119 protein-coding genes, 2 tRNA genes and 2 pseudogenes (2 of these 123 running past the window's edge) are annotated in these 113,298 nt (G+C 48.2%); 73 read left to right on the plus strand and 50 right to left on the minus strand.

Going from position 1 to position 113,298, the window contains the following annotated elements; translation table 11 throughout:
- The 8 genes and pseudogenes from rpsA to cysM form a co-directional block, all read left to right on the plus strand.
- Positions 1-1,287, plus strand: the 3' portion of a protein-coding gene (rpsA, locus tag CP950_RS02340; RefSeq protein WP_096672231.1) for a 30S ribosomal protein S1. Its footprint begins 387 nt before the window's first position; only the last 1,287 of its 1,674 coding nucleotides appear in the window; the start codon falls outside the window, past its left edge; its stop codon occupies positions 1,285-1,287.
- A gap of 52 nt (positions 1,288-1,339) precedes the next feature.
- A pseudogene (locus tag CP950_RS02345) lies at positions 1,340-1,678 on the plus strand (integration host factor subunit beta); the annotation flags it as partial.
- 66 nt (positions 1,679-1,744) lie between these two features.
- Positions 1,745-2,956, plus strand: a complete 1,212-nt coding sequence (gene lapB, locus CP950_RS02350) for a lipopolysaccharide assembly protein LapB (RefSeq protein WP_096672233.1) — start codon at positions 1,745-1,747, stop codon at positions 2,954-2,956.
- Between the two features lie 72 nt (positions 2,957-3,028).
- Positions 3,029-4,393, plus strand: a complete 1,365-nt coding sequence (locus CP950_RS02355) for a UDP-glucose dehydrogenase family protein (RefSeq protein WP_096672234.1) — start codon at positions 3,029-3,031, stop codon at positions 4,391-4,393.
- 35 nt (positions 4,394-4,428) lie between these two features.
- Positions 4,429-5,358, plus strand: coding sequence for a D-glycero-beta-D-manno-heptose-7-phosphate kinase (gene rfaE1, locus CP950_RS02360; protein ID WP_096672235.1), 930 nt, complete (start codon positions 4,429-4,431; stop codon positions 5,356-5,358).
- Entirely contained in the window at positions 5,355-6,374 is a 1,020-nt protein-coding gene (gene rfaD / locus CP950_RS02365; RefSeq protein WP_096672236.1) for an ADP-glyceromanno-heptose 6-epimerase, read from the plus strand. Before rfaE1 ends, rfaD begins: the two co-directional genes overlap by 4 nt.
- 98 nt (positions 6,375-6,472) lie before the next feature.
- Positions 6,473-6,907, plus strand: coding sequence for a ComEA family DNA-binding protein (locus CP950_RS02370; RefSeq protein ID WP_243391892.1), 435 nt, complete (start codon positions 6,473-6,475; stop codon positions 6,905-6,907).
- A gap of 41 nt (positions 6,908-6,948) precedes the next feature.
- Positions 6,949-7,860 carry a cysteine synthase CysM gene (gene cysM / locus CP950_RS02375; protein WP_096672237.1) on the plus strand — a complete coding sequence of 304 codons (912 nt, stop codon included), beginning with the start codon at positions 6,949-6,951 and terminating at the stop codon, positions 7,858-7,860.
- Here cysM and CP950_RS02380 read toward each other — a convergent pair.
- Positions 7,857-9,092 (minus strand): lytic murein transglycosylase, encoded by a 1,236-nt coding sequence (locus CP950_RS02380; RefSeq protein ID WP_096672238.1) that lies wholly within the window; start codon positions 9,090-9,092, stop codon positions 7,857-7,859. The genes cysM and CP950_RS02380 overlap by 4 nt on opposite strands.
- 83 nt (positions 9,093-9,175) lie before the next feature.
- On the opposite strand from CP950_RS02380, the gene CP950_RS02385 reads away from it, so the two are divergent.
- A complete protein-coding gene (locus CP950_RS02385) occupies positions 9,176-10,096 on the plus strand; it encodes a histone deacetylase family protein (RefSeq protein WP_096672239.1) in 921 nt (306 codons plus the stop codon).
- Between the two features lie 24 nt (positions 10,097-10,120).
- Here the strand turns inward: CP950_RS02385 and CP950_RS02390 are convergent, their stop codons facing one another.
- Entirely contained in the window at positions 10,121-10,567 is a 447-nt protein-coding gene (locus CP950_RS02390) for a hypothetical protein (protein WP_096672240.1), read from the minus strand.
- A complete protein-coding gene (locus tag CP950_RS02395; protein WP_096672419.1) occupies positions 10,567-11,094 on the minus strand; it encodes an META domain-containing protein in 528 nt (175 codons plus the stop codon). The genes CP950_RS02390 and CP950_RS02395 overlap by 1 nt, the downstream gene beginning before the upstream one ends.
- 250 nt (positions 11,095-11,344) lie before the next feature.
- Between CP950_RS02395 and rpsP the strand changes: the two genes are divergently transcribed.
- The 6 genes from rpsP to CP950_RS02425 all read left to right on the plus strand — a co-directional run bounded on the left by rpsP (position 11,345) and on the right by CP950_RS02425 (position 15,321).
- Positions 11,345-11,590, plus strand: a complete 246-nt coding sequence (rpsP, locus tag CP950_RS02400; RefSeq protein WP_096672241.1) for a 30S ribosomal protein S16 — start codon at positions 11,345-11,347, stop codon at positions 11,588-11,590.
- Between the two features lie 89 nt (positions 11,591-11,679).
- The gene (gene rimM / locus CP950_RS02405; RefSeq protein WP_096672242.1) at positions 11,680-12,249 is read left to right on the plus strand and encodes a ribosome maturation factor RimM; all 570 of its coding nucleotides are present in this window, start codon (positions 11,680-11,682) and stop codon (positions 12,247-12,249) included.
- A gap of 44 nt (positions 12,250-12,293) precedes the next feature.
- On the plus strand, positions 12,294-13,040 hold the full coding sequence (trmD, locus tag CP950_RS02410) for a tRNA (guanosine(37)-N1)-methyltransferase TrmD (protein WP_096672420.1): 747 nt from the start codon (positions 12,294-12,296) through the stop codon (positions 13,038-13,040).
- A gap of 126 nt (positions 13,041-13,166) precedes the next feature.
- Positions 13,167-13,565, plus strand: coding sequence for a 50S ribosomal protein L19 (rplS, locus tag CP950_RS02415; RefSeq protein WP_096672243.1), 399 nt, complete (start codon positions 13,167-13,169; stop codon positions 13,563-13,565).
- 62 nt (positions 13,566-13,627) lie between these two features.
- A complete protein-coding gene (locus CP950_RS02420; protein ID WP_096672244.1) occupies positions 13,628-14,365 on the plus strand; it encodes a CoA pyrophosphatase in 738 nt (245 codons plus the stop codon).
- On the plus strand, positions 14,362-15,321 hold the full coding sequence (locus tag CP950_RS02425; protein WP_096672245.1) for a CobD/CbiB family protein: 960 nt from the start codon (positions 14,362-14,364) through the stop codon (positions 15,319-15,321). The genes CP950_RS02420 and CP950_RS02425 overlap by 4 nt, the downstream gene beginning before the upstream one ends.
- Here the strand turns inward: CP950_RS02425 and rsgA are convergent.
- The gene (gene rsgA / locus CP950_RS02430; RefSeq protein WP_096672246.1) at positions 15,266-16,279 is read right to left on the minus strand and encodes a ribosome small subunit-dependent GTPase A; all 1,014 of its coding nucleotides are present in this window, start codon (positions 16,277-16,279) and stop codon (positions 15,266-15,268) included. The two genes, CP950_RS02425 and rsgA, sit on opposite strands and share 56 nt — an antisense overlap.
- Positions 16,280-16,285: 6 nt before the next feature.
- Positions 16,286-17,536 carry a M48 family metallopeptidase gene (locus CP950_RS02435; protein ID WP_096672247.1) on the minus strand — a complete coding sequence of 417 codons (1,251 nt, stop codon included), beginning with the start codon at positions 17,534-17,536 and terminating at the stop codon, positions 16,286-16,288.
- A gap of 15 nt (positions 17,537-17,551) precedes the next feature.
- Here CP950_RS02435 and orn point away from each other — a divergent pair, with 15 nt between their 5' ends.
- A complete protein-coding gene (gene orn, locus CP950_RS02440) occupies positions 17,552-18,151 on the plus strand; it encodes an oligoribonuclease (RefSeq protein ID WP_096672248.1) in 600 nt (199 codons plus the stop codon).
- Positions 18,152-18,156: 5 nt separating this feature from the next.
- Here the strand turns inward: orn and mog are convergent, their stop codons facing one another.
- Positions 18,157-18,780, minus strand: coding sequence for a molybdopterin adenylyltransferase (mog, locus tag CP950_RS02445; protein ID WP_096672249.1), 624 nt, complete (start codon positions 18,778-18,780; stop codon positions 18,157-18,159).
- Between the two features lie 27 nt (positions 18,781-18,807).
- Here mog and pmbA point away from each other — a divergent pair, with 27 nt between their 5' ends.
- Entirely contained in the window at positions 18,808-20,154 is a 1,347-nt protein-coding gene (gene pmbA, locus CP950_RS02450; protein WP_096672421.1) for a metalloprotease PmbA, read from the plus strand.
- Between the two features lie 24 nt (positions 20,155-20,178).
- Here the strand turns inward: pmbA and CP950_RS02455 are convergent, their stop codons facing one another.
- Genes CP950_RS02455 through fdxA form a run of 4 tightly spaced genes read right to left on the minus strand, consistent with a single transcriptional unit; the run spans position 20,179 to position 22,923 of the window.
- Entirely contained in the window at positions 20,179-20,667 is a 489-nt protein-coding gene (locus tag CP950_RS02455) for a dihydrofolate reductase (RefSeq protein ID WP_096672250.1), read from the minus strand.
- A 10-nt stretch (positions 20,668-20,677) separates the two neighbouring features.
- Positions 20,678-21,472 carry a thymidylate synthase gene (locus CP950_RS02460; RefSeq protein ID WP_096672251.1) on the minus strand — a complete coding sequence of 265 codons (795 nt, stop codon included), beginning with the start codon at positions 21,470-21,472 and terminating at the stop codon, positions 20,678-20,680.
- Between the two features lie 48 nt (positions 21,473-21,520).
- Positions 21,521-22,567: an NAD(P)/FAD-dependent oxidoreductase gene (locus CP950_RS02465; protein WP_096672252.1), complete on the minus strand. Its 1,047-nt coding sequence runs from the start codon at positions 22,565-22,567 to the stop codon at positions 21,521-21,523.
- A gap of 32 nt (positions 22,568-22,599) precedes the next feature.
- Positions 22,600-22,923 carry a ferredoxin FdxA gene (gene fdxA / locus CP950_RS02470; protein WP_096672253.1) on the minus strand — a complete coding sequence of 108 codons (324 nt, stop codon included), beginning with the start codon at positions 22,921-22,923 and terminating at the stop codon, positions 22,600-22,602.
- Positions 22,924-23,049: 126 nt separating this feature from the next.
- Here fdxA and CP950_RS02475 point away from each other — a divergent pair, with 126 nt between their 5' ends.
- A complete protein-coding gene (locus CP950_RS02475; protein WP_096672254.1) occupies positions 23,050-24,051 on the plus strand; it encodes a 2-hydroxyacid dehydrogenase in 1,002 nt (333 codons plus the stop codon).
- Between the two features lie 28 nt (positions 24,052-24,079).
- Here the strand turns inward: CP950_RS02475 and CP950_RS02480 are convergent, their stop codons facing one another.
- The 5 genes from CP950_RS02480 to CP950_RS02500 all read right to left on the minus strand — a co-directional run bounded on the left by CP950_RS02480 (position 24,080) and on the right by CP950_RS02500 (position 30,119).
- The gene (locus tag CP950_RS02480) at positions 24,080-24,373 is read right to left on the minus strand and encodes a hypothetical protein (RefSeq protein ID WP_096672255.1); all 294 of its coding nucleotides are present in this window, start codon (positions 24,371-24,373) and stop codon (positions 24,080-24,082) included.
- Between the two features lie 12 nt (positions 24,374-24,385).
- The gene (moeA, locus tag CP950_RS02485; RefSeq protein ID WP_096672256.1) at positions 24,386-25,723 is read right to left on the minus strand and encodes a molybdopterin molybdotransferase MoeA; all 1,338 of its coding nucleotides are present in this window, start codon (positions 25,721-25,723) and stop codon (positions 24,386-24,388) included.
- Positions 25,720-26,325, minus strand: coding sequence for a molybdenum cofactor guanylyltransferase MobA (gene mobA / locus CP950_RS02490; protein ID WP_096672257.1), 606 nt, complete (start codon positions 26,323-26,325; stop codon positions 25,720-25,722). Before mobA ends, moeA begins: the two co-directional genes overlap by 4 nt.
- Positions 26,325-27,437, minus strand: a complete 1,113-nt coding sequence (gene moaA / locus CP950_RS02495; protein WP_419185569.1) for a GTP 3',8-cyclase MoaA — start codon at positions 27,435-27,437, stop codon at positions 26,325-26,327. The genes mobA and moaA overlap by 1 nt, the downstream gene beginning before the upstream one ends.
- Before the next feature lie 81 nt (positions 27,438-27,518).
- On the minus strand, positions 27,519-30,119 hold the full coding sequence (locus CP950_RS02500) for an Rne/Rng family ribonuclease (protein ID WP_096672259.1): 2,601 nt from the start codon (positions 30,117-30,119) through the stop codon (positions 27,519-27,521).
- 453 nt (positions 30,120-30,572) lie between these two features.
- Between CP950_RS02500 and CP950_RS02510 the strand changes: the two genes are divergently transcribed.
- The 3 genes from CP950_RS02510 to sppA all read left to right on the plus strand — a co-directional run bounded on the left by CP950_RS02510 (position 30,573) and on the right by sppA (position 33,327).
- Positions 30,573-31,616 carry an RluA family pseudouridine synthase gene (locus CP950_RS02510; RefSeq protein ID WP_096672261.1) on the plus strand — a complete coding sequence of 348 codons (1,044 nt, stop codon included), beginning with the start codon at positions 30,573-30,575 and terminating at the stop codon, positions 31,614-31,616.
- An 11-nt stretch (positions 31,617-31,627) separates the two neighbouring features.
- Positions 31,628-32,320 carry an HAD-IA family hydrolase gene (locus CP950_RS02515; RefSeq protein WP_096672262.1) on the plus strand — a complete coding sequence of 231 codons (693 nt, stop codon included), beginning with the start codon at positions 31,628-31,630 and terminating at the stop codon, positions 32,318-32,320.
- 65 nt (positions 32,321-32,385) lie between these two features.
- Positions 32,386-33,327 carry a signal peptide peptidase SppA gene (sppA, locus tag CP950_RS02520; RefSeq protein WP_096672263.1) on the plus strand — a complete coding sequence of 314 codons (942 nt, stop codon included), beginning with the start codon at positions 32,386-32,388 and terminating at the stop codon, positions 33,325-33,327.
- 5 nt (positions 33,328-33,332) lie between these two features.
- On the opposite strand, the gene CP950_RS02525 is transcribed toward sppA, so the two are convergent.
- On the minus strand, positions 33,333-34,109 hold the full coding sequence (locus CP950_RS02525) for an SAM-dependent methyltransferase (protein WP_096672264.1): 777 nt from the start codon (positions 34,107-34,109) through the stop codon (positions 33,333-33,335).
- A 10-nt stretch (positions 34,110-34,119) separates the two neighbouring features.
- A complete protein-coding gene (locus CP950_RS02530; protein WP_419185557.1) occupies positions 34,120-34,752 on the minus strand; it encodes a Maf family nucleotide pyrophosphatase in 633 nt (210 codons plus the stop codon).
- Positions 34,753-34,765: 13 nt separating this feature from the next.
- Between CP950_RS02530 and CP950_RS02535 the strand changes: the two genes are divergently transcribed.
- The 17 genes from CP950_RS02535 to nagZ all read left to right on the plus strand — a co-directional run bounded on the left by CP950_RS02535 (position 34,766) and on the right by nagZ (position 50,048).
- Positions 34,766-35,347 (plus strand): YceD family protein, encoded by a 582-nt coding sequence (locus CP950_RS02535; RefSeq protein WP_096672265.1) that lies wholly within the window; start codon positions 34,766-34,768, stop codon positions 35,345-35,347.
- A 102-nt stretch (positions 35,348-35,449) separates the two neighbouring features.
- Positions 35,450-35,629 (plus strand): 50S ribosomal protein L32, encoded by a 180-nt coding sequence (rpmF, locus tag CP950_RS02540; protein ID WP_011902241.1) that lies wholly within the window; start codon positions 35,450-35,452, stop codon positions 35,627-35,629.
- Between the two features lie 82 nt (positions 35,630-35,711).
- Positions 35,712-36,725, plus strand: coding sequence for a phosphate acyltransferase PlsX (gene plsX, locus CP950_RS02545; protein ID WP_096672423.1), 1,014 nt, complete (start codon positions 35,712-35,714; stop codon positions 36,723-36,725).
- Positions 36,722-37,708 carry a beta-ketoacyl-ACP synthase III gene (locus tag CP950_RS02550; RefSeq protein ID WP_096672266.1) on the plus strand — a complete coding sequence of 329 codons (987 nt, stop codon included), beginning with the start codon at positions 36,722-36,724 and terminating at the stop codon, positions 37,706-37,708. The genes plsX and CP950_RS02550 overlap by 4 nt, the downstream gene beginning before the upstream one ends.
- A gap of 24 nt (positions 37,709-37,732) precedes the next feature.
- Positions 37,733-38,668, plus strand: a complete 936-nt coding sequence (fabD, locus tag CP950_RS02555) for an ACP S-malonyltransferase (RefSeq protein ID WP_096672267.1) — start codon at positions 37,733-37,735, stop codon at positions 38,666-38,668.
- A gap of 24 nt (positions 38,669-38,692) precedes the next feature.
- The gene (gene fabG, locus CP950_RS02560) at positions 38,693-39,436 is read left to right on the plus strand and encodes a 3-oxoacyl-ACP reductase FabG (protein WP_096672268.1); all 744 of its coding nucleotides are present in this window, start codon (positions 38,693-38,695) and stop codon (positions 39,434-39,436) included.
- A gap of 101 nt (positions 39,437-39,537) precedes the next feature.
- Positions 39,538-39,777, plus strand: a complete 240-nt coding sequence (gene acpP, locus CP950_RS02565) for an acyl carrier protein (protein ID WP_096672269.1) — start codon at positions 39,538-39,540, stop codon at positions 39,775-39,777.
- Between the two features lie 21 nt (positions 39,778-39,798).
- On the plus strand, positions 39,799-41,046 hold the full coding sequence (fabF, locus tag CP950_RS02570) for a beta-ketoacyl-ACP synthase II (protein WP_096672270.1): 1,248 nt from the start codon (positions 39,799-39,801) through the stop codon (positions 41,044-41,046).
- Positions 41,047-41,109: 63 nt separating this feature from the next.
- Positions 41,110-42,561, plus strand: a complete 1,452-nt coding sequence (locus CP950_RS02575) for a DegQ family serine endoprotease (RefSeq protein ID WP_096672271.1) — start codon at positions 41,110-41,112, stop codon at positions 42,559-42,561.
- A 144-nt stretch (positions 42,562-42,705) separates the two neighbouring features.
- Complete coding sequence (gene lepA / locus CP950_RS02580) at positions 42,706-44,511, plus strand: translation elongation factor 4 (RefSeq protein WP_096672272.1); 1,806 nt, start codon at positions 42,706-42,708, stop codon at positions 44,509-44,511.
- A complete protein-coding gene (gene lepB / locus CP950_RS02585; RefSeq protein ID WP_096672273.1) occupies positions 44,511-45,317 on the plus strand; it encodes a signal peptidase I in 807 nt (268 codons plus the stop codon). The genes lepA and lepB overlap by 1 nt, the downstream gene beginning before the upstream one ends.
- 22 nt (positions 45,318-45,339) lie before the next feature.
- Entirely contained in the window at positions 45,340-46,113 is a 774-nt protein-coding gene (rnc, locus tag CP950_RS02590) for a ribonuclease III (protein ID WP_207760194.1), read from the plus strand.
- Positions 46,114-46,115: 2 nt separating this feature from the next.
- Positions 46,116-47,054, plus strand: a complete 939-nt coding sequence (era, locus tag CP950_RS02595; RefSeq protein WP_096672275.1) for a GTPase Era — start codon at positions 46,116-46,118, stop codon at positions 47,052-47,054.
- A 6-nt stretch (positions 47,055-47,060) separates the two neighbouring features.
- Positions 47,061-47,795 carry a DNA repair protein RecO gene (recO, locus tag CP950_RS02600; protein WP_096672276.1) on the plus strand — a complete coding sequence of 245 codons (735 nt, stop codon included), beginning with the start codon at positions 47,061-47,063 and terminating at the stop codon, positions 47,793-47,795.
- A gap of 12 nt (positions 47,796-47,807) precedes the next feature.
- Entirely contained in the window at positions 47,808-48,566 is a 759-nt protein-coding gene (locus CP950_RS02605) for a pyridoxine 5'-phosphate synthase (protein WP_096672277.1), read from the plus strand.
- Positions 48,563-48,955 carry a holo-ACP synthase gene (gene acpS / locus CP950_RS02610; protein WP_096672278.1) on the plus strand — a complete coding sequence of 131 codons (393 nt, stop codon included), beginning with the start codon at positions 48,563-48,565 and terminating at the stop codon, positions 48,953-48,955. The genes CP950_RS02605 and acpS overlap by 4 nt, the downstream gene beginning before the upstream one ends.
- A 16-nt stretch (positions 48,956-48,971) precedes the next feature.
- A complete protein-coding gene (nagZ, locus tag CP950_RS02615) occupies positions 48,972-50,048 on the plus strand; it encodes a beta-N-acetylhexosaminidase (RefSeq protein WP_096672279.1) in 1,077 nt (358 codons plus the stop codon).
- A 69-nt stretch (positions 50,049-50,117) separates the two neighbouring features.
- Here the strand turns inward: nagZ and efp are convergent, their stop codons facing one another.
- Together efp and earP are read right to left on the minus strand one after the other, a co-directional pair.
- Positions 50,118-50,678: an elongation factor P gene (gene efp, locus CP950_RS02620; RefSeq protein WP_096672280.1), complete on the minus strand. Its 561-nt coding sequence runs from the start codon at positions 50,676-50,678 to the stop codon at positions 50,118-50,120.
- Positions 50,679-50,765: 87 nt separating this feature from the next.
- Positions 50,766-51,836 (minus strand): elongation factor P maturation arginine rhamnosyltransferase EarP, encoded by a 1,071-nt coding sequence (earP, locus tag CP950_RS02625; RefSeq protein WP_096672281.1) that lies wholly within the window; start codon positions 51,834-51,836, stop codon positions 50,766-50,768.
- On the opposite strand from earP, the gene uvrC reads away from it, so the two are divergent.
- The 5 genes from uvrC to CP950_RS02650 all read left to right on the plus strand — a co-directional run bounded on the left by uvrC (position 51,835) and on the right by CP950_RS02650 (position 55,227).
- A complete protein-coding gene (uvrC, locus tag CP950_RS02630) occupies positions 51,835-53,751 on the plus strand; it encodes an excinuclease ABC subunit UvrC (protein WP_096672282.1) in 1,917 nt (638 codons plus the stop codon). The genes earP and uvrC overlap by 2 nt on opposite strands.
- A gap of 40 nt (positions 53,752-53,791) precedes the next feature.
- A complete protein-coding gene (pgsA, locus tag CP950_RS02635) occupies positions 53,792-54,367 on the plus strand; it encodes a CDP-diacylglycerol--glycerol-3-phosphate 3-phosphatidyltransferase (protein ID WP_096672283.1) in 576 nt (191 codons plus the stop codon).
- 115 nt (positions 54,368-54,482) lie between these two features.
- Positions 54,483-54,558: transfer RNA gene (locus CP950_RS02640), tRNA-Gly, on the plus strand.
- A gap of 50 nt (positions 54,559-54,608) precedes the next feature.
- Positions 54,609-54,682: transfer RNA gene (locus CP950_RS02645), tRNA-Cys, on the plus strand.
- A gap of 83 nt (positions 54,683-54,765) precedes the next feature.
- Positions 54,766-55,227: a hypothetical protein gene (locus CP950_RS02650; protein ID WP_096672284.1), complete on the plus strand. Its 462-nt coding sequence runs from the start codon at positions 54,766-54,768 to the stop codon at positions 55,225-55,227.
- A 67-nt stretch (positions 55,228-55,294) separates the two neighbouring features.
- On the opposite strand, the gene lexA is transcribed toward CP950_RS02650, so the two are convergent.
- Positions 55,295-56,014: a transcriptional repressor LexA gene (gene lexA / locus CP950_RS02655; protein ID WP_096672424.1), complete on the minus strand. Its 720-nt coding sequence runs from the start codon at positions 56,012-56,014 to the stop codon at positions 55,295-55,297.
- A gap of 60 nt (positions 56,015-56,074) precedes the next feature.
- Between lexA and CP950_RS02660 the strand changes: the two genes are divergently transcribed.
- From CP950_RS02660 to dnaB, 6 genes are all read left to right on the plus strand, one after another.
- Positions 56,075-57,151, plus strand: a complete 1,077-nt coding sequence (locus CP950_RS02660; RefSeq protein ID WP_096672285.1) for an asparaginase — start codon at positions 56,075-56,077, stop codon at positions 57,149-57,151.
- 124 nt (positions 57,152-57,275) lie between these two features.
- A complete protein-coding gene (gene rpsF, locus CP950_RS02665) occupies positions 57,276-57,650 on the plus strand; it encodes a 30S ribosomal protein S6 (protein ID WP_096672286.1) in 375 nt (124 codons plus the stop codon).
- A gap of 59 nt (positions 57,651-57,709) precedes the next feature.
- Positions 57,710-58,003 (plus strand): primosomal replication protein N, encoded by a 294-nt coding sequence (gene priB, locus CP950_RS02670; protein ID WP_096672287.1) that lies wholly within the window; start codon positions 57,710-57,712, stop codon positions 58,001-58,003.
- 13 nt (positions 58,004-58,016) lie between these two features.
- A complete protein-coding gene (gene rpsR, locus CP950_RS02675; RefSeq protein ID WP_096672288.1) occupies positions 58,017-58,289 on the plus strand; it encodes a 30S ribosomal protein S18 in 273 nt (90 codons plus the stop codon).
- A gap of 13 nt (positions 58,290-58,302) precedes the next feature.
- Positions 58,303-58,755, plus strand: coding sequence for a 50S ribosomal protein L9 (gene rplI, locus CP950_RS02680; RefSeq protein ID WP_096672289.1), 453 nt, complete (start codon positions 58,303-58,305; stop codon positions 58,753-58,755).
- A gap of 23 nt (positions 58,756-58,778) precedes the next feature.
- On the plus strand, positions 58,779-60,218 hold the full coding sequence (gene dnaB / locus CP950_RS02685; RefSeq protein ID WP_419185558.1) for a replicative DNA helicase: 1,440 nt from the start codon (positions 58,779-58,781) through the stop codon (positions 60,216-60,218).
- Between the two features lie 84 nt (positions 60,219-60,302).
- Here dnaB and CP950_RS02690 read toward each other — a convergent pair whose 3' ends face one another.
- The 12 genes from CP950_RS02690 to CP950_RS02745 all read right to left on the minus strand — a co-directional run bounded on the left by CP950_RS02690 (position 60,303) and on the right by CP950_RS02745 (position 71,624).
- Complete coding sequence (locus CP950_RS02690) at positions 60,303-60,569, minus strand: hypothetical protein (protein WP_096672426.1); 267 nt, start codon at positions 60,567-60,569, stop codon at positions 60,303-60,305.
- Between the two features lie 109 nt (positions 60,570-60,678).
- A complete protein-coding gene (locus CP950_RS02695; protein ID WP_096672427.1) occupies positions 60,679-61,467 on the minus strand; it encodes a mechanosensitive ion channel family protein in 789 nt (262 codons plus the stop codon).
- A gap of 51 nt (positions 61,468-61,518) precedes the next feature.
- Positions 61,519-62,058 carry a C40 family peptidase gene (locus tag CP950_RS02700; RefSeq protein WP_096672290.1) on the minus strand — a complete coding sequence of 180 codons (540 nt, stop codon included), beginning with the start codon at positions 62,056-62,058 and terminating at the stop codon, positions 61,519-61,521.
- Positions 62,039-63,703, minus strand: coding sequence for a PhoH family protein (locus tag CP950_RS02705; protein ID WP_096672291.1), 1,665 nt, complete (start codon positions 63,701-63,703; stop codon positions 62,039-62,041). The genes CP950_RS02700 and CP950_RS02705 overlap by 20 nt, the downstream gene beginning before the upstream one ends.
- A gap of 235 nt (positions 63,704-63,938) precedes the next feature.
- The gene (locus CP950_RS02710) at positions 63,939-64,406 is read right to left on the minus strand and encodes a peroxiredoxin (protein ID WP_096672292.1); all 468 of its coding nucleotides are present in this window, start codon (positions 64,404-64,406) and stop codon (positions 63,939-63,941) included.
- A 45-nt stretch (positions 64,407-64,451) separates the two neighbouring features.
- Positions 64,452-65,369, minus strand: a complete 918-nt coding sequence (locus CP950_RS02715) for a polysaccharide deacetylase family protein (RefSeq protein ID WP_096672293.1) — start codon at positions 65,367-65,369, stop codon at positions 64,452-64,454.
- Between the two features lie 13 nt (positions 65,370-65,382).
- Entirely contained in the window at positions 65,383-66,429 is a 1,047-nt protein-coding gene (locus tag CP950_RS02720; protein ID WP_096672294.1) for a bifunctional UDP-4-keto-pentose/UDP-xylose synthase, read from the minus strand.
- A 36-nt stretch (positions 66,430-66,465) separates the two neighbouring features.
- Positions 66,466-67,335, minus strand: a complete 870-nt coding sequence (locus CP950_RS02725; protein WP_096672295.1) for a formyltransferase — start codon at positions 67,333-67,335, stop codon at positions 66,466-66,468.
- Positions 67,336-68,307: a glycosyltransferase gene (locus tag CP950_RS02730; protein ID WP_096672296.1), complete on the minus strand. Its 972-nt coding sequence runs from the start codon at positions 68,305-68,307 to the stop codon at positions 67,336-67,338.
- A 47-nt stretch (positions 68,308-68,354) separates the two neighbouring features.
- Positions 68,355-69,536: a DegT/DnrJ/EryC1/StrS family aminotransferase gene (locus tag CP950_RS02735; protein ID WP_096672297.1), complete on the minus strand. Its 1,182-nt coding sequence runs from the start codon at positions 69,534-69,536 to the stop codon at positions 68,355-68,357.
- A 7-nt stretch (positions 69,537-69,543) separates the two neighbouring features.
- Positions 69,544-71,247: a glycosyltransferase family 39 protein gene (locus CP950_RS02740; RefSeq protein WP_096672298.1), complete on the minus strand. Its 1,704-nt coding sequence runs from the start codon at positions 71,245-71,247 to the stop codon at positions 69,544-69,546.
- Positions 71,247-71,624, minus strand: a complete 378-nt coding sequence (locus CP950_RS02745; protein WP_096672299.1) for an Mth938-like domain-containing protein — start codon at positions 71,622-71,624, stop codon at positions 71,247-71,249. Before CP950_RS02745 ends, CP950_RS02740 begins: the two co-directional genes overlap by 1 nt.
- A gap of 79 nt (positions 71,625-71,703) precedes the next feature.
- Between CP950_RS02745 and CP950_RS02750 the strand changes: the two genes are divergently transcribed.
- Genes CP950_RS02750 through moaE form a run of 6 tightly spaced genes read left to right on the plus strand, consistent with a single transcriptional unit; the run spans position 71,704 to position 77,730 of the window.
- Positions 71,704-72,957 carry a pyridoxal phosphate-dependent aminotransferase gene (locus CP950_RS02750; RefSeq protein ID WP_096672300.1) on the plus strand — a complete coding sequence of 418 codons (1,254 nt, stop codon included), beginning with the start codon at positions 71,704-71,706 and terminating at the stop codon, positions 72,955-72,957.
- Positions 72,958-72,959: 2 nt separating this feature from the next.
- A complete protein-coding gene (locus tag CP950_RS02755) occupies positions 72,960-74,270 on the plus strand; it encodes a homoserine dehydrogenase (protein ID WP_096672301.1) in 1,311 nt (436 codons plus the stop codon).
- Positions 74,271-74,273: 3 nt separating this feature from the next.
- Positions 74,274-75,716, plus strand: coding sequence for a threonine synthase (thrC, locus tag CP950_RS02760; protein WP_096672302.1), 1,443 nt, complete (start codon positions 74,274-74,276; stop codon positions 75,714-75,716).
- Positions 75,717-75,743: 27 nt separating this feature from the next.
- Positions 75,744-76,985, plus strand: a complete 1,242-nt coding sequence (locus CP950_RS02765) for a molybdopterin molybdotransferase MoeA (RefSeq protein WP_419185559.1) — start codon at positions 75,744-75,746, stop codon at positions 76,983-76,985.
- An 18-nt stretch (positions 76,986-77,003) separates the two neighbouring features.
- Positions 77,004-77,261: a molybdopterin converting factor subunit 1 gene (gene moaD, locus CP950_RS02770; RefSeq protein ID WP_096672304.1), complete on the plus strand. Its 258-nt coding sequence runs from the start codon at positions 77,004-77,006 to the stop codon at positions 77,259-77,261.
- A gap of 1 nt (position 77,262) precedes the next feature.
- Positions 77,263-77,730 (plus strand): molybdopterin synthase catalytic subunit MoaE, encoded by a 468-nt coding sequence (moaE, locus tag CP950_RS02775; RefSeq protein ID WP_243391893.1) that lies wholly within the window; start codon positions 77,263-77,265, stop codon positions 77,728-77,730.
- A gap of 19 nt (positions 77,731-77,749) precedes the next feature.
- On the opposite strand, the gene CP950_RS02780 is transcribed toward moaE, so the two are convergent.
- The gene (locus CP950_RS02780; protein ID WP_096672306.1) at positions 77,750-78,007 is read right to left on the minus strand and encodes a GIY-YIG nuclease family protein; all 258 of its coding nucleotides are present in this window, start codon (positions 78,005-78,007) and stop codon (positions 77,750-77,752) included.
- A 154-nt stretch (positions 78,008-78,161) separates the two neighbouring features.
- On the opposite strand from CP950_RS02780, the gene clpB reads away from it, so the two are divergent.
- The 4 genes from clpB (at position 78,162) to CP950_RS02800 (ending at position 82,858) form a co-directional block, all read left to right on the plus strand.
- The gene (clpB, locus tag CP950_RS02785; RefSeq protein ID WP_096672307.1) at positions 78,162-80,762 is read left to right on the plus strand and encodes an ATP-dependent chaperone ClpB; all 2,601 of its coding nucleotides are present in this window, start codon (positions 78,162-78,164) and stop codon (positions 80,760-80,762) included.
- Between the two features lie 98 nt (positions 80,763-80,860).
- Complete coding sequence (locus CP950_RS02790; RefSeq protein WP_096672308.1) at positions 80,861-81,301, plus strand: HIT family protein; 441 nt, start codon at positions 80,861-80,863, stop codon at positions 81,299-81,301.
- A 54-nt stretch (positions 81,302-81,355) separates the two neighbouring features.
- Positions 81,356-81,733: a DUF2946 family protein gene (locus CP950_RS02795; RefSeq protein WP_096672309.1), complete on the plus strand. Its 378-nt coding sequence runs from the start codon at positions 81,356-81,358 to the stop codon at positions 81,731-81,733.
- A gap of 66 nt (positions 81,734-81,799) precedes the next feature.
- Complete coding sequence (locus CP950_RS02800; protein WP_096672310.1) at positions 81,800-82,858, plus strand: transporter family protein; 1,059 nt, start codon at positions 81,800-81,802, stop codon at positions 82,856-82,858.
- On the opposite strand, the gene CP950_RS02805 is transcribed toward CP950_RS02800, so the two are convergent.
- The 6 genes and pseudogenes from CP950_RS02805 to CP950_RS02830 form a co-directional block, all read right to left on the minus strand.
- Positions 82,859-83,374 (minus strand): peroxiredoxin family protein, encoded by a 516-nt coding sequence (locus CP950_RS02805; protein WP_096672311.1) that lies wholly within the window; start codon positions 83,372-83,374, stop codon positions 82,859-82,861.
- A gap of 40 nt (positions 83,375-83,414) precedes the next feature.
- Positions 83,415-83,840, minus strand: coding sequence for a DUF1841 family protein (locus CP950_RS02810; RefSeq protein WP_096672429.1), 426 nt, complete (start codon positions 83,838-83,840; stop codon positions 83,415-83,417).
- On the minus strand, positions 83,821-84,489 hold the full coding sequence (nth, locus tag CP950_RS02815) for an endonuclease III (RefSeq protein ID WP_096672428.1): 669 nt from the start codon (positions 84,487-84,489) through the stop codon (positions 83,821-83,823). The genes CP950_RS02810 and nth overlap by 20 nt, the downstream gene beginning before the upstream one ends.
- A 2-nt stretch (positions 84,490-84,491) precedes the next feature.
- Positions 84,492-85,187 (minus strand): annotated as a pseudogene (gene rsxB, locus CP950_RS02820) (electron transport complex subunit RsxB); the annotation flags it as partial.
- A gap of 3 nt (positions 85,188-85,190) precedes the next feature.
- Positions 85,191-86,480: a polyhydroxyalkanoate depolymerase gene (locus tag CP950_RS02825; RefSeq protein WP_096672312.1), complete on the minus strand. Its 1,290-nt coding sequence runs from the start codon at positions 86,478-86,480 to the stop codon at positions 85,191-85,193.
- Between the two features lie 23 nt (positions 86,481-86,503).
- Positions 86,504-87,703 (minus strand): amino acid aminotransferase, encoded by a 1,200-nt coding sequence (locus tag CP950_RS02830; protein WP_096672313.1) that lies wholly within the window; start codon positions 87,701-87,703, stop codon positions 86,504-86,506.
- A gap of 166 nt (positions 87,704-87,869) precedes the next feature.
- Here CP950_RS02830 and uvrB point away from each other — a divergent pair, with 166 nt between their 5' ends.
- The 8 genes from uvrB (at position 87,870) to fdx (ending at position 95,594) form a co-directional block, all read left to right on the plus strand.
- Complete coding sequence (uvrB, locus tag CP950_RS02835) at positions 87,870-90,023, plus strand: excinuclease ABC subunit UvrB (protein WP_243391910.1); 2,154 nt, start codon at positions 87,870-87,872, stop codon at positions 90,021-90,023.
- A 145-nt stretch (positions 90,024-90,168) separates the two neighbouring features.
- A complete protein-coding gene (locus CP950_RS02840; protein WP_096672314.1) occupies positions 90,169-90,738 on the plus strand; it encodes a Fe-S cluster assembly transcription factor in 570 nt (189 codons plus the stop codon).
- Positions 90,739-90,822: 84 nt separating this feature from the next.
- Complete coding sequence (locus CP950_RS02845; protein WP_207760195.1) at positions 90,823-92,043, plus strand: IscS subfamily cysteine desulfurase; 1,221 nt, start codon at positions 90,823-90,825, stop codon at positions 92,041-92,043.
- A gap of 64 nt (positions 92,044-92,107) precedes the next feature.
- Complete coding sequence (gene iscU, locus CP950_RS02850; protein WP_096672316.1) at positions 92,108-92,494, plus strand: Fe-S cluster assembly scaffold IscU; 387 nt, start codon at positions 92,108-92,110, stop codon at positions 92,492-92,494.
- Positions 92,495-92,525: 31 nt separating this feature from the next.
- Positions 92,526-92,849 (plus strand): iron-sulfur cluster assembly protein IscA, encoded by a 324-nt coding sequence (gene iscA, locus CP950_RS02855; protein WP_096672317.1) that lies wholly within the window; start codon positions 92,526-92,528, stop codon positions 92,847-92,849.
- Positions 92,830-93,354, plus strand: coding sequence for a Fe-S protein assembly co-chaperone HscB (hscB, locus tag CP950_RS02860; RefSeq protein WP_243391895.1), 525 nt, complete (start codon positions 92,830-92,832; stop codon positions 93,352-93,354). Before iscA ends, hscB begins: the two co-directional genes overlap by 20 nt.
- A 17-nt stretch (positions 93,355-93,371) precedes the next feature.
- Positions 93,372-95,237 (plus strand): Fe-S protein assembly chaperone HscA, encoded by a 1,866-nt coding sequence (hscA, locus tag CP950_RS02865; protein ID WP_096672319.1) that lies wholly within the window; start codon positions 93,372-93,374, stop codon positions 95,235-95,237.
- An 18-nt stretch (positions 95,238-95,255) separates the two neighbouring features.
- Positions 95,256-95,594, plus strand: coding sequence for an ISC system 2Fe-2S type ferredoxin (gene fdx, locus CP950_RS02870; RefSeq protein WP_096672320.1), 339 nt, complete (start codon positions 95,256-95,258; stop codon positions 95,592-95,594).
- A 183-nt stretch (positions 95,595-95,777) separates the two neighbouring features.
- Here fdx and CP950_RS02875 read toward each other — a convergent pair whose 3' ends face one another.
- The 6 genes from CP950_RS02875 to CP950_RS02895 all read right to left on the minus strand — a co-directional run bounded on the left by CP950_RS02875 (position 95,778) and on the right by CP950_RS02895 (position 100,685).
- Positions 95,778-97,133 carry a sulfate adenylyltransferase subunit 1 gene (locus CP950_RS02875; RefSeq protein ID WP_096672321.1) on the minus strand — a complete coding sequence of 452 codons (1,356 nt, stop codon included), beginning with the start codon at positions 97,131-97,133 and terminating at the stop codon, positions 95,778-95,780.
- Positions 97,133-98,056, minus strand: coding sequence for a sulfate adenylyltransferase subunit CysD (cysD, locus tag CP950_RS02880; RefSeq protein ID WP_096672322.1), 924 nt, complete (start codon positions 98,054-98,056; stop codon positions 97,133-97,135). Before cysD ends, CP950_RS02875 begins: the two co-directional genes overlap by 1 nt.
- A 21-nt stretch (positions 98,057-98,077) precedes the next feature.
- Positions 98,078-98,806 (minus strand): phosphoadenylyl-sulfate reductase, encoded by a 729-nt coding sequence (locus CP950_RS02885; RefSeq protein ID WP_096672323.1) that lies wholly within the window; start codon positions 98,804-98,806, stop codon positions 98,078-98,080.
- Positions 98,803-99,597 (minus strand): sulfite exporter TauE/SafE family protein, encoded by a 795-nt coding sequence (locus CP950_RS02890; RefSeq protein WP_096672324.1) that lies wholly within the window; start codon positions 99,595-99,597, stop codon positions 98,803-98,805. Before CP950_RS02890 ends, CP950_RS02885 begins: the two co-directional genes overlap by 4 nt.
- A 17-nt stretch (positions 99,598-99,614) precedes the next feature.
- Positions 99,615-99,779 carry a hypothetical protein gene (locus tag CP950_RS09915; RefSeq protein ID WP_165766397.1) on the minus strand — a complete coding sequence of 55 codons (165 nt, stop codon included), beginning with the start codon at positions 99,777-99,779 and terminating at the stop codon, positions 99,615-99,617.
- Positions 99,780-99,908: 129 nt separating this feature from the next.
- Positions 99,909-100,685 (minus strand): ferredoxin--NADP reductase, encoded by a 777-nt coding sequence (locus CP950_RS02895; protein WP_096672325.1) that lies wholly within the window; start codon positions 100,683-100,685, stop codon positions 99,909-99,911.
- A gap of 163 nt (positions 100,686-100,848) precedes the next feature.
- Between CP950_RS02895 and CP950_RS02900 the strand changes: the two genes are divergently transcribed.
- Positions 100,849-101,355, plus strand: coding sequence for a disulfide bond formation protein B (locus CP950_RS02900; protein ID WP_096672432.1), 507 nt, complete (start codon positions 100,849-100,851; stop codon positions 101,353-101,355).
- Positions 101,356-101,357: 2 nt separating this feature from the next.
- On the opposite strand, the gene lysS is transcribed toward CP950_RS02900, so the two are convergent.
- From lysS to CP950_RS02920, 4 genes are all read right to left on the minus strand, one after another.
- Positions 101,358-102,902, minus strand: coding sequence for a lysine--tRNA ligase (lysS, locus tag CP950_RS02905; RefSeq protein ID WP_096672326.1), 1,545 nt, complete (start codon positions 102,900-102,902; stop codon positions 101,358-101,360).
- A 24-nt stretch (positions 102,903-102,926) separates the two neighbouring features.
- Positions 102,927-104,031, minus strand: a protein-coding gene (gene prfB, locus CP950_RS02910; protein WP_207760181.1) for a peptide chain release factor 2 whose coding sequence is annotated in 2 segments (ribosomal slippage) — positions 102,927-103,958 and positions 103,960-104,031 — 1,104 coding nt in all. Because the reading frame shifts where the segments join, the coding sequence is not laid out codon by codon here.
- 18 nt (positions 104,032-104,049) lie between these two features.
- Positions 104,050-105,813 (minus strand): single-stranded-DNA-specific exonuclease RecJ, encoded by a 1,764-nt coding sequence (recJ, locus tag CP950_RS02915; protein ID WP_096672328.1) that lies wholly within the window; start codon positions 105,811-105,813, stop codon positions 104,050-104,052.
- Positions 105,810-106,760, minus strand: a complete 951-nt coding sequence (locus tag CP950_RS02920) for a hypothetical protein (protein WP_243391896.1) — start codon at positions 106,758-106,760, stop codon at positions 105,810-105,812. The genes recJ and CP950_RS02920 overlap by 4 nt, the downstream gene beginning before the upstream one ends.
- Positions 106,761-106,830: 70 nt before the next feature.
- On the opposite strand from CP950_RS02920, the gene CP950_RS02925 reads away from it, so the two are divergent.
- The 4 genes from CP950_RS02925 to CP950_RS02940 are packed head-to-tail and all read left to right on the plus strand — an operon-like array spanning position 106,831 to position 112,132.
- Complete coding sequence (locus CP950_RS02925) at positions 106,831-108,090, plus strand: lipoprotein-releasing ABC transporter permease subunit (RefSeq protein WP_243391911.1); 1,260 nt, start codon at positions 106,831-106,833, stop codon at positions 108,088-108,090.
- Positions 108,083-108,790, plus strand: a complete 708-nt coding sequence (locus CP950_RS02930) for an ABC transporter ATP-binding protein (protein ID WP_096672330.1) — start codon at positions 108,083-108,085, stop codon at positions 108,788-108,790. The genes CP950_RS02925 and CP950_RS02930 overlap by 8 nt, the downstream gene beginning before the upstream one ends.
- Positions 108,787-109,638, plus strand: coding sequence for a TatD family hydrolase (locus CP950_RS02935; protein WP_243391897.1), 852 nt, complete (start codon positions 108,787-108,789; stop codon positions 109,636-109,638). The genes CP950_RS02930 and CP950_RS02935 overlap by 4 nt, the downstream gene beginning before the upstream one ends.
- 4 nt (positions 109,639-109,642) lie before the next feature.
- The gene (locus tag CP950_RS02940; RefSeq protein WP_243391898.1) at positions 109,643-112,132 is read left to right on the plus strand and encodes a DNA internalization-related competence protein ComEC/Rec2; all 2,490 of its coding nucleotides are present in this window, start codon (positions 109,643-109,645) and stop codon (positions 112,130-112,132) included.
- A 442-nt stretch (positions 112,133-112,574) separates the two neighbouring features.
- Here CP950_RS02940 and CP950_RS02945 read toward each other — a convergent pair whose 3' ends face one another.
- Entirely contained in the window at positions 112,575-113,141 is a 567-nt protein-coding gene (locus tag CP950_RS02945; protein ID WP_096672331.1) for a hypothetical protein, read from the minus strand.
- A gap of 56 nt (positions 113,142-113,197) precedes the next feature.
- Between CP950_RS02945 and CP950_RS02950 the strand changes: the two genes are divergently transcribed.
- Positions 113,198-113,298, plus strand: partial view of a hypothetical protein gene (locus CP950_RS02950; protein WP_133092078.1) — the 5' portion only. It continues 265 nt past the right edge of the window; only the first 101 of its 366 coding nucleotides appear in the window; it begins with the start codon at positions 113,198-113,200; its stop codon lies off the right edge, out of view.

A 113,298-nucleotide genomic window follows, 5' to 3' on the forward strand; every position in this document is an offset into this window, starting at 1 on the left:
TTCTTGCCTGGATCATTGGTTGATACACGCCCAATTAAAGACACCAGCCCTTACGAAGGTAAGACGATGGAGTTCAAGGTTATCAAGCTGGATCGTAAGCGCAATAACGTCGTGTTATCACGCCGCGCAGTGGTTGAAGCTAGCCAAGGCGAAGAGCGCGCCAAGTTGATGTCTAACCTCAAAGAAGGTAGCGTTGTTCAAGGTATCGTGAAGAACATTACTGACTACGGCGCGTTCGTAGACCTCGGTGGCATTGATGGCCTCTTGCATATTACCGATTTGGCATGGCGTCGTGTGCGTCATCCAAGCGAGATGTTGACAGTTGGTCAAGAAGTCACCGCGAAGATTTTGAAGTTCGATCAAGAGAAGAACCGTGTTTCACTTGGCGTGAAGCAGCTGGGTGATGATCCATGGGTCGGTATTGCACGTCGTTACCCACCAAATACCCGTTTATTCGGCAAAGTAACCAACCTGACTGACTACGGCGCGTTCGTTGAAATCGAGAGCGGTATCGAAGGTTTGGTACACGTTTCCGAAATGGATTGGACCAACAAGAACGTTGCTCCAAGTAAGGCGATGGCATTGGGAACCGAAGTTGAAGTCATGGTTTTGGATATTGATGAAGACAAGCGTCGTATTAGCTTGGGCGTCAAACAGTGCAAAGCAAATCCATGGGAAGAATTCTCACGTGCTCAGCAAAAAGGCGACAAGTTGACTGGCGCCATCAAGTCGATTACCGACTTTGGCGTTTTCATTGGCTTGCCTGGCGGTATCGATGGTTTGGTACACCTCTCCGACATCTCATGGAATGAGCCTGGCGAAGAAGCAGTGAAGAAATACAAAAAAGGTGATGAAGTTGAGGCAACCGTGTTGGCAATTGATGTTGAGAAAGAGCGTATCTCGCTTGGTATCAAGCAGTTGTCTGGCGACCCATTCAACAACTACACATCTGTAAGTGATAAAGGTAGTCTCGTAACAGGAACTGTTAAAGCAGTCGATGCTAAAGGCGCCACCATTCACTTGGCTGATGAAGTAGAAGCGTACTTGCGTGCCTCTGAGATCTCCACAGATCGCGTTGAAGATGCTCGCAATGTATTGAAAGAAGGCGACAGCGTTACAGCGATGATTATTAATATCGATCGTAAGTCACGTGTGATCAATCTTTCAATCAAAGCAAAAGACAGCTCTGACCAACAAGATGCTATGAGCAAACTCCAAGGTGATGCGCAGTCCGGCACAACCAACTTGGGCGCTTTGTTAAAAGCAAAGATGGACAATCAAGGCTAAATCAATATCGCCGCCCTCCAATGGGAGGGCGGTGGTTTTGTATTGAAAGATCATGTCAGATCAAGAGCAACAAGCAATCACGCGCTCCGAATTAGTGGAGGGCTTAGCGGAGCAGTTCCCGCAGCTTCTTCCTAGGGATGTGGAGTTGGCCGTGAAGACTTTATTAGATACCATGATCCATGCGCTCGCCCAAGGCAAGCGTATTGAGTTGCGTGGAGTAGGTAGCTTTGTTTTGCATCATCGTTCTGCACGTACTGGCCGCAATCCAAAATCAGGTGAGAAGGTACTGATCCCTGAAAAACGTGTGCCTCATTTCAAGCCCGGTAAAGAGTTGCGTGAACGGGTTGATTACAAGCCGTTAAAACAAGCGGGCCCCAAAGAGGGTTCCGGTGCCTAGATATTTAGCGCTGAAGCAGTGGTCCACTTGGGCCATTTTTTTATTCAAGTCCACTAAAGCATGATTCATCTTGCTACTTCCTGGCTACTCGTCTTACCAGTGCTCTTTGGCTTAGGTTGGCTAGCTTCGCGTTGGGACTTGCGTCTTGAGAATCGTATGGATGAGTTGGAGAGACTGCGTCAACAGCGCTCCACATTTAAAGGTCTGAGCCTTTTACTGAATGAGCAACCCGATCAGGCAATTGAAACCTTGGTCAAGATCGCCCAATTGGATCCAGAAACCATTGAACTGCATTTTGCTTTAGGAAATTTATTTCGCCGTCGTGGTGAAACCGAGCGTGCTATTCGGGTGCATCAACATTTGGCCGAGCGCGATGATCTTAAGCCGCGCGATCGTAATCGCGCAGCTTATGAATTGGGACGTGATTTCTTACGGGCTGGCTTGCTGGACCGTGCGGAGGCTTCATTAAATCGAGTTGGTGAGGGGAAGTTTGCAGCGCCTGCGAAAGAAAGCCTGCTGGAAATGTATCAGGTTGAACGCGACTGGAAAAAAGCCATCGTTGCCGCGCATGAGTTAGAGGCTTTGCAGCAGAAGTCACATCAAACTGAGATAGCTCAGTTTTACTGCGAGTTGGGGCAAGAAGCATTACAAAGCAATAACCTAGCTGAGTTAGATGCTGCGATAAAGCAGGCGCTAGTGGCGATTCCGAATCATGCTCGTGCATTGATTTTGCAGGGGGATTACTTGGTTGCGCTAGGCCGTCCCGCTGAAGCTATTGAAGCTTGGGGAATCATTGCACAAACCCACCCTGCTTATATGCACTTATTGGCGGATCGCTGGATGGCGGCACATACCGCCCTGAACAAAGCAGATGAGGGCTTATCTCGCCTCTGCCCTTTATTGAAAACTCAGGCCTCTGGTGAGTTACTAGATATCGTGCAAAAGCACATGACCCAGATTCGGGGTCCGCAGGCTGCCGAGGTGATGCTGGTAGAGGTGATGCAATATTCACCGAGCTTGAGTGCTTTATCTAAGCTTGCTGAAACCCGCTTAGCATTAGCGAACGACCACGGTTCAGCCGAAAGAATTTCTGACTTAAAGGCAACGTTGAGCCTCTTAAAGCAGCGCACTACCAGTTTGGCTCGCTATACCTGCAATAACTGTGGCTTTCGGGCGCGACGTTTTTATTGGCAATGTCCTGGCTGCAGTCATTGGGAGGCATATTCTCCGAGGCGGAGTGAGGGTGCCGTTCCAAGCGGCCCATCGATGTAGTTATAGTATTCAATTTGTCATGTAACTTAGTTGTAATAAAACCATCAAAATGCATCAATCTTCGGAGTCATTATGAAAGTCACCATTATCGGTAGTGGATACGTCGGTTTAGTTACTGGCGCTTGTCTTGCGGAGCAAGGCAACAATGTGTTCTGTTTAGACTTGGACCCTAAAAAAATCGAGATTCTGAATTCAGGTGGTGTGCCAATCTATGAGCCAGGTCTCAAAGAGATGATTGAGCGTAATCGCGCTGCAGGACGTTTGCATTTCTCTACCGATATTGCCGCCTCAGTAGCCCATGGCGATATTCAGTTTATTGCTGTTGGCACTCCTCCTGATGAAGATGGCTCGGCCGATTTGCAGTATGTCGTAGCGGCAGCACGTAATATCGGGCGTAACATGACCACGGCTAAAGTGATTGTGGATAAGTCGACCGTGCCTGTTGGCACTGCGGATAAGGTCACTGCCGCGATTAAAGAAGAGTTGGTCAAGCGCAAGATTGATCCAGAACTTTGCTCTGTAGTTTCAAACCCTGAGTTCCTGAAAGAAGGCGCTGCAGTAGAAGACTTTATGCGCCCAGATCGCATTGTGATTGGCACGGAGAGCTCGCCAGCTGGCCTGCATGCCAAAGAAGAGATGCGCAAGCTCTACGCCCCTTTTAATCGTCATCATGAGCGTACCTATTACATGGATGTCAAAAGCGCCGAACTTACTAAGTACGCCGCTAATGCAATGCTAGCGACCCGTATCTCATTTATGAATGAGTTGGCCAATTTGGCCGACTTAGTAGGCGCCGATATTGAAGCAGTCCGCCAAGGGATCGGTTCAGATTCTCGCATTGGTTATGGCTTTTTATATTCTGGTACCGGTTACGGTGGCTCTTGCTTCCCTAAAGATGTTTCTGCTTTATCTAAAACCGCGATTGAGTATGGCCGTGATCTGAAGATTCTTGATGCCGTTGAAGCAGTCAATGAGGCGCAAAAGTACACCTTGGTGGAAAAGATTGAAAAGCGTTTTGGCAAAGACCTAGCAGGTAAGAAGTTTGCTCTTTGGGGTCTAGCTTTTAAGCCCAACACCGACGATATGCGCGAAGCGCCAAGCCGTGTCATCATTCAGGAGTTAGTCAAGCGCGGCGCCCAAGTGGTCGCCTACGATCCCGTTGCCATGAACGAAGCGCGCCATTGCCTCGATGTCGACTTTAAGGGTAATCCTGCAGGTTTAAAGCAAGTCACTTTAGTAGATGACTACATGGTAGCAATTGACGATTGTGACGCACTCGTGATTGTCACAGAGTGGAAAGCATTTAGAAGTCCGGACTTTGAGGTGGTTAAGCAAAAGCTGAAGCATCCTATTATTTTTGATGGCCGTAACCTCTACGAGCCACAAGCCATGACTGAATTGGGTATTGAGTACCAAGGTATTGGCCGTCATAATTAAGCCTAGAAACAAAGATTAGAAAGATCGTTCCCATTTTGGAAAAAGCGAACCGCGAACAATTCTCCCAAGCCCGCTTATTAGTAGTGGGCGATGTCATGCTTGACCGTTATTGGTTTGGCGATACCCACCGCATTTCTCCTGAAGCACCTGTGCCGGTTGTACAGGTTGCTAAGGTAGAAGAGCGTTTAGGTGGCGCTGCTAACGTAGCCCGTAATGTGGCCGCGCTAGGGGCTCAAACCACTATATTGGGTGTGGTGGGTGATGATGATTCAGGTCAACGCGTTGAACAATTACTGCAATCGAGTGGCGTTCAAAGTCATTTAGAAATTGATTCCAAAGTACCTACGACAGTAAAGTTGCGCGTGATTGCGCGTCAGCAGCAATTGATCCGTTTAGACTTTGAAGAGATTCCGAGTGAAGCTGCCTTGGCTCATAAGCTTGAGCGCTATGAAAAACTGGTTGGTGATAGCGATGTAGTGATTTTGTCGGATTACGGCAAAGGAGCCTTGGGTCAAGTGGCTTTAATGATTCAGCAGGCAAGTGCTCAGAATAAGATCATCTTAGTAGACCCCAAAGGCGACGACTATGCTAAATATCGCGGCGCCACCGTACTCACTCCTAACCGTAGCGAGTTGCGTCAAGTTGTAGGCAATTGGTCTACCGAAGAAGAGTTGACTCACAAAGCCCAAGAGCTTCGCCGCTCTCTTGACTTAAAGGCTTTATTACTCACACGCTCCGAAGAAGGCATGAGTTTATTTACTGACGCTGGCGTAAGTCACGTCAAAGCCCAAGCGCGTGAAGTCTTTGATGTATCTGGCGCTGGCGATACCGTGATCGCTACTTTGGCGGTTGCCCTAGCAGCCCAATGGCCGTTAGAAAAAGCGATGGCATTAGCCAATCGCGCTGGCGGCATTGTTGTCGGTAAATTAGGAACAGCGACTGTAAGCTCAGAGGAATTGCAATGACCATTATCGTAACTGGAGCGGCCGGCTTTATTGGTGCCAATATCGTGCAGGCTCTCAACGCCCGTGGCGAGAAAAATATCATTGCGGTCGATGATCTACGTCCTGCTGATAAATATCGCAATTTAGCGGATCTCGACATCATTGACTATCTTGATAAAGATGAGTTCTTGCAAGCATTTAAGAGTGGTCGTTTTGGTAAGGTGCAGGCTGTTTTTCATGAAGGAGCCTGTTCTGACACGATGGAGACTGATGGCATTTACATGATGGCCAACAACTATCGCTATTCCATGGATTTGCTTGATATCTGCACTGCTCAGAAGGTTCAATTGCTCTACGCCTCATCTGCCGCGACTTATGGCGGCTCTGATACTTTTGTAGAGAGCCGTGAGTGTGAGAAGCCTCTCAATATTTATGGCTACTCCAAGTTTTTGTTCGATCAGGTGATGCGCAAACGCTTTGTTGAAAACGCCAATACCGCTCAGGTGGTTGGCTTCCGTTACTTTAATGTTTACGGACCACGTGAGTCTCACAAGGGTCGTATGGCCTCGGTGGCCTTTCATCAATACCATCAGTACAAAAAAGACGGACTCGTCAAATTGTTTGGTGAGTATGGTGGTTACGAAGCGGGTCAGCAAAGCCGTGACTTTGTTTCTGTAGAAGATGTTGTCAAGGTAAACCTTTTCTTCTTAGATCACCCGCAAGTGAGCGGCATCTTTAATCTTGGTAGTGGTCAAGCTCAACCATTTAATGATGTTGCACACGCGGTTGTGAATGCCTTGCGCAAGCAAGATGGTGCTAATTCATTGGGCATAGATGAGTTAGTGAACATCAAGGCTGTGGAGTACATACCCTTTCCAGAAGCGCTTAAAGGAAAGTATCAATGCTTTACTCAGGCCGACTTAACTAAACTACGGGCAGCTGGTTATGCGGAGCCCTTCCTGAATGTGGAGCAGGGTGTCAGCCGTTATATTGACTGGCTATCAGCCAATGCGGATTATTTAGCCAACCCACTCTAAGCACTTTAAAGCAGTCAACCCCAACCGTTTTCCTTCGTTATGAATGATCCATGCGCATTAACTGCGTGTGGATTTTTTTATTTATCAAAGGAGAATAAATGGTTCAATTTTTTAAGAAAAGTAGTTTTAAGAGCTTGATGAAGGCTTGCGCTTTCACCAGTTTATTAGCATTAGGCAGTGTTAATTTTTCTATAGCAAGCGCATCGCCAGTGAATGTCAATACGGCTACTCAGTCCGAGCTGGAGAGTATTAAAGGGATTGGTCCAGCAAAAGCGAAAACAATCCTTGCAGAGCGTTCTGACGGCGGCCATTTTCAAGATGCCAATGACCTCCAAAAGCGGGTACGCGGCATTGGCATGAAATCCGTTGAAAAGATGGTCGACAATGGTTTGACCATTGAGGCGCCAAGCTCCTACCGTGAACCAAACGGACGCACCAATAAAGAGGGCTCAGGTGCTAGTAGACGTGGATCGCGTAATCAAGGCGGCTCGCGCCATCAGGCAGATCGTACGGGACCAGCTCGTCGAAATTAAGCGTTTGTATGTATGACCCTGCTTATGGCTAAAATGGTCTTATGAGCACACCCTCCTACTTAACCATTGCACAAACTGTGGGCAACACGCCCTTAGTTCGATTACAACGCATTCCGGGTTTAGAGAACAACAGTAAAAATAATGTGATCCTGGGAAAGATGGAGGGTAACAATCCTGCAGGGTCGGTGAAAGATCGACCCGCGCTGTCCATGATCATGCGTGCCCAAGAGCGCGGTGAAATTAAACCTGGCGACACTTTAATTGAAGCTACCAGCGGTAACACTGGCATTGCATTGGCAATGACTGCTGCAATGTTGGGCTACAAAATGTTACTCGTCATGCCAGAAAATCAAAGTATTGAGCGCCGTCAAAGCATGGCTGCCTATGGTGCCGAACTGATTTTGACTGCAGCTTCTGGCGGCATGGAATTTGCGCGTGACTATGCAATGCAATTGCAAAAGCAGGGTAAAGGTAGATTGCTTGATCAGTTTGCTAATCCTGATAATCCTCGCGCACACTTGGAAACAACTGGGCCGGAGATTTGGCGGGATACCGACGGTCAAGTGACGCATTTCGTATCGTCCATGGGGACCACTGGCACGATTACTGGTGTCTCTACCTATCTCAAGTCGATGAATCCCGCCATTCAGATTATTGGGGTGCAGCCCGAAGAGGGCTCGCAGATTCCGGGTATTCGTAAGTGGGCACCTGAATATTTGCCCAAAATCTATCAAGGAGATGCGATTGACCGGATTGAATACGTTTCTCAGGCAGATGCTGAAGAGATGGCTCGGCGCCTAGCTTCCGAGGAGGGCATTTTCTGCGGCATCTCCGCTGGTGGAGCCTTGGTAGTCGCCTTGCGTATTGCCCGCCAAGTAGAAAATGCAACGATCGTATTTATTGTGTGTGACCGAGGTGATCGCTATTTATCGACCGGGGTTTTTCCTGCCTAAGTAGGCCGCTTCTTTTTTGGTGGCGCCAGTTTCTTGGGCTTTTCCGAAGCGGGGGTCAATGTCGGTACCGCGCTTACATTTTTAAATCCTAAAGCTTCGGCAAATTCAGCAACACTTTGCGCGTAAAAGTAACTTCGGTTGTATTGCACAATCGTCAAGAAGTTATTTAAACCCACTAGGTAGCGCACTTGTTCTATTCCATCTTGATCTACATAAGGCAAGTCCACTATTAAAGCCTTGCTCTGAGGGGCTACTCCCCCCGCTTGTAAGTCACCTTGTGCTGGTTTAAGAATCCCCCGCTGAATCAGATCTTCAACAGTTTGTTTAAGTTGAGGCTCGCCATCTGCCAGAGATTTTGTCGCTGAAAGACTATCTTCTTGGACTGGGAAATAAATAGGCATCCCAGGTTGCCAGCCATGTTTTTTGAGGAAGCTACCAACGCTGGCAATCGCATCCTTGGGACTCTTTTTGAGATCAATGCGCCCATTGCCATCGCCATCGACAGCATATTGTCGAATACTACTGGGCATAAATTGGGGTAATCCAATGGCACCTGCATATGAGCTATTTTGGTTTAGGCAGGCATTGAGGTAACTCGTATTTAGGCCTTGAATCTGATTATTGGCAGGCAAACTACCGCCAGCTTCAGACCAACACAGCAAGACTAATTCTTGCAGTTCCTTTTTGAATAACTGTTCACGACTTGTCTTATTGGGGGTATCTGGATAGCTGAATGCTAGGGTCGATAGGACATCTTTAACTCTAAAGTTCCCCAGTTGTCGTCCGTAAATAGTCTCGATCCCGATGATGGCAACAATCACCTCAGCAGGCACACCAGACTCTTGCTCAACTTGTTGTAGGTAGGCCCTATTTTCATCCCAGAAGGCCTTACCAGCCTTAATACGGATGGGTTCAATAAAGCGTTTGCGATACGCAGTCCAATTCTTTTTAAACGTCACAGATGGGGGTAATACCAATTTGCGAATCGACGGAATCGTTTTAGTATCCAAGAAGCTAGCCTCAAGTATGGGTAGCGGAATTCCTTGATCTTGCGAGACCTGCTTCAGAAGCTGATTGAGGTTCTGATAAAAAAGCACTTCGGAGCTTGTATCCTCAGCTTGGCTTGAAATGGATTCGTTTGGAGTATTTTTAGGTGTTGGGGCACTACCGCAAGCGCTTAAGAATAGAGCCAGCAACAATAAGAGCAGGTAACGGAAGGCTTGAAAATTCATAAGTAGTAGTGTCGTTATTGGGCGTTAAACTGAGCGCGTTTGATTATTTAATAGCATCGTATATCTATTCAGAAAGCAGTGTCATGACTACAGGATACATAACGCACTCCGATTTCCTCAAACATGAGATGGGTAGCCACCATCCAGAGTGTCCAGAGCGAATCCAAGCAATCAATGATCAGCTGATTAGAAGCGGTGTGGACGGCTTTTTACAGCATTTAGAAGCGCCATTAGCCACAGAAGACCAGTTGGAATTAGTGCATAGCCCCGAGCATGTTGCGTTTGTTAAGGAGTGCTCTCCAAGTAACGGATATCACATGCTGGATGGCGACACGATTATGAATCCATATACATGGCAGGCATCTCTACGTGCAGCTGGCGCTGCTATTGCGGGAGTGGATGCGGTGATGAAGGGTGAGGTGGAAAATGTATTTTGTGCAGTACGCCCACCGGGTCACCACGCGGAGCCAACCCGCTCAATGGGTTTTTGCGTTTTCGATAACGTCGCCATCGCTGCTCGCTATGCAATGGAACAATATGGGATTGAGCGGGTTGCGATTATTGATTTTGATGTTCATCACGGCAATGGCACTGAGGCAGCTTTTTTTAACGACCCCAATGTCTTAATGTGCAGCTTCTTTCAGCATCCGTTTTACCCCTACAGCGGTCTTGATGGCGCTACCAATATGGTGAATGTGCCCTTGCCTGCCACGACACGTGGTGATGTGGTGCGCTCTATTGTCGAAGAACAATGGCTGCCGCGCCTCAGGGATTTTGAGCCGCAGCTGATCATTATTTCTGCTGGGTTTGACGCCCACCGCGAGGATGACCTCGGTCAAATGGGGCTGGTAGAGGATGACTACGTCTGGATGACTAAGCGCTTAAAAGAAGTTGCCAATGACTATGCGCAAGGTAGGATCGTAAGCTGCCTTGAGGGGGGTTACAACCTGTCTGCCTTAGGGCGCAGCGTCGTTGCTCACGTCAAAGCGCTGGCAGATATTTAGCTAGGCAATCAGTCAACCGCCACTTTATTGAGACAACTTTTTTGCTTCTTGTAATTGAGAGATAAAAAATTGCTCAAACGAAATTGCAAGAAAGGTCATCATTACCCCAGCACCCAGCATTAGGGAAAAAATGACGGTGAGGATGACGGGCCAACCTGATTGCGTTGCATTTAGAGGATCTAGTCCGGGATTAAATTGCTGATCCCATTTTTCGTCTGGCCGCAAACCAAGGGCGATAGTAGTAAGCCAGCTCGCTTCAATAGCGATAAAGCCAAAGGTGATGAGAACCCAACCTGGCGCAGAATGAAAGTGCGCTTCTTTGAGTAGTAACCAGCCAGCGATTCCGCCGATCAAGGCAAATAACTGGGCCCATCCCCAAAAGAAACGAATCCCTTTTAAGTAGAAGCAGTTGAGGCCGGTTCCTGGCAAAAATAAGCCCAAGGCGCAAAAGAGTAGTTTGTATTTTTTCATTATTTAGCTGAATTAGGGCGCTGCATAAAGCTGAGTACTTCGCGATCGGTGCCAATCATGAGTAGTTGATCTCCATTGCGTACGATGCTGCGATAGTCATTGAGTTCGTAGAGGAAGTCATTTTCTAATTGCATCCGTTGTGGACTGCAGGCCATTTTGCTACTGGCAATGCGAGTTAAAGTAAAGCCGCGGGCATCCTCACTGAGTTCCGCAGTGAACCGATTGCAGCCTGTTGAGCCGCTGAGTCGGGTGCCGTTGCTATCAAACTGAAGGTAAATCGGGTTGCTTGCCTCACCCTGAGGAATTTGGCGAGCGCTGACTTCGCCTAATCCATTGGGCGGCAGATTCCAGCGCACTAGTTCCCATTTGGTATTTCTGAATTCGCTACTTGGGGGGCTTGTTTTTGCTCCGCAAGGTGGAATCACGTTCGCGCAGGCGGTTAAAAACGCCAATCCTAGGCAGGAAATACCAAGAAATAGCCTATTTAAAGACCTTTTTTTGGGTCCAGCAGGCGTATTTTTGGGCATAAAAATTTTGCAAGTCATTGTTTTTATTGGTTATATTGAATATTGCTTGTTTCTATTCTACTCACTCCCTAAGCAACATCAGCATTAATTAAGGTGGATGAATTAGCAGTTTTCGTCTAGAATATGAGGTTTTCCGCAATACTAATCATTCAAAAGATCGATTTGCCTAGTGTTGCAGGCTCAAAAATTGGGTAATCATTTCAGTGGGTTGTTTACAGCCTGTTTTCATTTTAGATTTTAAGGAATAAGTATGGTCGTCATTCGACTGGCACGCGGCGGTTCAAAGAAGCGCCCTTTTTACAGCATTGTGGCTACTGACAAGCGCAATCGTCGCGACTCGAACTTTATCGAGCGTATTGGTTATTTCAATCCACAAGCAGCTGAGTCCGAGCAAGCAATGCGCATTGCTCAAGACCGTTTGACTTACTGGACTGGCGTTGGTGCGCAAATTTCACCAACAGTATCTCGTTTGATCAAAAACAATCCTGCTGTTTAAGGACTTCATTACCAAAGACTTTTTCGATGACAAAGTCTTTGGTGATTGAAATAACAAGCAGTGCTATTTCAGGGTAAGAGCTTGGTCTCATGACAAATCCACCTACCTTGGATCAATTGATAGAGCTTGGCGTTGTGCAAGATGCCCAAGGCTTGCAGGGGCAAATTAAGGTTCGACCACATGCGTCTGATCCAGTTGCCCTCTTGAGCTGCAAAGAAATTTGGCTTTCCCTTATTCCACGCCGCAGTGCTGGTGTTGATCCCTCTCTCGAGCCAGCCTCTTTGCGCCTATACCGCGTAAAGCAATCTAAGTTCCACAGCGGTACGGTTCTGATCGCTTTAGATGGCATTGCGGATCGAGATCAGGCTGAGGCCTTAAAGGGAGCGCGTCTGTTGGTGGGGCGCGAACTGTTTCCTAAGGTGGAGAGTGATAGTTATTACTGGGTCGATCTCATCGGCTGCCAGGTCAATAATCTCCAAGGTGAGAGTCTAGGCGATGTCATTGAGATGACGGATAACGGCGCCCATGGGGTGATTGCTATTGGAGATGCAGAATCTCAAGCAGTGAAATACCTAGTGCCATTTGTGAAAGAAATCGTGCATCAGGTAGATTTGCCGAACAAGTTAATCACACTAGATTGGCAGGCAGATTGGCTGTAGGTCAAACTGCTTTCAATCAACAACTAATTAATAAAATATTGACCATGCGTTTTGACGTTGTGAGCCTCTTTCCAGAAATGTTCTCAGCTCTAACGCAATGGGGCATTACTGGCCGAGCCTGCGAACAGGGTTTAGCCAGCGTCAACTTATGGAATCCGCGGGATTTTTGTACGGACCCACGCAAAACAGTCGATGATCGGGCTTATGGCGGCGGACCAGGGATGGTCATGATGGCCAAGCCCTTAGAGGGCACTCTTGCAGCCATCAAAGCAGCGCATCAGTCTCAAAGTGTTGTTTCTGGGCCTATTTGCCTATTGGCGCCACAAGGGGAGGTATTTTCGCAAAAGTTAGCCGCCGATATTCTGACGCGGGGTAATTTCACTTTTATTTGTGGTCGCTATGAAGCGGTAGATCAACGCTTTGTTGAGCGCAATGTGGATTTACAGCTTTCAATAGGCGATTTTGTGGTTTCTGGCGGGGAATTGCCTGCCATGAGCATGATGGATGCAGTCATTCGCCTTATTCCTGGAGCTTTGGGTGACGGCGAATCTGCTGTGCAAGATAGCTTTGTAAATGGTCTTTTGGATCATCCCCACTACACGCGCCCGGAAATATACGAAAATTTATCCGTGCCAGACGTGCTTTTAGGCGGACATCACGCTAAAATAGCGGACTGGCGTCGGCAAAAGTCTTTAGAGCTGACGTTGAAGCTTAGGCCCGATTTGATTCAAGTGGCCCGAGCAAATGGGTTGCTAACCCGGGAAGATGAGCAATTTCTTCGTACGCTGTGAGTAATTTCAGTTTCGAATAAAGCGTTTTATTTTTGGTTTAGTGAAATGGTATTAACTACATCCTCTGTCTGGTCCGCTGATGAAAGTCTCGGGATTAAACGCTGACAAGATGTTTAAGGATTGATTATGAATTTGATAGAAAAAATTGAGCAAGAAGAAATTGCTCGTCTTACAGCCAACAAAACGCTGCCAAGCTTTTCTCCTGGCGACACTGTTGTTGTCGGTGTAAACGTCGTTGAAGGTACACGTAAGCGTACTCAAGCGTTTGAAGGCGTTGTGATTGCCAAGCGCAATCGCGGTCTCAATTCCAGCTTCATCGTGCGCAAGATTTCCTCTGGCGAAGGCGTTGAACGGACATTCCAAACTTATTCACCCTTGATCGCTGGTATCGAAGTGAAGCGTCGTGGTGATGTGCGTCGTGCCAAGTTGTATTACTTGCGCGATCGTTCAGGTAAATCTGCTCGTATTAAAGAGAAGTTGCCTGCACGTAAGGTAAAGACTGTAGATGCTCCAGCTGCTGAGTAATTACGGCACCATAAAAAAGAAGGCGGCTTAGGTCGCCTTTTTTATTGTCCTAAAATAGCTTCATGACTAAAACCGCGCAGCCAGAGCAACATCCAATCAATATTGGCGTGCCATTGCATTTTGATGCTGCGGGTGTTCCCATTGATCGCGTTTGTGCCGATCAACCTCAGGTAGCCGCAGCTTTATTAAGTGAGGCCGGCATCCAACATCGCTTTCAAAATCCACCCGTTTGGCAGCCAGAAATTACGGATGAGAATCGCCATGTGATTGCGGCCGATATTATTTCTCAGCGCAAGGCGGCAGGCAAAGTTACTACGGCTGCAGTGCTAATTCCTTTGTTACTAAAGCCAGAGGGCTTAAGCGTGCTATTGACGCAAAGAACGGATCACTTGCACGATCATGCCGGTCAAATTAGTTTTCCAGGTGGCCGCATAGACCCAGAGGACAGCGGGCCAGATGATGCCGCTTTGCGAGAATCCGAGGAAGAGATCGGCTTGCAGCGGGAGAATGTCCGCATCGTTGGCCATCTCCCCCAATATTTAACAGTCTCGGGCTACAGCGTCACGCCAGTAGTGGGTTTTGTGCAACCTCAGTCAGAATATCCTCTAGATGCGTTCGAGGTAGCAGATATCTTTGAGGTTCCCTTGGGATTTTTGATGGATCCAGCCAACCATCAGGTGCGGGTGTGGCAGAGCGCCCAAGGCAGTCGCCGATTTTATTCCATGCCTTATGAGAATCGTTTTATCTGGGGAGCAACTGCAGGAATGTTACGAAACCTATATCATTTATTAAAAGTATGACTTTCTTTTCTATCCTCTTCGCCCTCATAGCCGAGCAGTATCGTCCGGTAACGGCTAGTCATTGGATTCGGCGTATCAGCATCCGTTGGCTAGATTGGGTTGCTGGTGAATTTGGTGGTAAGACTGAGGCAGGTGCCAGCCCAATTGGCGCTAGGCTGGCCTGTTTGGTAGCGCTCATTCTGCCGACCTTTTTTGTCTTTGGTGTTTATGTCACTTGCATGTTGACTTATCCCATCTTGGCATTTCTGTGGAATGTACTCATCGCCTATTTGTTCTTCGGCTTTCGGCAATTTAGCCACTCCTTTACTTTGGTACACGAAGCAATTAAGTGCCATGATTTGCCTGGCGCCCGTGTGGCGCTGATGGAGTGGTATGGCCCCGAATTGGATGCGACCAACTTGAGTGAAACCGATGTGATTTCTTTGGCGCTTGAACGCGCCATCTTAGATTCTCATCACCATGTGTTCGGTGTTTTGTTTTGGTTTTTAATGCCGATGGGCCCAGCAGGAATGGTGTTGTATCGCTTGGCATTTACTGCGGCACAGCGTTGGTCTGAAAAAGGGGACTTTAATTTAAGTGAAGCCGCCCGTCATTTTTTCTATGTCTTAGATTGGATCCCTGCGCGCATCACCGCAATTGGCTTTGCCGTTGTAGGCAATTTTGAAGGTGCCGTTTATTCTTGGCGCCACCTGACCTCCAAGTGGTCGGATACTCTTTCTGCAGTAATCTTAGCCTCCGGTAGCGGCGCCTTGGGTGTCCGTCTTGGTGAGCCCCTGAGTGCGCCTGATAGCAATCAAGCATTGCTGATGGCGGAAGCAGGTGAGCCAGTGATTTATGAAGTGGGCTCAGAACCCAATGAGCGTGCGATGCGCTCCGCAGTGGGCTTAGTTTGGCGTTTGGTTATCGTTTGGATGGCTTTATTGTTAATGACGACCACCGCTCTTTGGCTTGGCTAATCCCCTGAATTTGCGTATCTGCAGTTTTTGAGTCTGAGCGTAACTGCCTAAAGAGTGCCAGCCTTTCCGGAGCAATTTCACCGCGGTCAACAGCTGCTCGAACGGCGCAATCCGGCTCAGTCTGATGTGCGCAATTATGAAAATGGCATTGGCCAAGCAGATCTTTGAATTCTCTAAAGGCATGCTCGAGCTCACTGACAGACATATGCGCTAAGCCAAATTCTTGAAACCCTGGAGAATCAATGAGGGCGCCCAGTTTGCCATTGGCGCCCCGACCCCAAGCCTCAGGTAATTCAAAATAGCGACAAGCGGTAGTGGTGTGTTTGCCCGTATCGAGGCGCACCGAGTATTCTTGTGTAAGGGCAGCGGCATTAGGTACCCAGGCATTGAGTAGGCTCGATTTACCCATGCCCGATTGACCAACAAACACCGAGACCTTGCCTTGAATGGCTGCTTGTAAAGCTTGAATCGATTCAGCGTCAAATTTGGCAGAGACCTCACTCACTGGGTAGCCCATGCGAGCATAGGGCGCGATGATTTTCCGAGCATGCTCGAGATTGTCTTTGAGGTCGCATTTGTTCAATAAGATATGCAAGCCAATTTGATTGGCTTCGGCTGCCACCACAGCTCTGCCCAAAAGATCGGGGGAGAACGCTGGTTGTGTAGCAAGCACTACTAATATTTGATCTACGTTTGAAGCGATCAACTTACTTTTAAATGCATCTGAGCGATAGAGCAGATTCTCTCGAGGCTCAATCCGAATAATGCGTGCCTGATTAAGAGACGTCATCTCAATGAGGAGTCGATCCCCAACTGCGCCAATATGTTGCTTTGCTGGGGTACTAACCTGAATTAACTCACCCGCTGGGGATTCATGACCGCGCTCATCCTTTACCAAGCGCTGCGCTAAATAGTGCCTTCCATAAGAAGCAGTCAATAGCGCATGTAGTTGTTCCATCGCCAATTAAGTTAAGCGTTTCAGGTTCGCAATACGTAGTGGGGCAGGGGGGTGCGAACTATAAAAAGCCGTATAGATTGGATCGGGAGTTAAGGTCGACGCATTATCTTGATACAACTTTACTAGCGCGGAAATCAAATCATTCGCAGAAGATTTTTCAGCTGCAAAACCATCCGCTTCATATTCATGTTTACGTGAGCTTAGACTGGAAAGAGGCGTTAGGAAGAAGCTAAATACCGGTGCAACTAGCATAAATAGGGCTAATGCAAGACCGCCGTTGTACCCACTGGGATTGGGCATGACACCAAGGCCAGAGTAAAACCAGGGTTGCGCACTGACCCACCCCAGAATGGCAAACATGGCAAAGCTCATGGCAAATGAAACCAGTAGCCGTTTACGAATGTGATTGCATTTGTAGTGACCTAGCTCATGCGCCAAGACCGCTTCAACCTCACCTGGATTTAGTTTTTCAATTAAGGTATCAAAGAAGACGATCCGCTTGGCTTTACCCATACCAGCAAAAAAGGCGTTGCCATGAGCACTTCGCTTGCTGCCATCCATGACAAAGAGACCTTGGCTGGCGAAGTCACAGCGCGTTAAGAGGGCTTCTATTTGGGTTTTGAGGGCGCCCTCTTCAAGTGCTTGAAATTTATTGAAAATCGGCGCAATCACACTAGGAAAAATCCACTGCATCAGCAAACTAAAGACAGACAGCACGCCCCAAGCCCAAAGCCACCAGAAATCACCCGCTCGGGCCATGAGACTTAAAACGATCCACAGCAACGGAATGCCAATCACGGCCCCCAGTCCAGCGCCTTTAACCATGTCACTAAAAAACAGAGATTTAGTCATGCGATTAAAGCCAAAGCGCTCTTCGAGAGAAAATTGTTTGTACCAAGAGAAGGGTAGATCAATCACGCCAGAGATCAAAACAATCGAGATCAACAAGGCGATCTGTTGCACAATGCCAGGTCCCAATGATTCCAGAAGGAAGGTGTTGAGGATTTGCAAGCCCCCGAGGAGCGTAAACCCAATTAGAACGATGGCGCCCAAGCCACTCTCTAAAATACCAAGTTGGAGTTTGGCGACAGTGTAATCAGCGGCTTTTTGATGGTCAGCCAAAGTAATTTGACTGGCAAACTCGGCAGGCACGCTAACGCGATGCTTGGCGACGAAGCGGATTTGACGTTGGGCGAGCCAGTAGCGCAAGCCAAAGCTGGCAATGAAGGCAATGAGGAAGATGATTGTGAAAGTCATGAGATCATTATAGATATGAACGAAATAACGAATTCACTAAGCACGACACCCGCTGAAAAAACAGCTCCAGCAAGCGAGCGCCTCGTTTGGGTTGATATGGAAATGTCCGGTTTAGACCCTGAAAAAGAGCGCATTTTAGAAATTGCCATCATCGTGACCGATGCGCACCTCAATACGATTGCTACTGCCCCTGTTTGGGTGGTTCACCAAGACGATGTGGTGTTGGATGCAATGGACTCCTGGAACAAGGGTACCCACGGGCGTTCGGGTCTGATTGATAAGGTCAAAGCCTCCACTTTGGACGAGTCAACAGCCGAAGCAGAATGTATTGCTTTTCTCAAGCAATACATTAAGGCGGGTATCTCACCGATGTGTGGCAATACGATCGGTCAAGATCGGCGCTTCCTGGCGAAATACATGCCCAAGTTAGAGGCTTATTTTCATTATCGGAATATCGATGTTTCGACGCTTAAAGAACTTTGCAAACGCTGGCACCCTGAATTAGTCAAAGGCTTTACTAAAAACCAGGCGCATACCGCCTTAGCGGATATTGAAGAATCTATTGAAGAGCTGAAGTACTACCGCGACAAGTTTATTGTCCCGCTCCCGCAATAAGGGGATTATTTCTTTAAAGCGCTTTTTGGTCTAAAGGCCTTAATGACAGCTTCATTCGTTTCAATATACGGCCCACCAATCAGGTCGATGCAGTAGGGAACAGCGGCAAAGATTCCTGGGGTGATGACTTTGCCATCGTCATTCTTGAGGCCCTCTAAAGTTTCTTGGATGGCCTTGGGTTGTCCAGGCAGATTCATAATGAGGGCAGCGTGACCCTCAATCTCCCGTATTACTGCAGTTTGCCGAGAAAGAATGGCGGTGGGTACAAAACGTAAGCTAATTTGCCGCATTTGCTCGCCAAATCCGGGCATCTCCCGCGTTCCAGCGGCGATGGTGGCCTCAGGGGTGACATCGCGCCGCGAAGGGCCTGTACCGCCTGTGGTGAGGACTAAATCGCAGCCTAACTGATCCACCAGTTCAATAATGGTGCTGGTAATGATTTCCTGTTCATCGGCAATTAAGCGTTCATGAAAAACACTGGGTGTGAGTAGTGCGTTTTGGAGCCAAGATTGCAGCGCAGGAATGCCTTCATCCACATAGACCCCCTGACTTGCCCGATCAGAAATGGAGATTAGGCCAATTTTGATTTCATTGGGAGTGGAGCGATTCCAAGCGTCGATATGCTTCATGACGATATTCTAGCTATTATTGAGGGCATGTTTACATATACACCCAATCAGTTTGAAGAAATTATTGAATTCATGCTCGCTGAAGCGCGCCTCAAAGGGGCTTCGGATGCCATTGCGGAGATCTCCGAGGGGCAGGGCCTCTCAGTAACCGTACGCAAGGGCGAAGTTGAGACGATCGAGCAGAGTCTGGACAAGCAAGTCGGCGTGACGGTCTTTCTTGGACACCATCGCGGCAATGCCAGCACGAGTGATTTTTCTAAAGACTCCTTACGAGCAACTGTAGAGGCCGCTTATCACATCGCCCAGCATACGGCAGAGGATTTATTTGCTGGCCCTGCTGAAAAAGAACTGCTTGAAAAGCATCCACTGGACTTGGATTTATTTCATCCCTGGGAGCTAGATTCCGCTACCGCAATTGATATCGCCCGCGCATCTGAAGGTGCGGCATTTGCAGTGAGTAAGCAAATTAAAAATAGCGATGGCGCCTCCGTATCAACTCACCACGCGCATTTCAAAATGGGAACCACGCAAGGCTTTATGGGGGGTTATCCCTTTTCTCGTCATTACATTTCTTGCGCACCCATTGCGAGTGAGCTGGGTAAAAAAGGGCTAATGCAAAGAGATGACTGGTACTCCAGCTCACGCAACCCCCAAGAATTAGCTGATCCAGCCGCCATTGGTCAATATGCTGCACAGCGTGCGCTGTCTCGCTTAAATGCACGTTCACTAACTACCCGCCGTTGCCCAGTGATTTTTGAAGCCCCCTTAGCTGCGGGCCTATTGGGTGGACTGGTGCAGGCTGTCTCGGGTGGCGCGCTGTACCGCCGCTCAAGCTTTTTATTGGACAGCTTGGGTAAACAGGTATTGCCAAAGCACATCAGCCTCTTTGAAAATCCCCATCTCAAATCCTTGACTGGTAGTGCTCCGTTCGATGAGGAGGGCGTGAAGACGTCTGCTCGTACGGTAGTGGATAAAGGCATTCTTGAGGGCTACTTCTTATCCACTTACTCAGCCAGAAAGCTGGGCATGAAAACCACAGGCAATGCTGGTGGTTCGCATCATCTGAATTTAAGCAGCACTAAGACGCCTCGAGGCGGCCTACCTGCGCTACTAAAAGCAATGGGTAAAGGTTTGCTAGTCACTGAACTAATGGGTCAGGGCGTAAATTACGTGACTGGTGATTACTCGCGCGGGGCTTTTGGTTATTGGGTTGAGAATGGCGAGATTCAGTATCCAGTCGAGGGAATAACGATCGCCGGAAATCTCAAGGAGATGCTGTTAGATATTCAGATGATCGGTAGTGACTCACTCATTCGCGGCACTAAAGAAACTGGTTCGATCTTGATTGGATCGATGACCGTCGGCGGAAATTAATTCTTTAGATTAAGGAGCGCGAAATTATTTGCGCTCCAGCGTTACGAAACTAAAGTGAATCTCACCTTCTGAACTTGGGGTGCGCTCTACCTCTTGCCACTGCGCTGGGTTAGGAACTTCAAAGAAGGTATCGCCACCCTCTACATCCATCTCAATTTCAGTCAGGTAAAGGCGGTCTGCTTTAGCAAAAGCCTGAGTAAATATTTGCTCACCGCCGATGACAAAAACACGGGGGACTTCGCTCAAGCTATTGAGGGCAGCGTCTAATGAATCTACGACTTCAGCACCAGTGAGTTGCAGATCGGGATTGCGACTAATGACAATATTGCGCCGTCCAGGCAATGGCCGACCAATGGACTCCCAAGTCTTGCGACCCATAATTACAGGATGACCCATAGTCACTTTTTTGAAAAACTGCAGGTCAGCAGAGATCTTCCAAGGCATTTGGTTATCACGACCGATGACATGGTTGCGCGAACGGGCAACGATCATGGAAATAGCAGGCTGAGTCATATCGGTTTTCTTAAATAGCTACTGGAGCTTTAATGTGGGGATGAGATTGATAGCCTTCGATCTCAAAATCTTCAATTTCATAATCAAAGATTGAATCGGGCTTACGTAAGATACGCAACTTTGGCAGGGGAAAGAATTCCCTAGACAGTTGGAGATCCACTTGCTCTAAATGATTGCTATACAAATGGCAATCACCACCCGTCCAAACAAAGTCACCCACCTCAAGATTGCATTGCTGCGCCACCATGTGGGTGAGCAGGGCATAGCTAGCAATATTGAACGGAACGCCTAAAAAGATGTCTGCACTGCGTTGATAGAGCTGGCAGGACAATTTCCCCTCAGCCACATAAAACTGAAACAAGGCATGACAAGGGGCCAAAGCCATGCGCGGAATATCGGCTACGTTCCAAGCCGACACAATAATGCGGCGTGAGTCTGGATTGTTTTTAATGGTCGAGATGACCTCAGAAATTTGATCAATATGAGCGCCATTGGGAGCCGGCCAAGAACGCCACTGGTAACCATAAATTGGGCCTAGATCACCGTCGGGAGCAGCCCACTCATTCCAAATAGAAACGCCGCGCTCTTTTAACCAGTTATTGTCAGTGCTTCCCTTGAGAAACCACAGCAATTCCAAAATGATGGATTTGAGATGGAGCTTCTTGGTGGTTACCATCGGAAAGCCATCCGCTAAATTAAAGCGCATTTGGTGTCCGAATAAGGAGATGGTGCCCGTACCCGTTCTATCAGACTTTTTAACGCCCTTAGCGAGCACTTCCTTCATTAGGTCATGGTATTGATGCATGGTTCTTGGCTATTTAAAAATGTAAGGAAGGGTTGGAATAGATAGAGCTTACTCGAATGTTGCTGGGCTGACACCCAAGGCTTTATGTAGCTTAGGGGAGGTCGTGGTGTATTGCAGTTGAATTTGCTTTTCTGGATGCAGGTAAGCGGCTGCAGCAAAGGCGGCAAGCGCTGCCTCATGAAAGCCTGACAGAATGAGCTTTTTCTTGCCTGGATAGATATTGATGTCGCCGACAGCATAAATACCGGATTCACTAGTCTGAAAGCAAGCCGTATCTACAGTGATTTGTTTGCGATCAATATCCAAGCCCCATTCAGCGATGGGCCCCAATTTCGGGGAGAGACCATAAAAGAGTAAGAGGGCATCAGCGGTAATGGTTTGCACTTCACCATCGATGTTGGTGACGGCAATTTCAGTGAGTTGCTGGTCAACGGCATTAAAGCCGGTGATTTGCCCGATGATGAGTTGCATCTCGCCCGCTTCACACAGGGCACGCATTTTAGCGACGGACTGAGGTGCCGCTTTAAATTCATCGCGACGATGAATGAGTGTCACGCTTGCCGCCTTGCCCACAAAAAACAGCACCCAGTCCAAAGCGGAATCTCCTCCGCCACAGATCACAATGTGTTTGCTAGAAAACTGCTCGGGGTTTTTTACACGATAGAAAACCTGACTGTCTTCAAACGCCTCAAGTCCATCTAATTTCAAGGTGCGAGGCTGAAATGCACCTACACCTGCGGCAATAAAAACGGTTCTCGCAAGAAAGCGTTGCTCAGTAGAGGTGGTGATTAAAAAGCGATCATCTGCTTGTCTCTCCAGCGTAGAGACTTCTTGACCCAAATGAAATTGAGCATTAAAGGGCGCAATTTGTTTGAGAAGATTATTGGTCAACTCCCGCCCGGTACAAACGGGAATCGCTGGTATATCGTAGATGGGCTTATCAGGATAAAGCTCGATACATTGGCCACCAACCTCGGGCAGCGAGTCAATCACCTGAGCTTTAATGTCTAGCAGCCCCAATTCAAATACTTGGAAAAGTCCCACTGGCCCTGCGCCAATAATGACAGCATCGGTTTCAATGGGGGTCTGCAAAATTGATTCCTTAGCTCAATCTAATGACTGAGGGCTTACTTCTCAAGTTGATCCAGTTTGGCTGTGACGCTTTTCCACTCTTCGGCATCTGCCAAGGCAGCCTTTGATTTGGTGATGGAGGGCCAGCCAGCAGCTAAGTCCGCATTAAGCTTAATAAACTCTTGCTGATCGCCAGGAACATCATCTTCTGCATAAATTGCATTGACTGGACATTCGGGCACACAAACAGCGCAATCGATGCACTCATCGGGGTCAATCACTAAGAAATTGGGCCCCTCGCGGAAACAATCCACGGGACAGACATCAACACAATCAGTGTATTTGCAGCGGATACAAGCTTCAGTAACGACGTAAGTCATGGTTTTGGCATTCGGCTGATAGTTAAACGAAATTGTTTAATTAGCTAGCAAGTTATAAAAGCCCATTTTAGCCGAAGCCCATTTTTTCGGTAAAAGAGCGGGTTTAGTTGAGGTAAAGTGCGGTGTATGACCAAAGACAACCCCTCCCCAAAGCCCAAAATACTCGTTGCAAGAGCCATATTTCCTGAGGCCTTAGCCAAATTAGAAGAATCTTTCGAGGTTCGCTCAAATCAAGCCGATCATGTTTGGACGCCTGAAGAGTTAAAAAAAGAACTCGCTAGCGTGGCGGGGGCATTGGTAACGGGTAGTGAGCGCATTGATGCGGGCGCGCTCTCTCAAGCGGCTAAGCTAAAAATTGTGGCTAATATTTCTGTTGGCTATAACAATTTTGATATTCAAGCCATAACGGCAGCAGGGGTAATGGCAACAAATACACCCGAAGTGCTCACCGACACAACAGCAGATTTTGGGTTCGCCTTATTGATGGCAACCGCTAGAAGAGTTACTGAATCCGAACATTGGTTACGTGCTGGGAACTGGTTGAAGTGGTCAATTGCTTCCAACCCCTTGGGTGTGGATGTACATCACACCACCCTTGGTATTATTGGTATGGGCCGGATTGGCCAAGGCATTGCTAAGCGTGCCCTTGGTTTTGACATGAACGTGATTTATTACAATCGCAGTCGTCTATCCGAGACTCATGAAAAAGCCTGCCAAGCCACCTACGTCTCTAAAGAAGAATTGCTCCGTACTGCTGATCACGTTGTTTTGGTATTACCCTACACCGCACAAAACCATCACACGATTGGCGCTAAAGAAATCGCTTTAATGAAGCCTACTGCTACCCTGATTAATATTGCGCGGGGCGGGATTGTGGATGATGCTGCTTTAGCGCAAGCACTGAAAGAGAAAAGATTGTTTGCTGCTGGCTTGGATGTTTTTGAAGGGGAGCCTCAGGTTCACCCGGAGTTACTCAAGTTGAGCAATGTGGTCTTGGCCCCGCATATTGCGAGCTCTACAGAAAAAACCCGCAGAGCAATGGTTGACCTTGCCATTGATAACTTAAGTGCTGCACTCGCTGGCAAGAAACCGCCGAGCTTAATTAATGAGGAAGTGTTTAAGGGGTAATAAAAACGGGCTGAGTACTAGTTGCGACTCAGTCCGCTTCAATTTCTTCTGTAAGTTCGCGTAACGCCAGTTCAATGCCGCCGAATTTAGTAGCGACCCAGTTATAAACTTTGCAGGCAATCCATAAGAGCGCAAAGCCCAGTAAGGCATTAAGAACAAGCGCAGATAACACCGTAAAGCCTGGAATGGCGCCATCCCGAATGAAGGCCACAAAGAGAGCCAATAAGACGATGGGTACGGAGAAGCAAAGATAAACCAAAACGAGGGTTTTGGCGGTATGCATTGGGTCTAAGAAGACAATTTCTTTTTTGGTGAGTTTCATGATGGGCTTATCTTAAAGCAGTCCATCAAAAAGCGCCACATCTACCCAGTCTCCAGCGCTTACATTACCTTGCTCATGCCCAAGAATTACAAAGCAATTTGCTTCGCTCATGGACCTTAGAATTCCGGCGCCTTGACTACCTGTGAGCTTCACCATGGGCTTGCCGTCAGGCCCTCGGCTCATCGTGGCGCGCTGAAATTCTGTGCGCCCAGGCTTTTTGCGCATTGCTGATTCGGCAATCGCTTGGGTTAGGAGGGGTTCAGTTTGCTCGGCACCGTTCAGTTGCAATAAGGCAGAACGCACAAACTGATAAAAGGTCACCATGACCGCAACCGGGTTACCGGGCAGCCCAAAAAATAGTGTTTTATGTTCTTGCTGCGCACCCGGAATCGACTTAAGAGCGCCAAAAGCCATGGGACGTCCAGGGCGCATAGCGATTTTCCAAAAACCCACATCACCTAATTCTTGGAGGATTTGTTTGGTAAAGTCCGCTTCACCAACGGAAACACCCCCAGAAGAAATCAAGACATCGGCTTGTTTGGCAGCGGCGCAAAATGCTTCTTTCAGCGCGACAGGATCATCCCGTACGATGCCGCAATCCATGACTTCTAGATTGAGGCGATTCAGCATCCCCATCAGGCTGTAGCGATTGCTGTCATAGATGCTGCCAGCGTCTAAAGCTTGCCCAATTGAGCGGAGCTCATCACCAGAGGACAAAATGGCTACCTTCAATTTACGGCGCACTTGAAGAGTGGCAATGCCTAAGGATGCAGCTAAGCCTAAATCGGAGGGCCGTAAGAATCGGCCAGCGCTAATGGCAGGCTTACCCATTTGTAAATCCTCACCACGCAAGCGCCGATTATCGCCACGCTTAAGCAAATTTTGTTTTAGTTCGATTGTTGGCCTATTTGCAGAATGAGCCTGCAATAAAAACTCCTGTGGCACGACCGTATCGCAGCCCTTAGGCATCACAGCGCCAGTCATAATCTGGATGCATTCCCCGTAGCCGATTGGGCCATCAAAAGGCTTGCCAGCATAAGCAGTGCCAACCACGTTGAAAGAGATTGTCACATCATCCATTCCCAAAGCGTCACCAGAAAAAGCATAGCCGTCCATGGCTGAATTATCTGCACCTGGCACATCAATCGGTGACACTAAATCCACCGCCAAAATTCGGTTGAGCGCTTGATCTAAGGGAACCTCGTCAATAGCATCAGCATGTTTAAGTAAGTTGGATTCTGCGATGAGGTCTTCTACTAATTGTGCGATGGCTTTTCGAGCATCGATAACAGATAGCGATGAGGTAAGTAGCAACGGGTCGTTGGGGGACAATTTGGACGAGTCGGTCATGGTGCTAGCTTCTCCAATGCCAGCAGTTCTTCCGGCGTATTGACGTTTGCGAATGCCGCTTCATCATCAAATATCACTGTAGTACTGCGCAAGGCTTTAAACCAGTGGTCGATTTTCAAATCACCCGATTTTAAGAAAGCGTTTAACGATTCTCCAAGATCACTACGCATCAGGCAAAACACGGGTTGTGCCCATATCTTGCCATTAAGCGCTCGGGTTGATGCGTAGACTAAATCGCATTCCGTACGTTCTAATTCGGCGGCCATTCTAGATGCAAGATCAAGCGGTAGTAGTGGTGAGTCGCAAGGGCAAACTAAGAGGTAGGGTGTTTGGCAATGCTTTAGGCCAATGGCAAAGCCGGCTAAGGGCCCCGAAAAGTCAGGGGTTTCATCCATTAATACCGGGTAGCTGTAGCTAGCGTATTTAGTAATATTGCGATTGGCATTAATCAGCATCGCACCCACTTGCTCTTTGAGGCGAGCAATCGCAGATTCGATTAAAGGTTTTTCTAAAAAGAGAATTAAACCTTTATCGATGCCGCCCATACGCTGGGCGCGACCGCCAGCCAAAATTAATCCCGTGATTTGCTTAGCTGCAATCATCAGCCGCCAATATAAGACATTTCAACCTTGCGGCTAGAGCTTGATTCCAAAGTATTGGCGCCTCTAATTTCAGAGTAATGGTCATCTCGATTCGACCAAACGCCCATAATGGCATTCGTGATTTCTAAGTCTGTCTTACCCGAGCGCAATAGCGTTTTGAAATCAAAGCCGGTGTTTGCAAATAAACAGAGATAGAGTTGTCCATCAGTAGAAATTCGTGCTCGCGTGCATTCATGGCAGAAAGTTTGGGTCACGCTAGAGATCACGCCGACCTCGCCAGAACCATCGACATAGCGCCAACGTTGAGCGACTTCGCCAGGGTAAGAGGCCTCAATCGCCTCCAATGGAAAGACCGCATGAATTTTTGCCAGCACTTCTTTCGAGGGGAGAACTTCAGTCATATTCCAACCATTCGAGCTGCCAACGTCCATAAATTCTATAAAGCGCAGTGTTATTCCACTACCTTTAAAGTGCTTTGCCATGGCAACGATCTCTTGATCATTCGTTCCTTTTTTCACCACCATATTGACTTTGAGATTAGAGAAGCCAACTTCTTGCGCGGCGCTGATGCCATCCAATACATCGGTCACCGGAAAATCCACATCATTCATTTGCTTGAAGATGTCATCCTGCAAGCCATCAAGACTTACGGTAATTCGGTTTAAGCCAGCTGCTTTTAAAGCCGCCGCTTTCTTGCGCAAGATACTGCCATTGGTAGTGAGTGTAAGGTCGAGAGGCTTGCCTGCTGGCGTGCGAATATCGGCCAGCATCTGCACTAGTATTTCGAGATTCTTTCTTAGCAAGGGTTCTCCGCCCGTAAGGCGAATTTTCTCAACGCCAAGGGAGGTAAAAATGGTGGCTAAGCGCGTAATTTCCTCAAAGCTAAGGAGTTCATCATGCGCTAAATAGGCATGGTCTTTATCAAAGACTTCCTTGGGCATACAGTAGGTGCAGCGGAAGTTGCAACGATCAGTTACGGAAATCCGTAAATCACGCAGCGGGCGAGCCCGTTTATCTTTAATTGCCCCTTTGGCCGCTGAAAGCACGTCAGGGATGGACGGAGTCAACCCCATACCTTCATCAATGCGAATGGGGATGACTTTTTGCATCAGTGGATTATGGCTGTGAAACAGAGTTTCTGCCAAATCGCCAAATATCCTTTTGGGATAAATGACGATCTGGAGAAAAAAGCATTACACCGATTTTTCTTTGCCGCCAGTCTCGATTAAGACCATAGGAGCATCGTTGAGGCTAACAGGCGGTTTAGGCGCTCTGCCCAAATTGGCAACTTCCGGTTTAGCTTGGATCTGCGACTGTGCTTCAGCATGCTTAGTGGTGTCAGTTCCCACCCAAACCATGCCGGCAGATTGAACTACGCTCTGCAAAGGAGTTTCTTCTAAGGGCTTGAAAGCAACCTTAGGAAGTTCTGGTACCGGCTTTGCAATCACAGCGATGGGCGCAGCAACCACTGGTGCAGGCGCAACAGTAGTTTCTGGCATTGCTTGAGTCGAAGCATTGTCAGTGCGATTGCTTTGGCGTGGTGCACGTGGCGCGCGTGGCTCTCTGGGTGTCCGCTCTTTTGCTTCTGGCAGAGCTTCATAGTGTGAAGCGCTATCAGGCATTGCTGCTGCAGAGTCGGAAGACGCAGAATTTAGAGCATCAGTTGCCTCTGGATTTGCTTCACCAGTCACTTCAGAACGCTCACCTCGTTGACCGCGACCGCGACCACGGCGATTGCGTCCACGCCCACGTCCACCTTCACCCTCTAACTTCGGTGTGGTTTCAGTTCCTGGCGCTGCCTCAGTTGTCGTAGTAGTAGCGGCTTGGTTTTCAGGTTTTGGATTGCTCGCATTGCGATTATTTCGATTGCGACCATCTTGACGACCTCGACCTTCGCGTGGAGCAGAAGTTTCGGTTGTGGAAGTCTCACCATCCGCGCTAGCTGCTGGGCGGTCAGTGCGCTCGTTACGCTCACCTCTGCGACCGCGATTACGGTTACCGTTTGTATTGCCATTGCGATTATTCGGATTGCGACCCCGGGGCACGCTTGCAGCAGGTTTCACTTCAGGCGCTGGTGATGAGGCAAAGAGTTTCTTAATAAAGCCCAAGAATCCACCAGTGGTTTCGGCTGGAGCTGCAGCGCTAGCGCGCGCAGGACGTGGCTGACTGACTGGGGCAGGTTGGTTAGGGGTAATGCCTTTAACCGCTGCTTCAGGGCGCGCTTTGACGTCTGCATCTTTACGGCTCACTGTCGTGTCAGTCTCGAGTTCGCGAGCCGCTTCTTCTGCCATCACATAGCTGGCTTTTTGGTCATCTAAGCGCGGGTCATCGTGACGCAAACGCTCTAGTTTGTAGTGCGGTGTTTCTAAATGCTTATTCGGAATCATTAAGACGTTGACTTTGAAACGAGTCTCGATTTTGATGACTTCTGGACGCTTTTCATTTAACAGGAAGGCCGCCACTTCGACAGGCACCTGTGTATGAATCGCCGCTGTATTTTCTTTCATGGCCTCTTCTTGGATGATGCGCAAGACTTGCAAGGCAGACGATTCAGTATCCCGAATGTGACCTGTGCCGTTACAGCGAGGACAGGTGACATGGCTACCTTCAGATAGGGCCGGACGTAAACGTTGGCGTGACATTTCCATCAAGCCAAATTTAGAGATCTTGCCCATTTGGACGCGAGCACGGTCATGACGCAAGGCATCACGCAGACGATTTTCAACGTCTTTTTGTGCTTTGCTCGATTCCATATCAATAAAGTCAATCACAATCAAACCACCCAAGTCACGTAAACGCGCTTGACGGGCGATTTCATCGGCAGCTTCTAAGTTGGTGCGGGTAGCGGTCTCTTCAATATCGGAGCCACGAGTAGCACGTGCGGAGTTGACGTCAACCGAAACCAAGGCCTCGGTGTGGTCAATCACGATGGCGCCACCAGATGGCAATGGCACGGTACGGGAATACGCAGTTTCAATTTGATGCTCAATTTGGAAGCGTGAGAACAAAGGCACATCGTCCTGGTAGCGCTTCACTCTAGGCAAATTATCTGGCATGACTACGGACATGAATGCCGCAGCTTGTTCGTAGATATCGTCCGTATCAATCAGAATCTCACCGATATCAGGCTGGAAGTAATCGCGGATTGCCCGAATAACTAAGCTCGACTCAAGGTAGATCAATAATGGGGCTGAATTGCCTTTTGCAGCTTCATCAATGGCAGTCCACAACTGCATGAGGTAACTTAAGTCCCATTGCAATTCAGTAGCATCGCGCCCAATACCGGCGGTACGCGCAATGATGCTCATGCCATCCGGAACCTCTAATTGAGACATGGCTTCACGCAACTCTTGACGGTCTTCGCCTTCAATGCGGCGAGAAACACCGCCACCACGGGGATTATTTGGCATTAATACCAAATAGCGACCTGCCAGAGAGACAAATGAAGTTAAGGCCGCACCTTTTTGGCCGCGCTCCTCTTTTTCTACCTGAACAATAATTTCCTGACCTTCGCGCAGGGCATCCTTAATGGAAGCGGTGCGAACATCAATACCTTCTTTAAAGTAAGTACGAGCGACTTCTTTAAATGGGAGGAAGCCATGACGTTCCTCACCGTAGTTCACAAAACAGGCCTCGAGCGATGGCTCAATGCGCGTAATAACACCTTTGTAAACGTTGCCTTTGCGTTGTTCGCGACCAGCAGCTTCAATATCGATATCGATTAACTTTTGACCATCAACAATGGCCACGCGCAACTCTTCTTGCTGAGTTGCATTAAATAACATGCGTTTCATAACACTCTCCTATTGGGGAATGTGTCGCTGCGCGGTGCGTTAGGGGACAAGTTAGATACCGCTTGGGGCATTGCCCAGCAGCGGCTTTGGAGTGTGGATCAAGCAAGTCTAAGCTTTTTTGCTTAGTACACCGATGTCCATTTTGTTTCTATCGGTGCCACACTTGACGCTCGCCGCAGAGACCTCCTTTTGGTCATCAATGCAGGCGCGCGCCTGAAAACTGTCTTCTAATCGCGGGTCGCGGCATACGGCACACCAACCCTGCGCCTCATTAAAACGGGGGAGGGGCAACCCCGGGAGTCTATTAAGGGCGACTCCAAGCTCCACGAGTCAAACCTGACTTCAGGCTGGGCTCGGGCCAATAAATTGGCTAGAGCGTTGATTATACGGCACAAGTTGAATGACAATGGGGTATTGTTAAGTCCCTCGCTGAGGTGGCGAGAGAGATAAAAAATGAAACCCGACCCCCTAATTCAGCCTTTAAAGGCAAAAGCATCAGCTCCCGCTGCCGTGCTCCTACAGACAATTGGCCCTGAAGAGGCCGGTCAACGTTTGGACAACTATCTTCTGCGGTGGGCCAAAGGCGTTCCCAAGAGCCATGTTTACCGCATTATTCGCTCTGGTGAGGTGCGGGTCAATAAAAAACGGGCTGAACCCACTACCCGCCTGATTGAAGGTGACATTGTTAGATTACCCCCGGTTCGACTGGCTGAACCCGCCCAAATGGCGGCAGTTAATACGGCTCAAACCCAATCTCGGGCACGTGGCTATTCAGACAATATGCCCATCTTGTTTGAGGATGAGGCTTTATTAATAGTTAATAAACCGGCTGGACTGGCAGTGCATGGTGGCTCAGGTATTGCATTAGGGGTCATTGAAACCTTGCGTATTACCCGCCCAGAGCTGAAATTCTTGGAATTAGTCCATCGCTTGGATCGAGATACTTCAGGCGTCCTGCTTTTAGCTAAAAAACGCAGCGCCCTTGTAGAGATGCATCGGCAAATTCGTGAAGGCCAAATAGACAAGCGCTATTACTTAATAGCCCATGGTGAGGTAAAGCAAGCTGCAGGCGTTCTGCAATTGAAATATCCCCTGCATAAGTACTTGCTCCCCAACGGTGAAAGACGGGTACGAGTTGATCCCAATGGTTTGCCGAGCCATACCGCTGTGCGGGTGGTGCAAACACTAAAGCGCGCTGAGTTGGCCATTACTTTGGCTGAAGCTCAGCTAAAGACAGGGCGCACCCATCAAATTCGGGTGCACATGCAAAAATTGGGGCATGCCATTCTGGGGGACGATAAGTACGGGTTTGAGGATCAAGATAAGCTTACTAAATCCAAACGTTTATATCTACACGCGCATTTAGCTGGCTTTATACATCCCCGTACAGGAGAAAAAATGCGCATTGAATCTCCCTTGCCCGAGCCATTTACAGCAATGATGAAGACATTTAAGCCGCTGGCTGAAAAAGACGAAGTAAGTAAACCAAGTGAGTAAAAATACCGATTATGATTGAAGACAGTAAGCCTGAAAAACGCTATGACCTGATCGTTTGGGATTGGGATGGGACCATCCTGGATTCCACGCCCACGATCGTGCAATGTATACAACAGGCTTGCAGGGATCTTGGCTTTAAGGAGCCCGACGACTCGCTGGCTAGTTCAGTGATTGGTTTGGGTATTCATGATTCCTTACGTAGGGCAGTACCGTGGATTGAGCCAGCACATTTTCCGAAATTAACTGAACGCTTTCGTTATCACTATCTATCAAAAGACAATGAGCTACATCTCTTTGCGGGGATTCGTGAATTGCTGCAAGACTTACGTGATGAGGGATATTTACTGGGGGTGGCAACTGGCAAATCTCGAGTCGGCTTAGACCGATCGATTGCCCATCACGAAATTGGACATCTGTTTCATGCAACTCGAACCGCAGATGAATCATTTTCTAAGCCCCACCCTGGCATGCTTTTGGAGTTATCTGATGCCACCTTGGTGCCAGTGCGTCGAATGCTGATGATTGGTGATACCACCCATGATTTGGAAATGGCGACTAATGCAGGGGTAGATGCGGTGGCGGTCACTTATGGCGCCCATCCAGCCAGCACCCTTGAGACAGCGCCTTCATTAGTACACGTGGACAATGTTCCCCAACTATCTCAATGGTTGCATAACAATTTAAATATGATGAGTTATTCCTAACTAGCCATAAATAATCATCAATCGTCATTAACCTAGTCGTATTCAAAGAAATAGAGAGCTAAACGATGGATCAAAACCAGCCTTGGGAGCGTCAAGCTCTAGAGCATCTTCTCTTAGAGAATTTAAAAGAGACTCGTAAAGCTCGGCGTTGGAAGGCTGTCTTCCGTATCCTTACCTTCATTATTTTGATTGGGATTGTGCTTTCAGTATTTGATTTTCATTTACCAGGCCGCGGCCTGAGTATGGAGAGGCATACCGCCTTGGTGAAACTGGAGGGAGAGATCGCTTCCAGCACGCTCGCCAATGCATCGGATATTAATTCTTCATTGGCAGCCGCCTTTGAAAATGAGCACAGTGCGGGCGTCGTATTACAAATTAATAGCCCGGGTGGCTCTCCTGTGCAGGCTGGAATGATGAATGATGAAATTCATCGCTTACGCAAGCTCTATCCCAGCAAACCTTTTTATGTTGTGGTTGAAGATATTTGCGCTTCTGGTGGGTATTACGTTGCTGTTGCTAGCGACCAAATCTTGGTGGACAAAGCCAGCTTGGTGGGCTCCATCGGCGTGATCATGGAAGGCTTCGGCTTCACGGGTTTAATGGATAAATTAGGCGTTACGCGTCGCATGATTACCGCTGGTTCTAATAAAGGCATGCTCGACCCCTTCTCCAAAGAAAACCCCCAACAGGTGGAGATGTTAAAAACCATGATTGATGAGATTCATCAGCAATTTATCGCGGTGGTCAAAGAGGGGCGCGGCACACGTTTAAAAGATGCGCCAGAACTGTTTTCAGGGCGGGTTTGGAATGGCGAGCAAGCTGTCAAATTAGGCTTAGTAGACGGCTACGGCACAGTCGACTCCGTAGCGCGGGATATTATTAAGGCGCCAGATATTTTGGATTACACCGTGAAAGAAAACTTTGCCGAACGCGTTGCAAAACGCTTTGGCGCAGAGGCCGGCGCAGCCGCTGGTAAGGCACTTATCAAAACGCCTGACCTCAAATAATCAACTCAGGCCAGCAACAAAAATATCGCCGGTCTGTTTTGGAAGACTGCGCAAGCCGCCTCATTTGGGTAGCGCTTGCGCCAGTCGGCAATACTCAAGGTGCTAATCATTTCCGATTTCAGGCTGAGGTCTACGCCTAGACAGAGCAGTGATTGGGGCGCCAAAGTATTTAAGCAGGCCATCAACATTGCCACATTTCGATAGGGTGTCTCAATCCAAATTTGGGTTTGTTGCAATTTTCGGGATTCAACTTCCAGTTGCTTGAGTTTAGTAATACGCTCTTGGGCGTCATGTGGAACATAGCCCTGAAAAGCAAAGCGTTGACCATTCAGTCCACTGGCCATCAAGCCGAGCAAGATTGAGCTTGGCCCCACCATGGGTTTCACAATGGCGCCCATCTGATGGGCGGCAAGCACCAATTCCGCACCGGGATCAGCCACGCCGGGGACGCCAGCCTCCGACATGAGGCCCATATCATTCCCCGCTAGTAATGGTTTTAATAAGTCGAGTGGCTTCACCGCGTCTGCGTACTTGGCATTGCGTGCAGCCCCGCGCCATTCACTCATCTGCATCTCTTGAATAGGGCAAATCAGTGGCGTCAACTGCTCCACTGCTTTCAAAAAAGCCCGCGCCGTTTTGGCATCCTCCACAATCCAGTGCTGGAGTTTGGCGGTATGAAGCAACGTCTCGTTTGGCAGCACCCAAGGCAATTGTTCTGTCCGCGCTTCATCACCTAAGGTATTGGGAATTAAGTAGAGGGTCCCTAAGGTTGGGTTTGGCATGGTGCAATCTTTAGTTGGTTGGTTTTGGTGGAATTGCAAAGCCTGCAGCGCGTAACAAGCCACTGAGCGCAATCAAGGGTAAACCGATTAACGCCGTGGGATCATCGCTTTTTACCTGCTCTAAGAGGCTAATGCCAAGACCTTCTGACTTGGCGCTACCTGCACAGTCATAAGGTTGCTCAGTGAGTAGATAGGCTTCTAGAGCCTCATCAGGCAGATTCCGAAAACGCACCTCGGTAGGAATGTTGATAGTAGTTTCGGCTGCACCATGCATTAAGCACAGTGCAGTTTGGAAAATAACCGTGGCGCCCCGCATTAGTTGGAGTTGTGCCATGGCACGTTCAAAGTTCCCAGGCTTACCAATCGCTGCACCACAAAAATTCGCCACTTGATCGGAGCCAATGACCCAGGCATGGGGATAATCTTTGGCAACTGCTGCGGCTTTTGCCTGAGCGAGACGAAGCGCCAAAGCGACGGTGCTCTCGCCGGGCAAGGGGGTTTCATCTACATTGGGAGAGATCACCTCAAAAGGGATGCCCAGTCGCTGGAGTAATTCACGCCGATAGGGGGAGGTGGAGGCCAAAATTAGGTGATTTTTTGGGGAATCGCTCATTGCTGCGGCTACTTTCATGGATGGCTTCATTTAGACTGATACTATGAATCGTAATCAAGTTTTAACTCAAGTCGAACTTTCCGCAGATCCCGTCATGTTAGGCAAGGTCGATTTTTGCGCTCCCCATCCTTATAAAGGGAGGGGATTCTTAGCTTTGTCTGCGCTCCCGCGAGTGGCGGCCGAGGCGTCGACCATCAGTCAGGAGGATGGCTTTCATTGGACGGTGGCGACCCATTTTGAGGCAGCGCCTGGAGGCGAACCCATTCAAATCCTGCAACTGGGGCTTGAGGGTCGGATTGAGCTGGTTTGTCAGCGCTGCTTAAAGGATTTCGCCTTTAACTTAAAGGCCAACAGCGAATTTGTGCTGTTAAAGAACGAGGCTGAGGCGGACGCCTACCCCATTGAAGATGACCACCGCGAGCCTTTGGTGGCGAGCCAGCAGTTTGATCTTTTGGGCACCATTGAAGATGAAATCCTGCTTTCCTTGCCTTTGATACCGAAACATCCTGACGCAAACTGCGCTCCATTGAGTACAAGCTTCGGCGAAGATGACCCTGCCGCAGAGGCCCTTGAAAAGCCACAAAACCCCTTTAAGGCCTTGAAAGATAAGCTAAAAGTAGAATAAGTCTGCGGCGAGTCGGTATCTGCAATTCAGCGAATATTCCTTGTAGTACGCACTTTTGCATGATTTCTTATGTTAGAATATCGCCTTGCTTAGGAGTTCAATATGGCCGTCCAACAGAATAAAAAATCACCTTCCAAACGTGGCATGCACCGTGCGCACGACTTTTTAACCGCACCTGCTACGGCTGTTGAAGCCACAACTGGTGAGGCTCACTTGCGTCACCACATTTCACCAAACGGCTACTATCGTGGTCGTAAGGTAGTTAAAACAAAAAACGACTAATTTCTTAGTCAAATAGATCGAAGCGGCTCCCTTAAAAGCCGCTTTTTTCTTGAATAAACCAATTGCAGCAATTCATACATTTATGAGTGTCACTCTTGCCATTGATGCCATGGGCGGCGACCATGGCATTGTGGTCACAGTCCCTGCTTGTTGTGATTTCCTCGAAAAGCATGACGACGTCAAGATCGCCTTAGTTGGTGATGCGGAGCTACTTAAGCAGGCCTTAAGTCAATTTCCCAATGCGCTTACTCAGCGGGTTGAGATCGTGCCTGCTACCGAGGTAGTTTTAATGGACGATCCCATTGAGGTCGCTCTGCGTCGCAAAAAAGATTCTTCGATGCGGGTAGCGATTGAGTGGGTCAGGGACGGCAAAGCCGATGCGATCATCTCAGCAGGCAATACTGGCGCCCTCATGGCGATTTCACGTTACATCTTGAAAACTTTAGAGGGTGTCGATCGCCCTGCGATTGCGACCGCAATTCCCAATGAATTAGGGCGCGGCACCACCATGCTCGACTTAGGCGCGAATGCCGATTGCGAACCCATGCACTTAGTTCAGTTTGCCCAAATGGCAAATGTGATGGTGCAAGTGGTCGACGGCACCGCCAATCCTTCCATTGGCCTTCTCAATATTGGTGAGGAGGTAATTAAGGGCAATGAGGTGGTCAAGCAAACCAGTGAACTCTTGCGCCAAACCAACTTGAACTTTTACGGCAATGTCGAAGGTAATGACATCTATAAAGGCACTACTGACATCGTGGTGTGTGATGGATTTGTGGGAAACATTGTCTTGAAGGCCAGCGAAGGCTTAGCCAAAATGATGAGCGGCATGATCCGCGAGGAATTTAATCGCTCTTTGATGACCAAGGTAATGGCGATTTGCGCCATGGTACCGTTGTTAAGAGTCCGCAAGCGAGTCGATCACCGCCGTTACAACGGAGCTGTCCTACTCGGTTTACGGGGTTGTGTGATTAAAAGCCATGGCTCCGCAGATCGCTTTGCGTATGGATTTGCCTTAGACAGGGCTTATGAAGCAGCTAAAAATCGCTTAGTAGATCGTATTGCTCAAGCGTTTGCACTTGAGGTAAAAGAATGACGCTATACGCACGTATTGCAGGAACCGGCAGTTACTTACCTGAGCAGCGTTTAGACAATGACGCCATGGTTGCACGCTTAGCCGCACTAAATATTGAAACAAGTGACGAATGGATTTTCACGCGTAGTGGTATCTCAGCACGTCACTTCGCAGCAGAAAATGAACTTACTAGTGATTTAGCAGTGAAGGCTGCACAAGCTGCACTGGCTAGCGCCGGGGTAAACGCTGACGAGCTTGACCTCATTATTTTGGCAACCTCTACCCCCGATCATCTGGGAGGATTTCCGAGTACAGCTTGCGTAGTACAAGATAAATTGGGGGCCCACAATCAGTGCGCTGCTTTTGACGTGCAAGCAGTCTGCGCGGGCTTTATGTATGCCCTTGCTACTGCTGATGCCTTTATTCGCACGGGTACGTATAAAAAAGTGATGGTGATAGGTGCTGAAACTTTTTCTCGGATTTTGGATTTTAAGGACCGCACGACCTCGGTTTTGTTTGGTGATGGTGCTGGTGCAGTTATCCTTGAGGCGTCTTCTGAGCCCGGTATTTTATCGACCGCACTTCATGCCGATGGTAGCCAGCGCGCCATTCTATGTGTCCCGGGGCGCAGTACACAAGGCGGCATAGCAGGCTCTGCTTTTATGACCATGGATGGTCCAGCGGTTTTTAAGTTAGCCGTGAAAGTGCTTGAGCAAGTAGCGCGCGAGGCTTTGGAAAAGGCCCATCTCGAGCCAGAACAGATTGATTGGCTGGTGCCACATCAAGCTAATATTCGCATTATGGAAAGTACCGCCCGCAAAATGGGCTTGGGTATGGAAAAGGTCATCGTAACTGTGCACGAACACGGCAATACTTCGGCCGCTTCGATTCCATTAGCTTTGGATTGTGGGGTACGCTCTGGTCAAATCCAGCGTGGACATCGTCTCTTATTAGAGGGTGTTGGCGGCGGATTTGCATGGGGTGCAGTGGTCGTCAAGTATTAGCCCTTAATTAACGAATTGAATCCCATGACATTTGCATTTGTATTTCCAGGACAAGGTTCGCAATCCATCGGTATGCTCAGCACGATCGAGGGGCGACCTGAAGTGCGCGCAACTTTGCAAGAGGCTTCTGAAGCCTTGGGAGAAGATATCGGCAAACTCATTGCCGAGGGTCCTGCCGAAGTCTTGGCCTTAACTACCAATACTCAGCCCGTGATGTTGACTGCGGCAATTGCGTTTTATCGAGCTTGGTTGGCTTCTGGCGGTGTGCTTCCTACGGTCATGGCCGGCCATAGTTTGGGTGAGTATTCCGCCTTAGTTGCTGCGGGAGTGATTGCCTTCAAAGACGCAGTGCCCTTAGTCCGTTTTCGCGCTGAAGCGATGCAAAATGCAGTCCCCATCGGAACCGGTGGCATGGCGGCAATTTTGGGCTTGGAAGATGAGATCGTCCAAACCGTGTGCGCACAAGCTGCTCTTGAAGCCGGGGAAGTGGTTGAAGCGGTGAACTTTAACGCCCCTGGTCAAGTGGTAATTGCGGGTTCTAGCCAAGCCGTTACGAAAGCTTGTGAGTTATTAAAGGCGGCAGGTGCCAAGCGGGCTTTACCCTTACCAGTCTCAGCACCGTTTCATTCTTCATTGCTGCAGCCTGCCTCCGAAAAGCTTAAAGAGTACTTGGGGGATATTGAATTCAAATCTCCCACTATCGCTGTTATTAACAATGTGGATGTCACTAGTCTATTTGATCCGGTAGCTATTAAAGATGCCTTAGTCAGGCAAGCGGCCAGTCCTGTACGCTGGCAAGAAACAATTAATGCCATGGCGCATCAAGGTATAACCCAAGTGGCGGAGTGTGGCCCGGGCAAGGTATTAGCGGGTTTGACCAAGCGCATTAATCCGCAAGTTACGGGCATCCCTATTTTTGATGAAGCTAGTCTGAATGCTGCTTTGGCAGAGTTAAGTTAATTAAGCCCTGAGGAAAGAAAAAACATGAATATCGACTTGAGCGGACAAATTGCCTTGGTTACTGGCGCATCGCGCGGTATTGGCCGGGCAATTGCAGATGAGCTAATGGCTTGTGGTGCCAAGGTCATCGGTACAGCCACCTCAGATGACGGTGCAAAAGCGATTAATGAGCGTTTGCAGGCCAATGGTGGTCGTGGTTTAGCCTTAAATGTAACGGATTCCAAAGCCTGTGAGGACATCATTGATTTGATCGTGAAAGAGTTTGGCGGAATTCAGATCCTGGTGAATAACGCGGGCATTACCCGTGATCAACTCTCGATGCGCATGAAATCAGATGAGTGGTCTGATGTCATTGATACCAATCTAAGTGCAGTTTTTCGCTTATCGCAGGCAGTGATGCGTCCGATGATGAAGGCGCGTAGCGGTCGCATTATTAACATTACGTCGATTGTGGGCCACATGGGTAACCCTGGGCAGGCGAATTATGCTGCTGCCAAAGCAGGTGTGACTGGAATGACCCGCGCCTTAGCCCGCGAAATCGGCAGCAGAAACATCACCGTTAACTGCGTCGCCCCCGGCTTTATTGATACAGATATGACCCGCGCTTTGAGCGAGGAGCAGCAAACCGCCTTAAAGGCGAATATTCCCTTGGCGCGCCTCGGTAGCCCAGAAGATGTTGCTCAGGCAGTGGCGTTTTTGGCCTCTCCAGCAGCCGGATATATCACTGGAAACACCTTACATGTCAATGGCGGACTCTATCTGGCCTAAAAGTACACAGGGATTTCATCATTTTTTTGCAGATTTGCTGTTTTAGTCTGCTTAACTGATAAAATCTGTCAATTGTTTTTTTACAACCCTTGGGGCAATTAATGGATAACATCGAACAACGCGTTAAGAAAATCGTCGCTGAGCAATTGGGCGTCGCAGAAGCAGATATCAAAAATGAATCTTCTTTTGTAAATGACCTAGGTGCAGACTCTCTTGACACAGTTGAACTGGTAATGGCTTTAGAAGATGAATTCGGAATTGAAATTCCGGATGAAGAAGCTGAAAAAATTACTACCGTTCAGCTCGCTATCGATTTCGCCACGTCTAAAGCTCAGGGTTAATTCCCCGGCCTTATTAGTACAGTGTCTGCGTTAAATGGCCGACGCCGGGTAGTTGTTACCGGCTTAGGTCTTATCTCACCTGTTGGCAATTCAGTTGATACTGCTTGGGCTAATTTGCTCGAGGGTAAATCTGGTATTGCTACCGTCACCAAATTCGACCACTCCGCTCTGAGCGTGCATTTTGCTGGAGAAGTGAAGGATTTCAATGTCGAAGAATATGTCTCCGCCAAAGAAGCGCGCCATATGGATACCTTTATCCACTATGGCATAGCTGCTGGTGCTCAAGCCCTGCTTGATAGTGGCTTGCAGGTTACCGAAGAGAATGCGGAGCGAGTTGGTGTCATGGTGGGTTCGGGTATTGGCGGTTTGCCAATGATCGAGGAAACCGGCGCAGAATTATTGGCGCGCGGACCTCGTCGGATTTCACCTTTCTTTGTGCCTGGCTCCATCATTAATATGATTTCTGGGCACCTCAGTATTTTGTTTGGTCTGAAAGGACCTAACGTTGCTGCAGTGACGGCTTGTACGACTGGTTTGCACAGTATTGGTTTAGCAGCGCGCTTGATTCAGTATGGCGATGCTGATGTCATGGTGGCTGGCGGCTCTGAATCGACGATCTCCGCTCTCGGAATCGGCGGCTTTGCCTCTGCCCGTGCGCTCTCAACCCGTAATGATGATCCCGCTACCGCTTCTCGTCCTTGGGATAGAGATCGCGATGGCTTTGTCTTGGGTGAAGGAGCTGGGGTATTGGTTATTGAAGAGTATGAACATGCCAAAGCGCGCGGCGCAAAGATCTATTGCGAATTGCTTGGCTTTGGTATGAGTGGTGATGCTTATCATATGACCGCACCAAGCATGGACGGCCCTCGCCGTTGTATGTTGAATGCGATGCGTGATGCCGGCCTCAATGCAGATCAAATTGATTACATCAATGCCCATGGAACTTCTACGCCGTTAGGCGACAAGAACGAAACTGGCGCAATTAAAGCGGCCTTAGGGGATCACGCGAAGAAGGTTCTAGTGAATTCCACTAAGTCGATGACGGGTCATCTTCTAGGTGGCGCTGGTGGTTTGGAATCTGTCTTTACCGTCTTGGCTTTGCATCACCAAAAATCACCCCCCACGATTAACATCTTTAATCAAGATCCCGAATGTGACTTGGACTATTGCGCCAACACCGCAAGGGATGTCAAGATTGACCATGCCGTCAAAAACAATTTCGGTTTTGGGGGTACTAACGGCACCCTGATTTTTTCCCGGTTGAGCTAATATCCTCATTAAGTTACCCCTTAATTTGACGGAGTGGTTTTGACCAAGCAGACCAGCAGAATCATGAAAAAGCACCTTATTTCGCTTCTTACTATTGTTAGTTTGGGACAGGCTGTTTTTATTTCTTCAGCCTTAGCGCAGTCACCTAGAGTGGCTATTCCTGACTTTGCGGATTTAGTGGAGCGGGCCAGTCCAGCGGTAGTCAATATTCGAACCACTGAAAAGGTCATGGTGCAGCAAGCCCAAGGTGGTATTCCGGGCATTCCAGAAGATCAAGCTGAATTCTTTCGACGCTTCTTTGGGGTTCCTATCCCAGGCATTCCCAATGGTTCGCGCCAAACACCGCAAAATAACGCTAAACCGCAAGAAGCCGATCGGGGTGTGGGCTCTGGCTTCATTATGGAATCGAATGGTCTGATTCTCACGAATGCCCATGTCGTTGAGGGCGCCAACACCATTTATGTCATGCTGACCGATAAGCGGGAATTCAAGGCCAAGTTACTTGGTATGGATAAGCGCACTGACGTGGCTGTCATCAAAATTGAAGCCCGTGACTTACCTCGATTACCTTTAGGCGACTCATCTAAGCTCAGGGTAGGTGAGTGGGTGCTTGCCATTGGGTCTCCCTTTGGTCTCGATAACACGGTGACAGCGGGTATTGTTTCGGCTAAGAGCCGGGATACTGGCGATTACTTGCCCTTTATTCAGACTGACGTGGCGGTCAATCCTGGCAACTCCGGCGGTCCCTTAGTTAATACTGCCGGACAGGTCGTCGGCATTAATTCACAAATATTCAGCCGCTCTGGTGGGTATATGGGCATCTCATTTGCAATTCCTATTGACGAGGCGATGAGGGTGGCGGATCAGCTCCGTAGCAACGGCAAAATGACGCGGGGTCGCATTGGAGTTGCTTTGGGTGACATGACTAAAGAGGTGGCTGAAAGCTTGGGATTGGGCAAACCACGTGGCGCTTATGTTCGTAATGTTGAGCCAGGTGGTCCAGCTGCTCTTGGGGGTGTTGAGTCCGGCGATGTCATTTTGAGTTTTAACGGCCGCGATATTGCCAAATCTACCGATCTGCCAAGACTGGTTGGAGAAACCAAGCCCGGATCGAGCGCCAATCTCCAGGTTTGGCGTAAAGGGGCAAGCCGTGATTTAACCGTAGTGGTAATCGACGCTGATGCCACAGCGCACGCCAGCAGCAAAAAACCAGAGCAGTTAAGCGCAAATCCTGCTTCAGGAAGCATTCTTGGGGTGACGGTGAATGAAGTTTCCGACCTTAAAAAGAGAGAGCTTAATATCCGCAATGGGGTTGAGGTAGTGAGTTTGAATGATGGCCCATTAGAAAGGGCTGGAATTCGTCCTGGGGATGTCATTATTCGCTTAGCGGATAACGATATTACTGGGGTAAAGCAGTTTGAGGCCCTTTTGAAGGGCTTAGATGCCGGCAAGTCGGTGCCTATATTTATCCGTCGGGCTGACAGCACACTGGTTATTCCCATAAAGCTGAAATAAGTAAAAACAGCATTCTATTGGCAAAAAAGCGGGTTCAGCGCCAATTTGGCGCTAACCATTACAATCACCATAAGACGGCTTTTTGCAGCGCATCATTGTGGTGTGTTCTGATAAGGCGTTTTTTGAGTGACCAAATAAGACGCCATGGATTTAATTCGTAATTTCTCTATCATCGCCCACATCGACCACGGTAAATCGACCTTGGCCGACCGAATTATTCAACTCTGTGGCGGACTCTCAGATCGGGAGATGGAGGCTCAGGTGCTTGATTCGATGGATATCGAACGTGAGCGCGGCATTACCATCAAAGCCCAAACGGCGGCCTTAAATTACAAAGCCAAAGATGGCAAGGTCTATAACCTCAACCTCATTGATACCCCGGGGCACGTCGACTTCTCTTATGAAGTAAGTCGCTCCTTATCAGCTTGTGAGGGTGCTTTATTGGTAGTGGACGCTAGTCAAGGCGTCGAGGCACAAACCGTAGCTAACTGCTACACCGCTATCGAATTAGGCGTTGAAGTAGTGCCTATTCTCAATAAGATCGATTTACCGCAAGCTGATCCCGAGCGCGCCAAACAAGAAATTGAAGATGTGATCGGCATTGATGCCACAGACGCCATGACCTGTTCCGCTAAGACTGGGCTTGGCGTCATCGATGTCATTGAAGAAATGATCAAGCGCGTGCCCCCTCCAACGGGCAGCGCTACAGAGCCGCTGCAAGCCTTGATAGTGGATTCGTGGTTTGATAATTATGTTGGTGTGGTGATGTTGGTGCGCGTCTTCAATGGCACCTTAAAGCCTAAAGACAAAATTACTTTGATGGCAAATGGCTCAACTCACCTTGTCGAACATGTGGGTGTCTTTAGCCCTAAGTCGGTGGATAGACCCGAACTCAGCGCTGGGCAAGTGGGCTTCATCATTGCGGGCATTAAGGAATTAAAAGCAGCCAAAGTGGGCGACACAGTGACTCACGCTACAGGTCAACAGGGCCGCACTCCTGCGTCTGAGCCCTTACCCGGATTTAAGGAAGTGAAATCCCAAGTATTTGCTGGACTCTATCCGGTTGAAGCGAATGAATACGATCAATTGCGCGAATCTCTTGAGAAATTAAAACTTAACGATGCTTCCTTGCTGTATGAACCGGAAGTATCACAGGCGCTCGGGTTTGGATTTCGGTGTGGTTTCCTAGGGTTGTTGCATATGGAGATTGTGCAAGAACGTTTAGAGCGTCAATATGGCATGAATCTGATTACGACTGCTCCCACCGTGGTGTATCAAGTCGCACAATCTGACGGCACGATCTTGATGGTGGATAACCCTTCCAAGATGCCTGAAGTAAGTAAGGTTGATACGATCTTGGAGCCGATTGTGACAGTCAACCTCTACATGCCGCAAGAGTATGTGGGGTCCATCATTACCTTATGTGTAGGCAAGCGCGGTATTCAGACGGATATGAATTATCTCGGCCGTCAAGTAAAGCTCACTTATGAATTACCCATGGCTGAAATCGTGATGGATTTCTTTGACCGCTTGAAGTCGATCTCGCGCGGTTACGCTTCGATGGATTATGAGTTTTTAGAATACCGTCCAGCTGATGTGGTGAAGGTAGATATCTTGATTAATAACGAGCGCGTTGATGCGCTGTCCGTCATTGTGCACCGAAGCAATAGTCAGCATCGAGGACGTGAAGTCGTCGCTAAAATGCGCGGCATCATTCCCCGTCAAATGTTTGACGTCGCCATTCAAGCTGCGATTGGTAGCAATATCGTTGCACGTGAGAATGTGAAGGCCTTACGTAAAAACGTCTTGGCTAAATGCTACGGTGGGGATATTTCTCGTAAGCGCAAGTTGCTAGAGAAGCAAAAAGAAGGCAAGAAGCGCATGAAGCAGGTAGGCAATGTGGAGATTCCACAAGAAGCGTTCTTGGCTATTTTACAGGTTGATGATTAATGAACTTTGCACTCATTCTTTTTATTCTAGTAATTATTTCTGGTATTGCTTGGGTTGCGGATCGCTTGTATTTTGCCCCCCAACGACGCCTCTCTGGTATCGAGCGGATGCCCTTATGGCTTGAATATACGGCTGGATTTTTCCCAGTAATTTGCGCTGTCTTTGTCTTGCGCTCTTTTATTGTTGAGCCCTTCAAAATTCCCTCCGGATCGATGATCCCCACGTTGCAGATCGGTGATTTCATTTTGGTGAATAAGTTCACTTATGGAATTCGATTGCCGGTGATTAATCAAAAAGTAGTCGATCTTGGCTCGCCAAAAAGAGGTGACGTAGTGGTGTTTCGCTACCCGCGCGATGAGTCGGTGGATTACATCAAGCGCATAGTCGCGCTGCCAGGCGATGTGGTTCAGTATCAAGATAAACGCTTAACAATTAATGGCCAACCCCTTCAGTACAGCGGCGGACAACCCTATCTTGATCCTGAAAATATGCGCTATGCGAAACGGTTTACAGAGGCCTTCCCTGCAGACTTGGGTGGCTTACAGCATGAGATTCTGAATGATCCTGATCGCCCTGCAGGGAATTTTCCTACCGAGCGTTTTCCCGGATTTGAAAATTGCCAATATCAAAATGCGGGTTTAACTTGCAAAGTACCAGCGGGCCACTATTTTGCAATGGGTGACAACCGCGACAATAGTGCTGACTCGCGTTACTGGGGGTTTGTGCCTGATAAAAATATCGTTGGCAGAGCATTCTTTGTGTGGCTCAATTTAGGTAATCTTGGCCGCATTGGCGGCTTCGAATAAGCTCATGAACGCCCGCGCCGTCATCGGCACCAACCCACTCCAAGAGCGCTTGGGCTATACGTTCAAAAAAATTGAACTCTTAAATCAGGCCTTAACGCATCGCAGTCATAGTAAAAAGAATAATGAGCGCTTGGAGTTTTTAGGTGACTCTATTCTGAACTGCGTAGTGGCGGAAATGCTCTACGAGCGTTACCCTGATTTAGATGAGGGTGATCTTTCTAGGGTGCGCGCAAATTTAGTGAAGCAGCAAGCTTTATATGAAATCGCCCAAACACTCTCCCTGTCTGACTATCTGCACCTGGGTGAAGGCGAGCTCAAAAGCGGCGGCTTTCGTCGTCCTTCCATTTTGGCTGATACCTTAGAGGCAGTGACTGGCGCTATTTTTTTGGATGGTGGCTTTGATGCTGCTAAAACGTGTTTACGCAAACTCTATTCCATTATCTTGGCCCATGTCGATCCCAAGACTTTAGGTAAGGACGATAAAACGTTGCTGCAAGAGTGTTTGCAAAGTTTTCAATTACCGCTTCCTACTTACAACGTTACAGGCACGACAGGCGCTGCCCACAATCAGCAGTTTGAAGTCGAGTGCCTGATTACGAGTTTAAAAATCGAAGTAAAAGGTGGGGGTGCATCGCGTCGAGCGGCTGAACAAGCGGCCGCCAAGCTCGCCCTGACGGCGGTGCTAAAAGCTTTACCTCAGGAATCCCGTAAACCTAAGAAGACGCGCTCCGCCAAGAAGAAGGCAGCGCAAAAAGAAGTAACCGAAGAGCAGTTAAATCTTAAGCTGAAGGGCTAATCATGTTTAGATGCGGCACAATTGCGATCGTTGGGCGCCCTAATATGGGCAAGTCGACTTTGCTGAACGCGCTGGTTGGTCAAAAAATTAGTATTACGTCACGCAAGGCGCAAACCACACGTCATCGTATTTTGGGTATTCAGAATCGCGAGGAGGCCCAATTTATTTTTATTGATACACCAGGCTTTCAAACGCGTTTACTCAACACCCTCAATAAGGCCTTGAACCGTACGGTGACAACAGCCTTGCAGGATGTCAATGTGGCCTGCTTTGTGGTTGAGGCGGGCTATTTTGGTGATGATGACGTAAAGGTACTGCGTTTATTGCCTGATGATCTGCCCATCGTTTTGGTGCTAAATAAACTAGATTTGTTTAATAGTCGCTTTCAGACTCCTGGCGAGCGTGATCAGGCCTTATTGGATTTCATGAAAAAAATGAGTCAGCCTTGGAATGAATTAGGCGGACGTGAAGATCAAAACAAGTGCGAGTTCAAAGAAATCGTGCCCATGAGCGCAAAGAGTCCTGGAGATATTGAGCGACTTTTGGATGTTTTAGAAGGGTACTTACCTGAGGCTGAAGCAGTCTACGATGGCGATACCCTGACTGACCGCAGTGAGCGCTTTATGGCCGCAGAGATATTGCGTGAGAAAGTCTTCCGCTTCACCGGTGAAGAGTTGCCTTACACCAGCACAGTTGTGATCGACCAATTTAAGATGGATGGCAAGATGCGCCGCATTGCTGCAACCATCTTGGTAGATCGCGATAGCCACAAGGCGATGATCATCGGTCAAAAGGGTGAACGCCTCAAGAAAATATCCACTGATGCACGAATTGATATGGAAAAATTATTTGATGGCAAAGTCTTTTTGGAGACTTGGATTAAGGTCAAGCGCGGTTGGGCTGACGACCGAGCCGAACTTCGGGCGCAGGGTTTGGAATAAATAGCTATGGCGTATCTTCGTGTCGCTGACGAACCCGCTTTTGTATTGCATAGCATTCCCTATAAAGAAACCAGCCTGATTCTGGATGTGTTTACGCGCCAGCATGGCCGCATGGCTTTAATTGCTAAAGGCGCTAAACGACCCCACTCTACTCTCCGGCCAGTACTTCAACGATTTCAGCCTTTGCTAGTCTCTTGGAGTGGCAAATCCGAGTTACGTACGCTGACTAAATCCGAATGGGTTGGGGGAGTGCCTTCCTTAGTTGGCGATGCTCTGCTGTGCGGCTTTTATTTAAATGAATTGCTTGTCAAGTTCTTGGCGCGCGAAGATCAATATGAAACGCTCTACGATCATTACCTAGATACCATCACTGCGCTCTCTAACTTAGAGTTTGAATCCAAGGGTCTAGAAGAAATCTTACGCCCCTTTGAATTAACCCTCTTACAAGAAACAGGTTATGCCGCCGCTTTAGATTACTGTGTTGAAACCAATGAAGCCCCGATTGCCAAGGAGCGCTATGTTTATCAACCTGAGCGAGGCGTGCGCCCTATCCAAGCGGATGATCCAGGCCATTGGCCCGTTTTGATGGGCCGCTCCTTATTAGCAATTGCGCTGGGAGATTTTTCTGATCCGGAAACGCTTTCAGAGAGCAAGCAGTTAATGCGCTTCTTGCTTGGACTCCATTTGCAAGATCAAGTCCTTACCACCCGACAAATCCTGATTGATTTGAAGAAAATCTAGTAATCTAGCAAGATGAATACTCCATCAGTAATTGAGCTTGGTATCAATATAGATCACGTAGCGACCCTTAGAAATGCGCGGGGCACTGTTTATCCCAGCCCTCTCAAGGCGGCGATGCTGGCGGAGGAGTATGGGGCAGATGTGATTACTTTACATTTACGTGAAGATCGCCGTCATATTAAAGATGCGGACTTATTTGCAATCCGCCCATTGATCAAGACGCGCATGAATTTAGAGTGTGCTGTCACCCCTGAGATGCTGGCAATTGCTTGTAAAGTAAAGCCCCATGACGTGTGCCTAGTGCCTGAGAAGCGCGAAGAAGTTACCACTGAGGGTGGCTTGGATGTAGTGAATTATTTCTCCATAGTAAAAGCGGCTACTGCGCAACTACAAGATGCGGGGATTCGGGTGTCCTTATTCATTGACCCAGAAGAAAAGCAATTGTCGGCGGCAAAAGAGCTGGGTGCAACGGTAGTGGAGCTTCACACTGGGCGCTATGCCAATCTCAGTGATGGTGAGCAAGCACAAGAATTAGTGCGCATTGAGCGTGCGGCGCAATTTGCAAAAAGTTTAGGACTTCGGGTCAATGCGGGTCATGGCCTGAACGAAAGTAATGTATCGCCCATTGCTGCGCTGCTTGAGCTCTCTGAGTTAAATATTGGCCATGCCATTGTGGCTGAGGCAGTATTTAAAGGTTGGGAGCGCGCGATTAAGGATATGCAGACCCTAATGCAACAGGGTAGGGCTCAAGCGCAGACGGGTCATGCATGATTATTGGTATTGGCACTGACATTCTGCAGATTCAGCGTTTAGAGGCCGCTTATGAGCGCACGCAAGGTCGTTTGGCTGAAAAGATCTTAGGGCCAGATGAGATGGTGGTCTTTCGACAGCGGCTGGCTCGCAATCATCAGCGTGGCATTGCTTTCTTGGCCACCCGCTTTGCAGCCAAAGAGGCATTTTCGAAAGCCATTGGACTAGGAATGCGAATGCCAATGACCTGGCGTCTTTTGCAAACGCTTAATGAGCCGAGCGGTAAACCGGTGACATCCTATTTGGGCGTACTCGCTCAATTTATGACTGAGAAAAACTGGGAAGCTCAAGTCACAGTAAGCGATGAAAAAGAGATGGCGATTGCCTTTGTGATTGTGACGCAAAAGTAGAATTGAAAGAAGGTACATGACTAAAGCAAAAATGCAACCAGGCCCCATCACATTAGATGTCTTAGGTTTAGAGCTGAAAGCCGAGGATCGACGCCGTATCAGTCACCCGCTTACTGGCGGCGTTATTTTGTTTGGCAGAAACTTCGCTAATCGCAAGCAACTGACCAAACTAACTGCCGATATTAAGAAGTTACGCCCTGACGTTTTAATCTCCATTGATCACGAGGGCGGAAGAGTGCAGCGCTGCAGGTCTGACGACTTTACTCATTTACCTGCAATGCGCAAGCTTGGTGAACTCTGGGAGAAGAAAAATAAATCGACCCACGCCGCTGAATCGGCTGCGATAGCAATGGCTGCAGCAACTGCCTGTGGTTATATCTTGGCCGCCGAACTTCGTGCCTGTGGTGTGGATTTCAGTTTTACGCCAGTGTTGGATTTAGATTTTGGTCGCAGTGAGGTGATCGGTGATCGCTCCTTTAGCCGCGATCCACAACTTGTTTTTGCATTGGCGAAAAGTCTCAATGAGGGCTTGCGTTTAGCCGGTATGGCTAATTGCGGCAAACACTTTCCGGGTCACGGTTGGGCTGAGGCTGACTCGCATGTAGCTATTCCGGTAGATGAGCGCTCACTCAAGCAAATCTTGAATGCAGACGCTAAACCTTATGAGTGGCTCGATCTGAGTTTGGCAGCAGTGATGCCAGCCCATGTGATCTATCCCAAGGTGGATAAGCATCCAGCTGGATTTTCTAAGATTTGGTTACATTCTATTCTTCGTCAAGAGTTGGGATTTGAAGGGGTAATCTTTAGTGATGATCTGTCAATGGAGGGTGCTAGTGTTGCAGGCTCCGTGGTTAAGGGCGCTGAAATGGCACTCGACGCTGGATGTGATGCAGTATTGATTTGCAACCGACCTGATTTGGCTGACGAGCTACTCTCTCAACTCAAGGTATCAAAAGCCAAGCAAGCAGAATCTGCCAGGCGTTTAAATCGTTTAATGCCCAAGGGACCTGCTAGCTCTTGGAATGCATTGCAGGATGAGCTTGAGTATCGGCATGCTAAAGCACTATTAAAGAAGTTGGCCCTGATTCAATAAGCGTCACTGGAATACGGTAGGCATAAAAAAGCCCGGCATGCCGGGCTTTTAAACTATTGCAAACTTAGATTAGTTTGCGCGGCTACGATATTCACCATTACGCGTATCAATCTCAATCTTGTCACCAGTATTGCAAAACAGGGGAACCTGTAATTCGTAACCGGTAGCAAGTTTGGCGGTCTTCAGAACTTTGCCTGAGCTGGTGTCGCCCTTGACTGCAGGTTCTGTGTAAACAATTTCACGAACTAAGGAATTGGGCATGGCAACGGAAAGGGCTTTGCCTTCATAGAAAACGACTTCGCAAGGCATACCTTCTTCGAGGTAATTGAGTGCATCGCCCATGAACTCAGCTTCTACTTCGTACTGGTTGTAGTCAGTATCCATAAAGACATACATTGGATCTGCGAAGTAAGAATACGTACATTCTTTCTTATCCAAAATCACCACATCAAACTTATCGTCCGCCTTGTATACACCTTCATTAGGCGCACCCGAGATCAGGTTCTTAAATTTCATTTTGACAACTGAGGAGTTGCGGCCTGAGCGGCTGTATTCGGCTTTCAAAACGACCATGGCATCAGTGCCGATCATTACTACGTTACCAACGCGGAGTTCTTGTGCTGTTTTCATCTTGCTATTCCTGGGTGCAGAGCTGAATTTCTGCGAATTTTGTCAAAAACAAGATTGTAACCGCCCAGCGCTACTTTCGACCTAAGCTTAGGCTACAAATGCCATTAAACGGGCAGCCAGGCCCCCATCTGCTTGACTACCTAGTAATTGGGTTCTCCAAGTCTTGGCATGCTCAGTCCAAGAATCTAAGCCCCCAATCCACTCAGAGGGCATTGCCCAGGACATCGCCTGATTGCAACTGGTCTGCAGGTTGTCATCTGCCAAGGCTAGGTAAAGATCTAAAAAGGCCTGTAATTTCACCTCATGCGCTTGGTCTGCTTGGGGGTAGATGTGCCAAATAAAGGGCTTGCCGGCTAACTGGGCTCGTAAAAAGGAATCCTCACCTCTCACAATATTGAAATCGCATTGCCCAAGCACCCAGTCATAGTCATCCTGCGATACAAAAGGCATCGACACTAATTGAATTTGCGGGGGGATTAGGGCGGGATCCCTTAAGGTCAGGTTGAGTTGCTCGCGTAGTCCATAGGTCAGAATCACATCAACGTTCTGACCAGTGCCGCCTAAGTCTTGTAGCCACTTTGCCAAAGGCGCTCCAGGGTAGCAGAACAGACTGATTCTTTTGGTGTTGGGTCTAAGTTGTTGCCAAGTCGACTGCACGCTTTGAGGAATGAGTTCGCCTGTTTGAGTCGATACAGCGGGTACTGGGTCGAGCAATAGTCCCCCCGTATTCTCTTGAAAACCCGGAAAGAAAAAATATTTAGGAATGCCGTGGGCCTGGGGTGATGCTTTGCCATGAAAGTCGACCACCCAAGGCTCGGCGCTTAAATACTCCAAGTTAATAATGAGGGGCTTTTTGGGGGCGATGATTAAGCTAGTGAGATATCTCTCGGGAAGGGTGCAGCCGAATGCCTCAATGACCACATCGGGCGCTTGTGGAAAGTCTCTTGGAATATGCTCGCTGGCTTCCCAGGGCTGCAGGTCGATTTTGTCCCGAATAGACTGATCCACTCCAGATGCGAGTAAATTAAGGGTTGGCAGATCATCGCAGAAAATGCGAACCTCTTGCTGATGAAGGCTTGTTAAGCTTCTCGCAAGACGCCAACAAATACCTGCATCACCATAGTTATCAACGATATGACAGAAAATATCCCAACGCATGAGTAATTCGCTTTTTGAAAACCTTCAGCAAGATGTAAAAGGGTTGCCCGGATTGCCGGGAGTGTATCGTTTTTTTGACGAAGCGAGCCAGATTCTGTATGTCGGTAAAGCGCGTAATCTTAAAAAGCGGGTCTCCAGTTATTTTCAGAGTAAGCAATTATCTCCGCGTATTGCCCTGATGGTGGGCAAGATTGCCCGCTATGAGACAACAGTAACACGGACGGAAACCGAGGCTTTACTTCTCGAGAACAATCTCATCAAGGAATTGGCGCCGCCATTCAACATTCTGTTTCGTGATGATAAGTCTTACCCCTACGTCATGCTGACTGGCCATGAATTTCCTAGGCTTGCTTCGTATCGCGGCAAAGTGGATAAGCGTAACCATTACTTCGGCCCATTCCCAAATTCTTGGGCAGTACGTAATAGCGTGCAAATTCTGCAAAAGGTGTTTCGACTCAGAACCTGTGAAGATTCTGTTTTTAAGAATCGTAGTCGTCCCTGTCTCTTACACCAGATTCATCGTTGTAGCGCCCCTTGTGTTGGGCGTCTGAGTGTTCAGCAATATGGGCAAGATGTAGCTCAAGCAACTCGATTCTTGGAAGGGGACCACACGAGTGTCTTGTCTGAACTCGAGCGAGAAATGCATCTACATAGCGATGCGATGGAATTTGAGATGGCGGCTGTTCTTCGTGACCGCATTGCCGATTTGTCGGGCGTACTGCAGCAGCAGTCTATGGACACAGTTGCTGATGGTGAAGGGGATGTCGACATTATTGCCGTCGCAGAAATGGAGGGCGTAATTTGCGTCAACCTGGCCATGGTGCGGGGTGGCCGTCACTTGGGGGATCGTGCTTATTTTCCGAAGGGTTTGCGTTCCACTTCGGGAGAGCTTCCGCCTGCCCCTGAAATTTTAGAAGCGTTTATTGCTCAGCATTACTTAGAAGATAAAGAGGGCGATGCTGGTTTAAATGCCAAACTGATTCCGCCCGTACTAATCCTAAATCATGCTCTGCAAACGGCGGCGGATGATGGTGCCGTGATCCCAGAATCCCCCCCTGAAAGTTTGCATGACCTTTTAAATACTCAGGCCGGCAGAAAAGTCACCTTCTTGCACCAACCCCAAGGGCAACGACGCCACTGGTTATCGATGGCAGAAGGCAACGCCAAAATTGCGATTGCCAAACGGCTCGTTGAAACGGGCGGCCAACTCGCGCGGGCGCGAGCTTTAGCCGATATCTTAGCTTTGGAGCTAGAGAGCCTTGAGCAATTGCGGATTGAATGTTTCGATATTAGCCACACCTCTGGCGAAGCGACGCAGGCTTCTTGCGTGGTGTACGCAAAAAATGCCATGCAATCGAGCGAATATCGTCGGTTCAATATTAACGGTATCACCCCGGGAGATGACTATGCAGCGATGCGCCAGGTACTGCAGAGACGCTATGCCAACTTTCAGGAATTACCAGTGGAAAAAATGCCGCAAGTCATTCTGGTTGACGGGGGTAAGGGTCAAGTAGAGATGGCACGACAAGTACTCTCGGAATTTGGTATGGATATTGGTTTAATAGTAGGGGTTGCTAAAGGCGAGGGTCGTAAGGTGGGCCTTGAAGCTCTAATATTTGCGGATGGCCGCCCAGCGCTCGAGCTGGGTATCGGTAGTCCCGCCTTACTCTTGGTGGCGCAGATTCGGGATGAGGCACACCGCTTTGCAATTACAGGCATGCGGGCCAAGCGAGCCAAAGCGCGGACGGTTTCCAGGTTGGAGGAGATTGAGGGTATTGGAGCCAAGCGTCGGCAGAAATTACTCGCCCGTTTTGGCGGGCTCCGCGGTGTGGCGAGCGCCACTATCGAAGAATTAGCGGGTGTAGAGGGAATCTCTACCGCCTTAGCTGAACAAATCTACCAGCAACTTCATTAAGGCTGGCTAATGTATTCCGACATTGGTTTATGCTTGCAATATGCCATTTAATCTACCGATCGCCCTGACTTGGTTGCGCGTTGCGGCCATTCCTTTAATGGTGATTGTGTTCTATCTCCCCAACACTTGGCTTTCTCCGTTTGAGAAAAATCTGATTGCCACCATTATTTTTGTTTTTGCTGCTTTGACAGACTGGCTGGATGGATTCTTAGCGCGTCTCTTAAAGCAAGAGTCTGCTTTTGGACAATTTCTAGATCCTGTAGCGGACAAGCTCATCGTCGCGGCATCACTACTGGTGTTATTAAATATGGACCGAGTCCAAGTTTGGGTCGCACTCATCATCATCGGTCGTGAAATCACTATCTCCGCCTTAAGAGAATGGATGGCACTTTTAGGGGCGGGTAAAAGCGTTGCTGTGCACATGGTTGGCAAGCTAAAAACCACCGCTCAGCTCATAGCGATTCCCTTTTTATTGCTGAATGACACTTTATTTGGTTGGTTAGATTGCGCTCGCGTGGGCACTTGGTTGATCTGGGTTGCCTCCTTTTTAACCTTGTGGTCCATGTTTTATTACATGAAGAAGGCGCTTCCTCAGTTGGTCGAGCATCAGAAGTAAAGCTGGAAGTTCAATTGCCATAAGGCTTTCGTGTTTAATTGGTTTTACTTCTTGGCTGTTGTACAAACAAAAAATACCTTTCAGAAAATTGTTTGTTAAACTACTGCCCTGTTATGCGGGAATAGCTCAGCTGGTAGAGCGATACCTTGCCAAGGTATAGGTCGGGAGTTCGAACCTCCTTTCCCGCTCCATGTTCGATGGGAAGCCCTAAAAAGCTTCCCATTTTTGATTTTGAGTATTTGGCGCGTTGGCCGAGTGGTTAGGCAGGAGCCTGCAAAGCTTCGTACGGGGGTTCGATTCCCTCACGCGCCTCCAGTGATTTAGCTTGACGATTGATGAGCTTTCCCTAAAATGCGATAGTTAGGTGAACAGAATCTATTAATTTTTAGAGTGAAAATATGAATTCATTAAAGCAAGTCAAAATGATCGCGGCAACCTTGTTGCTTTCCAGCTTTTTGGCAGCCTGCGCTTCATCTGGCTCTTCACTTTCAGGCACCCCTGCAGAAGTTCAAGAAATTCAAACCCAGCTTTTGGGTGATATGCCTTTACCTCAAGGGGCTCGCATCTCAGGTGCCGACTCAATCATTATTGGCGGCGGTGATTCTTGGGTTGGGCGCGCGGTAATCAATGCTCTTCAGAGCGCTACCGAGGTTTATGCTTTTTTTCAATCCGAATATCCCAAAGCCGGCTGGAATACCGTGAGTGCGGTGAAGGCTAAAACCAGTATCTTGGTATTTACTAAGGGGGATAGAACCGCCACCGTTGAAATCAATGAAGGCTCACTCGGCGGCCCCAAATCAGTTATCACCATTACTTCTTCGCCTAAAAACGCAAATGTGATCGCACCTATCAAACGCTAAATAATCTAGGCGCTACATAGTAAAAAGGCCTCAAATAAGAGGCCTTTTTCAATTAGGGAAGCAAGACTTAAAGACCGCCGGAACGAATAAGCCCGACCGCTTGACCCTCAACAGCAAAGTTGGCCTGTCGACTATCCACTAGGATATTTTTGAAGTCTGGGTTTTCAGCTTGCAGTTCAATGACGATGCCGCTTGCGGTGGTCTTTTGATGCCAGCGCTTCACGGTGACTTCGTCATCTAAACGGGCAACCACGATATCGCCATTGCGAACTTCGGTAGCCTTTTTCACTGCCAAATAGTCGCCATCCAAAATGCCCGCATCACGCATGCTCATGCCCACTACTTTGAGTAAGTAATCGGCGCCCTTGCTAAATAAACTGGGATCGACTGGAATCTGTTTTTCAATATGTTCCACCGCCATGATGGGAGAGCCAGCGGCCACTCGACCGATTAAGGGTAGGGTGAGCTGTTGCAGTGCTCCAGACGGTAATGACATCTGACGGAAATGATTTTTATTTTGTTGCTGATTAAAGGGCTGCGAAATACGGATGCCACGCGAGGTTCCTGGCGTGAGTTCGATGTACCCTTTTTTTGCCAGCGCCCGAAGATGTTCTTCAGCCGCGTTGGCCGATGCGAAGCCCAATCGAGCGGCAATTTCTGCGCGTGTGGGTGGTGAACCACTATCGTCAATGGCATTGGTAATGAGCTCGAGGATTTCACGTTGACGCGCTGTGAGTTTTGGCAATGCCAGGAGCTCTTCAGAGAAATTAGCTGTATTTATATCCATACTGTCATTGTATACAGCACTTTTGTATAGTTCAAGCAAATTGGCGGTAGATAATAAGCCATGAGCCAAATTTCCAACGCCACCGAACAATTGCCCCATATCTTGGTTTTAGGGATGGGAGGCACCATCGCTGGTTTGGCGGCAGACCCAGAGGGTAACCCTAATAAGTACAAGGCTGGGCAGGTCGGCATAGACTCACTTTTAGCCCATATTGCATCAGCTTTACCTCAGAATATTGCGGTGATTTCAGAGCAATTGGCCAATATGAATAGCCGAAATCTCTCTGAATCGCTGCTCACGGATTTGGGAAACCGCATTCAAGAATGTCTCAATGATCTCCTAGTAAAGGGAATTGTCATTACTCACGGTACCGATACGATGGAGGAAACAGGCCTTTTTCTGCAAGCGACCTGCGGCCATCGTGCCCAAATATTAGGCAAAAGAATCGTCATTACCGGCGCCATGTTGCCGGCCAACGCGCCGGCAGCTGATGGTCCGAGAAATCTCGTTGATGCCATTAGCTGGGCATCCATGCCGCTGGAGAACTGTCCTAATGGTGTTTACGCAGTCATGTCTGGCAAAGTCTGCCTAGCAATGGATTTGGCGAAGCGCCACGGATCGGCTTTAAATGCCCCATTGCGAGATTCGCCAACGAGCCCCGTCAATTTGATTAATCCCTCATGGCTATCCTGCGTGAAAGCGGTGCAAGCAGCTTGGGGGGAGGATTTGCCAATTCCGAAGGCTGAAGAATGGCCTTGGGTAGAGATTTTGACAAGTCATGCGGGGGCAAGGGCGCGCACGATTAAGCATTGGCTCACTAGCGAAGTACTGGGCTTGGTTCTTGCTGGCACGGGGGCGGGGGGCTTTCATGATGATTGGTCCGAGCCCTTAGATGAAGCTATAGATCGTGGAATTGCTTTGGTGAGAACCAGCCGCACAGGGAGTGGCGCTACTTACCCCCATATTCCTGAAAAAGACGCGCATGGTTGCATGGCCTCGGGCACCTTATCTGCTCCACGAGCCAGAATCGCCCTTCAATTGGCCTTAAATGCCGCAGAAACACTGAAAATATCTGGTAAAGCCCTGACTTGGCAGGATTTTTTTGCTAGAATAGCCAACTTGCCTGAGTTTAGGTAAGCGTTTTAAAAGCCTTGTATGTTGTACTTACAATTTGTTACTACCTTGTCACACTGGCGCTAACTTCAACAACCATCGGAAGTTAGCAAGACGCCCAGGTGACTTTATCCTTAAGGAGTGTTAGATGCGTCATTATGAAATCGTTTTTATCGTCCATCCGGACCAAAGCGAGCAAGTGCCCGCCATGATCGAGCGCTACAAAGCGACATTAGCTACCGCAGGTGGCAAAGTGCATCGCATTGAAGACTGGGGCCGTCGTCAGATGGCTTACATGATCGACAAGCTTGCTAAAGCCCATTACGTTTGCATGAATATTGAGTGCGACCAGAAGACTCTGGAAGAGCTTGAGCATGCGTTCAAATTTAATGACGCTGTTTTACGTCACCTCATCATCAAGACGAAGAAAGCTGAAACTGAGCCTTCCATCATGATGAAAGAAGTGAATCGTGAAGAAGCGCGTAAATCTGCTCAAACTGAAGCTCCAGTAGCGGCAGCCTAAGCTAAAAATTTGAAGAGGAATAGACAGACTAGAAAACGAATTAGAGAAGCGGAGCGGCGTTGAATCATTTCACCCTCACTGCGATCTTAATTTCTAAAGACGCGATTCGATTTACCCCTGCAGGAATACCCGTAATGCATTGCCAGCTTGAACATAGCGGTGAAGTAAACGAGGTAGGAGTAGCAAGGAAAATTCAGATGAGTGTTGAAGCCATAGCGATTGGCCCCATACAAAGAGGGCTTGAGCAAATGGATTTAGGAGCTAAGGCGGTGTTCGAAGGATTCTTAGCGGCGAAGACTCTACGTAATCAAAGACTGGTATTCCATATCACCCACATTCAATTGAAAAATTAAAGAGGAAATCATCATGGCGTTTGGAAAGAAACCCGATTTCAAAAAGAAACCCGCTCAGAACCCATTGTTCAAGCGTAAGCGTTATTGCCGTTTTACTGTTGCTGGTGTTGAACAGATCGACTACAAAGATGTCGACACCTTGAAGGACTTTGTTGGCGAGAACGCCAAGATCACTCCTGCTCGTTTGACAGGCACAAAAGCAAAGTATCAGCGTCAGTTAGACACCGCTATCAAGCGTGCTCGTTTCCTGGCCCTGCTGCCATTCTCTGACCAACATAAGAAATAATTGGGAGCCCTCAATGCAAATCATTCTCTTAGAAAAAGTAACAAACCTGGGCAACCTTGGCGACGTAGTTCGCGTTAAAGACGGTTATGCTCGCAATTTCTTGATTCCACAACGCAAAGCGCGTCGCGCTACAGAAGCAGCTATTGCTGACTTTGCAGTACGTCGTGCCGAGTTGGAAAAGTTAGCTGCTGAGAAATTAGCTGCTGCGCAAGCTGTTGGTGAGAAGCTCAAGGATCTCGTACTCGAAATCGGTCAAAAAGCTGGTGTTGATGGTCGCTTGTTTGGTTCCGTAACAAACCACGATATTGCTGATGCTTTAAAAGCAAAAGGCTTTGATCTCGAAAAAGCGTCTGTTCGTTTACCTACTGGCCCATTAAAAATGGTTGGTGATCACCCTGTAGCGGTTGCTGTTCATACCGATGTAGTGACTGATATCACTGTCCGCGTAGTTGGCGAGCAAGCTTAAGTTTTACATTTAGCAATAGCCTCATGGCTGAATCTCCTATACGTTCCATTACGACCAATCTTGGCATGATGGGCTCTGGGGATTCGGTCGTGCAGGCCTTAAAGGTCCCACCCCATTCCGTAGAAGCTGAGCAATCTCTGCTTGGTGGTTTACTGATCGACAATACCGCTTGGGATCGTCTCGGCGGGATACTAACGGATAAAGATTTTTATCGCCCAGAGCACTCCTTGATCTACAAGGCAATCGCTCGTTTAGTTGGCGACAATCACCCGGCCGACGTCATCACGGTGCATGAGGCAGTCAAATCCGAACAGGGCGGTGATTTAGTCGGCATTGATTACCTTAATTCTTTAGCGCAAAACACCCCTAGTGCTGCCAATATCAAAGGGTATGCTGACATCGTGCGTGATCGCAGTATTTTGCGGCGCTTGATTGAAGTCTCCGACAGTATTGTGAGCTCGGCTTTTGTTCCTGAAGGGCGTTCAGTCAGAACCTTGCTGGATGAAGCAGAGGCCCGCATTTTGCAAATCGGGGAAGAGGGTAGCCGTAAAGCTGACTATCTTGAGATTGAACCCCTACTCAGAACTGTAGTTGCGCGGATTGATGAACTCTATAACCGTCAAGGCGGCAGCGACATCACTGGCATTGCAACTGGCTTTATAGATTTAGATAAGCAGACAAGTGGCCTCCAAAAAGGCGACTTAGTGATTGTTGCGGGCAGACCATCGATGGGTAAAACCGCGATGGCACTCAATATTGCTGAAAACGTTGCCTTGGCTGAGGGCTTGCCGGTTGTGATTTTCTCGATGGAGATGTCTGGTGAGCAATTGGCCTCGCGCTTGCTGGGATCAGTTGGGCGTGTAGACCAAAGTCGCATGCGTACTGGAAAACTGCAAGATGACGAATGGCCACGCGTGACTGATGCCATTGCCCGTTTAAGTAATACCCAAATTTTGATTGATGAAACTGGTGCTTTATCTAGCCTTGAGTTACGCACTAGAGCGAGACGGATTGCCCGAAACTTTGGTGGTACGCTCGGGCTTGTCGTGATTGACTACTTACAGCTGATGAGTGGCTCAGGTTCAGAAAATAGAGCAACTGAAATTTCTGAAATCTCCCGCTCCTTAAAATCTCTCGCAAAAGAATTGCAGTGTCCTGTAGTAGCGCTATCCCAGTTAAATCGCGGTCTTGAGCAACGCCCAAATAAACGTCCAATCATGTCCGATCTGCGTGAATCAGGCGCGATCGAGCAAGATGCTGATGTCATTATGTTTATCTATCGCGATGAGGTGTATCACCCCGACACCACCACCGACAAAGGCATCGCTGAAATCATCATTGGTAAACAGCGTAATGGCCCAATTGGGACGATTCGCCTGAGCTGGCAAGGGCCTTATACTAAGTTTGATAATTTAGCGATGGGCTCGAGTGGCTATTCTTCAGGCGGTTACGAGCCGTTTTAAGCTTGATGCTTGAGCTAATTCCCCTTAAGGGAAAAAAAGAAAAAGCCTCACAATGTGAGGCTTTGTCATTACAGCGAATACGTTTTACTTGCTGCCTTCACACTTCTTAATAGAGGCCGTTTTAGCAGCGCCATATAGAGGCTTACCATCTTTGCTGACGGCCTTGGCTTCGCAATCGTCTACCTTCACATCGCCCATACATTTCTTCATGGATGCGGTTTTAGCGGCTCCATATAGTGGCTTACCATCTTTACTCACAGCTTTAGCTTCACACTCCGCTTGGTCTGCGAATGCGAGTGAAGGTAGTGCGAAACTCAGCGCAATACTCAAAGCAATAATCATTTTTTTCATGAAGATCTCTCCTAGGTTATGAAATGAAACGCAATAATGATAAAAATCAACCTCATGCAACATCAAGCAAACTCAAGAAAACTAAAGCAACTTCAACCTCAACACTACATTAACTTTGTTTCACGATCATATTGTGTGAGGCCACTGGGGTAGGGAACCCAGCTTCTGTTAATACTTTAGCCATGATGCGGTTCACCTCAAAATAGACTGCCCAGTACTCAGCATTCAGGCAGTAAGGGCGCACTGCTAAAACAGGGCCGACGAGATTAAATTCTAAAATATTCACTTCAATGGCCGGGTCATTTAAGACGTTCGGAATAGCTGATATCTTTTCACGAAGAAGTTGCATGGCAGCCTCGGGATCAGTATCGCTAGAAAGTTGGCATTTAAGGTCGACACGCCTAAATTCTGAACTGCTGTAATTCTGAATATTGTCACTTAGAATTTTATTGTTCCCAATTGTTGTAACAATATGATCCGCGGTATTAATGATGGAGGAGAAGATGCCAATCTCTTTTACGATGCCCGTAACTCCACCAGCAGTAATGACATCACCTACCTTAAACGGTCGCAGAACAATCAGAAAGACGCCCGCAGCAAAATTAGAGAGTAGTCCAGCCCAAGCTGCGCCAATCGCAATACCGGCAGTAGCAAACAAAGCGGCAAAGCTGGTGGTTTGCATGCCGAAATAACCTAAGATGCCAACTACTAAGAGGATATTTAAAGTAATCGATACGATAGAGTGAACATAGCGCAAGAGGGTCGGGTCTAGCTTTTTTTGCACTAGGCCGGCACGAATCAGTCTTTGGACAAGGTTAATTAACCATCGTCCAAGCAACCAAAGTACCAGGGCTGACAGTATTTTTAGCCCTGCTTGAGCCGCGATGGTAATCAACATCTCCTGGAGTTTGTAGAAATCAAATTCTTTCACAGCAAAGTCCTTTAGTGATTATGGGTTTGAGGTAACTAATCTTCTTGCTTCAGTGTATCTTGCCGCCCAATAAGGCGAAGTAATGTATTCCAAGCGGACAGTTCCACCCGCACTAGGCGCATGCACAAAGCGGCCTTGCCCTACATAAATCCCCGCATGCGAATACTTTTCACCGGTGGTATTGAAGAACACTAAATCACCAGGTGCTGGAGGTTGATTTTCTAGACTCTGCCCTTTATTACTCATCTCTTGAATAGTGCGAGGTAATTTGATGTTGGCTGATTTAGCGTAGACATACGCAATGAGCCCGCTGCAATCGAAGCCTGCCTTGGGGTTGTTGCCACCATAACGGTATGGCACCCCCACTAAGCCCACAGCTGCAATCGAGATGTCTTCCGTACCGGCGCTAGTATCTTTCTTGAATTGAGATAAGCGGTTGCTGTCTTGCTTCCCGCCAAAGGTACCGCATCCTGTGAGTATCAAGGACGCACAAACGAAAATGCCGCACCCTATGAGAGTGCGGCATGAGTGAGTTTGCTTAGAGTGCGTCGGCAGCATGATCCGCTAAACGTGAACGCTCACCGCGAGCGAGCGTGACATGCCCGCCATGCCTCCAGCCTTTGAAGCGATCCACTACATAAGTGAGACCCGACGAACCTTCGGTTAAGTAAGGTGTATCGATCTGCGCAATATTACCCAAACAAACAATCTTGGTACCAGGGCCCGCACGGGTCACTAAGGTTTTCATTTGCTTGGGGGTGAGATTTTGCGCTTCATCGATAATGACAAATTTACTCACAAAGGTTCTACCGCGCATAAAATTCATGCTTTTCACTTTGATGCGTGAGCGAATCAGTTCTTGGGTAGCAGCGCGACCCCACTCTCCGGCATTATCTTCATTGCGGTGGAGTACTTCGAGGTTATCGTCAAAGGCGCCCATCCAAGGCTGCATCTTTTCTTCTTCGGTACCAGGCAAGAAACCAATATCCTCACCAACAGGCACGGTAGCGCGCGTGATGATGATTTCGTTATAGCGCTTACTATCAAGCACCTGCTCCAAGCCTGCCGCCAAGGCGAGTAAGGTTTTACCAGTACCCGCTTGCCCCAACAAGGTAATGAAATCCACTTCTGGATTCATTAAAAGATTCAGCGCAAAGTTTTGTTCGCGGTTACGTGCGGTCACACTCCACACATTGTTTTTCTGGTGGGAGAAATCTCTTAAAGTTTGCAACAGGGCTGTCTTGCCGTTGATTTCTCGAACTTGGGCGTAGAAAGGGGTAGAGCCATCAGGATTTTCTTGATACACAAACTGATTGACCAACATGCTTGGTACGCTAGGTCCGGTCACACGGTAGAACATGGTTCCGGAACGGCTATCTGCCCAGCTTTCCATCGCCTTGCCATGCTTAGGCCAAAAATCCGCAGCCAAAGTCATGACGCCGGAGTACATGAGATCACGGTCTTCGAGGACTTGGTCGTTGAAGTAATCCTCTGCAGCTAAACCAAGTGCGCGGGCTTTAATACGCATATTGATATCTTTGGATACCAAGACTACTTCTCGCCCCTTGTGGGTTTTCTGGAGCTCACTAACTACTGCCAAAATCATGTTGTCGCCTTTGCCCTCAGGCAATCCCTCAGGCAAGGCTTGGGTGGTGAGTTTGGTCTGAAAGAAGAGGCGCCCACTCACATCGTGGTTACCCAATTTATTTAGAGGGATACCTTCATCCAGGCTACCGCTAGTGCCCGTGACGAGCTGATCCAAGGAGCGACTTACCGTACGGGCATTACGCGCAACTTCGGTCATGCCCTTCTTGTGGTTATCCAATTCCTCAAGCGTGGTCATGGGTAAAAAGAGATCATGCTCAGAAAAACGGAACAGCGAGCTAGGATCGTGCATTAATACATTGGTATCGAGCACAAATAAGCTTGGTGGGCCGGTACGAGCCAACCGCTTTGGCTTTTCTGGGGCGCTAACCTTAATGTTGCTTTGCTCCTGCTGGAGTGATTGGCGTGTGCCCTTAATTTTTTCTAATGCGACCTCAGCCGCTGAGAGATCTTCTTCAAGCTCTTCATTCCAATCAGATGCATGATCTTCCATCACAACTGGCTTTGCTGGAGCAGGACGTTTTTTTAAATCAGGGGTGTCCTTACTACTCAGTTTGACTTGACCAGCAATTTGCGTTGGGATGGGGGGCAATGGCATGCAGACTCTCCTAAAAGAAAAAACCGTCAAGCGGGCTGCTGTGACGGTCGATTACGAAAATGGGTGATATGGCGGATGAAAAACGGAGTGGGTTGTTTACCGAGCCTGTCACTGACAATACAGGCTGATGAGTCAAACGGATGGTCAGACTTTCCCGTCGTTTCTGATGCATATGCTTCACTTTACCCCAAAATTGGAGCTTTGCAAGCACCCCTAATTAAATTAATTTAAAAAATTAAGGTGTTTCTTTGGCGGCTTGTAATACCTCTGTCACATGACCGGTTACTTTAATTCCACGCCACTGTTTTGCGAGCTTACCGGAGGAGTCAAAGAGGAAGGTACTACGCTCCACACCACGCACTTGCTTGCCGTACATATTTTTCATCTTCATGACACCAAACAATTGGCACAACTGTTCTTCTGTATCAGCAACCAATTCGAATGGGAGCTCTAGTTTGCTACGAAAGTTGTCATGGGATTTGAGGGAGTCTCGTGAAACTCCGACAATCAAAGTATTGGCAGCGGTGAAGGCGTCGATATGATCACGGAACTCTCCAGATTCAGCAGTACATCCTGGAGTCATATCTTTAGGATAAAAATAAATAACCAACTTTTTGCCTGCAGCAGACTCGGGAGAAAACATCAGGCCTGAAGTTGCCGGCACTGAACACTCGGGCATGGGTTTACCAATTTCTACTGTCATGATCAATCCTCTTGTATGTTTCTTATCTGTTGATTAAAGCTTACTTTAATTCTTTTGCATAATCAGTTCACCACTACGATTTGCCACTTCACCCCACGTCAGCGGAAGTTGCGCTATTTTATCGAGTTGTTTAGTGGCCTCCCAAGAGCGATGCAGTTCGCCCATGGTAACGGGATCATGACCTTGATTTAGGAAACCAGCCAGCAGTGCTTCAAAGGCGGGCAGCAGTTTTTGGCCTTCAAGCTCAGCATGCAAGGTAAATACTTGATCGTTGGGATTGCTTTGGGTGATGTCCAATATTTTCTTTGCCGCATCAAACTCGCTGGCATCATCAACCCCGATTAATTCATCAAAGGTGGGCAGGGTGGTTGGATACTGCACATGCTTTAATTTGCCTGAAGGCAGGGCAAAGCGGTAAGGCATCAGATTAGGCTCTGCTCTACCGTCGGAAGAATATTTGATGCCCCACTGATCTAGTTGGGTAAAAGCCGCTTCATTCATTTGCCAGCCAGCCGCACCATAAGTGGCTGGTGGATGACCAAAGATCTCAATAAAACGATCCCAGCTTTTTTGCATTTGCTCTGTGGTCCACTGCGCATCTTTGTGACGCACGCCATCTTGCCACTCCACATGGTCCCAAGTATGGATGCCTGTCTCATGTCCGGCCTTATCAATGGCACGCATTTCCGCTGCCGCTTGCTGCCCAATCTGAGGTCCGGGCAGTAAGACTCCGTACAGCAAGGTTTTAATGCCGTAGTGCTCTACTACCGAAGTGCGACTAACCTTCTTCAGAAAGCCTGGACGAAAGACGCGCTTGAGGGCGCGACCAGTGTGATCCGGTCCCAGACTAAATAAGAAGGTTGCTTTTAAACCAAAGCGCTCCAATGTGCGAGCGAGGTTGGGCACGCCTTCTTTTGTACCGCGCAAGGTGTCGACATCTACTTTGAGAGCAATTTTTGCCATGAATGACTAAAAATTATTCTTGGTCAACTAGGTGACGCGCTTTTTCAACATCTTCGCGGTAGGCTTCGAATATGTTCTTTAAGGCATCAGTCATATTGGTAGTAGGCTGCCAGTGGAGTTCGGCCATCGTATTGTCAATTGCTGGCACGCGGTTTTGTACATCTTGATAACCCTCACCATAGTAGGCGCCTGAAGTCGTCTCAACGATGCTTACTGCGTCAGCTGTTTTAGCGTACTCCGGAATACTGCGTGCGATTTCCAGCATTTGATTTGCTAAGTCGCGCACAGAGTGATTGTTCTTTGGATTGCCGATGTTATAAATCTTCCCATTGGCTATGCCATTTTGGTTATCAATAATGCCCATCAGCGCATCGATACCATCATCGATGTAAGTAAAGGCGCGTTTTTGCTCACCACCATCCACGAGATTAATAGGTTCACCGCGGACAATGTGACCCAAGAACTGGGTCACCACACGAGAAGAGCCTTCTTTTGGAGTGTAGATACTGTCGAGTCCAGGCCCAATCCAGTTAAATGGACGGAAGAGTGTAAAGCGTAAGCCTTCCATACCGTAGCCCCAAATGACGCGATCCATCAATTGCTTGGAGCAAGCGTAAATCCAGCGGGGTTTATTAATAGGACCGTAGACCAAGTTGGAAGTGGCAGGATCAAATTCGGCGTCTTCGCACATTCCATAAACCTCGGAGGTCGATGGAAAGACCAAATGCTTTTTGTATTTCATAGCAGAGCGGACGATGGGAAGGTTGGCCTCAAAATCCAGCTCAAATACTTTCAGTGGTTGCTGCACATAAGTTGCGGGGGTAGCGATTGCAACCAAAGGCAAGATCACATCACATTTACGAATGTGATATTCCACCCATTCTTTATTGATGGTGATATCGCCTTCAAAAAAGTGCATACGCGGATGATTGATTAAGTCACCTAGGCGGTCATTTTGCATATCCATGCCGTAGACATCCCAGTCGGTTGTCTCCAGAATACGCTTGGAAAGATGGTGGCCGATAAAGCCATTAACACCCAGAATGAGTACTTTTTTCATTGCTACTACCCCGTTTTAATCGAATAAATGAACTGCTTACGGATTGGCTGGATACCAGTTCAGTATTGCAACTGCTTTGTGGTCGCCACCAATTCCAAATACTTGATTATCAACCACTTGGATACCAGGGGTCTCAAGTCGTAGTTCGGCCGGAAAAGGCCCATTTAGGCTGGTGCAAGCCACGATCATGCGTTGCCCCTGCCAATCAGTAAATGCGCCTGGATAGGGCGGTGCCACAGCCCTCACCAGATTATGGATTTGGGCGGCAGTCTGTTGCCAATGAATTTCCCCATCAGCAGGCTTGCGGCCGCCAAAATAGCTGCCTTTAGACAGGTCATTAGCTTGTTTGGGTACTATTCCTTGCAGGAGCTCAGGCAAAACTTGCTGAACGACCGCGCGCGCAGCCTGACTCACTTTGCCAAAGACATCAGTGGCCGTCTCATCAGGACCAATAGGAACTGCAACCTGACCCACAATCGCGCCTGCATCAGGCTTCGCCTCCATGACATGCAAAGTGGCGCCAGTCTGCGTTTCCCCATGCAGAATGGCCCAATTCACGGGTGCTCGACCGCGGTACTTTGGCAAAAGTGAGCCATGCATATTGAGTGCGGCGATCTTAGCGCAAGCCAATAATTCGGCGGGCAGCATGTGACGGTAATAGAAAGAAAAGAGATAGTCTGGTGCCAATGCCTGAATCTGCGGAATCAGGCTAATTAATTCAGTATTGGTGGGCGTGATGCATGCGATCTTTCGCTCTTCGCAGAGTTTGGCGACGCTAGAGAACCAAACATTTTCATGGGGATCATCTTGGTGTGTCACTACTAAGTCAACTTCAATGCCAGCAGTCAAAAGGGCTTGCAAGCATTGCACGCCCACATCATGGTAAGCAAAGACAACTGCGCGCAATTAGGATTTCTCTAAAACAGTTTGCACCACATAGCGGGGGCGCTCTCTAACTTGCTGATAAATCCGGCCAATGTATTCGCCGACTAAGCCTAGCCCGAACAACATCACGCCAATAAGGAAGAAGGTTAGAGCGAATAGGGTGAAGACACCTTCCACCTCTGCGCCCAATAAAAAGCGCCTCACTAACAAGTAAATAAACAAGCTACCAGCTGCTAAGGCGAGAAACATACCCAAGATAGAAAAGATTTGCAAAGGCATGACTGAAAAGCCAGTAACCAAATCAAAGTTCAAGCGAATCAACTGATACAGGCTGTACTTAGACTCACCTGCGAAGCGCTCTTCATGCTTGACATTAATCTCAGTGGGATTGGACGCGAAGGTGTAACCCAGTGCTGGAATAAAGGTATTGCTCTCATTACACTGACGCACTAAATCCACAATTCTGCGGCTGTAACCCCGTAGCATGCAGCCTTGATCTGTCATGGTGATATGCGTAATTTTTTGACGCAGACCATTCATGGCACGTGAGGCAAATTTTCTAAAAAAAGTATCGCGACGATTAGCGCGAATGGTGCCAACATAGTCATGACCATTGAGTAATTCATGGGTCAGGGCATCAATCTCTTCTGGGGGATTTTGTAAATCAGCATCTAGGGTGATGATGTATTGACCGCGAGCGTATTCAAAGCCAGCCATGATGGCCATGTGTTGACCAAAATTACTCTGGAACAACACGGCGCGAGTGACATCAGGGCGTAGCTCTACTTGCGTTGCCAACATACCTGCGGAGCGATCTTTACTGCCGTCATTGACGAACACCACTTCATATTGCAGTTTGTATTTAATAGCGACCGCATCTAGCGCGGGATAAAGTCGATCAAATAGGGCCTGTAGCCCATCAGCCTCGTTATAGACTGGAATGACGATGCTGAGTTGGGGTTGGCCGGCTTGGCTTGCGAGGTTTGCAGTCATAGCCCAATTTTGCCTGATCTTGTCCCGAACCCCATTTTTATAGAATTTTAGGGTTTGAGATGGTTTTTGAGAACGCCAGCAAGCGCCTTGGCGATTCGGCTGACGTCGTCATCTGCCATCCCTGGAAAGAGTGGCAAAGTCAAAATGGCACGACCAATGCGCTCAGCGATGGGGGTGGCAGCTACCGCATATCCCCGCTCTTGATATAGCGCAAATGTGGTGATGCATGGGTAATGAACACCAGTACCAATGCCCAACTCTTTGAGCTCAGTCATGACTTGTGCGCGACTTACATTTAACTGGTCGAGTGGCAAGACCACTTGAAACATATGCCAATTACTCTCGGTAAAGTTTTCCACTGCGAGTTCGAGGGCCAGATGCTCAATGTTCGCGTCTTTCATTGCCTGAGGAATGGCTGCAAAGTATTGGCGTGCGAGTGCTGTCCTGCGAGCCTGAAATGCCGGCAAATGCTTAAGCTGGTGCAAACCAATCACAGCATTTAAATCAGTCAAATTGTCTTTGCCACCCAGCACGGTGACATCCATTCCGTCCATGCCGGTTCGCGTTAAGCCCTGTAAACGAAATTTTTCTGCGAGCTGAGCCTCTTCAATATTGTTGAGAACTAAGCAGCCGCCCTCCACCGTCGACAAATTTTTATTCGCCTGAAAACTAAAGCTCACCAAGTCACCGAAGCTGCCAATTTTCTGATTCTTCCACGTTGAACCAAAGGCCTGAGCGGCATCTTCAATCACGCGTAAATTAAATTGCTTCGCAAGTGCATAAAGTTGATCCATATTGACAGGCAAGCCAGCCAAATAGACGGGCATGATGGCACGTGTTTTAGGGGTGATGGCGGCGGCCACCTTGTTTAAGTCGATATTCCGTGTCACTGGATCAATGTCGACAAACACCGGTGTGGCACCCACCCCCAAAATCACATTTGAAGTGGCTACCCAAGAAATCGGCGTAGTGATGACTTCATCGCCAGGACCAATGTCGGCCACTTGTAATGCAATCTTCATGGTTGCGGTGCCATTGGCAAAACAGCGTACTGGGCGACCGCCAAAATAAGCACTTAAGGCAGCCTCAAATTCAGCGAGCTTGGGACCCGACGTTACCCAGCCCGAGCGCAAAACCTCAGAGACTGCTTCAATCGTTGCTTCATCAAAGTGCGGGCGCGTGAAGGGAATGAAGGGAAGGGGAGGAGTAGTACTTTTGTCGGCTGGCATGATGAACCTAGTGGGCAAGAGTTTGGGGGGTGGATATGACATTGGGGTGCTTCACGATGACACGGCGCGCATCTCTGCCCACTTCTTGCATGGGCACCTGGCGTTGTTGTAACTCTACATACTGCTCTGGAACCATCAGCGCGTATGCAGTTTGATCTTCTTCCCAGCGCAGAATAAATGCGTCTAAGGTGGGTAGCCAAAGCTCGGGCTGTTGCGCCACGCCAAACCCGAGTTCATCTGGAAACTCCACCATGGTCATGGTTCTGCCTAAATAGAAGGGCACCGTGTGGTCAAGAATACGTACTGAATAGACGTTCACATTTGGAGGAATCAAGCCTTTAACGCGTTCTGCAAGGTCAACCCCTGACACTGCGCGGCCGAGCGTTTCATGGCCAGTCCCAGCGATCAACGCGCACAAGAAGAATCCAATAGCAAAGCAGGTAATGCTGACTAAGCCCTGAACTTTCGCAATAGCAAAGGAAAACAGGCTGAATGATAATAAGGTCATTAGCGCAGCAATAACCCAATAGGTATATTGCGCGTAAGAAGCGATTTCATCTGGCTTTGCTTGTTGGCTAATAGACGCCAAAAAGAAAAAACCAATACCAGCCAAGATGGCAAAGAAGAGTACTTGCAGTTGCCATGCCAGTGATAGGCTACCTTTCAAGTTGAGCACGCGATCCAAGTGGTAACCCACCAGCAATGCTAAAGCGGGAAAAATGGGAAAAATATAACCCGGTAACTTAGATTGAGAGATGCTGAAGAATCCAAAGATCGCCACAACCCAACATACTAATAACCACTGTCCGGAAAAGTACTGCCGCCGTGCGCGCCATGCTAGGACAAGCGCCCCGGGAACTTGAGCCAACCAAGGTAAGAAGCCGATCAATAAGAGCGGGAGAAAGTAGTAGATAGGTCCAGTGCGACTATGACCACTTTCTGTAAAGCGCTGCAAGTGTTCATGAATAAAGAAGAACTCTAGGAAGGCGGGATTGCGTTGGGCAACTAAGACAAACCAAGGGGCAGTAATGGCGAAGAAAATGCACAGCCCACTAATTAAATGAAGCCGCTGCCAGATTTTCCAATCCCAGTTACTGATCGAATACGCTACGAGAACCATTCCGGGAATGGCCGCGCCAATCACGCCTTTGGAGAGTGTCGCTAAAGCCATGCATCCCCAGCAGAGCCACATCCAGTAGCGCCCGCTGCTAGAGTTAGATGAGGTTTGAGCAAACAACAGGCTGCACAATGCCGCGACCAAAAAAGCTGACAGACCCATATCTAAAGAATTGACATGACCCCCGATAACCCAGATTGGGGAAGACGCTAAGGCGAGCGCGGCGATGAAACCAGCGCGAGCGCTATAAAGGCTGGCGCCTGTAAAACCCACCATCAAGATGGTTAAAAACCCCGTTAGGGCTGTCCAAAGACGGGCTTGCCATTCACCGATTCCAAATACTTGAAATGACAAGGCGGTCGCCCAAATCTGTAAAGGAGGTTTTTCAAAATAGAGGTAGCCGTTATAGCGCGGGGTGATCCAGTCTCCAGTGACAAGCATCTCCCGTGCTATCTCGGCGTACCGACCTTCATCCGAGGGAATGAGGTGGCGGTAGTTCAGGGTGGCAAACCAGAGTAAAGCGTAAATCAGAACAAGAATCAGTATTTGTATGGGACTGAAACTATTCAATTGCCGAGTTTGATTCAGCTGCATTAAGCTGCTTCCACGATCAGGGCCAGTAAAACGCGTCGACCCTCGCCTACGAGGATGTTGAAAGTTCGGCAGGCAGCCTGGGAATCCATCAACTCAAAGCCAATTTTGGCTTCGATGACTGCCTTCATGAGTTCGTGCTTGGGAAAGCGCTGGCGGTTCCCAGTGCCAATTAGGATTAATTCGGGCTTGAGAGCGGCCATTTCCTCGAAATTGCTAGCCATTAAGTCGTCAAACGATTTAACGGGCCACTCCAGAATCTCGCCATCCGACCTCAGCAAAACAGCATGACCGTACTGCCGTTTATTGATCTCGACATAACCCTCCCCGTAGGCGGTGATGGTATTTGTTCCTGAATGGGGGTCAGATTGAAGCTTCATGGGGACTCTCTGTCATAATTGTGTAGATTATAGCTAGCTGTTTTTTCTCAAATTTCAAGAACTTACCCTTTAATTTATTGTGAAACCCGTCCTAAAGTCTGAAAAACTCACCCACGTCTGTTACGACATCCGCGGTCCAGTGCTCGAGCTTGCGCAGCGCATGGAGGAGGAGGGTCACAAAATTATCAAATTAAATATTGGTAATGTGGGTGTTTTCGGCTTTGATCCTCCGGAAGAAATTCAGTTAGACATGATTCGCAACCTAGCGAATGCCTCAGCGTACTCTGATTCCAAAGGAATTTTTGCGGCGCGCAAGGCTATCATGCAGTATTGCCAAGAAAAAGGCATACAAGGCGTTACTTTAGATGACATCTACACCGGTAACGGGGTATCAGAATTAATTGTGATGTCTATGAATGCCTTGCTTAACGATGGCGATGAAGTATTGGTACCAGCGCCTGACTATCCGCTGTGGACTGCGGCAGTAAGTTTGTCTGGTGGTAAACCAATTCACTATCTTTGTGACGAAGCCAAAGAGTGGGCACCGGACTTAGCGGATTTGCGCAGCAAGATTACGCCACGCACTAAGGCCATTGTGGTGATTAACCCCAACAACCCTACAGGGGCAATCTACTCGACCGAAGTCTTGATGGAGCTGACCGAGATCGCCCGTGAGCATGGCTTAATTCTGTTTGCTGACGAAATCTACGACAAGATGTTGTATGACCAAGAGAAGCATGTTTCTTTGGCATCACTCTCGACTGATGTTGTCGTCATTACTTTCAATGGCTTATCTAAAAACTATCGCTCCTGCGGCTATCGTGCCGGCTGGATGGTCTTATCAGGCGATAAAGAAATGGTGCGAGACTATATTGAAGGACTCAATATGCTGTCCTCCATGCGCTTATGTGCCAACGTGCCTGGTCAGTACGCCATTCAAACGGCGCTTGGTGGCTATCAAAGTATTAATGACTTGGTTGCCGAAGGTGGCCGCTTGGCAAAGCAACGCGACATGGCTTGGAATCTCATTACCGCTATTCCTGGAGTGACTTGCGTGAAGCCAAAATCCGCCTTGTATCTATTTCCTAAATTAGATCCAGAGATGTATCCGATTGAAGATGATCAGCGATTTGTTGCGGATTTATTAAAAGAAGAAAAAATATTACTAGTTCAGGGCTCAGGCTTTAATTGGGATAAGCCAGATCATTTCCGTGTGGTGTTCTTGCCCCATGAAGATGTCTTAAAAGAAGCCATTGGACGCCTTGCCCGTTTTCTGGAGCGTTACCGTCAAAAACATAGTCGTAAAGCGGCTAATTCAATAGCTACAAAGTGATTATGAAACCGATTCAAGTAGGTCTATTAGGTGTTGGTACTGTTGGTAGTGGTGTTTTCACTGTTCTCGAGCGCAATCAAGATGAGATCTTGCGTCGCGCCGGGCGGGGTATTCGTATTCATACGGTTGCCGATTTAGATGTAGAGCGGGCCAAAGCCTTGGTCAAAGACCATGCGCAAATAGTGAATGATGCTCGCGCCGTCATTGCCAACCCCGAGATCGATATTGTGGTGGAATTGATTGGCGGCTATGGCATTGCTAAAGAGCTAGTGCTCGAAGCAATAGCCGCAGGTAAGCACGTGGTGACTGCCAATAAAGCATTAATTGCAGTGCACGGCAATGAAATTTTTAAAGCCGCCCACGAGCACGGAGTAATGGTCGCATTTGAGGCGGCTGTTGCTGGCGGTATTCCGATTATCAAAGCCTTGCGTGAGGGCTTAACGGCCAACCGTATTGAATGGGTCGCCGGCATTATTAATGGCACCACCAACTTCATCCTTTCTGAAATGCGCGATAAGGGCTTGGACTTTGCAACCGCCCTGAAAGAGGCGCAACGTTTAGGTTACTCAGAGGCTGATCCTAGTTTTGATATTGAAGGTGTGGATGCGGCTCATAAAGCCACCATCATGAGTGCAATTGCTTTTGGTATTCCAATGCAGTTCGATAAAGCCTATGTTGAAGGCATCACACAATTAGATGCGATCGATATTAAATACGCTGAACAGCTTGGCTATCGCATTAAGCTTTTAGGCATTGCAAAAAAGACAACGGTTGGGGTGGAGTTGCGAGTGCATCCGACCTTGATACCGGCGAAGCGTTTGATCGCTAATGTTGAAGGCGCTATGAATGCGGTGCAAGTCTTTGGTGATGCAGTTGGCACTACGCTCTATTACGGCAAAGGCGCTGGTTCTGAGCCCACTGCCTCGGCCGTCATCTCTGACCTCATCGATATCACTCGGATGATGGGCGCGAGTTCAGAAAATCGGGTGCCTTATTTGGCGTTTCAGCCAGATGCGGTGCGCGAGATTTCTGTACTACCGATTGGTGAAATTACAACGAGCTATTACCTGCGCTTATGTGTGGCTGATCAGGCCGGTGTGTTGGCAGAAATTACCAAGATCTTTGCAACTCATGGCATCTCTATCGATGCGCTCTTGCAAAAAGAGGCAAACGAGGGTGAGAGCCAAACAGATTTAGTGGTCCTCACGCACGAGACAAAAGAAAAGCAGATGTTGGCAGCTATTCAGGATATTGAGGACCTTAAAACGGTTCTGGGTAAGGTCGTGAAAATTCGTTTGGAAGAGTTATCCTAAAAAATGCGTTACCAGTCTACGCGGGGCAATAGTCCCCAGCAATCCTTTTTAGAAATCCTCCTCGGGGGTTTAGCGCCTGATGGCGGCTTATATTTGCCCACAGAGTACCCGCAAGTCACAACCGCCCAGTTAGATTCGTGGCGCGGACTGCCCTACGCTGATCTAGCTTATGAAGTATTAAGCCTGTATTGCACAGATATTCCTGAGAATGATTTGCGTGCTTTATTACGTAAAACGTATACCGCTGAAGTCTATTGCAATGGCCGCCCACAAGACAATGCCCAGGACATTACGCCTTTACATTGGTTGGGTGAAGAGCAAGGCACGCGTATCGGATTGTTGAGTCTCTCCAATGGCCCTACCTTGGCATTTAAGGATATGGCCATGCAGTTCTTGGGTAATCTTTTTGAATATGCACTCAAGCAAACGGGGCAGAAGCTCAATATTTTGGGCGCTACCTCGGGTGATACAGGCAGTGCCGCTGAGTATGCGATTCGCGGCAAAGAGGGCATCAAGGTATTTATGTTGTCGCCCCGCGGCAAGATGAGCGCCTTCCAAGCAGCGCAAATGTATTCCTTGCAAGATCCCAATATTTTCAATTTAGCAGTAGATGGCGTATTTGATGATTGCCAAGACATTGTGAAAGCAGTCAGCAATGATCACGCCTTCAAACTCAAAAGTGAGATTGGTACTGTGAACTCCATTAACTGGGGGCGGGTGGTCGCGCAGGTGGTGTATTACTTTCAAGGTTATTTACTTGCTACAAAAACGAGCACTGAAAAAGTGTCCTTCACAGTGCCTTCCGGCAATTTCGGTAATATTTGCGCCGGCCATATTGCCCGCATGATGGGTCTGCCGATCGCCCACTTGGTAGCCGCAACTAATGAGAATGATGTACTCGATGAGTTTTTCCGCACCGGCGTCTATCGGGCGCGCAAGTCGGCTGAGACCTTGCACACTTCCAGTCCATCCATGGACATTTCTAAGGCGAGCAATTTCGAGCGCTTTGTCTATGATCTTTTGAGTCAGGATGGCAAAGCCACTGCAGAGATGTTCAAGCAAGTAGATGCAGTGGGTGGCTTCGATATTTCTAAAGAAGCCATCTTCAAAGACATCGGTAAATATGGCTTTCAGTCGGGACGCAGCAGTCATCAGAACCGGATTGAGACGATTCAAGACATTGACCAGCGTTATGGGGTGATGATCGATACACATACTGCGGATGGTGTCAAAGTGGCACGCGACCATTTGCAAGCAGGCATTCCCATGATTGTTTTAGAAACTGCTCTGCCAATCAAGTTTGAAGAAACCATTGAACTTGCTTTAGGTCGCCCAGCAGAGTGCCCGGCAGCGTTTAAAGATATCAAATCCAAACCTCAACGGGTTGAAAATATTGCGGCAGATGTGATGCAGGTCAAAGCCTTTATCACTGCCCATCTGACTTAATCTGTTTATCACCACCCCAACATCATCATGACCAAGCCGCCTATGTTGACTGCTCAGCAGGCTTTGGAACATCTCCTTAAGAATGCCCATGCGGTAGTTGAGAGCGAGAAGGTGCCCATGCAGGCAGCCCTATCTCGGGTCTTGGCGCAAGACGTCAACAGTTTGGTAGACGTCCCACCCTTGGACAATACGTCGATGGACGGATACGCGGTTCGTAGCGCTGATATTGCAGCGGCTGGCGCTATTTTGACTGTAGCGCAGCGCATTCCAGCAGGTTCCGTAGGCACATTTTTAGAGCCTGGTACCGCTGCACGCATCTTCACTGGTGCACCCGTGCCTGAAGGGGCTGATGCAGTGGTGATGCAAGAGGATTGCACTAGTGTTCCCGATCAAAGCAATCAGGTTCAAATCAATATTGCCCCCATGACAGGTCAATGGGTACGGCGACGTGGGGAAGATTTAAGTGCTGGTAAAACAGCCCTATTAGCGGGTACATTTTTGCGCCCACAAGAGTTGGGTGTAGCGGCCTCCGCTGGCCACACGCATTTAGAGGTCAAGCGCCGCGTTAAGGTAGCAGCATTCTTTACCGGCGATGAATTATCTTTACCAGGTGAACCTCTTAAACTAGGCGGTATCTATAACTCCAATCGCGACACGCTATTGGCATGTCTACGTTCATTGGGCTGCGATGCGACTGATTTAGGCATTGTTCCTGATCGCCTAGAGGCTACTCGCGCAACCTTGCGAGAGGCAAGTAGGGATCATGATTTGATTATTACTTCCGGTGGCGTATCTGTCGGTGAGGAAGATCACATCAAGCCTGCAGTAACAGCAGAAGGCCGTTTAGATCTTTGGCAGATTGCGATCAAACCCGGTAAGCCCTTGGCATTTGGTGCGGTGCGTAAATCAAATGATCCGACTGATGGTGAAGCTTGGTTTATCGGCCTCCCCGGCAATCCCGTTTCGTGCTTTGTAACTTTCTTACTATTTGTTCGACCTTTCATCCTGAAGTTGCAAGGACGAACTGTTGAGCCAATGCCAAGCTATCCGATGCGTGCCGACTTTAATTGGCTCAAAGCAGATCGCCGTAATGAATTTTTGCGTGTGAAGATCAATGCGCAGGGCGGCTTAGATCTTTTCCCTAATCAGAGTTCTGGGGTTCTCACCAGTGCTTCTTGGGGTGACGGCTTAGTAGATTGCCCACCAGGGCAGGCTATTCTGGTTGGTGAGATGGTCAAATACATTCCTTTTAGTGCTCTGTTAAGTTAATTGGGATAGGATTTCACAATGATTATCCAATTGCGTTTCTTTGCCTCCTTACGTGAAAGTCTGGGCATTTCTCAGGAGACTATCGTCATTCCAGATACCGTTAAAACGATAGCTGATCTGCGATCCCATTTGGCTGAGCGTGGAGCCGTTTGGGCAGAAGTCATGGCCGAAGGTAAAGTGATTCGCTGTGCATTAAATCAGCAAATGGTTTCGGATGCCGCCTTGCTACAAGAGAATGCCGAGGTCGCTTTCTTCCCCCCTGTTACAGGAGGCTAAGTTGGCAAGTTCAACGATCCGCATTCAAGAAGCCGATTTTGATTTAACGACCGAAATAAAAAACCTGCGCCAAGGCGATTTGCAAGTTGGCGCAATCGTCAGTTTCTTGGGTACCGTACGGGATATGAACGAGGGCCAAGAAGTTCGAGGGATGACCTTGGAGCACTACCCCGGCATGACCGAAAAGGCTTTAGAAGATATCGTGACTCAAGCGCAGCAACGCTGGGATCTGCGCAATACAGTAGTGATTCATCGGGTGGGGCCACTCTTGCCTGAAGACCAAATTGTGCTTGTGGCAGTCAGTAGCGCCCACCGCGGCGAGGCTTTTGCTGCCTGCGAGTACATCATGGACTTTCTGAAAACAGCCGCACCGTTTTGGAAAAAAGAAGAAACGCCTGATGGCGGACGTTGGGTGGATGCCCGCGTTACCGATGAAGCAGCCCTAGCGCGCTGGAATAAGTCTAAGTGATGTAGGCGTAGGTCGGAGTTTAGGCATCAGAAGCCGAGGTCTCAAAAAACCCCAGCTTGGCAGATCTTGGTAAACGCTTCAAGCGAGCCTCCGCTTTAGAGGCTTCAGAGCGATCAGGGTGGGCTTGCGTAGCCAAGAGGATGACTGGTCTGCGAGACCGAGTGTAACGGGCGCCTTGACCTGAATTATGAGCTTCTAGACGATGCTCCAAGCGATTGGTAATGCCAGCATAGAAGCTGCCATCAGCGCATTCGAGGAGATAAACCAGCCAAGTCAAAAGAGCAATTTTTTCAAAGAAAATTTGATAAGTAGGGGGTCTGGAGGCTTGATATTTTTCATATTACCCCTATATTCTATAAGCTATGACATTGTTAAAAACCTTGCCAATAATTTAGTAGCTTATCTCCCTATCTTAATTAACGTATATCCAGATGAGAATAGAAAAATTCACCACTAAATTCCAAGAAGCCCTCGGCGAAGCCCAGAGTTTAGCCTTAGCCAAGGACAATCAATATATTGAGCCAGCCCATTTAATGCTGGCCATGTTGCGCGATTCTGATGGTGGCGCCAAGAGCCTGATGACCAGAGCAGGGGTAAATGTCTCAGGCTTAGAAAAAGGTTTAGAGAAGCTCATCAGTAACTTGCCTGAAGTGCAGGGGACTGGAGGTGAAGTTCAGGTGAGTCGCGATCTCACCAACTTCTTAAATCTAACTGAAAAAGAGGCGACTAAAAGGGGTGATCAATTTATCGCAGGTGAGCTTTTCTTATTGGTTGCCTCGGAAGATAAGGGTGAGTTAGGGAAACTCGCTCGTGAAAACGGCTTAAATCGTAAATCATTAGAGGCGGCAATTGATTTGGTCCGCGGAGGAGAAGCAGTGAATAGTGCAGATGCTGAAAGTCAACGTGAAGCCTTAAAAAAATACACCATCGATTTAACTGAGCGTGCGCGCATCGGTAAGCTCGATCCAGTCATTGGTCGTGATGATGAAATTCGTCGCACCATCCAGATCTTGCAACGCCGTGGAAAAAATAACCCGGTGTTGATTGGTGAGCCTGGTGTAGGTAAGACGGCCATTGTCGAGGGTTTGGCGCAACGTATTGTGAATGGTGAAGTACCCGAGACTCTAAAAGACAAACGCGTCCTAGTTTTAGATATGGCACTCTTATTAGCAGGCGCCAAATACCGCGGAGAATTTGAAGAGCGCCTTAAGGCTGTATTGAATGACGTAGCCAAAGATGAAGGCCGCACCATCATCTTTATTGATGAGATCCATACGATGGTGGGCGCGGGTAAGGGCGAGGGCGCAATGGATGCAGGCAATATGCTCAAACCAGCCTTAGCGCGTGGTGAACTACATTGCATTGGCGCCACCACCTTAGATGAGTATCGCAAGTACATTGAAAAAGACGCCGCACTTGAGCGTCGCTTCCAAAAAGTGATGGTGGAAGAGCCTAGCGTTGAGGCGACGATTGCGATTCTGCGGGGCCTGCAAGAACGCTATGAACTGCATCATGGTATCGAAATTACCGACCCAGCGATTGTGGCGGCGGCAGAGTTATCCCATCGCTACATTACTGACCGATTCTTACCTGATAAGGCAATTGATTTAATTGATGAAGCGGGCTCTCGCATCCGGATGGAGATCGACTCCAAGCCAGAGGTGATGGATAAATTAGAGCGCCGTCTAATTCAGCTCAAGATTGAGCGTGAAGCCGTCAAGAAAGAAAAAGATGAAGCCTCGCAAAAGCGTTTGGCCTTAATTGAAGATGAAATCAAGCGCCTCGGTTCTGAATATGCAGATTTAGAAGAAATCTGGAAAGCTGAAAAAGGCGCAGTAATTGATGTCGCTCACATCAAAGAAGAAATTGAAAAGGTCAGAGCAGAAATCGTCAAACTTCAACGTGAAGGCAAGTTAGAGAAAGTCGCTGAACTGCAGTACGGCAAACTTCCGGAGCTTGAAGAAAAGCTGAAGTCTGCTGCAGCCGCAGAAGCCAAGGGCGATAAAAATGGCGTTGTCAAAAATAAACTCTTGCGCACCCAAGTCGGCGCCGAAGAGATTGCCGAGGTAGTATCACGCGCTACCGGTATTCCGGTATCGAAGATGATGCAGGGCGAGCGCGATAAATTGCTCAAGATGGAAGCGCTTTTGCACAACCGGGTAGTGGGTCAAGAAGAGGCCATTCGAGCAGTATCAGATGCGATTCGGCGTTCACGTGCAGGCCTATCTGAAGAGCATCGCCCTTATGGCTCATTCTTATTCTTGGGTCCTACGGGCGTTGGTAAGACGGAGTTGTGCAAAGCGTTAGCAGGCTTCTTGTTTGATAGTGAAGATCACTTAATTCGTATCGACATGAGTGAGTTCATGGAGAAGCATAGTGTGGCCCGCTTAATTGGCGCACCTCCTGGCTATGTTGGTTACGAGGAGGGTGGTTACTTGACCGAACAAGTGCGTCGCCATCCATATAGCGTGATCTTGTTTGATGAGATTGAGAAAGCCCATCCTGATGTCTTCAACATTCTTTTGCAGGTGCTTGATGATGGTCGTCTAACAGACGGCCAAGGTCGCACCGTTGACTTCAAAAACACGGTCATTGTGATGACCAGTAATATCGGCTCACACCTGATTCAGTCAATGGTGGGCAAGAAGCAGTTGGAGATTAAAGAGGCCGTATTCGAAGAGCTCAAGGGTCACTTTCGTCCAGAGTTCTTAAACCGGATTGATGAGATTGTAGTGTTCCATGGTTTGGATAAGGGCAACATCGCCAACATCGCCAAAATCCTGCTCAAGAACTTGTCAGATCGCTTGGCTAAGATTGATATGCAGCTTGAAGTTAGCGACGCGGCACTGGATAAGATTGCCGAGGTAGGTTTTGATCCCGTCTTTGGTGCTAGGCCACTGAAGCGGGCCATCCAGCAATATATTGAAAATCCTGTCTCCAAAATGATTCTAGAGGGACACTTTGGCCCTAAAGATACTGTGCCGGTCGATGTGGATAAACAAGGTGCGTTTATTTTCGATAAGAAAAAGTAAGCTATTTTTCAATCACTCATTCGGCATCTCAGTAACTCCTGGTAAGCATAGGGGATAAGGGGAGTGACTCAGATGCCGATTTCGTTTACATTGACTCCATGGAAAATTGTGCGCTTTGCCAAGAAGAACTTCATCCTGAAGACGGTCAGCTGATTTGGCGAGGCGACGACTGCCGGGTGATTCTTGTGCGAGATGCCGATTTACCCGGATTTTGTCGTGTGATCTGGAATCGCCACGTTGCTGAAATGACCGATTTAAGTGTAGGCGAACGTGAGCACGTGTTGGCTTTGGTTTTTGCCGTGGAACAAGCCATACGTCATGTGATGCAACCCGACAAAGTCAATTTGGCAGCCCTAGGCAATATGCACCCCCATATTCATTGGCATGTTATTCCACGTTATCGGGATGATGCTTTCTTCCCCGGTTCTGCTTGGTCTGCTAGAGCTCAAGAAACCCCCGCAGACATACTATTGAATCGTGAACAAGCGGCTTTAGCGCTGCCTGAGGCCATTAAGTCGGCGATAGCTGCGCTGCACTAACTCTGAACGGGCGTTGCAGACCCAGCGGACGAAGTGCTATAAAATTCCGAAGGTATGAAATTCCCAAAAAACCGCAGCCTGATTCACTGGATAGCCGCATTGGCGATCTTGCTGAGTGCCCTTGCGCCTGCGGTTTCCCAAGCAATATCGGCAAGCAATGGCGGTAATAATCTCGTCATGGATATTTGCTCTGCAGATGGCCATGGCTTGCAAATTAAAGTCCCAGCTGGCACATCATCTGAAACATCTGCTTCTCAAGAGCATTGCCCCTATTGTGTCGTGCACCTCGATGTTGCTCCTCCCTTAGCAATCAATTTAGAATTCACTAATACAGCCAACTTCGCATTTTTCCCAGCATTGTTCTACCAATCGCCCACGCCACTCTCGGCTTGGGTGACTCCTCCCTCAGCAGCCCCTCCAGCACAAGCCTAATTTCGTCATTAGGAAATAGCCTAGCTATTTAGTTGCAATGAATTAGCAGTATCAGTTGGAGAAATCATGTTGAAATTGAATAAACTCATCATCGCGATGGGCTTAGTTATACCTTCCGCAGGTGCAATGGCGTGTGCCAGTTGTGGATGTAGTTTGAATACAGACATTGGTACTCAAGGCATGGGTATGAATGAAGGCTGGACTCTAGATATCCGCTATGACACGTTGAATCAAAATAAATTGCGATATGGTCGCAATGGTATTTCTCAGTCGCAGGCTGCAGCGACAACGAACTCAAAGACTGGTGGACCTGCTGAAGTCGAAAACTACACGCAAAATAATTACTTAACAGCTTCATTGGATTACAACGATGGCGTGAGTTGGGGTGTAACAGCCTCTCTTCCTTACATCATGCGTAATCACAACACCTTCGGTAATTACGGGGAGGATACAAATGGTGCAATGCCTCCAACACCGGGTACTGGTGCTTACTCATCTAAAACTGCTGGCATTGGCGATATAAAAATGATCGGCCGCTACTTTGGGCTTGCAGAACAAAAAGATTGGGGCTTTCAATATGGCATCAAGTTGCCGACAGGAAGTAGAAATCAAACGGGAAGTTTATCTAATGGGAGTGGACAGGTAGCAGTAGATCCAGCCTTGCAGGCTGGCTCAGGATCGACGGATCTCATCGCAGGTATTTATAAATTTGGGTTTTTTAACGATTCTGATAATTGGGCTTATTTTGCACAAGCTCAATATCAGGCCGCTGTGATGGTGCAATCCATACCGGGCTCCCTAGTCTCAGCAGGCTATAGCGCTGGTGGTACTTATCGTCCAGGCAATGCCGCCAACTTGAATCTGGGTGTGAACTACCAGGCTTTCGAAAAGTGGGTTCCAACCTTGCAGTTGAATGTCATTAACAAGACCGCAGACAGCGGGACAGCTGCTGACACATGGGCTACTGGTGGAACCTTGGCTTATTTGACACCTGGATTGCTTTACCGCCTCACAGATAAAACTCAGGTCTACGCCAACGTACAGCTGCCTGTATATCAAAATGTGAACGGTATTCAGCTTGTCCCTTCGTATATTGCCTCTATGGGCGTACGAGTAAGCTTTTAATTATTGATTAGATAAAAGCGGGGACACCACTTCCTCAAGTAGTTTGGTATCGACTTTTGGATCGCCGGTCATGCCATTCTTCCTGAGAATCCCCTGCTTATCAATAATGAAGGTGCTGGGAATGCGCCAAATTCTGCCGTAAGCAGAACAGTTCATTTGTTTTTTTTCAGCAGACAGGAAAGAGTAACTCTGCAGGATTTTTTGAGCTTGCTCTATGTAAGATGGCTTATCCATAGTGATAGCCAAAACTTCAAATCCTTTGGATTTGTTTTGTTTGAGATACATTTCAATTGCTGGCATCTCTTCTCTGCAGGGCTCACACCAGCTAGCCCAAAAGTTTACCAATACGACCTTCCCTTTATACGTTTTGAGATCGAAAGGTTTGCCGTCCAACAAGGTACCTTCAATATTAGGGGCTGGTGAACCAAGCTCGATGCCAGCCAGTGCGAAGGGACAAGTTAAGACAATCGCTATCAACAAAATGCATTGCTTGGCCAGTAGAGAATAAAAATTCATCTTAAGGATGCTGTCATGATTATCTAAATCAGTACTTGATTTAATTTAACCTCTTTAAGGCTTCCAAATAGTTGTCTGGATTCAGAGCTTTGCCTTCACGCTGCGCCTCCCACATTACCTGACCTAGGCAGTCCATCATCAGGTGTTGGGCTTCATGCTTAGAGCCTAATTTCTGAGTGAGCTTTTCTGCAATCGCTTTAATGCCTGGGGGTTGATCAATGGAGATTTGTTCGCTAATCGATAAATGCATGGAGAGATGCAAGAAGGGGTTCGTTTCCCCGCGCTCAGGCGTGTAATCTTGCGCTACTGCATTTTCGGGATCGGCTAGTTGAGGGTGGTATTCAGGGTGCTCTCCCATCCAATCACTGGCCAACATTTCCATGGGGGTGAGTACTTGATTTTCAGAGCGCTTCTTCCAGGTATCACAGAAAAACCGCCGCACTTCTTCACGAGTTGGGTTGAATATCGCCACGGATTTTTCCTTCGCCAGTTTTTTGTTTAAAGCTGCAGAGTGGTTCAACAATGCACTGAGCGCAATCGGGGCTGCGCGCTTTGCAGGTGTACCTGCCATGCAGAATAAGCCAATGATGGGCGTCATGCAAAAATTCTTTTGGAATGCGCTTGAGCAACTGCTGTTCTACCTCTACAACATCTTTACCTGGGGCCAAACCAGTGCGATTGGCAACCCGAAAGATATGAGTATCTACCGCCATCGTTGGGTGACCAAAGGCGGTATTGAGAATGACATTAGCGGTCTTTCTGCCAACGCCAGGTAGCGCCTCAAGCGCCTCTCGATTTTCAGGAACTTCGCCACCATGTAAGTCGATCAAAAGCCGACAGGTTTCTTGAATGTGCCGACCTTTGGCATTAAACAAGCCGATGTGCTGAATGTAAGGCTTTACCCCTGCCTCGCCGAGATCCAGCAGGGCTTGCGGAGTATTGGCAATTTTGAATAATTCACGCGTCCCTTTGTTCACCGAAATGTCTGTCGCCTGAGCGGATAGCAGCACGGCAATCAAGAGTTCAAAAGCGGAGCCGTACTCCAGCTCGGTTTCTGGATGGGGGTTAATTTCTTTAAGTTGCGCAAAGAAGGCTTGACGTTTTTGTGGATTCATCATTTTTTCTGCTGTGCTCTGGCAATCGCGGCGGCAATGATGGCGCGTTTGCGAGCTTGCTCTTGGACAGCCTCGTCAGAGTCTGGCTGTTCAGCATTAACGACAACTAACTTCGCCGCCGCTTTCTTGGCGAGGCGTGCATCGTTATCTCGTTCTTCGCGTATGAGGCGTTGGTTGCGGGCATGGTAGCGCGTGCGCGCAATCTCAGCGAGCGCATTTGACCAGGCATTCCAGCCTGTGCGGTCGTCGGTCACCTCGATCATGCTGATGCAATCGACTGGGCAGGGTGGAATACAGAGATCGCAGCCAGTACACCATTCACCTAGGATGACGTGCATCTGTTTTGAGGCGCCTACGATCGCATCGACTGGACAGGCCTGAATGCACAAGGTGCAACCGATACAGCGCTGGGGATCAATGAAGGCGATCGCTCTTGGACGCTCGTAGCCACACTCTGGATTGATATCTGGATTGAGGGCAAAAGCATCTTGGGGATATAGCGGTGCCAAGATGGCGCTTAAGCTCTGGATACCTTCAACTCCGCCCGGAGGGCAGCGGTTTGGTAGTACATCCCCGGTGGCCAGTGCTTCGGCATACCCGCGACAGTCCGGGTAGCCGCATTTAGTGCACTGCGTTTGTGGAAGAAGATCTTCTAGCCGATTACTTAAATCAGTGATCTGCAGAGGAGTTATCTTCACAAATTATTTAGCGGCTAGCTTCGGCAATCGGGCCTTAGTTTTAGCTTGAACAGGCTGATGCTCACGAATAAAGGACTTAATTTTTGGATACACCTTATCACGCCAACGACGACCAGCAAAGATGCCATAGTGACCTGCGCCAGCAACTTCATAGTGGGCTTTATTCGTTTTGGGAATGCCAGCACATAAATCATGAGCCGCGCGTGTTTGACCACTACCGGAGATATCGTCTAACTCGCCTTCAATAGTCAGGAGGGCGGTACGCTTAATATCTTGTGGCTTGACAAGCTCGCCAGCTACTTTCCAGGTGCCATTTGGCAGGGCGTAATCTTGAAACACCGTCTTAATAGTATCTAAGTAGTATTTCGCATCCATATCCAAGACGGCGTTGTACTCGTCATAAAAACGGATATGTGACTCTACGTCCTGCTCGTCGCCACGCACTAAGTTCTGGAAAAAATCCCAATGGGATTGCATATGTGTTTGCGGGTTCATTGCCAGAAAGCCTGTGTGTTGCAAGAAGCCGGGATAAACACGGCGATTTGCGCCAGGATAGCCGGGCGGTACTTTGTAGACAACATGGCTTTCAAACCAATCGTAGGATTTTTTCTCGGCCAAGTTGTTGACGGCGGTAGGCGACTTACGAGCATCAATCGGTCCGCCCATCATGATCATCGAGGCAGGAACGGTCTCCCCTGCAGAGGCCATTAGAGAGATCGCACCCAAGGTCGGTACTGTAGGTTGGCAAACAGACACCACATGCAGATTTTCTGCGCCAATGGTGCGAATAAATTCTTGGATGTAATGGACGTAGTCATCTAAGCTAAAGTCACCTTCGGATAGAGGTATGAGTCGGGCATCAATCCAGTCAGTGATGTAGACCTTGTGATCTTGCAAGAGCGTGCGCACAGTGTCGCGCAATAGGGTGGAGTGATGTCCGGACAAAGGTGCCACTACGAGCACGACAGGATCGTCTTTAAGTTTCTTAATAACCTCAAGGTCATCAGAAAATCGCTTAAAGCGAATCAAATTGCAAAAGGGCTTAGCAAGTGTAATTCTTTCATGAACGGCAACTTCGCTACCATGCGCTTGGATGGAGCGAATGTTGAACTCGGGCTTTTTGTATTCCTTGCCTAAGCGATGGAGCAATTCATAGCTAGCGGCTAAACGCTCCGACCCTGGAACTTTAGAAGCAGGATTGGAAGCGTTAATAAATGCCTCGGAGGCGGCATGCGCCCATGAGCTGACGGGTTGCAATAATGCTTTTTGAAACTCGTGTAACTGATAGAGCATGTGACCTCCTGTGGAATTACTAGTTATGCCAATATGCGAGCAATGGCCGTTGCAACCTTATCAATGTTTTTAGTATTGAGAGCTGCAACACAAATACGGCCTGTTGAAAGGGCGTAGATACCATCTTCTTTTTGTAAGCGCTCAACTTGCTCAGGACTTAAGCCGGAGTAAGAGAACATGCCACGCTGTTCATTAATAAAAGAAAAATCTTGCTTAGTACCCGCTGCTGCCAATTTAGTTACCAAGGCTTCACGCATGGACTTAATGCGCTCACGCATCTGCGCCAATTCATCTTCCCAGAGCTTTCTTAATTCAGGAGAATTGAGAACGGCAGCGGTAATTGCGGCGCCATGGGTAGGGGGATTTGAATAATTGGTACGAATAACGCGTTTAAGCTGTGACATCACTCGAGTGGATTCTTCTTTGCTCTCGGTAATGATGGATAAAGCACCTACCCGTTCGCCATAGAGTGAGAACGATTTTGAGAAAGAGCTTGATACAAAAAAGGACATACCGGACTTGGCAAACAGGCGAACTGCCGCACCATCTTGCTCGATGCCGTCAGCAAAACCTTGGTAAGCCATATCCAAAAATGGAATCAACTTTTTCGCTTTACAAATCTCAATCACTTGAACCCATTGCGCTTCGGTAATATCTGCGCCAGTAGGGTTGTGGCAGCAAGCATGGAGCACCACGGTGGTGTTCGCTGGAAATGACTCCAAAGATTTCACCATGCCAGCAAAGTCAACGCCGCGGGTATTGCCATCGAAGTAGGTGTACTCGATTACCTCAAAACCAGCAGACTCAAAAATGCCGCGATGATTTTCCCAAGTGGGATTGCTGATTGCGGCGGGAGCATTTAAATTCAGACGCTTAATGAAGTCCGCACCAATACGCAAAGCACCGGTACCACCAATGCCTTCTGCAGTCACTACGCGACCCTCTTTGATTAAGTCAGAGTCAGCACCAAATAGAAGTTGTTGCACGGCTAAGTTAAATGGATTTGGCCCTTCAATCGGCACATAGCCGCGGGGCGCATGTTTGGCGACCAAGGTTTCTTCAGCCTGCATAACGGCCTGTAACAAGGGAATTTTGCCTTCGTCAGTGGTGTACACCCCAACACCGAGGTTCACTTTATCTGCGCGTTGATCGGCAACGTAGGCTTCGGTGAGGCCAAAAATAGGGTCTTTAGGGGCTAATTGAACGGAGGTGAAGAGGGTCATATTGGAATTAAGTAGTAATTAAGGGGTTTATCTAGGTGGATTAACGAGAAATTCAACTCCATTTTAGTGAATTAGCCAATTTCCGTGACTGATTCAACTATTTCCTCATAAAAGCGGCAAAATCAACGTTTGTACAAAATTCGCTGTGAATCCAAGCGCAGATGAAATGATAGCCGAGATGCCCCCTAAGCCCCCTAAAAATTCTGCCAAATCCCCAGTAGACGAAAGTCCTAAAGCACCAGTGGTTGACCCACTGGGTGAAGCGGGTCACGACCTGGATCCAGCTAAATTTGTTAGCTTTCCGGATTCGCCTTTCCAGCTGTATCAACCCTTCCCACCGGCAGGGGATCAGCCGGCAGCGATCGACGCATTAGTCGCGGGCATTGAGGATGGTTTGACTTTCCAAACGCTGCTCGGGGTAACGGGGTCGGGTAAGACCTTCACGATGGCCAACGTGATTGCCAGAATGGGACGTCCCGCCATTATTTTCGCCCCTAACAAAACCTTGGCTGCTCAGCTCTATAGCGAGTTTAGGGAATTTTTTCCACGCAATGCGGTGGAATATTTTGTGAGTTACTACGACTACTACCAGCCTGAAGCTTATGTGCCGCAACGGGATTTGTTTATTGAAAAAGACTCCTCAATCAATGAGCATATTGAACAGATGCGGCTCTCGGCGACCAAAAGTCTTTTAGAGCGCCGTGACGTCATCATCGTGGCCACGGTGTCGGCTATTTACGGTATTGGTAATCCTGGCGACTATCACAGCATGGTCATGACTTTGCGTCCTGGCGACAAGATGAGTCAGCGTGATATTTTGATGCGTCTGATTGCCATGCAGTATGACCGCAATGAAACCGACTTTAAGCGCGGTGTCTTTCGGGTGCGAGGCGATACGATTGATATCTTTCCAGCTGAGCATAATGAATTGGCCGTACGCGTGGAACTCTTTGACGATGCGATTGAGAGCCTGCAATTCTTTGACCCGTTAACCGGACGTATCCGCCAAAAGATTCCGCGTTTCACGGTGTATCCAAGTTCGCATTACGTAACACCACGTGAGACGGTCCTTAAGGCCATTGAAACAATCAAGGTGGAGTTGCGCGAGCGCTTAGATGAGTTTGTGAAATCCGGTAAGCTGGTTGAGGCGCAGCGCTTAGAGCAACGTACGCGCTTCGATCTAGAGATGCTCAATGAGTTGGGTTTTTGCAAAGGCATCGAAAACTATTCGCGCCACCTCTCTGGCGCCTTACCAGGCGAGGCACCGCCGACCTTGGTGGATTACTTGCCCAGCGACGCTTTGATGTTCTTGGATGAAAGCCACGTACTGATTGGTCAGCTTAATGCAATGTACAACGGTGACCAATCACGCAAACGCACGCTTGTAGAGTTTGGCTTTCGTTTGTTATCCGCAATGGACAACCGCCCCCTGAAATTTTCAGAGTTTGAAACGAAGATGCGTCAAACAGTGTTCGTTTCTGCAACGCCGGCCGATTATGAAAATACCCATACAGGTCAGGTAGTGGAGCAAGTGGCCAGACCTACCGGTTTAGTGGATCCGGAAATTGAAGTATTACCAGCGAGCACTCAGGTAGATGACTTGCTTGGCCAAATCCACGAGCGAGTGAAGGTGCATGAGCGCGTGTTAGTGACTGTGTTGACTAAACGCATGGCTGAGCAGTTAACAGATTACCTGTCTGATAACGGGGTCAAAGTGCGCTACGTCCATTCCGATATTGATACGGTGGAGCGGGTAGAGATTCTGCGAGATTTACGTCTCGGGATTTTTGATGTTCTAGTCGGGATTAACTTATTGCGAGAAGGCTTGGATATTCCTGAAGTTTCTCTAGTGGCGATCTTGGATGCTGACAAAGAGGGCTTCTTGCGCTCCGAACGCAGCTTAATTCAGACCATTGGTAGGGCAGCCCGAAACGTTAAGGGGAAGGCCATTCTCTACGCCGATCGCGTCACAGACTCCATGAAACGCGCCATGGGAGAGACTGAACGCCGCAGAACTAAGCAAATCGCCTTTAACAAAGCTAATGGGATTGAGCCGCGTGGGGTGAAGAAGCGCATCAAGGACATTATTGATGGCGTCTATGACGTCAAGGAGAAGCGTTCCGAGATGCAAGTGGAGCAGGAGCGTGCGCGCTACGAGGATATGAGTGAAAAAGATCTCGCCAACGAAATCAAGCGCCTAGAAAAACAAATGAACTCGGAAGCCAAAAACCTAGAGTTTGAGAACGCCGCTGCTACCCGCGATCGTTTGACCAAGGTAAAAGAAATGGCCTTTGGAGCCCGCTCGAGGGATGGCATCTAGACCATTTGTGGCTAAGGGTTATATGGCCCACTCTCGTGGTAAACCCGACTGAATTACTGGGTTTTGTGATAAACTTGAGTGGAATGGTCGGGTATTACCCACCTGACTATGAGCTGTCCATAACAATCCATTACCAAGGTGACATATGAGACTTACAACTAAAGGCCGTTTTGCAGTAACCGCAATGATTGATTTAGCCCTCCGTGAAGCACACGGTCCCGTAACGTTAGCCGGAATTAGCCAAAGACAGAAGATTTCACTCTCCTATCTTGAGCAGTTATTCGGCAAATTACGCCGTTTTAATATTGTCGACAGTACCCGCGGTCCTGGAGGCGGTTATACCCTCGCCCGCAAGTCAGATGAAATCAGCGTAGCCGACATCATCGTTGCTGTTGATGAACCACTAGACGCCACCCAATGTGGCGGTAAAGGTTCGTGCCATAGCGACGAAGAAAATCAGGGCCGTTGTATGACCCATGATCTTTGGTCAAACCTGAATTCCAAGATGGTCGAGTACCTCAGCTCCGTTTCTCTGCGCGACTTAGCGCAGCAGCAGGAAGATCGCGGCGTGATACTGCATGATCTGCGTCACAAAAAAATTAAGGTGGAAAGCAGTAAGGCCAAAAAGCCGGTGACTGCCATCACGCCTAAACCAGAGATTGCCCCAAAGCGACCTCTGATCAATTCCGTTTTTAATCTGGCTCAACAAAGTTAGCCAAATACGGTTAACCTAGCAAGCTACTTTACTGATAAGCACACCATGAACGCGACACAAGAAATCTCTGAGCAATCAGTACCCATGTTTAGTCCTAAACACTTCCCTGTGTATATGGATTACTCCTCCACTACGCCGATTGACCCACGCGTTGTCGACAAGATGTTGCCTTACTTGCGTGAGCAGTTTGGCAATGCCGCCTCTCGTAGTCACGCTTATGGCTGGGCTGCTGAAGAAGCGGTGGAATGGGCGCGTTCAGAGGTTGCGCAATTGGTTCATGCTGACCCAAGAGAAATTGTATTCACGAGTGGTGCCACTGAAAGCATTAACTTAGCCATCAAAGGCGCCGCTCACTTTTACAAGGATCGTGGTAACCACATCATTACCGTAAAGACTGAGCACAAGGCGACTTTAGATACCTGCCGCGATCTGGAGCGCGAAGGTTTCGAAATCACTTACTTAGATGTCTTACCAGACGGCCTAATTGATTTTGCCCAACTTGAAGCAGCGATGAAGCCAGGCACGATTTTGGCTTCCGTGATGTACGTCAATAATGAAATCGGTGTGATTCAGGATATTCCGCGTATCGGAGAATTGTGTCGTTCACGTAATGTGATATTGCATGTAGACGCAGCGCAAGCCACCGGAAAAATTGAGATTGATTTAGAAAAGACTAAGGTCGACTTAATGAGCTTCTCCGCTCATAAGACTTATGGCCCTAAAGGTATTGGCGCCTTATTTGTGCGTCGCAAGCCCCGTATTCGTATTGAGGCTCAAATCCATGGTGGTGGTCATGAGCGCGGTATGCGCTCTGGCACTCTAGCGGTACACCAAATTGTAGGAATGGGTGAAGCTTTCCGTATTGCTCGTATCGAAATGGACGAAGAGAATGCGCGCATTCGTGCCTTGCGTGATCGCTTACTCGCAGGCTTGCAAGATCTTGAAGAAGTTTATGTCAACGGCGATATGGAAAATCGTGTTCCCCATAATCTGAATATCAGCTTCAATTATGTTGAAGGTGAATCCATGTTGATGGCCTTGAAGGACTTGGCCATCTCTTCTGGTTCAGCCTGTACTTCAGCCTCTTTGGAGCCGTCGTATGTATTGCGCGCCTTAGGCCGCAATGATGAGTTGGCGCATAGCTCGATTCGCTTTACGCTCGGTCGCTTTACCACCGAAGAAGAAGTGGATTTCACAATCAAGTTAGTGAAAGAAAAGATCGCTAAGTTGCGGGAACTGTCCCCACTTTGGGAAATGTTCAAGGATGGCATTGATCTGAGCACAATCGAATGGGCTGCACACTAATTAAGTGAGCCAACCAAGATTAAACAGTACAACTAAACAAGATAAAAGATAGCGAGAAAATACCATGGCATATAGCGATAAAGTAATCGACCATTATGAAAATCCACGCAATGTGGGCTCATTTGAAAAGAACGATGATCAAGTTGGAACAGGCATGGTGGGTGCACCTGCATGTGGCGACGTTATGAAGCTTCAAATTCGCGTGAATGACCAAGGCGTGATCGAAGATGCTAAATTCAAGACTTACGGTTGTGGCTCTGCAATTGCCTCTTCTTCTTTAGTTACAGAGTGGGTGAAGGGCAAAACGCTTGACCAGGCTTTAGAAATCAAGAACTCTTTAATCGCCGAAGAATTGGCCTTGCCACCAGTAAAGATTCACTGCTCTATATTGGCTGAAGATGCGATCAAAGCGGCAGTGAAAGATTACAAAGAAAAGCATCCCGCTAAGTAATCTCAAGGATTTTAGAAAAAGTAAATTCATCATGGCAATTACCCTAACGGATAAAGCGGCAGTGCACATCAACCGCAATTTAGAAAAGCGCGGCAAGGGCTGTGGCTTACGCCTCGGTGTGCGTACCACTGGCTGCTCTGGCTTAGCCTATCAATTGGAATATGTCGATGAACCTGCTGCTGAAGACACGCTCTTCGAGTCGCATGGCATTAAGGTATTTGTAGATCCAAAAAGCTTGGCTTATATAGATGGAACAGAATTGGATTTTGTACGCGAAGGATTGAACGAGGGCTTTAAGTTTCAAAACCCGAACGTCAAAGATGAGTGTGGTTGCGGTGAATCCTTCCGCGTCTGACGATTACTTTCGTTTCTTCGGGATAGATCAGCAATTTCACATTGACTTGCCTGCCTTAGACCTGGCTTATCTAGCAATACAGAAAGAAGTTCATCCTGATCGCCACTCGCGTGGCAGTGAAGCCGATCAGCGCCTCGCAATGCAGATGACGACCCTTGCGAATACCGCCCTACAAACTTTGAAAAATCCTACTTTACGTGGCTTGTATCTTTGCAAGCTGCATGGAGTTGATGCTCACCTAGAAACCAATACCGCCATGCCAGCCGCTTTTTTAATGAAGCAAATGGATTGGCGTGAAAGCCTAGATGAGCATGCCCAGAATCTGAATTCCTTAGAAGCCTTGCAGGCAGAGGTTGAGCAATCCAAAAAAGATACCCTTGCCGAAATCCGCCAAGCCATTGACTCAGCCAAAAATTATCAGCGTGCCGCCGAATTATTGCGCGGCTTGCTTTTCATCGATAAGTTCGCTGTTGAACTTGATGATGCAATAGACACATTCAATTAGATTTACACTCGATCCCCATGGCTTTATTACAAATCTCCGAACCCGGTAAATCGCTCGCCCCACATCAAAGGCGCATTGCCGTTGGCATCGACTTGGGTACGACCAATTCCTTAGTGGCGATTGTGCGCGATGCGCTACCAAAAGTACTCCCAGATGCCGCAGGTCGAGAATTGCTTCCCTCCGTAGTACGCTACTTACCTAATGGCCGCACACAAGCTGGCTTTGAGGCTTTGGAAAACATGGTTTCCGATCCTAAAAATACTATCGCTTCAGTAAAGCGCTTTATGGGTCGTGGGATTAGTGATGTAGCCCATTTAGAAGATGCCCCTTACGACTTTGTCGACGAGCCGGGGATGTTGAAGCTTCGAACTGTTGCGGGGGATAAAAGTCCCATTGAGGTTTCGGCGGAGATCTTAGCGCGCCTAAGACAATTGGCTGAAGACTCCGTCAATGATGAGATCGTTGGCGCAGTGATTACCGTGCCAGCGTACTTCGATGATGCACAGCGTCAAGCGACTAAAGATGCGGCTAAGTTGGCAGGCATTGAAGTCCTGCGTCTGCTCAATGAACCTACTGCAGCTGCCATAGCCTACGGTTTGGATAATGCTTCCGAGGGTATCTATGCTGTCTATGACTTGGGTGGCGGCACCTTTGATATCTCTATTCTGCGCATGAGCAGAGGGGTGTTTGAGGTTTTATCTACTGGGGGAGACTCCGCTCTTGGTGGGGATGATTTTGATCATCGCCTGTATTGCTGGGTGCTTGAGCAAGCGAAATTACCGCCGATCTCTATTCATGATCACCGCAAATTGCTACTAGCTTGCAAGCATGCCAAAGAGCAATTGAGTCACAACCCCTTGGCACGCGTTCACGAAACACTCTCCGATGGCACCGTAGTCAATGTCGGTGTAAGCCAAGCGCAATTCTTTGAGATTACGCAGACCCTGATTCATAAAACGGTGGTTGCAGTGAAAAAAGCCTTGCGTGATGCTGGCCTGAAGCCCGATGAAGTCAAGGGTGTGGTCATGGTGGGTGGTGCAACGCGCATGCCCCAAGTGCAGCGTGCCGTCGAGGAACTCTTTGGCACAAAGCCTTTAAATAATCTCAATCCAGATCAAGTAGTTGCCTTAGGCGCGGCAATGCAGGCTGATTTGCTCGCTGGCAATCAAAGTAAAGACGATGAGTGGCTCTTGCTGGATGTCATTCCGCTCTCGCTAGGTATTGAAACGATGGGTGGTTTGGTAGAAAAAATTATTCCTCGCAACACCCCCATTCCTGTTGCACGCGCACAGGATTTCACGACCTTTAAAGATGGTCAAACGGCTTTGGCAATTCAGGTAGTGCAGGGCGAACGCGAGTTAGCGCAAGACTGCCGCTCATTAGGTAAATTTGAATTACGTGGCATCCCACCGATGGCCGCCGGCGCTGCTCGTATTCGGGTGACCTTTCAGGTGGATGCGGATGGCTTGCTTTCAGTCAGTGCGACCGAGCAGGTTTCTGGTGTGCATGCCTCAATTGATATCAAGCCCTCCTATGGCTTAACCGATGCGGAGATTACTCGCATGCTGCAAGATGGCTTTGCTTCCGCTCAAGTAGATCTCGTAGCTAGGTCCTTACGCGAAGAGCAGGTCAATGCGCAGCGCTTGCTAGATGCAGTGCAAAGTGCCTTAGCTAGCGACCGCTCTTTGCTAAACCAAGAGGAGCAAGTGGTAGTGGACCAAGCAATGGCGACCTTGCAAAAAATCCTGATTGAAGAAAGTGATAGTGATGTATTACGCAAAGCCGTAGATCACGCAGCCAAGGCAACGGACGATTTTGCACAAATGCGTATGAATGCGAGTATTCAGAAGGCTTTGGCCGGTAAGAATGTTGCAGAAATTTAAGAAAAGAGAATTACGAAGATGACCCAGATTGTTGTTCTACCTCATAGTGAATATTGCCCCGAAGGCGCGGTAGTTGAAGTTAGCCCTGGAACTTCTATTTGCGAAGCTTTATTGGAAAACAATATTCCCATTGAACATGCTTGCGATATGGTGTGCGCTTGCACTACCTGCCATGTCATTGTGAAAGAGGGTTTTCAGAGTCTCAATGCACCCGATGAGAATGAAGAAGACTTGCTTGACCGTGCTTGGGGTTTGAATCCTCAATCTCGCTTATCTTGCCAGGCGATTGTTGCCCGTGAGAATTTGGTGATCGAGATTCCAAAATACACCGTTAATCACGCTAAAGAGAATCATTAATTTCATCACACGGGCTGCACCAATTTAGAGCAGCGTGCACCTAAATTACGCCGATCATATTGTGAGTAAAGAAATAAGTCAGTAGTATGACTGGGTAGTTCATTCTTTAGGTAGTACCTCCATAGTTTTCTTTTAAGCCATCCCTCGGGGTGGCTTTTTTCTTTGCAGAAAACGCTTCAGTTCCTAAAGTGGGGTAGTCGCCCTGATCATGCCAGCCGCCACAGTATGGTTTGTAGCTTCATCAATCAAAATAAATGCACCGGTCGCTTGCGATTGAGTAAAAAGATCTGCGGCAATGGGCTTTTGTAGGACCAAATCAATTTTGCCAATCTCATTCGTCTTTAGAGGATGCGTAGAGCTGGCATGGGATAAGGTGTGCACGTCTAGAACTTGCCGAATCTCTTTTACTTTGGCGCCAACGGTATTGGTAGTGTGCTGCAAAGCATATTTTCGACTCAGGGAAAGCGGCTCGCTATCAAGCCAGCAGAGGTCCGCAGAAATCTGCTTACTCAGGGTAGGGGGCGTCGCGTCATCTGTACTAATGAAGAGGCAGCCGCGCGATACATCAATATCTTCCAGTAAACGAATGGCTACCGCATCCCCTGTCTTAGCGGATTCCACCGCATTATTGGCAGTGGACTGCCCACGATTTGACTGATTGCCAAGATATATCTCAGCAACGGTAGCCTCAGTATTGCTAGGCAGCACACGAATCTTTTGACCTTTATGAATACTGCCGGATTCTATCTGTCCAAGATAGCCCCGGAAATCGTCTGAGGCACTGCCATCCTGACGCGCCACATATTGAACCGGAAAACGTAAAGCTATTTTTTCAGACTGGGGGCTGGTATCTAGGCACTCCAACCACTCCAATAGTGTCGGACCTGAATACCAGGGAGTATCTTTGCTAGCCTTAACCACATTTGCACCCAGCAAGGCAGAGATAGGAATCAGCGTGGGCTTGGGCAAGCCAATTTTTTCGCTTAATTCAGTAACGGCGGTGGTGATGGAATTGAAAATACTTTCATCAAAGTCAAATAAATCCATTTTGTTTACCGCAAACACGATGTGGCGTAGTCCGAGCAAATAAACGATAGCGGCATGACGCTTGGTTTGGGCTAATAAGGTGGCTGGCGTGGAGTTGAAATCCACGCGACTCGCATCAACCAAGATAACGGCAACATCAGATTGAGAGGCGCCGGTGACTAAGTTGCGGGTGTATTGCTCGTGCCCTGGAGCATCGGCCACGATGAACTTGCGTTTAGGTGTTGAAAAATAGCGATACGCCACATCAATAGTAATACCTTGTTCGCGTTCCGCTTCTAAGCCATCTGTCAAAAGAGCAAGATCGACTCCTGCATCAGCAGAGGTCACGCGGGCGTGTTTCGTTTTCGCCAGGGACTCAAGCTGATCTACCAAAATCGATTTGGTATCAAACAGTAAGCGGCCGATTAAGGTGCTCTTGCCATCATCAACGCTGCCGGCAGTAATGAAACGGACCACATTTTGGTGTGTCGTGTTCTTGCTTACTTGCGTCATTAGAAGTAACCCTCTTTTTTGCGACGCTCCATAGAGGCCTCATTTGTTTGATCGTCCATTCGAGTGGCGCCGCGCTCCGTAATTTCAGTAATGGCGGTTTCTGCAATGATCTCGATGGGATTGCTTGCCGTACTCAACACTGGGCAAGTGCAGCTAATGTCGCCCACAGTGCGAAAACGCACATCTAGCATCTCGCTAATCTCACCAGCGGCCTTCGGAGTGATATTGGTGACAGGAACTAGCAGGTTATTTTTCTTAACAACCTCACGTTGGTGGGTGTAATAAATGCTGGGGAGCTCCAAGCGCTCGCGAGAAATATATTGCCAAATATCGAGTTCAGTCCAGTTGGAGATTGGGAAGACGCGCATATTCTCTCCTTGAGCAATGCGGGCGTTATAGAGCTTCCACAGTTCAGGCCGTTGCGCCTTAGGGTCCCATTGACCAAATTCATCTCTGAAAGAAAAGATGCGCTCCTTAGCGCGCGCCTTTTCTTCATCACGCCGTGCACCACCCATTAAGGCATCAAATTCATATTCTGCGATAGCTTCTAATAAGGTGACTGCTTGCGCCGCATTGCGAGAATCTGTTTCCTTGCGCAGGCGCACAGTCCCCTTTTTAATGGAGTCTTCTACGTGCCCAACGATCAGTTTTACCCCTGTATCGACAACCACCTGATCCCGAAATGCAATGACCTCTGGATAGTTGTGCCCAGTATCAATATGCAAAATGGGGAAGGGTAGCTTTACTGGCCGATCGCCAAATTGAAACGCCTTACGCGCCAAGTGGAACATCACAATCGAATCCTTGCCGCCCGAGAAGAGCATTGCAGGATTAGCGCATTGAGCCACCACTTCGCGGATGATGAAAATCGACTCTGCTTCAAGCCAGTCCAAGTGATCATCCAATAATTTTGTTTCTAACATACCCACTTTTTTTCTTATTGATTATTTGTTTGCGTGCAGGCCGCACTCTTTACTATCGCTCTGTAGCCACCACCAACGACCCGCGCGAATATCTTCACCTTGCTTGACTGGACGCGTGCATGGTTCACAGCCAATACTAGGGTAGCCCTGCAAATGGAGTGGATGAATGGGTACCAATTCTTGCTGAATATAGGCCCAAACATCGCTTTCAGTCCAGTCGAACAAGGGGTTGAACTTGGCGATCCCGCGAGCATCGTCTAGTTCCTCAAAATGCAGCTCGGTGCGGGTAGTGGATTGCTCGCGTCTTTGACCTGTGAGCCATGCATCTGCACCAAGCAGGGCGCTATTTAAGGGTTTAATCTTACGAGCACCACAACAGGCTTTCTTAGCCTCTTCGCCATCATAAAAGCCATTCATGCCGTATTGATCCACAAAGGCTTCCACATCGCTCTCTTCTGGATAGACTTTTAAGATCTGAACGCCATAATGCGCTTCGGTCGTGTTCACCATATCCACCGTGGCTTGATGGAGTCGACCGGTGGCCAAAGTAAATAAATGAATAGCCACTTTGGCTTTGACTATGGCAGCGGTAATCACCATATCTTCGGCAGCTAAGCTGGTTGCAAAACGTACGTCACTAAAACGTGCCGTAATTGCAGTCAAGCGACCTTGAAGAATGGCAGACTTCTCAGCCAGTTGTTGCGCAGTAAGAGTGCTCTTAGGTATGGTCCAAAACTTTGGTGACATCATGATGAAACTAGTTTAATTCCCACGAGAAAAAGCGTGCCAGCCAAGGTTGTTCTCGCAACCCGCTCGGAAACAATACTGGTTAACTTGGCGCCCAACCAAATGGCAGGTACAGAGCCAATTAATAATCCGAAGAGCAAATCAAAATGGACATTGCCAAGCCACCAGTGGCCTAAACCAGCTAGGGCAGTCAGCGGTACTGCATAAGCAATATCTGTGCCAGCAACCTCTGATGCTTTTAAGTGTGGGTAGAGCAAGAGGATGAGTGTGGCTCCAATAGCGCCAGCCCCAATCGAAGAAATGGTGACCAAAACACCAATGATCGCTCCTACCAAGATAGTGGCTATCTTGAGATGGCCACCTCTAGGTAAACGCTGAGGATGGTCTTTTACCCACCGTAGAATCTTCGCACGGAAGAGGAGTGATGCCGCTGTCAATAAAACAGAAACGCCAATGGCTAAGCTGATGACATGATTCCAGTCCTTCGAAACTGGCCCAACAAATTTCAGTACCAAAATAGAGAGCACGGCAGTAGTCAAGCTACCAATGCACAGCAGTTTCACAATATCCCAGCGCACATTGCCATGGAGGCGATGCGCTGCGGTACCGAAGCCTTTGGTAATCGCTGCAAAGGCGAGATCAGTACCGACGGCTGTAGCAGGCGCAACCCCGAAAATAATCGTTAGTAAGGGGGTCATTAATGAGCCGCCGCCAACGCCAGTCATGCCGACTAGGAGGCCTACTAGCGCGCCCGAAATAATGTATTGAGAAGAGTTTAAGAAAAATTCCAGCATGGTTAGGTCTCGCAAACTTAAGCGAATGCGGCCTCGTCTTCTGAAAACTTGATCATGTCCATCAGAAACAGAATCTTGCGTTGAAAGCTTTTGCGCTCCGCGACCCTGTCGTGGGGCAGTTGATCATGCTCACGTAGAAGCTGGGTAATGATGGGGTTGTACTGAATGCGCACCGGAGACATTTCGATTCCTTAGTAAATAGGCCGTTATGGACAATTTACTAAGGTATCTATATATCCACAAGGAATATATAGCGATATCTACATTACTTTTGGGTATATAGCTTTCATACCCCAAAGCTACTTCTAGAATTACTTCTCAACAAACGCCCGCTCAAAGACGTAATCGCCTAAATGCCCCAAGCTGGGCGAGACCTTGAAGCCCTTGGCATCAAGCATGTCACAGGTTTCTTTCAGCATGGAGGGGCTGCCGCAAATCATTGCGCGATCCACTGCAGGATCTAAAGGAGGCAGGCCAATATCCTTGAAGAGCTGACCTGATTCGATAGCGGTAGTGAGGCGACCTGTTTGTTTGAAGGCTTCTCTAGTAACCGTGGGGTAATAAATTAGTTTTTCACGAATGATGTCGCCCAAGAATTCATCTTGGCTGAGATCTTCTTTGATGTACTCACTGTAAGCCAATTCGTTCACTAGACGCACACCGTGTACGAGCACAACTTTTTCAAATTTGTCGTAGGTATCGGGATCTCGAATGATGCTCATGAACGGCGCCAATCCTGTGCCAGTACTCAAGAGGTAGAGATGTTTTCCTGGATTTAAGTCATCAATGACCAAAGTGCCAACGGACTTTTGACTTACCAAAATAGGGTCGCCCACCTGAATCTTTTGCAAGCGCGAAGTAAGTGGACCATCTTGCACCTTGATGCTGAGAAACTCTAAATGCTCTTGATAGTTAGGGCTGGCCACGCTGTAGGCTCGCACTAAAGGCTTGCCATCAACCTCTAAACCAATCATGAGAAAGTGCCCACTCCGAAAGCGCAAACCTTGATTGCGGGTGGTGGTAAAGCTAAACAGGGTGTCGTTCCAATGGTGAACGGAGAGAACGGTTTCGGTGTGATATGAGGCCATAGAAAAAACTTAATCAACTTAATAAATGTTGCAAAGGCTTGATTATCCTCATAAATACCCATACCAATTGCGCAATGTTGGATTAAGTTCTTATATCAAAGCAACTTTTAGTAATAAAGATCTAATTCCTGAGTGCTTTTGCACTTTTGACTATTATCTAAGCATGAAGCCAAGTCAATACTATGTTCTCGCCTTAAGCAGTTTGTCCCTAGTGATCTTCGCGGTCATCTTGCAACAGGTAGGCTATCAGGGAGTCAGCTTTTTGCCTTGCCCTTTATGTGTTTTGCAAAGAGTAGGTTACTTAGGAATTGCCTTATTTTGCCTACTAGCTGCCAACACAGTTTCCCTGAGAATGTACTTTCATGTGCTCGCACTCATGACGGCTATTTATGGGTTTTCAGTAGCGGCTCATCAGGTTTGGCTCTTATCGCATCCAGCATCTTCTTGCGGCATTGATCCTTTAGAAACTTGGATCAATCGCTTTCAATTGGCAAAGAGTTTTCCCATGTTATTCAAGGCGGATGGCCTTTGCTCTGCGCAACTGCCAGCCATTTTAGGTTTGCAAGTGCCCGAATGGTCTTTGCTGTGGTTTGGTGGATTTTTAGTGGTGCTCTCGCTCACCCTAATGAAAAAGCCCGCACCCGCAACGCCAGCTAAACCACTAACTTAGACTTACTCCTCTTCGCGCCGTAAATGCGGAAACAAGATCACATCGCGAATATTGGGGGAATCAGTTAAGAGCATTACCAAGCGGTCAATACCGATACCGCAACCACCAGTTGGGGGCATGCCGTACTCAAGGGCACGAATGAAATCATGGTCAAAGTACATGGCCTCTTCATCACCCGCTTCTTTTTGAGCTACTTGCTTACGGAAACGATTGGCTTGATCTTCAGCATCGTTTAACTCTGAAAAGCCATTGGCAATCTCACGACCGGTAATGAACAACTCAAAGCGCTCGGTGATGCCAGGCCGGGTATCGGATTCACGGGCAAGCGGACTGACTTCAATGGGGTAATCGATGATGAAAGTTGGTTCCCAGAGATGCTCTTCCGCTACCAGTTCAAATAAGGCGAGCTGAAGTGCGCCGAGACCGGCATTTTTCAAGGTTGGGCTGTCAGGATTTTCCCCACCTTTTTTTAGCTCACCACGAATAAAATCGGCATCTTCTAATTGAGCGGCTTGGTAGGTTTTATTGGACTGCGGAGCATATTGCAAAATCGCCTCGCTAATAGAAAGGCGGTGAAACGGTTTGCTTAAATCTAATTCACGACCTTGATGGCTTAATACAGCAGTGCCTTGGGCATCGACTGCCGCTGCACGAATTAAGCCCTCAGTAAAGTCCATCAACCAACGGTAATCCGTGTAGGCCGCATAGAACTCCATCATCGTGAACTCAGGGTTGTGACGCGGGCTAACGCCTTCATTGCGGAAGTTGCGATTAATTTCAAAGACACGTTCAAAGCCACCCACGACTAAGCGCTTGAGATACAACTCAGGCGCGATGCGCAAAAACATCTGCATGTCTAAAGCATTGTGATGCGTAGTGAAAGGCTTAGCCGTAGCGCCGCCAGGAATAGGGTGCAGCATCGGCGTTTCCACTTCCATGAAATCCGCCTCGAGCATATGATTCCGCAAAGAAGCAATTGCCTTGCTACGGGCCTTAAAAGTATTGCGACTTTCAGGATTGACGATAAGGTCGACGTAACGCTGACGGTATTTTGTTTCCAGATCAGACAGACCATGAAACTTGTCTGGCAGGGGGCGCAATGATTTGCTCAGCAAGCGCAGCTGACTGCATTCGACAGAGAGCTCGCCTTTATTGGTTTTAAAGAGATTGCCTTCGGCGGCAATAAAGTCACCCATGTCCCAATGCTTAAATGCATTATGAATATCGGCGCCACTGAGCTCATCACTAATATAAAACTGAATCTGGCCAGTCCGATCCTGAATCGTCGCAAAGCTAGCCTTGCCCATGACCCGTTTGAGAACCATGCGTCCCGCCACTTTGACAGAAATCTTTTTCTCTGCCAATTCCTCTTTGCTCAAGCTGTCATAGTGAGTATGCAGATCCGTTGCTAAGTGGGTAGGCACAAAATCATTTGGGAAGGCAATGCCTCCTTTGCGAAGTTGCACTAATTTCTCACGGCGTTCCGAGATGATGTGGTTCTCATCCAGTGCTTCGGTAGTATTGGGTGGAGTGGCTTTATCGTTCATATCTTCAGTATCACGAAAATGGGTTTATACGCCTTGTTTCAGGCTGGCTTCAATGAAAGCGTCCAAATCACCATCCAATACTTTTTGAGTATTGGAGATCTCTACATTGGTACGCAAATCTTTAATACGACTTTGGTCTAGCACATAGGAGCGGATTTGATGACCCCAACCCACATCGGTTTTGCTCGCCTCTAACTTGTCTTGTTCTACTCGGCGTTTTTGCATTTCGTGTTCGTACAAGCGCGATTTCAGCATCGTCATGGCTTCCGCACGATTGCGGTGTTGACTGCGGTCGTTTTGGCACTGCACAACGATGCCGGTGGGCAAGTGCGTTAAACGGACAGCGGAGTCCGTTTTATTAATATGCTGACCACCAGCACCCGACGCGCGGTAGGTATCTGTTCGGATGTCCGCAGGATTGACATCTATCTCAATCGAATCATCGATCTCAGGATAGACATAGATACTGGCGAAGGAAGTATGGCGCCCGTTGGAGGAATCAAAAGGAGACTTGCGGACTAAGCGATGAACGCCGGTTTCTGAACGCAGATGACCATAGGCATATTCACCATCGACTTTGATGGTGGCGCTTTTAATGCCAGCAACATCACCATCAGATTCTTCTAGAATTTCCGTTTTATAGCCCTTGCGTTCACAGTATTTCAGATATTGACGAAAGAGCATGCTGGCCCAATCACAGGCTTCAGTACCACCCGCACCCGCCTGAATATCGATAAAGCAACTGCATGGATCCATCTCATTGTGGAACATACGGCGGAACTCTAAATCACCAACCGTCTTGCTATAGCTTTCAACATCATGCGCAATGGCAGTGATAGTCTCAAAATCATCCTCTTCTTTGGCCATATCAAATAATTCGATGGCACCAATGAGATTGCTATTGAGGTCGGAGAGGGTAGCTACCACCCCATCGAGCATTTTCTTTTCTTTGCCGAGGGCTTGGGCTTTCTTTTGATCATCCCAAATGGTGGGATCCTCAAGAATCGAATTGACTTCGGTAAGGCGACGTGACTTTACTTCGAAGTCAAAGATACCCCCGAAGCGCTTGCTCACGAACGAGCAGGTCGGAAAGGGTATTAGAAATAGTATTGAGTTGTTCGGCTTCCATCCCTCAATTATAAGGGGGTTATTTGCCTACAGCCAATTCGCTGTCATCATGCGCTTCGATCATCAACTGCACCCGCGCTACCCCTTGATAGCGGTCAGTCACTATGCGATAGGCCAACTTGGCCCGCTTAGGTAAGGTTTGTGTGCGGTTGAACCAAACTCCTGTCAAGGGTTTGCTGAGGGACTCCCCATTACCTAAGGGGCGCATTTGCAGACGCAAATGCTTTTCTTTCATCAAACTTTGTTGAGCAATTTCGAACTCGCCATAAAACAAGGGCTGTGGAAAACCTTGCCCCCAAATTTCTTCGGCTAACAGGTCGCCTATTTCGGGAGTTAATTCGGAGGCAGCTAAAGCGCCATCGTGGGGGTGGCGCCGCTCGAGCAACTCATCGTTGAGTAGCTCGTTAGCTACCTGTTGAAATAAGTTATCAAACTTATCAAAATCCATCTTCCTAATGCTTAGCCCTGCAGCCATCGCATGCCCACCAAATTTAAGAATCAAGCCAGGCTCTCGCTTAGACACAATGTCTAGCGCATCCCTCAGGTGAAAGCCAGTCAGCGAACGTCCCGAGCCGCGTAACTCTTCTCCAGTCGACCCATCTGCCGGAGCAAAAATAATTGCTGGGCGATTAAAGCGTTCTTTCAAGCGGGAGGCAATAATGCCGACTACGCCCTGGTGCCACTCAGGGTGCCAAAGACAAATACTATTCCGCTCCGCCATCGTATTTGCCAATTGATCTTCCGCTAAATGCGCCAGGGCAGTTTCTTGCATCCCGGTTTCGATGACGCGACGCTCACGATTAATGCGATCCAATTCTTGGGCCAGTTCAATTGCCTGTTCTGGCTGATCACTAATTAGTAAGCGGATGCCTAAGCTCATATCTGCGAGTCGCCCGGCAGCATTGAGGCGAGGACCAATTGCAAAGCCTAAATCAAAGGTGTTGGCTTTAAGTGCATCCCGCATTGCCACCTGAAAGAGCGCAGCAATACCCGCTTGCGATCCTCCTGCCCGAATACGCTTTAAGCCATTCGCAACAAGAATGCGGTTATTGCGGTCCAGTTGAGCCACGTCAGCAACGGTTCCCAAAGCCACTAAATCTAAGAGACTCTCGATTTTTGGCTGGGTTGCAGCTGTGAATTTGCCACGCTTTCGTAGTTCAGCGCGCAGGGCTACCAATAAGTAAAACATGACGCCCACACCCGCCAACGCTTTGCTCGGAAAGGTGCAGCCAGGTTGATTCGGGTTGACGATGGCGAGCGCTTGTGGAAGACGGTCGCCGGGCAGGTGGTGGTCCGTCACAATTACTTGCATGCCCAGTGCATGCGCGTGATCGACGCCGGCCTCACTAGCAATACCATTGTCAACAGTGATGAGGTACTTGGGTTTAGGGTTTTGTTGCGCGGCTAATTCCACTACCTCAGGGGTTAGTCCATAGCCCATCGTAAAACGATTGGGGACTAAAAACTGAATTGCCACATCCTCTCCACCCAACATTTTCAAACCTCGCACAGCGACTGCGCATGCGGTAGCGCCATCACAGTCGTAGTCCGCCACCACTAATATGGGTTCCTTACGCTCCAGAATATCGGCGAGTAAGCTGGCCGTGCTTACACAGCTCTTCAGCTCGAGCGGCGAGAGTAATTGCTTTAGATCAAGGGATAATTCTTCTGGTGCGTCGACACCTCGAGCGGCAAATAGTCTTGCTAACAGAGGGTGCAGACCGCTTTGTTCTAACCAGCTTGAGGTGCGTTCGGAGTAGGGCCGCTGTGGAAAAAGGCTCATGACTGACTAATATCAGCCCAGGTCAAGACTTTGGGTTTTTGCCAAAAAGCCCAAGCAGAAGTGCTTAAGTCTTTTGCGGTAAAAACACGACGACGCGCAGCCCCTTTTTTGAAATCAATGATTTCTACTTCTTGGAGCGCTTTTGTATCCAAAGCTTTGAGCAGCTCTGGCCAAAGTTGGGCCGGATCCTCTAGCCAAGCAAATGCGTTTTCCATGGCTGAAAGATCAACCGTAAGCTGATGAGGAATCCCTAGGTGTTTAGCTAAACCGGCCAATAAGGGATGTCCACCATAAATGACTGCGCTTTGCTTTAAGACCTGAGGCGCCTCAACTGCGTTGAGCTTGCCAATGCCACTTAACCAAATTGAGTTGATTTTAGGCAGACCCCGTGCTTCGCGCGCCTCATTTGTGGGGTCGACATGCCACAGCATCTGAATCTCATTTTGAATTTTGCGCCAACGCTTTGCTAGGCCTACTTCATGGGTATCGTGTGGCATCCACCAGTCGATATTGCGTCCATGGGATTGATCTACGGAATGGGTCGCTAGGCTAGCAAAAGGACCAGCAGAAATGAACCACTCTCTGCTCCCCTGAAATAAGAGTGGATGCTGAAAGTCTTCCTCAATTAGAGGGAGGGCAACTTTAAGTAGATTGGCGGATTCTTCGCTTGTCAGATCAACCTGACTTTGTGCCATCAAAATAAGATGATCGCGGGTTGCGTGTAAATGCACGGGCTGTAGGCAGGCAATACTTTGATCCGGATCAAAAGCCTGATTAGTCTGCCCGAGTAGCAATACGGGTGCAGCAGGGAGTTTTTCTCCGAGAAGAAAGCGTTCATGCGGTAAGCCGCTCATGGGGCCCATATGCTGAGGATCATCTAGATCGTAGGCATCCTCCCCTGAAAGCATCAGGGTAAAGCGCTTAGGAAGGAGTTTGGTCGCGGTCATTCCCTTTATTTTAGGGGGCAATTGTGGAAACCATGTGAATGCCTGCTCAATTGTCTACACTGTGGTTATGTTGAGACTTCCTTTAGAACTAGAAATCGGCCTGCGTTACACCCGCTCCAAGCGTCGTAAGACTGTGGGTAAGCGAGATGGCTTCCTCTCCTTTATCTCCGGAATTTCTACCGCCGGGATTGCTTTGGGTGTGGCTTCCTTGATTGTCGTGCTATCCGTAATGAATGGCTTTCAGAAGGAAGTTCGTGATCGTATGCTTTCCGTACTTTCTCATGTGGAAATTGTTTCCCCAGATGGATTGTCCAATTGGGAGCCGCTTGCTCTCAAAGTAGCCAATCAGCCGCATGTGATTGGCGTGGCACCTATGGTGAGTTCGCAAGGGCTGTTAAGTCGCGATTCGGCAATGCGTGGCGTGTCGATTCGTGGTGTATCGCCAACTGAGGAGGGTAAGGTATCCGATTTGCCCAAACAATTTGTGGCTGGCAGCATTAATGATCTGCAGCCAGGGAGCTTTGGTGTTGCCTTAGGGGCTCAGTTAGCCAACATGATGGGTGCACACGTAGGTGATCGCGTCAATTTGATCGTACCCGAGAGTGATCTCACCCCTGCGGGAGCGATGCCCAGAATGCGTACCTTGCAGGTAGTCGGTGTTGTGGATAGCGGGCACTATGAGTTTGATAGTTCTTTGGTCATCATGCATTGGAAAGATGCTGCAGCCTTATTGCGTTTACAAGACCCCTCTGGACTCCGAGTCAAAGTAGACAATATGCAACGTGCCCCAGAGGTGGCGATTGAACTCTCGCAAGCGCTTCCTCCTCAACTGTGGATTACGGATTGGTCGCGCTCCAATCGCAATTGGTTCGCAGCCGTGCAAACCGAGAAGAAAATGATGTTTATCATTTTGACCTTAATCATCGCTGTTGCCGCCTTTAACTTGGTTTCCACACTCGTGATGACCGTCAATGAAAAGCAGGCCGATATTGCCATCTTGCGGACCATGGGTGCAAGCCCTGGATTGGTCCAAAGAATTTTTCTAGTACAAGGTTTGGCAATTGGCCTCATGGGTTCTTTGGCAGGAGTTGGCCTAGGTCTCTTAATAGCTCTCAATATTGATGTGATTGTCCCAACGATAGAGGCCCTATTTAGGGTGCGTTTCTTACCCCGCGATGTCTATTTTATTAGCGAGCTTCCATCTGATGTTCACTTTTCTGATGTGCTGACCGTGGGTTTAATGGCCTTCGGTCTCTCTGTGTTAGCTACGATCTACCCTAGCCGAAGGGCTGCTCAGGTTCAGCCCGCGGAGGCTTTGCGCTATGAGTAATCCAGTACATACCTCTCATGAGCTGATCCTTGATGCCAAGGGCTTAGCCAAAACGTACGGTAAGGGTTCTACCGCGGTCTCCGTTCTTAAGGAGATTGATTTGCAAGTGGCGCCATCGGAGAAGGTCGCTATCGTAGGGTCATCAGGGTCAGGCAAGAGCACGCTCTTGCACTTGTTGGGAGGCCTAGATACCCCCTCGGCTGGATCGGTGATTTTGGCCGGGGAAAATTTAAATACCTTGCCTGAGGCTAAATTAAATCGTCTACGCAATCAGAGCTTAGGATTTATTTATCAGTTTCATCATCTTTTAGATGAATTCAGTGCCATTGAAAACGTTGCCTTACCCTTGCGGATTCGTGGCTTAGATCCTGCTGAAGCTTTGGCGCGAGCAAGCAAGATGTTGCATGCTGTAGGTTTGGCACATCGCGAACTTCACACCCCAGGCGAGTTATCAGGAGGAGAGCGACAACGCGTAGCGGTAGCCCGAGCTTTGGTAGGTAACCCCGCCTGCGTTCTTGCAGATGAACCTACCGGAAACTTAGATACTGAAACCGCTGATGGCGTATTTGATTTAATGCTGGATATTGCGCGTGATCAAGGTACAGCCTTTGTCATCGTGACCCATGACCCCATTCGTGCAAAACGCTGCGACCGGATTTTGCATTTAGAGCGTGGGGTATTAAAGACGTTCTCAGCATGAAAGCCGGGCTCATTTGGGCTGACACACTTTGTCAGTTAAATTCATCCACGTTTGCTTTGATGCTGCCGCAACTGCTTGAGCGGGCAGCGCAGCAGGGCGTCAACGCCATACTGATGCCATCGATCACGACGGCTGACTGCACGCAATTAAAGACCTTAGCCTCTACTCATTGCGATCAAATTCCAGGTTTGGTTTACACGCTAGGTATTCATCCTCTGTATGTAGATCAGGTAACAGAGGATGATCTAGTCATGCTCCAAAAGCAGATTGAACATGCTTTACCTGATCCACGCTTTGTGGGTCTTGGTGAGATCGGTTTGGATTATTTTGTGGCAGGAGTCGACGTTGCAAAACAAGAGTTCATTTTTCGAGCCCAATTAGACATAGCGGAACAATTTCAGTTGCCAGTGGTGTTACATTCGCGCAGAGCCCATGATCAGATCTTAAAAGCTTTGCGTCTGCGTGCAAAGATCAGTGGGGTGGTTCATGCATTTAATGGCAGCATTCAACAAGCAGAACAATTTATCGGCTTGGGATTCAAATTGAGCTTTGGAGGAGCCGCTACTTATGCGCGCGCACTACAAATTCGACGCTTACTAAAAGAGCTCCCCCTCGAAAGCATTGTGATTGAAACAGATGCGCCAGATATCCCCCCAGCTTGGCTGAAGGAGGAGGATGGACTTTTTAACGAGCCGGCTTATTTACCTCGCATAGCGCAAGAACTGAGCAATATAAGAAATGTTCCCATCGAAGAATTCTCAAAAGCAGTGTGGGGCAATACATTGCAAGCCTTCCCTCGCTGGTCAGCCTTGATGGCCAACACCTCAAACCCTTCTACCCTTTCTTAAAGTATTGCGCTGGGCTATTGCGGCGTTTATCGCCGGGGGATCACTCCTTCTCTTTTTATCGGCGATACCAGAGGGATGGCAATTTTGGTGCAGTGTATTCAGCATGACCTGCTCCGCTGCTTTCCTTCTGTGTAAGAAATTGCTGCTTCCCTCCTATTCAGCCAATCTCTGTGCAATACTTTTTTTCTGCGTATTGGGTTTTGCTTGGAATGCACATTACGCTGAGGGGCGCTTAAGTAATATTCTGGATTCTGCGCTTGAGGGGGCTGAGATCTCGATAGAAGGGCGCGTGAATGCCTTGCCCCAAAGTAATGCGTCAGGAGCTAAGTTTGCCTTCGCAGTCGATCGGGCTTTCGTGCGCCGAGAGCTAGTCAATGATTTTCCCAAGCAAGTCTATTTGAGCTGGCAGCCAGCCTGGCGTAATCCTGAAGCTATTCCTGAAGTTATACCTGGTCAGCGCTGGCTGTTTAAGGTGAAACTCAAAAGACCTTACGGATCTTTAAATCCTCATACCTTCGACTTTGAGCGCTGGTCCTTTCATCAAAATTTTGGTGCTAGTGGGTCTATTAAATCTGGGGAGCTTCTCAAAGGCAAAGATATTGGGCTGTTCGAGCTCGCTCTCGGTATGGAATACCGTCGCTGGCAACTTCGTAAAAAGATTCAGAATCTCTTATCGCCAAGTGCACGTTACGGGGGCGTCATTGCTGCGCTGGTGATGGGGGATCAAAACGCCATAGATCAGGAAGATTGGCGAGTATTTAATATCACCGGTATTGGCCATCTGATCTCTATCTCTGGTTTGCATGTCACTATGCTGGCGGGTCTTGGTGCAGGCCTTGCGGCCTTTATTTGGCGACGTAATACCTTGCCCTTGTTTATTCCAGTGACGAAGGTAGCGGCTGCCTCAGGATTTATTACCGCATTTGTGTACGCCTGGTTAGCGGGCTTTCAGATTCCGGCGCAGAGGACTATGTATATGGTGGGAGTGGTTGCATTTGCCCTGTGGTCTGGCAGAAACCCGCGCTCTTTTGATATTTGGTGGTGGGCCCTAGCATTTGTTTTATTGATTGATCCGATGGCGCCTTACACGCCTGGTTTTTGGTTATCCTTTGGCGCAGTCGCAGCCATCTTATTTGCCATGCAAGACTCTGGAGGTCTATTAGGAATTCCTACTGGCAAAGAATTGGAGATGCATTGGCAAGAGAGAACTCAGCAGGCCTTGCTTGAAGCCTGCCGTGTGCAAGCAGTAGTCACGGTGGCATTATTACCACTTACCTTATATTGGTTCTATCAAGTTTCAGTAGTATCCCCCTTAGCGAATGCATTTGCCATTCCGCTGGTCAGTTACATCGTGACGCCATTGGCGATAAGCGGCGCCCTGCTTCCAGAGTTTCTTGGTAAGTGGTTGTTAATTGCAGCACACGCTTCGTTAGAGTATTTGGCAATTGTCCTTGCTTGGATGGCGAGCTGGCGCTGGTCAGTGGGGCACTCTCATCAACCCCAGTGGTGGGCATTAGTCATCTCAAGTATTGGTGTTGTTTTGGCTATTCGTCCAGGCCCACTAGCCATGCATCGGAAATCAAGGATATTCGGTCTGAGTCTATGCGCCGTGGTGTTCATCAAGCCTATTGAGGGAAAGCTTCCCGTAGGAGCATTCCGAGCTACCGTATTGGATATCGGGCAGGGGACCGCCGTGTTGATAGAGACCAAGAGCAAAAACTTACTCTATGACACCGGACCAAGTCAGGGAAAAAAAGAGGATGCCGGACAAAGAGTGATCGTGCCATTTTTGCGGGGCCGAGGGATTCACTCCATTGATCGAATGGTGATCAGTCACAGTGACAGCGATCACATTGGTGGCGCGGCATCCGTCTTAAAGGATATTTCGGTACATTCCATGATGGGCTCATTACCCGCCAATAATCCTTTATTAGACAATCTCAACACAAGAAAAATCCCGAGCCTTCCATGTCGTTTTGGGCAATCGTGGGTTTGGGATGAAGTGGAGTTTGTGATTTGGCATCCTGATGAACAAAGTTACTTCACCAGCAATCCATCTGGAAAACCAAATGAGATGAGTTGTGTATTAGAAGTTCGTAGTCAAGACACTTCTTTCTGGTTGACGGGCGATGTTGAAAAACAAGGGGAGGCTGAGATGGTCAGGCGTTTGACCGGCCAACACCTAAAAAACTTAGAAAATAAGAACCTGATATTGATGGCGCCCCATCATGGCAGTAAGACCTCTTCATCATGGGACCTATTAAACAAGTTGAGCCCAGATCAAGCCTTTGCGCAGAATGGATATCGCAATCGCTATGGACACCCGCATCCGACTGTTACTGCACGCTATGAGGAATTAGACATTCCGTTTCTGCAGACTCCTAAAACGGGAACTCAGGTTTGGGAATTCAGTAAAAAAGGTTGGACCTTGAAAACCTCAAGAGATCAGGGTCTGCGTATCTGGCATCGTCGGCCAGACAAATCCATCCGTTGATGCTTAAGATGGTTAATTCTGAGTATGGACATTAGTCAAAGATTGATGTGTCACATTTTCCTAGAAAAATTACCTCAGATATTTTTTCACCACCTGCTATTTTTTGTATCGTAATAGTTGATTCGTAGAGCATGCCCAGGCTTCGATTAAGAATGTGATAGTGATTTATGTTGAGGTCGCCCTCAGTTTGAGTTTTTGAGCATTGAATTGTTTTTTCAGCTGCAGTGCAAGAGTGCTCAGGCAAGGACTGATTTTGGAATTGATATGTCAGTATTTTATCTTTTGACTCAGTTAGCTTGCTATCCACTGCTAGTGATTGATGCCCATAGCATTGAAAGCTAAAGTTATTTGAATCTTGGGGAACAAGCAGAGAGAACAATCAGTGAGAGGAGGACCAGCACATATTTCATATAGAAAGCATTTATAATATCTATATATTATTCTATCTGATTTTTGTATTGCGATTGATATATAAGCCAGCAAAAAACTTGAACACCAATAAAACAAGCAGTGTTCCAACGGAATTTCCAACAAGTTCAATTATTAGTCCATCAGAGCCTAAATCTCGTAGGTTCACAAAAACGTACCAGTAATGATGAAGCATTGCTCGGATGGTCGAGTAAATGAGGACGCATAAAACGAGATTTTTGACGCATAAGTTACTAAGGTCATGATTAATTTTTAAACCATCAACCACCACATGTCGAGAAATGTAAGGGGCAAAACCTGCGATGATGGCAATTCCTATTGATGGAATAAGCTCGCCTGGAAAGCGTACCAAGTAAGCAATTGGAAATACGGCTAACGTAATGCCTAATGGGCCTGTGATGGGAAGGACTAGCGAAAGAAGGAGAGAGATACCGGCTGGAATAAAAATCCAGTGAGCACCAACCTCTGGTGAAATCCTACTAGTCAGCCATAAATTCAAAAAATAGAACAAAGTGTATAAAATAGCACTAAGAGACAATTCAAAAATAATCGTTTGAAATTGAAAGGCTGGTTGCTTCAATGGATACCCTTTATCAATGAATAATTATTATATTAAACATGGAATTTATAAACATCATGGAAAACACTAGATTTAAGAAAGAGTTGCCTTCATATTTGAGGTTTATTCAGTTGGTGGAAAGTATTGGCTTAATGAAGCTATCGCCCGAGTTAGACGA

The sequence above is a fragment of the Polynucleobacter meluiroseus genome (genome assembly GCF_900205755.1).
GTDB classification, from domain to species: Bacteria; Pseudomonadota; Gammaproteobacteria; order Burkholderiales; family Burkholderiaceae; genus Polynucleobacter; species Polynucleobacter meluiroseus.

What these genes read in the sequence shown, in the direction of transcription:
- lapB (WP_096672233.1), top strand. Translation starts at nt 1,745, where the DNA reads ATGATTCATCTTGCTACTTCCTGGCTACTCGTCTTACCAGTGCTCTTT.
- CP950_RS02355 (WP_096672234.1), top strand. Translation starts at nt 3,029, where the DNA reads ATGAAAGTCACCATTATCGGTAGTGGATACGTCGGTTTAGTTACTGGC.
- rfaD (WP_096672236.1), top strand. Translation starts at nt 5,355, where the DNA reads ATGACCATTATCGTAACTGGAGCGGCCGGCTTTATTGGTGCCAATATC.
- CP950_RS02370 (WP_243391892.1), top strand. Translation starts at nt 6,473, where the DNA reads ATGGTTCAATTTTTTAAGAAAAGTAGTTTTAAGAGCTTGATGAAGGCT.
- cysM (WP_096672237.1), top strand. Translation starts at nt 6,949, where the DNA reads ATGAGCACACCCTCCTACTTAACCATTGCACAAACTGTGGGCAACACG.
- CP950_RS02380 (WP_096672238.1), bottom strand. Translation starts at nt 9,092, where the DNA reads ATGAATTTTCAAGCCTTCCGTTACCTGCTCTTATTGTTGCTGGCTCTA.
- CP950_RS02385 (WP_096672239.1), top strand. Translation starts at nt 9,176, where the DNA reads ATGACTACAGGATACATAACGCACTCCGATTTCCTCAAACATGAGATG.
- CP950_RS02390 (WP_096672240.1), bottom strand. Translation starts at nt 10,567, where the DNA reads ATGAAAAAATACAAACTACTCTTTTGCGCCTTGGGCTTATTTTTGCCA.
- CP950_RS02395 (WP_096672419.1), bottom strand. Translation starts at nt 11,094, where the DNA reads ATGCCCAAAAATACGCCTGCTGGACCCAAAAAAAGGTCTTTAAATAGG.
- rpsP (WP_096672241.1), top strand. Translation starts at nt 11,345, where the DNA reads ATGGTCGTCATTCGACTGGCACGCGGCGGTTCAAAGAAGCGCCCTTTT.
- rimM (WP_096672242.1), top strand. Translation starts at nt 11,680, where the DNA reads ATGACAAATCCACCTACCTTGGATCAATTGATAGAGCTTGGCGTTGTG.
- trmD (WP_096672420.1), top strand. Translation starts at nt 12,294, where the DNA reads ATGCGTTTTGACGTTGTGAGCCTCTTTCCAGAAATGTTCTCAGCTCTA.
- rplS (WP_096672243.1), top strand. Translation starts at nt 13,167, where the DNA reads ATGAATTTGATAGAAAAAATTGAGCAAGAAGAAATTGCTCGTCTTACA.
- CP950_RS02420 (WP_096672244.1), top strand. Translation starts at nt 13,628, where the DNA reads ATGACTAAAACCGCGCAGCCAGAGCAACATCCAATCAATATTGGCGTG.
- CP950_RS02425 (WP_096672245.1), top strand. Translation starts at nt 14,362, where the DNA reads ATGACTTTCTTTTCTATCCTCTTCGCCCTCATAGCCGAGCAGTATCGT.
- rsgA (WP_096672246.1), bottom strand. Translation starts at nt 16,279, where the DNA reads ATGGAACAACTACATGCGCTATTGACTGCTTCTTATGGAAGGCACTAT.
- CP950_RS02435 (WP_096672247.1), bottom strand. Translation starts at nt 17,536, where the DNA reads ATGACTTTCACAATCATCTTCCTCATTGCCTTCATTGCCAGCTTTGGC.
- orn (WP_096672248.1), top strand. Translation starts at nt 17,552, where the DNA reads ATGAACGAAATAACGAATTCACTAAGCACGACACCCGCTGAAAAAACA.
- mog (WP_096672249.1), bottom strand. Translation starts at nt 18,780, where the DNA reads ATGAAGCATATCGACGCTTGGAATCGCTCCACTCCCAATGAAATCAAA.
- pmbA (WP_096672421.1), top strand. Translation starts at nt 18,808, where the DNA reads ATGTTTACATATACACCCAATCAGTTTGAAGAAATTATTGAATTCATG.
- CP950_RS02455 (WP_096672250.1), bottom strand. Translation starts at nt 20,667, where the DNA reads ATGACTCAGCCTGCTATTTCCATGATCGTTGCCCGTTCGCGCAACCAT.
- CP950_RS02460 (WP_096672251.1), bottom strand. Translation starts at nt 21,472, where the DNA reads ATGCATCAATACCATGACCTAATGAAGGAAGTGCTCGCTAAGGGCGTT.
- fdxA (WP_096672253.1), bottom strand. Translation starts at nt 22,923, where the DNA reads ATGACTTACGTCGTTACTGAAGCTTGTATCCGCTGCAAATACACTGAT.
- CP950_RS02475 (WP_096672254.1), top strand. Translation starts at nt 23,050, where the DNA reads ATGACCAAAGACAACCCCTCCCCAAAGCCCAAAATACTCGTTGCAAGA.
- CP950_RS02480 (WP_096672255.1), bottom strand. Translation starts at nt 24,373, where the DNA reads ATGAAACTCACCAAAAAAGAAATTGTCTTCTTAGACCCAATGCATACC.
- moeA (WP_096672256.1), bottom strand. Translation starts at nt 25,723, where the DNA reads ATGACCGACTCGTCCAAATTGTCCCCCAACGACCCGTTGCTACTTACC.
- mobA (WP_096672257.1), bottom strand. Translation starts at nt 26,325, where the DNA reads ATGATTGCAGCTAAGCAAATCACGGGATTAATTTTGGCTGGCGGTCGC.
- CP950_RS02500 (WP_096672259.1), bottom strand. Translation starts at nt 30,119, where the DNA reads ATGAAACGCATGTTATTTAATGCAACTCAGCAAGAAGAGTTGCGCGTG.
- CP950_RS02510 (WP_096672261.1), top strand. Translation starts at nt 30,573, where the DNA reads ATGAAACCCGACCCCCTAATTCAGCCTTTAAAGGCAAAAGCATCAGCT.
- CP950_RS02515 (WP_096672262.1), top strand. Translation starts at nt 31,628, where the DNA reads ATGATTGAAGACAGTAAGCCTGAAAAACGCTATGACCTGATCGTTTGG.
- sppA (WP_096672263.1), top strand. Translation starts at nt 32,386, where the DNA reads ATGGATCAAAACCAGCCTTGGGAGCGTCAAGCTCTAGAGCATCTTCTC.
- CP950_RS02525 (WP_096672264.1), bottom strand. Translation starts at nt 34,109, where the DNA reads ATGCCAAACCCAACCTTAGGGACCCTCTACTTAATTCCCAATACCTTA.
- CP950_RS02530 (WP_419185557.1), bottom strand. Translation starts at nt 34,752, where the DNA reads ATGAAGCCATCCATGAAAGTAGCCGCAGCAATGAGCGATTCCCCAAAA.
- CP950_RS02535 (WP_096672265.1), top strand. Translation starts at nt 34,766, where the DNA reads ATGAATCGTAATCAAGTTTTAACTCAAGTCGAACTTTCCGCAGATCCC.
- rpmF (WP_011902241.1), top strand. Translation starts at nt 35,450, where the DNA reads ATGGCCGTCCAACAGAATAAAAAATCACCTTCCAAACGTGGCATGCAC.
- plsX (WP_096672423.1), top strand. Translation starts at nt 35,712, where the DNA reads ATGAGTGTCACTCTTGCCATTGATGCCATGGGCGGCGACCATGGCATT.
- CP950_RS02550 (WP_096672266.1), top strand. Translation starts at nt 36,722, where the DNA reads ATGACGCTATACGCACGTATTGCAGGAACCGGCAGTTACTTACCTGAG.
- fabD (WP_096672267.1), top strand. Translation starts at nt 37,733, where the DNA reads ATGACATTTGCATTTGTATTTCCAGGACAAGGTTCGCAATCCATCGGT.
- fabG (WP_096672268.1), top strand. Translation starts at nt 38,693, where the DNA reads ATGAATATCGACTTGAGCGGACAAATTGCCTTGGTTACTGGCGCATCG.
- acpP (WP_096672269.1), top strand. Translation starts at nt 39,538, where the DNA reads ATGGATAACATCGAACAACGCGTTAAGAAAATCGTCGCTGAGCAATTG.
- CP950_RS02575 (WP_096672271.1), top strand. Translation starts at nt 41,110, where the DNA reads ATGAAAAAGCACCTTATTTCGCTTCTTACTATTGTTAGTTTGGGACAG.
- lepA (WP_096672272.1), top strand. Translation starts at nt 42,706, where the DNA reads ATGGATTTAATTCGTAATTTCTCTATCATCGCCCACATCGACCACGGT.
- lepB (WP_096672273.1), top strand. Translation starts at nt 44,511, where the DNA reads ATGAACTTTGCACTCATTCTTTTTATTCTAGTAATTATTTCTGGTATT.
- era (WP_096672275.1), top strand. Translation starts at nt 46,116, where the DNA reads ATGTTTAGATGCGGCACAATTGCGATCGTTGGGCGCCCTAATATGGGC.
- recO (WP_096672276.1), top strand. Translation starts at nt 47,061, where the DNA reads ATGGCGTATCTTCGTGTCGCTGACGAACCCGCTTTTGTATTGCATAGC.
- CP950_RS02605 (WP_096672277.1), top strand. Translation starts at nt 47,808, where the DNA reads ATGAATACTCCATCAGTAATTGAGCTTGGTATCAATATAGATCACGTA.
- acpS (WP_096672278.1), top strand. Translation starts at nt 48,563, where the DNA reads ATGATTATTGGTATTGGCACTGACATTCTGCAGATTCAGCGTTTAGAG.
- nagZ (WP_096672279.1), top strand. Translation starts at nt 48,972, where the DNA reads ATGACTAAAGCAAAAATGCAACCAGGCCCCATCACATTAGATGTCTTA.
- efp (WP_096672280.1), bottom strand. Translation starts at nt 50,678, where the DNA reads ATGAAAACAGCACAAGAACTCCGCGTTGGTAACGTAGTAATGATCGGC.
- uvrC (WP_096672282.1), top strand. Translation starts at nt 51,835, where the DNA reads ATGAGTAATTCGCTTTTTGAAAACCTTCAGCAAGATGTAAAAGGGTTG.
- earP (WP_096672281.1), bottom strand. Translation starts at nt 51,836, where the DNA reads ATGCGTTGGGATATTTTCTGTCATATCGTTGATAACTATGGTGATGCA.
- pgsA (WP_096672283.1), top strand. Translation starts at nt 53,792, where the DNA reads ATGCCATTTAATCTACCGATCGCCCTGACTTGGTTGCGCGTTGCGGCC.
- CP950_RS02650 (WP_096672284.1), top strand. Translation starts at nt 54,766, where the DNA reads ATGAATTCATTAAAGCAAGTCAAAATGATCGCGGCAACCTTGTTGCTT.
- lexA (WP_096672424.1), bottom strand. Translation starts at nt 56,014, where the DNA reads ATGGATATAAATACAGCTAATTTCTCTGAAGAGCTCCTGGCATTGCCA.
- CP950_RS02660 (WP_096672285.1), top strand. Translation starts at nt 56,075, where the DNA reads ATGAGCCAAATTTCCAACGCCACCGAACAATTGCCCCATATCTTGGTT.
- rpsF (WP_096672286.1), top strand. Translation starts at nt 57,276, where the DNA reads ATGCGTCATTATGAAATCGTTTTTATCGTCCATCCGGACCAAAGCGAG.
- rpsR (WP_096672288.1), top strand. Translation starts at nt 58,017, where the DNA reads ATGGCGTTTGGAAAGAAACCCGATTTCAAAAAGAAACCCGCTCAGAAC.
- rplI (WP_096672289.1), top strand. Translation starts at nt 58,303, where the DNA reads ATGCAAATCATTCTCTTAGAAAAAGTAACAAACCTGGGCAACCTTGGC.
- dnaB (WP_419185558.1), top strand. Translation starts at nt 58,779, where the DNA reads ATGGCTGAATCTCCTATACGTTCCATTACGACCAATCTTGGCATGATG.
- CP950_RS02690 (WP_096672426.1), bottom strand. Translation starts at nt 60,569, where the DNA reads ATGAAAAAAATGATTATTGCTTTGAGTATTGCGCTGAGTTTCGCACTA.
- CP950_RS02695 (WP_096672427.1), bottom strand. Translation starts at nt 61,467, where the DNA reads ATGTTGATTACCATCGCGGCTCAAGCAGGGCTAAAAATACTGTCAGCC.
- CP950_RS02700 (WP_096672290.1), bottom strand. Translation starts at nt 62,058, where the DNA reads ATGCTGCCGACGCACTCTAAGCAAACTCACTCATGCCGCACTCTCATA.
- CP950_RS02705 (WP_096672291.1), bottom strand. Translation starts at nt 63,703, where the DNA reads ATGCCATTGCCCCCCATCCCAACGCAAATTGCTGGTCAAGTCAAACTG.
- CP950_RS02710 (WP_096672292.1), bottom strand. Translation starts at nt 64,406, where the DNA reads ATGACAGTAGAAATTGGTAAACCCATGCCCGAGTGTTCAGTGCCGGCA.
- CP950_RS02715 (WP_096672293.1), bottom strand. Translation starts at nt 65,369, where the DNA reads ATGGCAAAAATTGCTCTCAAAGTAGATGTCGACACCTTGCGCGGTACA.
- CP950_RS02720 (WP_096672294.1), bottom strand. Translation starts at nt 66,429, where the DNA reads ATGAAAAAAGTACTCATTCTGGGTGTTAATGGCTTTATCGGCCACCAT.
- CP950_RS02730 (WP_096672296.1), bottom strand. Translation starts at nt 68,307, where the DNA reads ATGACTGCAAACCTCGCAAGCCAAGCCGGCCAACCCCAACTCAGCATC.
- CP950_RS02735 (WP_096672297.1), bottom strand. Translation starts at nt 69,536, where the DNA reads ATGCCAGCCGACAAAAGTACTACTCCTCCCCTTCCCTTCATTCCCTTC.
- CP950_RS02740 (WP_096672298.1), bottom strand. Translation starts at nt 71,247, where the DNA reads ATGCAGCTGAATCAAACTCGGCAATTGAATAGTTTCAGTCCCATACAA.
- CP950_RS02745 (WP_096672299.1), bottom strand. Translation starts at nt 71,624, where the DNA reads ATGAAGCTTCAATCTGACCCCCATTCAGGAACAAATACCATCACCGCC.
- CP950_RS02755 (WP_096672301.1), top strand. Translation starts at nt 72,960, where the DNA reads ATGAAACCGATTCAAGTAGGTCTATTAGGTGTTGGTACTGTTGGTAGT.
- thrC (WP_096672302.1), top strand. Translation starts at nt 74,274, where the DNA reads ATGCGTTACCAGTCTACGCGGGGCAATAGTCCCCAGCAATCCTTTTTA.
- CP950_RS02765 (WP_419185559.1), top strand. Translation starts at nt 75,744, where the DNA reads ATGACCAAGCCGCCTATGTTGACTGCTCAGCAGGCTTTGGAACATCTC.
- moaD (WP_096672304.1), top strand. Translation starts at nt 77,004, where the DNA reads ATGATTATCCAATTGCGTTTCTTTGCCTCCTTACGTGAAAGTCTGGGC.
- clpB (WP_096672307.1), top strand. Translation starts at nt 78,162, where the DNA reads ATGAGAATAGAAAAATTCACCACTAAATTCCAAGAAGCCCTCGGCGAA.
- CP950_RS02790 (WP_096672308.1), top strand. Translation starts at nt 80,861, where the DNA reads ATGGAAAATTGTGCGCTTTGCCAAGAAGAACTTCATCCTGAAGACGGT.
- CP950_RS02795 (WP_096672309.1), top strand. Translation starts at nt 81,356, where the DNA reads ATGAAATTCCCAAAAAACCGCAGCCTGATTCACTGGATAGCCGCATTG.
- CP950_RS02800 (WP_096672310.1), top strand. Translation starts at nt 81,800, where the DNA reads ATGTTGAAATTGAATAAACTCATCATCGCGATGGGCTTAGTTATACCT.
- CP950_RS02805 (WP_096672311.1), bottom strand. Translation starts at nt 83,374, where the DNA reads ATGAATTTTTATTCTCTACTGGCCAAGCAATGCATTTTGTTGATAGCG.
- nth (WP_096672428.1), bottom strand. Translation starts at nt 84,489, where the DNA reads ATGAATCCACAAAAACGTCAAGCCTTCTTTGCGCAACTTAAAGAAATT.
- CP950_RS02825 (WP_096672312.1), bottom strand. Translation starts at nt 86,480, where the DNA reads ATGCTCTATCAGTTACACGAGTTTCAAAAAGCATTATTGCAACCCGTC.
- CP950_RS02830 (WP_096672313.1), bottom strand. Translation starts at nt 87,703, where the DNA reads ATGACCCTCTTCACCTCCGTTCAATTAGCCCCTAAAGACCCTATTTTT.
- uvrB (WP_243391910.1), top strand. Translation starts at nt 87,870, where the DNA reads ATGATAGCCGAGATGCCCCCTAAGCCCCCTAAAAATTCTGCCAAATCC.
- CP950_RS02840 (WP_096672314.1), top strand. Translation starts at nt 90,169, where the DNA reads ATGAGACTTACAACTAAAGGCCGTTTTGCAGTAACCGCAATGATTGAT.
- CP950_RS02845 (WP_207760195.1), top strand. Translation starts at nt 90,823, where the DNA reads ATGTTTAGTCCTAAACACTTCCCTGTGTATATGGATTACTCCTCCACT.
- iscU (WP_096672316.1), top strand. Translation starts at nt 92,108, where the DNA reads ATGGCATATAGCGATAAAGTAATCGACCATTATGAAAATCCACGCAAT.
- iscA (WP_096672317.1), top strand. Translation starts at nt 92,526, where the DNA reads ATGGCAATTACCCTAACGGATAAAGCGGCAGTGCACATCAACCGCAAT.
- hscA (WP_096672319.1), top strand. Translation starts at nt 93,372, where the DNA reads ATGGCTTTATTACAAATCTCCGAACCCGGTAAATCGCTCGCCCCACAT.
- fdx (WP_096672320.1), top strand. Translation starts at nt 95,256, where the DNA reads ATGACCCAGATTGTTGTTCTACCTCATAGTGAATATTGCCCCGAAGGC.
- CP950_RS02875 (WP_096672321.1), bottom strand. Translation starts at nt 97,133, where the DNA reads ATGACGCAAGTAAGCAAGAACACGACACACCAAAATGTGGTCCGTTTC.
- cysD (WP_096672322.1), bottom strand. Translation starts at nt 98,056, where the DNA reads ATGTTAGAAACAAAATTATTGGATGATCACTTGGACTGGCTTGAAGCA.
- CP950_RS02885 (WP_096672323.1), bottom strand. Translation starts at nt 98,806, where the DNA reads ATGATGTCACCAAAGTTTTGGACCATACCTAAGAGCACTCTTACTGCG.
- CP950_RS02890 (WP_096672324.1), bottom strand. Translation starts at nt 99,597, where the DNA reads ATGCTGGAATTTTTCTTAAACTCTTCTCAATACATTATTTCGGGCGCG.
- CP950_RS09915 (WP_165766397.1), bottom strand. Translation starts at nt 99,779, where the DNA reads ATGTCTCCGGTGCGCATTCAGTACAACCCCATCATTACCCAGCTTCTA.
- CP950_RS02895 (WP_096672325.1), bottom strand. Translation starts at nt 100,685, where the DNA reads ATGGCCTCATATCACACCGAAACCGTTCTCTCCGTTCACCATTGGAAC.
- CP950_RS02900 (WP_096672432.1), top strand. Translation starts at nt 100,849, where the DNA reads ATGAAGCCAAGTCAATACTATGTTCTCGCCTTAAGCAGTTTGTCCCTA.
- lysS (WP_096672326.1), bottom strand. Translation starts at nt 102,902, where the DNA reads ATGAACGATAAAGCCACTCCACCCAATACTACCGAAGCACTGGATGAG.
- recJ (WP_096672328.1), bottom strand. Translation starts at nt 105,813, where the DNA reads ATGAGCCTTTTTCCACAGCGGCCCTACTCCGAACGCACCTCAAGCTGG.
- CP950_RS02920 (WP_243391896.1), bottom strand. Translation starts at nt 106,760, where the DNA reads ATGACCGCGACCAAACTCCTTCCTAAGCGCTTTACCCTGATGCTTTCA.
- CP950_RS02930 (WP_096672330.1), top strand. Translation starts at nt 108,083, where the DNA reads ATGAGTAATCCAGTACATACCTCTCATGAGCTGATCCTTGATGCCAAG.
- CP950_RS02935 (WP_243391897.1), top strand. Translation starts at nt 108,787, where the DNA reads ATGAAAGCCGGGCTCATTTGGGCTGACACACTTTGTCAGTTAAATTCA.